The 108,822-nt window shown below is 70.6% G+C and carries 112 protein-coding genes, 1 tRNA gene and 1 other RNA gene (1 of these 114 running past the window's edge); 45 read left to right on the top strand and 69 right to left on the bottom strand.

Features of this window, described 5'->3' with window-relative positions; translation table 11 throughout:
* Positions 1-3 precede the first annotated feature (3 nt).
* Both HCU73_RS15605 and HCU73_RS15610 read left to right on the top strand, forming a co-directional pair.
* Positions 4-1,812: an extracellular solute-binding protein gene (locus HCU73_RS15605; protein WP_168624411.1), complete on the top strand. Its 1,809-nt coding sequence runs from the start codon at positions 4-6 to the stop codon at positions 1,810-1,812.
* Positions 1,813-1,977: 165 nt separating this feature from the next.
* Entirely contained in the window at positions 1,978-2,862 is an 885-nt protein-coding gene (locus HCU73_RS15610; protein ID WP_168624412.1) for a DMT family transporter, read from the top strand.
* Between the two features lie 3 nt (positions 2,863-2,865).
* Here HCU73_RS15610 and HCU73_RS15615 read toward each other — a convergent pair whose 3' ends face one another.
* The 3 genes from HCU73_RS15615 to HCU73_RS15625 all read right to left on the bottom strand — a co-directional run bounded on the left by HCU73_RS15615 (position 2,866) and on the right by HCU73_RS15625 (position 5,466).
* Positions 2,866-3,576, bottom strand: coding sequence for a DUF502 domain-containing protein (locus tag HCU73_RS15615; protein ID WP_168624413.1), 711 nt, complete (start codon positions 3,574-3,576; stop codon positions 2,866-2,868).
* Between the two features lie 88 nt (positions 3,577-3,664).
* Positions 3,665-4,579, bottom strand: coding sequence for a pseudouridine-5'-phosphate glycosidase (locus tag HCU73_RS15620; RefSeq protein ID WP_168624414.1), 915 nt, complete (start codon positions 4,577-4,579; stop codon positions 3,665-3,667).
* Positions 4,576-5,466 carry a PfkB family carbohydrate kinase gene (locus HCU73_RS15625; RefSeq protein ID WP_168624415.1) on the bottom strand — a complete coding sequence of 297 codons (891 nt, stop codon included), beginning with the start codon at positions 5,464-5,466 and terminating at the stop codon, positions 4,576-4,578. The genes HCU73_RS15620 and HCU73_RS15625 overlap by 4 nt, the downstream gene beginning before the upstream one ends.
* A gap of 274 nt (positions 5,467-5,740) precedes the next feature.
* Between HCU73_RS15625 and rpsB the strand changes: the two genes are divergently transcribed.
* On the top strand, positions 5,741-6,523 hold the full coding sequence (gene rpsB / locus HCU73_RS15630) for a 30S ribosomal protein S2 (RefSeq protein ID WP_168624416.1): 783 nt from the start codon (positions 5,741-5,743) through the stop codon (positions 6,521-6,523).
* A gap of 77 nt (positions 6,524-6,600) precedes the next feature.
* Complete coding sequence (tsf, locus tag HCU73_RS15635) at positions 6,601-7,476, top strand: translation elongation factor Ts (RefSeq protein WP_168624417.1); 876 nt, start codon at positions 6,601-6,603, stop codon at positions 7,474-7,476.
* Positions 7,477-7,823: 347 nt separating this feature from the next.
* Here tsf and HCU73_RS15640 read toward each other — a convergent pair whose 3' ends face one another.
* Together HCU73_RS15640 and aroQ are read right to left on the bottom strand one after the other, a co-directional pair.
* A complete protein-coding gene (locus HCU73_RS15640) occupies positions 7,824-8,630 on the bottom strand; it encodes a helix-turn-helix transcriptional regulator (RefSeq protein ID WP_168624418.1) in 807 nt (268 codons plus the stop codon).
* Positions 8,627-9,076 carry a type II 3-dehydroquinate dehydratase gene (gene aroQ / locus HCU73_RS15645; RefSeq protein ID WP_168624419.1) on the bottom strand — a complete coding sequence of 150 codons (450 nt, stop codon included), beginning with the start codon at positions 9,074-9,076 and terminating at the stop codon, positions 8,627-8,629. Before aroQ ends, HCU73_RS15640 begins: the two co-directional genes overlap by 4 nt.
* A gap of 301 nt (positions 9,077-9,377) precedes the next feature.
* Here aroQ and HCU73_RS15650 point away from each other — a divergent pair, with 301 nt between their 5' ends.
* Positions 9,378-10,307, top strand: a complete 930-nt coding sequence (locus HCU73_RS15650; protein ID WP_168624420.1) for an amidohydrolase family protein — start codon at positions 9,378-9,380, stop codon at positions 10,305-10,307.
* Here HCU73_RS15650 and phoB read toward each other — a convergent pair.
* The 7 genes from phoB to HCU73_RS15685 all read right to left on the bottom strand — a co-directional run bounded on the left by phoB (position 10,292) and on the right by HCU73_RS15685 (position 17,746).
* Positions 10,292-10,978, bottom strand: coding sequence for a phosphate regulon transcriptional regulator PhoB (gene phoB, locus HCU73_RS15655; protein WP_168624421.1), 687 nt, complete (start codon positions 10,976-10,978; stop codon positions 10,292-10,294). The two genes, HCU73_RS15650 and phoB, sit on opposite strands and share 16 nt — an antisense overlap.
* Positions 10,979-10,990: 12 nt before the next feature.
* Positions 10,991-11,707: a phosphate signaling complex protein PhoU gene (gene phoU / locus HCU73_RS15660; RefSeq protein WP_168624422.1), complete on the bottom strand. Its 717-nt coding sequence runs from the start codon at positions 11,705-11,707 to the stop codon at positions 10,991-10,993.
* Between the two features lie 26 nt (positions 11,708-11,733).
* On the bottom strand, positions 11,734-12,522 hold the full coding sequence (pstB, locus tag HCU73_RS15665; protein WP_420853589.1) for a phosphate ABC transporter ATP-binding protein PstB: 789 nt from the start codon (positions 12,520-12,522) through the stop codon (positions 11,734-11,736).
* Between the two features lie 29 nt (positions 12,523-12,551).
* Positions 12,552-13,886 carry a phosphate ABC transporter permease PstA gene (gene pstA / locus HCU73_RS15670; RefSeq protein WP_168624423.1) on the bottom strand — a complete coding sequence of 445 codons (1,335 nt, stop codon included), beginning with the start codon at positions 13,884-13,886 and terminating at the stop codon, positions 12,552-12,554.
* Positions 13,883-15,343 carry a phosphate ABC transporter permease subunit PstC gene (gene pstC, locus HCU73_RS15675; RefSeq protein WP_168624424.1) on the bottom strand — a complete coding sequence of 487 codons (1,461 nt, stop codon included), beginning with the start codon at positions 15,341-15,343 and terminating at the stop codon, positions 13,883-13,885. The genes pstA and pstC overlap by 4 nt, the downstream gene beginning before the upstream one ends.
* Positions 15,344-15,446: 103 nt before the next feature.
* Positions 15,447-16,487, bottom strand: coding sequence for a substrate-binding domain-containing protein (locus HCU73_RS15680; protein WP_168624425.1), 1,041 nt, complete (start codon positions 16,485-16,487; stop codon positions 15,447-15,449).
* Positions 16,488-16,663: 176 nt separating this feature from the next.
* Entirely contained in the window at positions 16,664-17,746 is a 1,083-nt protein-coding gene (locus tag HCU73_RS15685) for an ATP-binding protein (protein ID WP_168624426.1), read from the bottom strand.
* A 292-nt stretch (positions 17,747-18,038) separates the two neighbouring features.
* On the opposite strand from HCU73_RS15685, the gene HCU73_RS15690 reads away from it, so the two are divergent.
* Entirely contained in the window at positions 18,039-18,380 is a 342-nt protein-coding gene (locus tag HCU73_RS15690; protein WP_168624427.1) for a hypothetical protein, read from the top strand.
* Positions 18,377-18,745, top strand: coding sequence for a hypothetical protein (locus HCU73_RS15695; RefSeq protein WP_168624428.1), 369 nt, complete (start codon positions 18,377-18,379; stop codon positions 18,743-18,745). Before HCU73_RS15690 ends, HCU73_RS15695 begins: the two co-directional genes overlap by 4 nt.
* Positions 18,746-18,752: 7 nt before the next feature.
* Here HCU73_RS15695 and HCU73_RS15700 read toward each other — a convergent pair whose 3' ends face one another.
* The 9 genes from HCU73_RS15700 to HCU73_RS15740 form a co-directional block, all read right to left on the bottom strand.
* Positions 18,753-19,940, bottom strand: a complete 1,188-nt coding sequence (locus tag HCU73_RS15700) for a trans-sulfuration enzyme family protein (RefSeq protein WP_168624429.1) — start codon at positions 19,938-19,940, stop codon at positions 18,753-18,755.
* Between the two features lie 72 nt (positions 19,941-20,012).
* Positions 20,013-21,293 carry a glutamate-5-semialdehyde dehydrogenase gene (locus HCU73_RS15705; protein WP_168624430.1) on the bottom strand — a complete coding sequence of 427 codons (1,281 nt, stop codon included), beginning with the start codon at positions 21,291-21,293 and terminating at the stop codon, positions 20,013-20,015.
* 71 nt (positions 21,294-21,364) lie between these two features.
* The gene (locus HCU73_RS15710; protein ID WP_168624431.1) at positions 21,365-21,892 is read right to left on the bottom strand and encodes an antibiotic biosynthesis monooxygenase family protein; all 528 of its coding nucleotides are present in this window, start codon (positions 21,890-21,892) and stop codon (positions 21,365-21,367) included.
* A gap of 4 nt (positions 21,893-21,896) precedes the next feature.
* On the bottom strand, positions 21,897-23,003 hold the full coding sequence (proB, locus tag HCU73_RS15715; protein WP_338052132.1) for a glutamate 5-kinase: 1,107 nt from the start codon (positions 23,001-23,003) through the stop codon (positions 21,897-21,899).
* An 11-nt stretch (positions 23,004-23,014) separates the two neighbouring features.
* Positions 23,015-24,052: a GTPase ObgE gene (obgE, locus tag HCU73_RS15720; protein ID WP_168624433.1), complete on the bottom strand. Its 1,038-nt coding sequence runs from the start codon at positions 24,050-24,052 to the stop codon at positions 23,015-23,017.
* Positions 24,053-24,151: 99 nt separating this feature from the next.
* The gene (locus tag HCU73_RS15725) at positions 24,152-24,691 is read right to left on the bottom strand and encodes a GNAT family N-acetyltransferase (RefSeq protein WP_168624434.1); all 540 of its coding nucleotides are present in this window, start codon (positions 24,689-24,691) and stop codon (positions 24,152-24,154) included.
* Positions 24,692-24,843: 152 nt separating this feature from the next.
* Positions 24,844-25,113: a 50S ribosomal protein L27 gene (gene rpmA, locus HCU73_RS15730; protein ID WP_168624435.1), complete on the bottom strand. Its 270-nt coding sequence runs from the start codon at positions 25,111-25,113 to the stop codon at positions 24,844-24,846.
* Between the two features lie 13 nt (positions 25,114-25,126).
* A complete protein-coding gene (locus tag HCU73_RS15735; protein ID WP_168624436.1) occupies positions 25,127-25,753 on the bottom strand; it encodes a 50S ribosomal protein L21 in 627 nt (208 codons plus the stop codon).
* Between the two features lie 201 nt (positions 25,754-25,954).
* The gene (locus tag HCU73_RS15740) at positions 25,955-26,854 is read right to left on the bottom strand and encodes a DUF2059 domain-containing protein (RefSeq protein ID WP_168624437.1); all 900 of its coding nucleotides are present in this window, start codon (positions 26,852-26,854) and stop codon (positions 25,955-25,957) included.
* A gap of 169 nt (positions 26,855-27,023) precedes the next feature.
* Between HCU73_RS15740 and HCU73_RS15745 the strand changes: the two genes are divergently transcribed.
* From HCU73_RS15745 to HCU73_RS15755, 3 genes are all read left to right on the top strand, one after another.
* Positions 27,024-27,113 (top strand) — tRNA-Ser (locus tag HCU73_RS15745).
* 79 nt (positions 27,114-27,192) lie between these two features.
* Positions 27,193-27,537 (top strand): hypothetical protein, encoded by a 345-nt coding sequence (locus HCU73_RS15750; protein ID WP_168624438.1) that lies wholly within the window; start codon positions 27,193-27,195, stop codon positions 27,535-27,537.
* A 58-nt stretch (positions 27,538-27,595) separates the two neighbouring features.
* Positions 27,596-28,981, top strand: coding sequence for a M20/M25/M40 family metallo-hydrolase (locus HCU73_RS15755; RefSeq protein WP_168624439.1), 1,386 nt, complete (start codon positions 27,596-27,598; stop codon positions 28,979-28,981).
* Here the strand turns inward: HCU73_RS15755 and HCU73_RS15760 are convergent.
* From HCU73_RS15760 to HCU73_RS15770, 3 genes are all read right to left on the bottom strand, one after another.
* Complete coding sequence (locus tag HCU73_RS15760; protein WP_168624440.1) at positions 28,933-29,490, bottom strand: holin family protein; 558 nt, start codon at positions 29,488-29,490, stop codon at positions 28,933-28,935. The two genes, HCU73_RS15755 and HCU73_RS15760, sit on opposite strands and share 49 nt — an antisense overlap.
* Positions 29,481-30,092 (bottom strand): holin-associated N-acetylmuramidase, encoded by a 612-nt coding sequence (locus HCU73_RS15765; RefSeq protein ID WP_168624441.1) that lies wholly within the window; start codon positions 30,090-30,092, stop codon positions 29,481-29,483. The genes HCU73_RS15760 and HCU73_RS15765 overlap by 10 nt, the downstream gene beginning before the upstream one ends.
* Positions 30,093-30,298: 206 nt before the next feature.
* On the bottom strand, positions 30,299-33,706 hold the full coding sequence (locus tag HCU73_RS15770) for an indolepyruvate ferredoxin oxidoreductase family protein (RefSeq protein ID WP_168624442.1): 3,408 nt from the start codon (positions 33,704-33,706) through the stop codon (positions 30,299-30,301).
* Positions 33,707-33,890: 184 nt separating this feature from the next.
* Here HCU73_RS15770 and HCU73_RS15775 point away from each other — a divergent pair, with 184 nt between their 5' ends.
* The 5 genes from HCU73_RS15775 to grxD all read left to right on the top strand — a co-directional run bounded on the left by HCU73_RS15775 (position 33,891) and on the right by grxD (position 38,404).
* Positions 33,891-34,805, top strand: a complete 915-nt coding sequence (locus HCU73_RS15775) for a LysR family transcriptional regulator (RefSeq protein ID WP_168624443.1) — start codon at positions 33,891-33,893, stop codon at positions 34,803-34,805.
* 226 nt (positions 34,806-35,031) lie between these two features.
* Positions 35,032-35,508, top strand: a complete 477-nt coding sequence (locus HCU73_RS15780; RefSeq protein WP_168624444.1) for a GNAT family N-acetyltransferase — start codon at positions 35,032-35,034, stop codon at positions 35,506-35,508.
* Positions 35,509-35,569: 61 nt separating this feature from the next.
* Complete coding sequence (gene purL, locus HCU73_RS15785) at positions 35,570-37,729, top strand: phosphoribosylformylglycinamidine synthase subunit PurL (RefSeq protein ID WP_168624445.1); 2,160 nt, start codon at positions 35,570-35,572, stop codon at positions 37,727-37,729.
* A gap of 63 nt (positions 37,730-37,792) precedes the next feature.
* Positions 37,793-38,029, top strand: coding sequence for a BolA/IbaG family iron-sulfur metabolism protein (locus tag HCU73_RS15790; protein WP_168624446.1), 237 nt, complete (start codon positions 37,793-37,795; stop codon positions 38,027-38,029).
* 15 nt (positions 38,030-38,044) lie between these two features.
* Positions 38,045-38,404: a Grx4 family monothiol glutaredoxin gene (gene grxD / locus HCU73_RS15795; RefSeq protein ID WP_168624447.1), complete on the top strand. Its 360-nt coding sequence runs from the start codon at positions 38,045-38,047 to the stop codon at positions 38,402-38,404.
* A 107-nt stretch (positions 38,405-38,511) separates the two neighbouring features.
* Here grxD and der read toward each other — a convergent pair whose 3' ends face one another.
* From der to HCU73_RS15820, 5 genes are read right to left on the bottom strand one after another with little or no spacing between them, the layout of a single operon-like run.
* On the bottom strand, positions 38,512-39,981 hold the full coding sequence (gene der, locus HCU73_RS15800; protein ID WP_168624448.1) for a ribosome biogenesis GTPase Der: 1,470 nt from the start codon (positions 39,979-39,981) through the stop codon (positions 38,512-38,514).
* 54 nt (positions 39,982-40,035) lie between these two features.
* Entirely contained in the window at positions 40,036-40,482 is a 447-nt protein-coding gene (locus HCU73_RS15805; RefSeq protein WP_168624449.1) for a YaiI/YqxD family protein, read from the bottom strand.
* Positions 40,483-40,504: 22 nt separating this feature from the next.
* Positions 40,505-41,542, bottom strand: a complete 1,038-nt coding sequence (locus HCU73_RS15810) for a hypothetical protein (RefSeq protein WP_168624450.1) — start codon at positions 41,540-41,542, stop codon at positions 40,505-40,507.
* Positions 41,539-42,300 carry an HpcH/HpaI aldolase family protein gene (locus tag HCU73_RS15815; RefSeq protein WP_168624451.1) on the bottom strand — a complete coding sequence of 254 codons (762 nt, stop codon included), beginning with the start codon at positions 42,298-42,300 and terminating at the stop codon, positions 41,539-41,541. Before HCU73_RS15815 ends, HCU73_RS15810 begins: the two co-directional genes overlap by 4 nt.
* 28 nt (positions 42,301-42,328) lie before the next feature.
* On the bottom strand, positions 42,329-43,555 hold the full coding sequence (locus HCU73_RS15820) for a urate hydroxylase PuuD (RefSeq protein ID WP_168624452.1): 1,227 nt from the start codon (positions 43,553-43,555) through the stop codon (positions 42,329-42,331).
* Positions 43,556-43,781: 226 nt separating this feature from the next.
* On the opposite strand from HCU73_RS15820, the gene HCU73_RS15825 reads away from it, so the two are divergent.
* The 8 genes from HCU73_RS15825 to HCU73_RS15860 all read left to right on the top strand — a co-directional run bounded on the left by HCU73_RS15825 (position 43,782) and on the right by HCU73_RS15860 (position 50,183).
* Complete coding sequence (locus HCU73_RS15825; RefSeq protein WP_168624453.1) at positions 43,782-44,972, top strand: ABC transporter substrate-binding protein; 1,191 nt, start codon at positions 43,782-43,784, stop codon at positions 44,970-44,972.
* A gap of 73 nt (positions 44,973-45,045) precedes the next feature.
* Positions 45,046-45,840 (top strand): ABC transporter ATP-binding protein, encoded by a 795-nt coding sequence (locus tag HCU73_RS15830; protein WP_168624454.1) that lies wholly within the window; start codon positions 45,046-45,048, stop codon positions 45,838-45,840.
* A complete protein-coding gene (locus tag HCU73_RS15835; protein ID WP_168624455.1) occupies positions 45,837-46,661 on the top strand; it encodes an ABC transporter ATP-binding protein in 825 nt (274 codons plus the stop codon). The genes HCU73_RS15830 and HCU73_RS15835 overlap by 4 nt, the downstream gene beginning before the upstream one ends.
* A gap of 5 nt (positions 46,662-46,666) precedes the next feature.
* The gene (locus tag HCU73_RS15840) at positions 46,667-47,077 is read left to right on the top strand and encodes a hypothetical protein (RefSeq protein ID WP_168624456.1); all 411 of its coding nucleotides are present in this window, start codon (positions 46,667-46,669) and stop codon (positions 47,075-47,077) included.
* A complete protein-coding gene (locus HCU73_RS15845) occupies positions 47,074-47,436 on the top strand; it encodes a hypothetical protein (RefSeq protein ID WP_168624457.1) in 363 nt (120 codons plus the stop codon). The genes HCU73_RS15840 and HCU73_RS15845 overlap by 4 nt, the downstream gene beginning before the upstream one ends.
* Positions 47,433-47,864: a hypothetical protein gene (locus HCU73_RS15850; protein ID WP_168624458.1), complete on the top strand. Its 432-nt coding sequence runs from the start codon at positions 47,433-47,435 to the stop codon at positions 47,862-47,864. Before HCU73_RS15845 ends, HCU73_RS15850 begins: the two co-directional genes overlap by 4 nt.
* A 1-nt stretch (position 47,865) precedes the next feature.
* The gene (locus HCU73_RS15855; RefSeq protein ID WP_168624459.1) at positions 47,866-48,876 is read left to right on the top strand and encodes a branched-chain amino acid ABC transporter permease; all 1,011 of its coding nucleotides are present in this window, start codon (positions 47,866-47,868) and stop codon (positions 48,874-48,876) included.
* Positions 48,873-50,183, top strand: coding sequence for a branched-chain amino acid ABC transporter permease (locus HCU73_RS15860; RefSeq protein ID WP_168624460.1), 1,311 nt, complete (start codon positions 48,873-48,875; stop codon positions 50,181-50,183). The genes HCU73_RS15855 and HCU73_RS15860 overlap by 4 nt, the downstream gene beginning before the upstream one ends.
* Positions 50,184-50,286: 103 nt before the next feature.
* Here the strand turns inward: HCU73_RS15860 and HCU73_RS15865 are convergent, their stop codons facing one another.
* The 5 genes from HCU73_RS15865 to HCU73_RS15885 form a co-directional block, all read right to left on the bottom strand.
* Positions 50,287-51,063 carry an enoyl-CoA hydratase-related protein gene (locus tag HCU73_RS15865; protein ID WP_168624461.1) on the bottom strand — a complete coding sequence of 259 codons (777 nt, stop codon included), beginning with the start codon at positions 51,061-51,063 and terminating at the stop codon, positions 50,287-50,289.
* A 75-nt stretch (positions 51,064-51,138) separates the two neighbouring features.
* Complete coding sequence (locus tag HCU73_RS15870; RefSeq protein ID WP_168624462.1) at positions 51,139-51,627, bottom strand: cytochrome c-type biogenesis protein; 489 nt, start codon at positions 51,625-51,627, stop codon at positions 51,139-51,141.
* Positions 51,624-53,612, bottom strand: a complete 1,989-nt coding sequence (locus tag HCU73_RS15875; RefSeq protein ID WP_168624463.1) for a heme lyase CcmF/NrfE family subunit — start codon at positions 53,610-53,612, stop codon at positions 51,624-51,626. Before HCU73_RS15875 ends, HCU73_RS15870 begins: the two co-directional genes overlap by 4 nt.
* A gap of 231 nt (positions 53,613-53,843) precedes the next feature.
* Positions 53,844-54,734, bottom strand: a complete 891-nt coding sequence (locus tag HCU73_RS15880) for an aldo/keto reductase (protein WP_168624464.1) — start codon at positions 54,732-54,734, stop codon at positions 53,844-53,846.
* Positions 54,734-55,888, bottom strand: a complete 1,155-nt coding sequence (locus tag HCU73_RS15885) for an LLM class flavin-dependent oxidoreductase (protein WP_168624465.1) — start codon at positions 55,886-55,888, stop codon at positions 54,734-54,736. The genes HCU73_RS15880 and HCU73_RS15885 overlap by 1 nt, the downstream gene beginning before the upstream one ends.
* A 93-nt stretch (positions 55,889-55,981) precedes the next feature.
* Here HCU73_RS15885 and HCU73_RS15890 point away from each other — a divergent pair, with 93 nt between their 5' ends.
* From HCU73_RS15890 to nagA, 4 genes are read left to right on the top strand one after another with little or no spacing between them, the layout of a single operon-like run.
* Positions 55,982-56,674: a GntR family transcriptional regulator gene (locus HCU73_RS15890; protein ID WP_168624466.1), complete on the top strand. Its 693-nt coding sequence runs from the start codon at positions 55,982-55,984 to the stop codon at positions 56,672-56,674.
* A 19-nt stretch (positions 56,675-56,693) separates the two neighbouring features.
* Entirely contained in the window at positions 56,694-57,779 is a 1,086-nt protein-coding gene (locus HCU73_RS15895; protein ID WP_168624467.1) for a Gfo/Idh/MocA family protein, read from the top strand.
* A gap of 21 nt (positions 57,780-57,800) precedes the next feature.
* A complete protein-coding gene (locus HCU73_RS15900) occupies positions 57,801-58,643 on the top strand; it encodes a glucosamine kinase nucleotide-binding domain-containing protein (RefSeq protein ID WP_168624468.1) in 843 nt (280 codons plus the stop codon).
* Entirely contained in the window at positions 58,640-59,758 is a 1,119-nt protein-coding gene (gene nagA / locus HCU73_RS15905) for an N-acetylglucosamine-6-phosphate deacetylase (protein ID WP_239025606.1), read from the top strand. The genes HCU73_RS15900 and nagA overlap by 4 nt, the downstream gene beginning before the upstream one ends.
* On the opposite strand, the gene HCU73_RS15910 is transcribed toward nagA, so the two are convergent.
* Together HCU73_RS15910 and HCU73_RS15915 are read right to left on the bottom strand one after the other, a co-directional pair.
* On the bottom strand, positions 59,755-60,474 hold the full coding sequence (locus HCU73_RS15910; protein ID WP_168624469.1) for a VIT1/CCC1 transporter family protein: 720 nt from the start codon (positions 60,472-60,474) through the stop codon (positions 59,755-59,757). The two genes, nagA and HCU73_RS15910, sit on opposite strands and share 4 nt — an antisense overlap.
* Positions 60,474-61,880 carry an FAD-binding oxidoreductase gene (locus HCU73_RS15915; RefSeq protein WP_168624470.1) on the bottom strand — a complete coding sequence of 469 codons (1,407 nt, stop codon included), beginning with the start codon at positions 61,878-61,880 and terminating at the stop codon, positions 60,474-60,476. The genes HCU73_RS15910 and HCU73_RS15915 overlap by 1 nt, the downstream gene beginning before the upstream one ends.
* Positions 61,881-62,027: 147 nt before the next feature.
* Here HCU73_RS15915 and HCU73_RS15920 point away from each other — a divergent pair, with 147 nt between their 5' ends.
* Positions 62,028-63,527 (top strand): fused MFS/spermidine synthase, encoded by a 1,500-nt coding sequence (locus tag HCU73_RS15920; RefSeq protein WP_168624471.1) that lies wholly within the window; start codon positions 62,028-62,030, stop codon positions 63,525-63,527.
* A 36-nt stretch (positions 63,528-63,563) separates the two neighbouring features.
* Here the strand turns inward: HCU73_RS15920 and HCU73_RS15925 are convergent, their stop codons facing one another.
* From HCU73_RS15925 to iscR, 10 genes are all read right to left on the bottom strand, one after another.
* Positions 63,564-64,787: a cysteine desulfurase gene (locus HCU73_RS15925; RefSeq protein WP_168624472.1), complete on the bottom strand. Its 1,224-nt coding sequence runs from the start codon at positions 64,785-64,787 to the stop codon at positions 63,564-63,566.
* Positions 64,788-65,387, bottom strand: coding sequence for a Yip1 family protein (locus HCU73_RS15930; protein WP_168624473.1), 600 nt, complete (start codon positions 65,385-65,387; stop codon positions 64,788-64,790).
* Positions 65,384-65,893, bottom strand: coding sequence for a YIP1 family protein (locus HCU73_RS15935; RefSeq protein WP_168624474.1), 510 nt, complete (start codon positions 65,891-65,893; stop codon positions 65,384-65,386). Before HCU73_RS15935 ends, HCU73_RS15930 begins: the two co-directional genes overlap by 4 nt.
* A gap of 1 nt (position 65,894) precedes the next feature.
* The gene (locus HCU73_RS15940) at positions 65,895-67,196 is read right to left on the bottom strand and encodes a SufB/SufD family protein (RefSeq protein WP_168624475.1); all 1,302 of its coding nucleotides are present in this window, start codon (positions 67,194-67,196) and stop codon (positions 65,895-65,897) included.
* Complete coding sequence (gene sufC, locus HCU73_RS15945; RefSeq protein WP_168624476.1) at positions 67,196-67,951, bottom strand: Fe-S cluster assembly ATPase SufC; 756 nt, start codon at positions 67,949-67,951, stop codon at positions 67,196-67,198. The genes HCU73_RS15940 and sufC overlap by 1 nt, the downstream gene beginning before the upstream one ends.
* A 34-nt stretch (positions 67,952-67,985) precedes the next feature.
* On the bottom strand, positions 67,986-68,804 hold the full coding sequence (locus HCU73_RS15950) for a polysaccharide pyruvyl transferase family protein (RefSeq protein ID WP_168624477.1): 819 nt from the start codon (positions 68,802-68,804) through the stop codon (positions 67,986-67,988).
* Between the two features lie 90 nt (positions 68,805-68,894).
* On the bottom strand, positions 68,895-69,206 hold the full coding sequence (locus HCU73_RS15955; protein ID WP_168624478.1) for a heavy metal-binding domain-containing protein: 312 nt from the start codon (positions 69,204-69,206) through the stop codon (positions 68,895-68,897).
* Positions 69,207-69,255: 49 nt separating this feature from the next.
* Positions 69,256-70,776, bottom strand: coding sequence for a Fe-S cluster assembly protein SufB (sufB, locus tag HCU73_RS15960; RefSeq protein ID WP_168624479.1), 1,521 nt, complete (start codon positions 70,774-70,776; stop codon positions 69,256-69,258).
* Positions 70,777-70,895: 119 nt separating this feature from the next.
* Positions 70,896-71,939: a cysteine desulfurase family protein gene (locus tag HCU73_RS15965; protein WP_168624480.1), complete on the bottom strand. Its 1,044-nt coding sequence runs from the start codon at positions 71,937-71,939 to the stop codon at positions 70,896-70,898.
* 145 nt (positions 71,940-72,084) lie between these two features.
* Complete coding sequence (gene iscR / locus HCU73_RS15970) at positions 72,085-72,546, bottom strand: Fe-S cluster assembly transcriptional regulator IscR (protein ID WP_168624481.1); 462 nt, start codon at positions 72,544-72,546, stop codon at positions 72,085-72,087.
* A gap of 167 nt (positions 72,547-72,713) precedes the next feature.
* Between iscR and HCU73_RS15975 the strand changes: the two genes are divergently transcribed.
* Complete coding sequence (locus HCU73_RS15975; RefSeq protein ID WP_168624482.1) at positions 72,714-73,367, top strand: alpha/beta hydrolase; 654 nt, start codon at positions 72,714-72,716, stop codon at positions 73,365-73,367.
* A 10-nt stretch (positions 73,368-73,377) separates the two neighbouring features.
* Positions 73,378-73,614 carry a hypothetical protein gene (locus HCU73_RS15980; protein ID WP_168624483.1) on the top strand — a complete coding sequence of 79 codons (237 nt, stop codon included), beginning with the start codon at positions 73,378-73,380 and terminating at the stop codon, positions 73,612-73,614.
* Between the two features lie 4 nt (positions 73,615-73,618).
* Here the strand turns inward: HCU73_RS15980 and HCU73_RS15985 are convergent, their stop codons facing one another.
* The 3 genes from HCU73_RS15985 to recA all read right to left on the bottom strand — a co-directional run bounded on the left by HCU73_RS15985 (position 73,619) and on the right by recA (position 77,888).
* On the bottom strand, positions 73,619-73,909 hold the full coding sequence (locus tag HCU73_RS15985) for a DUF1330 domain-containing protein (RefSeq protein ID WP_168624484.1): 291 nt from the start codon (positions 73,907-73,909) through the stop codon (positions 73,619-73,621).
* Between the two features lie 4 nt (positions 73,910-73,913).
* Positions 73,914-76,574 (bottom strand): alanine--tRNA ligase, encoded by a 2,661-nt coding sequence (gene alaS, locus HCU73_RS15990; protein ID WP_168624485.1) that lies wholly within the window; start codon positions 76,572-76,574, stop codon positions 73,914-73,916.
* A gap of 237 nt (positions 76,575-76,811) precedes the next feature.
* Positions 76,812-77,888 carry a recombinase RecA gene (gene recA / locus HCU73_RS15995; RefSeq protein WP_168624486.1) on the bottom strand — a complete coding sequence of 359 codons (1,077 nt, stop codon included), beginning with the start codon at positions 77,886-77,888 and terminating at the stop codon, positions 76,812-76,814.
* A gap of 184 nt (positions 77,889-78,072) precedes the next feature.
* Between recA and HCU73_RS16000 the strand changes: the two genes are divergently transcribed.
* Positions 78,073-78,666 carry a sulfotransferase family protein gene (locus HCU73_RS16000; protein ID WP_168624487.1) on the top strand — a complete coding sequence of 198 codons (594 nt, stop codon included), beginning with the start codon at positions 78,073-78,075 and terminating at the stop codon, positions 78,664-78,666.
* On the opposite strand, the gene HCU73_RS16005 is transcribed toward HCU73_RS16000, so the two are convergent.
* The 9 genes from HCU73_RS16005 to HCU73_RS16045 all read right to left on the bottom strand — a co-directional run bounded on the left by HCU73_RS16005 (position 78,667) and on the right by HCU73_RS16045 (position 88,854).
* Complete coding sequence (locus HCU73_RS16005; RefSeq protein ID WP_420853590.1) at positions 78,667-80,886, bottom strand: ATP-binding response regulator; 2,220 nt, start codon at positions 80,884-80,886, stop codon at positions 78,667-78,669.
* A 204-nt stretch (positions 80,887-81,090) separates the two neighbouring features.
* The gene (locus tag HCU73_RS16010; RefSeq protein ID WP_168624488.1) at positions 81,091-82,248 is read right to left on the bottom strand and encodes an RsmB/NOP family class I SAM-dependent RNA methyltransferase; all 1,158 of its coding nucleotides are present in this window, start codon (positions 82,246-82,248) and stop codon (positions 81,091-81,093) included.
* Between the two features lie 31 nt (positions 82,249-82,279).
* Positions 82,280-83,734 (bottom strand): IMP dehydrogenase, encoded by a 1,455-nt coding sequence (guaB, locus tag HCU73_RS16015; RefSeq protein ID WP_168624489.1) that lies wholly within the window; start codon positions 83,732-83,734, stop codon positions 82,280-82,282.
* An 81-nt stretch (positions 83,735-83,815) separates the two neighbouring features.
* Positions 83,816-84,532 (bottom strand): RlmE family RNA methyltransferase, encoded by a 717-nt coding sequence (locus HCU73_RS16020; protein WP_168624490.1) that lies wholly within the window; start codon positions 84,530-84,532, stop codon positions 83,816-83,818.
* 166 nt (positions 84,533-84,698) lie between these two features.
* Positions 84,699-85,691, bottom strand: a complete 993-nt coding sequence (gene acuI / locus HCU73_RS16025) for an acryloyl-CoA reductase (protein ID WP_168624491.1) — start codon at positions 85,689-85,691, stop codon at positions 84,699-84,701.
* A gap of 54 nt (positions 85,692-85,745) precedes the next feature.
* A complete protein-coding gene (locus tag HCU73_RS16030) occupies positions 85,746-86,849 on the bottom strand; it encodes a dimethylsulfoniopropionate demethylase (RefSeq protein WP_168624492.1) in 1,104 nt (367 codons plus the stop codon).
* Complete coding sequence (locus HCU73_RS16035) at positions 86,840-87,355, bottom strand: DinB family protein (RefSeq protein WP_168624493.1); 516 nt, start codon at positions 87,353-87,355, stop codon at positions 86,840-86,842. The genes HCU73_RS16030 and HCU73_RS16035 overlap by 10 nt, the downstream gene beginning before the upstream one ends.
* A gap of 3 nt (positions 87,356-87,358) precedes the next feature.
* A complete protein-coding gene (locus HCU73_RS16040; RefSeq protein WP_168624494.1) occupies positions 87,359-88,069 on the bottom strand; it encodes a DUF1326 domain-containing protein in 711 nt (236 codons plus the stop codon).
* Positions 88,070-88,083: 14 nt separating this feature from the next.
* Positions 88,084-88,854 (bottom strand): DUF2182 domain-containing protein, encoded by a 771-nt coding sequence (locus HCU73_RS16045; protein WP_239025607.1) that lies wholly within the window; start codon positions 88,852-88,854, stop codon positions 88,084-88,086.
* Positions 88,855-88,918: 64 nt separating this feature from the next.
* Between HCU73_RS16045 and HCU73_RS16050 the strand changes: the two genes are divergently transcribed.
* From HCU73_RS16050 to HCU73_RS16090, 9 genes are all read left to right on the top strand, one after another.
* Positions 88,919-89,662, top strand: a complete 744-nt coding sequence (locus HCU73_RS16050; RefSeq protein ID WP_168624495.1) for a FadR/GntR family transcriptional regulator — start codon at positions 88,919-88,921, stop codon at positions 89,660-89,662.
* A 78-nt stretch (positions 89,663-89,740) separates the two neighbouring features.
* On the top strand, positions 89,741-90,784 hold the full coding sequence (locus HCU73_RS16055) for an extracellular solute-binding protein (RefSeq protein WP_168624496.1): 1,044 nt from the start codon (positions 89,741-89,743) through the stop codon (positions 90,782-90,784).
* Positions 90,785-90,866: 82 nt separating this feature from the next.
* Positions 90,867-91,218: a transfer-messenger RNA gene (ssrA, locus tag HCU73_RS16060) on the top strand.
* Between the two features lie 121 nt (positions 91,219-91,339).
* The gene (locus tag HCU73_RS16065) at positions 91,340-91,705 is read left to right on the top strand and encodes a DUF4345 family protein (RefSeq protein WP_210730678.1); all 366 of its coding nucleotides are present in this window, start codon (positions 91,340-91,342) and stop codon (positions 91,703-91,705) included.
* Between the two features lie 90 nt (positions 91,706-91,795).
* Positions 91,796-92,278, top strand: a complete 483-nt coding sequence (locus HCU73_RS16070) for an SspB family protein (protein WP_168624497.1) — start codon at positions 91,796-91,798, stop codon at positions 92,276-92,278.
* Positions 92,279-92,357: 79 nt separating this feature from the next.
* Positions 92,358-92,927, top strand: a complete 570-nt coding sequence (locus tag HCU73_RS16075) for a class I SAM-dependent methyltransferase (RefSeq protein ID WP_168624498.1) — start codon at positions 92,358-92,360, stop codon at positions 92,925-92,927.
* A gap of 73 nt (positions 92,928-93,000) precedes the next feature.
* Positions 93,001-94,392, top strand: a complete 1,392-nt coding sequence (gene fumC / locus HCU73_RS16080) for a class II fumarate hydratase (RefSeq protein ID WP_168624499.1) — start codon at positions 93,001-93,003, stop codon at positions 94,390-94,392.
* On the top strand, positions 94,389-94,574 hold the full coding sequence (locus tag HCU73_RS16085; RefSeq protein ID WP_168624500.1) for a DUF4169 family protein: 186 nt from the start codon (positions 94,389-94,391) through the stop codon (positions 94,572-94,574). The genes fumC and HCU73_RS16085 overlap by 4 nt, the downstream gene beginning before the upstream one ends.
* Positions 94,571-94,792 carry a ribbon-helix-helix domain-containing protein gene (locus HCU73_RS16090; protein ID WP_168624501.1) on the top strand — a complete coding sequence of 74 codons (222 nt, stop codon included), beginning with the start codon at positions 94,571-94,573 and terminating at the stop codon, positions 94,790-94,792. The genes HCU73_RS16085 and HCU73_RS16090 overlap by 4 nt, the downstream gene beginning before the upstream one ends.
* A gap of 7 nt (positions 94,793-94,799) precedes the next feature.
* Here HCU73_RS16090 and HCU73_RS18895 read toward each other — a convergent pair whose 3' ends face one another.
* On the bottom strand, positions 94,800-95,387 hold the full coding sequence (locus HCU73_RS18895) for a sulfurtransferase TusA family protein (protein WP_338052131.1): 588 nt from the start codon (positions 95,385-95,387) through the stop codon (positions 94,800-94,802).
* An 87-nt stretch (positions 95,388-95,474) separates the two neighbouring features.
* On the opposite strand from HCU73_RS18895, the gene HCU73_RS16100 reads away from it, so the two are divergent.
* The 3 genes from HCU73_RS16100 to HCU73_RS16110 are packed head-to-tail and all read left to right on the top strand — an operon-like array spanning position 95,475 to position 98,927.
* Entirely contained in the window at positions 95,475-96,230 is a 756-nt protein-coding gene (locus HCU73_RS16100; RefSeq protein WP_168624502.1) for a cytochrome c biogenesis CcdA family protein, read from the top strand.
* Between the two features lie 46 nt (positions 96,231-96,276).
* Positions 96,277-97,572 carry a hypothetical protein gene (locus HCU73_RS16105; protein ID WP_168624503.1) on the top strand — a complete coding sequence of 432 codons (1,296 nt, stop codon included), beginning with the start codon at positions 96,277-96,279 and terminating at the stop codon, positions 97,570-97,572.
* Positions 97,569-98,927: a cytochrome P450 gene (locus HCU73_RS16110; RefSeq protein ID WP_168624504.1), complete on the top strand. Its 1,359-nt coding sequence runs from the start codon at positions 97,569-97,571 to the stop codon at positions 98,925-98,927. The genes HCU73_RS16105 and HCU73_RS16110 overlap by 4 nt, the downstream gene beginning before the upstream one ends.
* Positions 98,928-99,042: 115 nt before the next feature.
* Here the strand turns inward: HCU73_RS16110 and HCU73_RS16115 are convergent, their stop codons facing one another.
* From HCU73_RS16115 to coaD, 7 genes are all read right to left on the bottom strand, one after another.
* Positions 99,043-100,137: a polyamine ABC transporter ATP-binding protein gene (locus tag HCU73_RS16115; RefSeq protein ID WP_168624505.1), complete on the bottom strand. Its 1,095-nt coding sequence runs from the start codon at positions 100,135-100,137 to the stop codon at positions 99,043-99,045.
* Positions 100,134-100,940, bottom strand: a complete 807-nt coding sequence (locus HCU73_RS16120) for an ABC transporter permease (RefSeq protein ID WP_168624506.1) — start codon at positions 100,938-100,940, stop codon at positions 100,134-100,136. The genes HCU73_RS16115 and HCU73_RS16120 overlap by 4 nt, the downstream gene beginning before the upstream one ends.
* A complete protein-coding gene (locus HCU73_RS18900; protein ID WP_420853588.1) occupies positions 100,937-102,193 on the bottom strand; it encodes an ABC transporter permease in 1,257 nt (418 codons plus the stop codon). The genes HCU73_RS16120 and HCU73_RS18900 overlap by 4 nt, the downstream gene beginning before the upstream one ends.
* A gap of 107 nt (positions 102,194-102,300) precedes the next feature.
* On the bottom strand, positions 102,301-103,275 hold the full coding sequence (locus HCU73_RS16130; protein ID WP_168624507.1) for a DUF3179 domain-containing protein: 975 nt from the start codon (positions 103,273-103,275) through the stop codon (positions 102,301-102,303).
* Between the two features lie 99 nt (positions 103,276-103,374).
* Positions 103,375-103,950, bottom strand: a complete 576-nt coding sequence (locus HCU73_RS16135) for a peptidylprolyl isomerase (protein ID WP_168624508.1) — start codon at positions 103,948-103,950, stop codon at positions 103,375-103,377.
* Complete coding sequence (locus tag HCU73_RS16140; RefSeq protein ID WP_168624509.1) at positions 103,943-104,443, bottom strand: peptidylprolyl isomerase; 501 nt, start codon at positions 104,441-104,443, stop codon at positions 103,943-103,945. Before HCU73_RS16140 ends, HCU73_RS16135 begins: the two co-directional genes overlap by 8 nt.
* Positions 104,444-104,462: 19 nt before the next feature.
* Positions 104,463-104,963: a pantetheine-phosphate adenylyltransferase gene (gene coaD, locus HCU73_RS16145; RefSeq protein ID WP_168624510.1), complete on the bottom strand. Its 501-nt coding sequence runs from the start codon at positions 104,961-104,963 to the stop codon at positions 104,463-104,465.
* A 172-nt stretch (positions 104,964-105,135) separates the two neighbouring features.
* On the opposite strand from coaD, the gene HCU73_RS16150 reads away from it, so the two are divergent.
* Complete coding sequence (locus tag HCU73_RS16150) at positions 105,136-105,405, top strand: hypothetical protein (RefSeq protein WP_168624511.1); 270 nt, start codon at positions 105,136-105,138, stop codon at positions 105,403-105,405.
* A 9-nt stretch (positions 105,406-105,414) separates the two neighbouring features.
* Here the strand turns inward: HCU73_RS16150 and HCU73_RS16155 are convergent, their stop codons facing one another.
* Both HCU73_RS16155 and HCU73_RS16160 read right to left on the bottom strand, forming a co-directional pair.
* The gene (locus HCU73_RS16155; protein ID WP_168624512.1) at positions 105,415-105,849 is read right to left on the bottom strand and encodes a CBS domain-containing protein; all 435 of its coding nucleotides are present in this window, start codon (positions 105,847-105,849) and stop codon (positions 105,415-105,417) included.
* A gap of 83 nt (positions 105,850-105,932) precedes the next feature.
* A complete protein-coding gene (locus HCU73_RS16160; RefSeq protein WP_168624513.1) occupies positions 105,933-106,826 on the bottom strand; it encodes a LysR family transcriptional regulator in 894 nt (297 codons plus the stop codon).
* Positions 106,827-107,027: 201 nt separating this feature from the next.
* Between HCU73_RS16160 and HCU73_RS16165 the strand changes: the two genes are divergently transcribed.
* Entirely contained in the window at positions 107,028-108,527 is a 1,500-nt protein-coding gene (locus tag HCU73_RS16165; RefSeq protein WP_168624514.1) for a CoA-acylating methylmalonate-semialdehyde dehydrogenase, read from the top strand.
* Here the strand turns inward: HCU73_RS16165 and HCU73_RS16170 are convergent.
* A protein-coding gene (locus HCU73_RS16170) for a YkgJ family cysteine cluster protein (RefSeq protein WP_168624515.1) crosses the window boundary here: on the bottom strand, positions 108,511-108,822 show its 3' portion. Its footprint extends 111 nt past the window's final position; the window shows 312 of its 423 coding nt (coding positions 112-423); its start codon lies off the right edge, out of view; its stop codon occupies positions 108,511-108,513. The two genes, HCU73_RS16165 and HCU73_RS16170, sit on opposite strands and share 17 nt — an antisense overlap.

Raw genomic sequence — 108,822 nt, forward strand, 5'->3', positions numbered from 1 at the left:
CGAATGACGACGAAATGTTTCAGATCCGCGCTGACCGGCGTGCTCCTGTCGCTGGGGCTCGCCGGGGCAGGTATGGCGGAGCCGGTCCACGGCATCGCAATGTATGGGGAGCCGGCGCTGCCGCCGGACTACACCCATCTGCCCTACGCCAACCCCGACGCGCCCACCGGCGGGCGCATCGTGACCGGCGAGGTGGGCGCCTTCGACAGCCTCAACCCGCATATCCGGCAGGGCTCGGTGCCTTGGCAGCTCCGGCACCTGGCCTACGAATCGCTGCTGGGCCGCAGCTGGGACGAGCCCTTCACCCTCTACGGCCTGCTCGCCGAATCGGTCGAGGTGGCCGAGGACAATTCCTGGGTCGAATTCACCCTGCGCCCCGAGGCCCGATTCTCGGACGGCAGCCCCGTCACCGTCACCGACGTGATCTGGTCCTTCGAGACCCTCGGCACCGTCGGCCACCCCCGCTACCTGGGCGCCTGGACGCGGGTGTCGGGGATCGAGGCGGTGGGCGAGCGCGGCGTGCGCATCACCTTCGCCGAACCCGACCGGGAGTTGGCCATGATCATGGGCCTGCGCCCGATCCTCCAGGCCGCGCAGTGGGAGGGGATCGACTTCGAGGCGTCCGGGCTCGACGTGATCCCGATCACCACCGCGCCCTACGTCGTCGATGATTTCGAGGCGGGCCGCTTCCTGTCGCTGCGGCGTGACCCGGACTACTGGGGCGCCGACCTGCCGTTCCGCCGGGGCACCAACGTGATCGACGAGATCCGGATGGAGTTCTTCGCCGACGGCACCGCGATGTTCGAGGCCTTCACCGCCGGCATCCTGACCACCATGCGCGAGACCTCGGCGCAGGCCTGGGCCACCAACTACGACTTCCCCCGCGTCCGCTCGGGCGAGGTGGTGCTGTCCGAGGTGCCGCACCAGCGCCCGTCGGGCATGACCGGCCTCGTGATGAACACCCGCGACGCGCCGTTTTCCGACTGGCGGGTGCGCGAGGCGATGATCCAGGCCTTTCCGGCCGAATTCATCAACCAGACGCTGAACGCCGGCGTCGATCCGCGGATCACCTCGTACTTTGCCAACTCGCCGCTGGCGATGCGGCCGGGCCCGGCCGAGGGGCGCGTGGCCGAGTTCCTCGCGGAATACGAACAGGTCCTCCTGCCCGGCGCGATCGAGGGCTACGTCATGCCCGTCTCGGACGGCACCGAGCGCAACCGGCAGGGCATCGCCACCGCGCTCGAGGCGCTGGCCGCCGCGGGCTACACGGTGCAGAACGGGGTGATGACCACGCCCGAGGGGGCGCCCTTCACCTTCGAGATCCTGCTGCAGACGGGGTCGTCCGAGAACGACGCCATCGTCAACATCTACACCGAGGCGCTGATGCGGCTCGGGATCGCGGTGCAGGTGACGCGGGTCGATGCGGCCCAGTTCCGCGAACGCCGCGACGCCTTCGACTTCGACATGATCTACGAGCGCTACGGCCTGTCGCTGTCGCCCGGCAACGAGCAGTACAGCTACTGGGGCTGCGAGGTGGTCGACACGCCCGGCTCGCGCAACCTGATGGGCGCCTGCCACCCGGCGATCGAGGGGCTGATCGGGCGGATGCTGACCTCGGAAAGCCAGGACGACTACGTGGCCGCGGTGCAGGCGCTCGACCGGGTGCTGACCTCGATGCGCTACGTGGTGCCGTTCTGGCACAACCCTTTCAGCCGCATCGCCTACAACGCCGAGCTGCACTACCCCGAGACGATCCCGATCTACGGCGACTGGATCGGCTGGCAGCCCGACGTCTGGTGGGTCGAACAGTGACCCGGGCCCAGGTCTGACACGGGGGAACGGCGCCTTCGGGCGCCGTTTCGCTGCCCGGGCCCCATGCGCCGAAAACGGCGGGCGCACGGGTCGCTTCCCGGCGCGACAGGGCCGGCCGTCCGGCGCCAGAAGGGCGGAACGGCAGGCGGATGCGGGACAGCCCAGATGCGATATGGAACCGGCGCGGCGCTGGTGATGGCGGCGGCGCTCCTGTGGTCGCTGCAGGGCCTCGCCTTTCGCCAGATCGAGGCGGCAGACCCCTGGGCGATCCTGTTCTGGCGCTCGCTGGGGATGCTGCCGGTGCTGGCCCTGTTCATCGCGGTCCGGGGGCGGGGGCGCCTGGTCGCGGCGATCCTCGGCGCGGGGCGGGACGGGGTGATCGGCGGGCTCGGCCTGATCTTCGCCTTCGGCGGCGCGGTCTACGCGATCCAGTCCACCACCATCGCCAACGCGGTGTTCCTGTTCGCCGCCTCGCCCTTCCTGACCGCGCTGCTGGCCTGGGCGGTGCTGGGCGAGCGCGTGCCGGCGCGCACCTGGGCCTCCATCGGGGTGGCCGCGCTCGGCATCGCGGTGATGGTCTGGGGCGGGCTCGACCGCGGGGCGCTGGCGGGCAACCTCGCCGCGCTGTCCAGCGCCGCGGGCTTTGCCGTGTTCACCGTCACGCTGCGCCGGGGCGGCATCCGCGACCCGCTGCCCGGCGTGGTCCTCGGCGGCGTCTTTTCCATGATCGCGGCGGCGGCCATGACCGGCCTCGCCGGCGGCACGCTGGCCGTCACCCTGCCCGACGCGGGCTGGTCGCTCGGCATGGGGGCGGTGACGCTGGCGGGGGGCATGGTGCTCTACACGCTGGGCAGCCGTGCGGTGCCGGCGGCCGAGCTGACGCTGTTCACCATGCTCGAGGTGATGCTGGCGCCGTTCTGGGTCTGGCTCGTGCTGGGCGAGACGGCCAGCCGGGCGACGCTGGCGGGGGGCCTCGTCATCCTCGCGGCGATGGCGCTCAGCGCGATCCGGCCGCGGCGGGGCGCGGCGGTGCCGGGTGCGCCGGCCTGAGCGCTACTCGGCCGCGTCGGGCAGTTTCTGCGGCGGGACGGCCGGGTTCTCGCCGTTCGGGTAGACCAGCCCCGCCGAGATGATCAGCTTGGCCGCGTCCTCGACCGTCATGTCGAGCACCATCACGTCCTTCTTGGGCAGGTAGAGCAGGAAGCCCGAGGTCGGGTTCGGCGTCGTCGGCAGGAACACCGAGATCATCTCCTCGGGCCCGTGCCGCTGCGCGATCTCGCCCTTGGCATGGGTCGAGATGAAGGCGATGGCCCAGATCCCCTTGCGCGGGTACTCGACCAGGCACGCCTTCTCGAAATTCTGCTGGCCCTGCTGCAGCACCGTCTCGACGATCTGCTTGAGCCCCGAGTAGAGCGACCGGATCAGCGGGATCGACAACACCAGGCTTTCGGCCCAGCGGATCAGCGACCGCCCGATCAACCCCTTGGCGACCCAGCCCACCAGGATGGTGAACACCAGGAACGTCGCCACCCCGAGCCCGCGGATGTCGACCTCGAGGCCGGTGTATTCCCGGATCAGGTGCACCGGGTTGTAGGCCGTGGGGATGAAGGGCAGCACCCAGCTGTCGATCCACCCGAACAGCGACCAGATCAGCCAGATCGTGATGCCGATCGGCGCGATCACGATCAGGCCGGTCAGGAAGTTCGACCGGAGCGAAGACAGGACGCCGCGGCGCGGCGGCGGGGGCGTTTCGGGCAGTTGCATGCGGGTCTTCGGGTCTGGGCGTGGGGGCCTGCCCCCCGGCCTGTTCTATGTAAGCCGCTGTCCCCGGCCGCACAAGCGGCGCGGCGCCTCAGGTCGCGGCCAGCGCCCGTGCGATGGCCGCGGCCAGCCGCGCATTGTTCAGGACCAGCGCGATGTTGGCCTCGAGCGTGCGCCCCTGGGTTAGCTCGAACAGCCGTTGCAGCAGGAAGGGCGTCACCGCCTTGCCGCTGATGCCGCGCGCGGTGGCCTCGCGCTGCGCCTCGGCGATCAGCGGGGCCAGCGTGGCGGCGGGGATCTCGGCGTCCTCGGGGATCGGGTTCGCCACCAGCTGCCCGCCCGGCAGGCCGAGCGCGGCGCGCAAGCCGTGGGCCCGCGCGATCATCGCCGGGTCGTCCATGCGCAGCGGCGCGGGCAGCCCGCTCTCGCGGCTCCAGAAGGCGGGAAACCCGTCCTGCCCCACCGCGATCACCGGCACGCCGAGGGTTTCCAGAACCTCCAGCGTCTTGGGCAGGTCGAGGATCGCCTTGGCCCCGGCGGCCACCACGCTGACGCGGGTCTGCGCGAGCTCCTGCAGGTCGGCGGAGATGTCGAAGCTGTCCTCCGCGCCGCGGTGCACGCCCCCGATCCCGCCCGTGGCAAAGACGCCGATGCCGGCCTGCGCGGCGCAGATCATGGTGGCCGCGACCGTCGTCGCCCCGGTGCCGCCGCGGGCGAGGCAGGCGGCCAGGTCGGCCCGGCTCAGCTTGGCGACCTCGGTCGCCTTGGCGAGCCGTTCCAGATCGGGCGCGGCCAGACCCACGCGGATCACCCCCTCCAGCACCGCGATGGTGGCGGGCACGGCGCCCGCCGCCCGCACCGCGGCCTCGACGGCATGGGCGGTCTCCAGGTTCCGCGGCCAGGGCATCCCGTGGGTGATGATGGTCGATTCGAGCGCCACGACCGGCGCGCCAGCCGCGCGGGCGTCGGCCACCTCGGGCGACAGCTGCAGGGGCAGGGGGGTCATGCGAGGTCTCCCGACACATAGGCGGCCGCGGCCGCGACGGCGCTTTGCAGCGCCTCCTCCGGGCCCGCGCCGCCCAGCTCCGCCGCCACATGCGCGGCCATGAAGGTGTCGCCCGCCCCGGTGATCCGCCGCGCCTCGACAGGCGGCGGCACCGCGGTCAGCGTGCGGCCCGGCCGCGCGTCGACGGCCATCTCGGCCCCCGCCGTCACCAGCACCCGCCGCGCCCCGGCCGCCACCAGCGCCTCGGCCGCCGCGGCGGCGTTGGCGGGCCGCGTCCCGGTCAGGAGGCCCGCCTCCTCCCGGTTTACGTAGAGCGTGGCGCGCGGGTGCCGCAGGAGCGGGCGCAGCCGTTCCGCCTTGCCGGGCGAGGCCGGCGCGATGCGCAGGTCGGCCGCGGCGAAGAGCGGGCTGTCCGCGATCTCGGCCAGCAGCGCCTCGGTCAGGTTGCCATCGATGGCCACGGGTCCGGCCCAGGGCGCTTCCGCGCTGCCCAGCCGGCCGTCGGCCAGCGGCGCAAGGATGCGGTCGCCCGCGGCCTCCAGCGAATGGGCATCGGCGAGTGCCGCCACCAGCGTCCCCTGCGCCTCGATCGCCATGTACTGGTCGGTCGGCAGGTCCGGGTCGACCGTCAGCACCCCGCAGTCGAGCCCCATCCCCTCGCAGGCCGCCACCAGCTCCCGCCCGGCCGGATCGTCGCCCACCACCGACACCAGCGCCGGCGCCAGCCCGAAGCGGCGCAGCGTCATCGCGATGTTCAGCGCCACGCCGCCGGGCACCTGCACGATGCGCCCCGGCTTGTCGTTGCCGAGCGCCATGGGCAGGTCGGTGCGCCCGATGATGTCCCACAGGACCGAGCCGATGCACAGGATATCGGGGCGTTGCGTCATGGCCCCTTGCCTAGCGTCGGCCCCTGTCGCCGTCCATCCTCCATCTTTGCTTAGGAAGTACTCCGGGGGGAGTCGCCAAAGGCGACGGGGGGCAGCGCCCCCCACCTCGACACCTCCCTCCCGCGAAGGGCTTGCCTTCCGCGCCGAAACCCCGTAACGGCACGCTCACTTCACAGGCGGAGGCGGGCCTGCGGCGGGAGACATCCCCGCAGTGTCCACCGGTTGGGGAAACCCTGAACCTCCGCCCCAGGCGCAAACCGGAAAGGAACAAGGCATGGCGCTTCCCGACTTCTCCATGCGTCAGCTTCTCGAAGCTGGCGTGCACTTCGGCCACCAGACCCAGCGCTGGAACCCGCGGATGGCTCCGTACATCTACGGCGACCGCAACGGCATCCACATCCTCGACCTGACCCAGACCGTCGAACTGCTCGACCAGGCGCTGCAGGTCGTGCGCGACACCGTCGCCAAGGGCGGCCGGATCCTGTTCGTCGGCACCAAGCGCCAGGCGCAGAAGCCGATCGCCGACGCGGCCGAGCGTTGCGCGCAGTATTACATGAACCACCGCTGGCTGGGCGGCACGCTGACCAACTGGAAGACCGTGTCGAACTCGATCCAGCGCCTCAAGCAGATCGACGAGCAGTTCGCGCACGGCCTCGAGGGCCTGACCAAGAAGGAACGGCTCGGCATGGAACGCGACCAGGCCAAGCTGCAGGCCTCGCTCGGCGGCATCCGCGAGATGGGCGGCCTGCCGGACCTGCTGTTCGTCATCGACGTGAACAAGGAAGACCTCGCCATCCTCGAGGCCAAGAAGCTGGGCATCCCGGTCGTGGCCGTGGTCGACACCAACTGCTCGCCCGAGGGCGTGGACTACATCATCCCCGGCAATGACGACGCCGCCCGCGCCATCGCGCTCTACTGCGACCTCGTCAGCCGCGCCGCGCTCGACGGCATGTCGACGCAGCTGCAGACCGCCGGCGTCGACATCGGCGCGCTCGAGGAAGGCACCGTCGAGGAGGCTCTGGCCGCCGACGAGGCCGGGGCGGCCGAGGAGGCCTGAGGCCCCCCGTCACCGGATTGACACGCGCGCGGGGCATCACCCGCGCGCAGGACGCTGAAGATTCAGGAGACATCGCAATGGCGATTACCGCTGCAATGGTGAAGGAACTGCGCGAAGCGACGGGCGCAGGCATGATGGACGCCAAGAAGGCGCTGACCGAGACCGACGGCGACATGGAGGCCGCGGTCGACTGGCTGCGCACCAAGGGTCTGGCCAAGGCCGCCAAGAAATCGGGCCGCACCGCCGCCGAGGGCCTCGTGGCCGTCGCCGTCTCGGGCGGCACCGGCGTCGCGGTCGAGGTGAACTCGGAAACCGACTTCGTGGCCAAGAACGGGGAGTTCCAGGCCATGGTGGCCAGCATCTCCGAGGCCGCGCTCGGCGCCGATGACGTCGAGGGCCTGAAGGCCGTCCAGATCGGCGGCAAGCCGGTCGAGACCGTCATCACCGACGCCATCGCCAAGATCGGCGAGAACATGGCGCTGCGCCGCATGGCCAAGATCTCGGGCGACACCGTGGTGTCCTACGTGCACAACGCCGCCGCCCCCGGCATGGGCAAGATCGGCGTGCTGGTCGCGATGACCGGCGGCGACGAGGCCTTTGCCCGCCAGGTGGCGATGCATGTGGCCGCGGTGAACCCCGCCGCGCTGGACGAGGCCGCCGTCGACCCCGCGATGGTCGAGAAGGAGCGCCAGGTCCAGATCGACATCGCGCGCGAATCGGGCAAGCCCGAGGCCGTGATCGAGAAGATGATCGAAGGCCGGATGAAGAAGTATCTCGCCGAGATCACGCTGGTGAACCAGGCCTTCGTCATCAACCCCGACCAGACCGTCGGCGCCGCCGCCAAGGATGCCGGCGCCACGATCACCGGCTTCGTCCGGCTCGAGGTCGGCGAGGGGATCGAGAAGAAGGAAGAGAACTTCGCCGAGGAAGTGGCCAAGGCCGTCAAGGGCTGAGCCTTTCCCGACGCCGGGACAGTGACGGACGGGGCAGGGGGCGATCTCTGCCCCGTTTTCCGTTCCCCCGAACGGCAAGCGGCGCCGCCAGGGATGGGCGGCGCCGCCGTTTCGGGCGCGGCGCATGGGACATGGGGATAGCGCGCCGGCCCTGTCCAAGAAGCGCGCACCGGGGCGAAATTGCGCCGCGGGACGTGCCTGTCCGGTTGCCCGGACGGGGCCGCTGACGCGGGAGAAAACCGCGGACGACCCCCTCTGCGTTCCTGGCAAATCGCCATCACTCGTGGAACGCGGGCAGCGTGCCCCGCGGCCCGCGATTTGGAAACGGAGGGAATCCTTACCCGCGATCAGCCGCGCTGGCCGACCGTGCCGATCATCCGGGGCGGGGTGGGGGGCGTCGAGGGGCCCTTGGGGTCCAGCCGGAAGATTTGGTTCAGGATCGACGCCTTGCGCACCGCCTGCGCCGTGGTCTCGACCCCCAGCGCGTCGCGCGCGCCGCGCAGATGCTTTTCCACCGTCGCCACGTTGCGGTCGAGGATCAGCGCGATGTCCTGCATCGTCTTGCCGTCGGCCACCAGCTCCAGCACCTCGGCCTGGCGCGGGGTCAGGAGCGTGCGCTGGCCCGTCGCCGGCAGCTGCAGGATGCACAGGTGCGCGACGTGGTTGATGATCTCGATGTCGGGCCCGTGCTCGGCCCAGATCGCGTCGGCGTCGGCCTGGGTCATGCCCTTGCCCACGGCCATGCCGATGCCGGCGTTGGCGTTCTTGATCGCCATCGGAAAGCTGATCGTGTAGCCCGCCAGGATCCCGTGCCGCTCGTTCAGCGCGCGCATCGCGCGCTCGCCCTCGGTCTGCGGCTGGTCCTTGACCTGCGCGTAGACCTCGGCCCAGGAGGCGGTGCCGGTGTTCTGGATCGCCCAGCGGAGCATCACCCCGTCGCGGAACATGCCGCCATTGACATAGGCCTCGACGTAATCCGTCGGCATGTTGGTCAGCAGCAGCGCGTCCTCGGGGTTGTCATAGAGCCCGGTGCCGCGGAACGCGTTGAAGGCGTAGAACAGCCGGTCGAAGCCGAAGCCCGCCATCACGCGGGTGTGGTGGGCCCAGAGGTCCTCGACCGTGGTCATCTGCAGGTAGGGGCGAAGCAGTCTCATGTCGGCAACGGCGCTCCGGTCAGGTGGCCATGGAGCGCCTCGAGCGCGAGGCCGTAGCCGCGTGCCCCGAACCCCTGGATCACGCCCAGACAGACCGGCGCGATCAGCGAGACGTGGCGAAAGCTCTCCCGGGCATGGGTGTTGGACAGGTGCAGCTCGACCACCGGCAGCTCGGTCGCCGTGATCGCGTCGCGCAGCGCGACGGAGGTGTGCGTGTAGGCGCCCGCGTTCAGGACGACGCCCGCCATGGCGCCGCGCGCGGCGTGCAGGTGGTCGATCAGCGCGCCTTCGTGGTTGGACTGCGCGCAGGTGACCGCGAGGCCCAGCCGCGCGGCGTGGGCCGCGCAGGCGGCCTCGATGTCGGCCAGCGTCGTGGTGCCGTAAATCGCCGGTTCCCGCGTGCCAAGCAGGTTCAGGTTCGGGCCATTCAAGACCAGAATATTCATGTGCCATCCCTTTGCGCCCAGCATAGGCGCCAATCCCGACGCGGAGGAAGGCGGGAAAGTGGCGCTACGTCAAGGGGTTGCAGGATGTGTTGCACGACGGCCGCGCAACGGCGACCGCCGATGGGCGACAGGTTGTCCAACGTTATCAGGTATCTGCGGGGCGTTCTTGCAGCGATGTGCCGAGGGCCCGCGCACGGAAGGCGCTTGAAATGCAGGGCGGTCTGAGGCAGGGCTGATCCACGGGATGCCCGATCTGGATGCATCTATAATTAACATAATCATGATTACAGGATAAACACACGTGACCAGCCCCGCGCTGACGGACCTGCTCCCCTTCGGCTACATCGACGCCCATCACCATGTCTGGGCGCCGGACAGCCGCGGCGACGAGATCGGCTATGGCTGGCTGCGCGACATCGGCGCGCCCAAGCCCTTCGGCGACCCGACCCCGATCCAGCGCGACTACCTCTGGCCCGAGTTCCTGGCCGAGGCGCCGCTGCCGCCCGCAGCCTCGGTCCATGTGCAGACCGACGGCGCCCTGCCCGACCCGGTGGCCGAAACGCGCTTCGTCCACGAAACCGCCGGCGCGCATCGCGTTGCGATCGTCGGTCTCGTCGACCTGGCGCGCGGCGACGTGGCGGCCACGCTGGCGCGGCACCGCGAAACGCCGGGCTTCACCGGCGTGCGCCAGATCGTCAGCCACCTGCCCGGCCAGCCCGCCCTCAGCTTCGCCGCACGGCCGCTCCTGTCCGACCCCGCCTGGCGCGCGGGTCTTGCGCAGGTGGCCGCCGCCGGCCTGTCTTTCGACCTGCAATGCTACCCCGAGCAGATGGCCGAGGCCGCCGAGGTCTTTGCCGCGCACCCCGAGATGCCCGTGATCCTCGACCATGCCGGCAGCCCCCGGCACGGCGCCGATGCGGTGTGGCGCGACGGTACGGCGCGTCTGGCCAAGCTTCCGCAGGTTTCGGTCAAACTGTCCGGCTGGGGCATGTTCGACGCGGGCTGGACCGCCGGGACCATCGCGCCGATGGTCGCGCATCTGATGGCGGAATTCGGGGCCGACAGGCTCATGTGGGGCTCGAACTTCCCCGTGGAATGCCTTGCAAAACCTTACGAAAACGTCCTGCGCGACAGCGTCGCGGCGGTCGCGCGGATCGACGCCGCCGCCCTGCCCGCCGTGTTCCGCGGCACCGCTGTGCGCGTCTACGGCCTGGATCAGCCGAGCGCGTAGCCCGCGCCGCGCACGGTGCGGATCGGGTCGCCGTGGTCGCCCGCCTTCAGCGCCTTGCGCAGCCGGCCGACATGCACGTCGACGGTGCGGCTGTCGACGTAGATGTCGCGGCCCCAGACCCGGTCGAGCAGCTGTTCGCGGCTCCAGACGCGGCCCGGCCGCTCCATGAAGGCCGTCAGGAGGCGGAACTCGGTCGGGCCCAGCTTCAGCTCCTCGCCGTTGCGGTAGACGCGGTGCTCGGCCAGGTCGACCACGATGTCCTCGTAGTCCAGCCGCTCGCCCACCGACGCCGGCCGCACGCGCCGGAGCTGCGTGCGCAGCCGCGCCAGCAGCTCGGCCACCGAATAGGGCTTGGTGATGTAGTCGTCGGCGCCGGTCTCCAGCCCGCGGATCTTGTCGACCTCCTCGGACCGCGCCGACAGCATGATGATCGGGATGCGCGCCGTCTCGGCGCCCATCTTGAGCTGCCGGCAGACCTCGATGCCGGACACATGGGGCAGCATCCAGTCCAGCACGATCACGTCGGGCGGCGTCTCGCGCACGATCACCAGCGCCTCGTCGCCCGCCTCGGCGGTCATCACCTGGTAGCCCTCGGCCTGGATGTTGTAGGCCAGAACCTCCCGCTGCGCGGGCTCGTCCTCGACCACCAGAACCGTCGGCTCGCCGGCCATGGCCCCTGCCCCTTACCGGCCCACGCCCGCGTCGTGCGGGGTGCTGTCTTCCTTCGGGCGCTCGTCCTCGGGCAAGTCGCCGGTGACGAGGTAGATCACCTGCTCGGCGATCGAGGTGACGTGGTCGCCCATGCGCTCGATGTTCTTGGCCATGAAATGCAGGTGCATGCAGGTGGTGATGTTGCGCGGATCCTCCAGCATGAAGGTCAGGTATTCGCGGAACAGCGCCGAATACATCTGGTCGACGTCGCGGTCGCGCATCCGCACGTCCATGGCGAGGCCGGCGTCGCGCTGGATGTAGGCGTCCAGCACGTCCTTCAGCATCAGCTCCACCTGCCGGGCCATGCGCCGCAGCGAGGCGGCGGTGCCGTTGACGGGCGGCTGGTCGATGATGGTCTCGGTGCGCTTGGCGATGTTCTTGGCGTAGTCGCCGATGCGCTCCAGGTTGTTCGACACCCGGAACACCGTCAGCACGGTGCGCAGGTCGCGGGCGATGGGCTGGCGCTGCGCGATGATGCGGGCGGCCTCGTCGTTCACCCGCTCGTCCAGCGCGTCGATGGCCTTGTCGCCGTCGCGGACTGCGCGGGCGAGCTCGGGGTCGCGCGCCTCGAGCGCCTCGGTGGCCTTGGCGATGGCCTCTTCCACGAGGCCCCCCATGCGCATGATCTGCGCCTGGATGCCCTCGAGGTCGCGGTCGAAGCTCGAGACGATATGTTCGGAATGCGGCATGTTAGCCTCCCCTGCCCTGCTCTGGCTCAACCGATCCGGCCGGTGATGTAGCTTTCCGTGCGCGGATCGTCGGGATTGGTGAAGATCTTGGACGTCTCGCCGTATTCCACCAGGTTGCCGAGGTGGAAGAAGGCGGTCTTCTGGCTGACGCGGGCGGCCTGCTGCATCGAGTGGGTCACGATGACCACCGAGAAGCGCTCGCGCAGCTCGTCGATCAGCTCCTCGACCTGGGCCGTGGCGATCGGGTCGAGCGCGGAACAGGGCTCGTCCATCAGCAGCACCTCGGGGCCGGTGGCGATGGCGCGCGCGATGCAAAGGCGCTGCTGCTGGCCGCCCGACAGGCCGGTGCCGGGGGCGTCCAGCCGGTCCTTCACCTCGTTCCAGATCGCCGCGCGGCGCAGCGACTTCTCGACGATCTCGTCCAGTTCCGCCTTGCCGCGGGCCAGCCCGTGAATGCGGGGGCCGTAGGCGACGTTGTCGTAGATCGACTTGGGGAACGGGTTGGGCTTCTGGAACACCATGCCGACCTTGGCGCGCAGCTGCACCGGGTCGACCTTGCGGTCGTAGATGTCCTCGCCGTCCAGCGTGATCTCGCCCTCGACGCGGCAGATGTCGATGGTGTCGTTCATCCGGTTGAGGCAGCGCAGGAAGGTCGACTTGCCGCAGCCCGACGGGCCGATGAAGGCCGTCACGGTCTTGTCCTCGATGTCGACGTCCACGTCCTTGATCGCGTGGTTGGTGCCGTAGAAGACCTGCACCTTGCGGGCCTTCATCTTGATGTTCTTGCTGTCCACGCCCCGCTCCGTCATGCGCATGTCGTTCATATGGGTATCCTCCATCGCGCTCACCAGCGACGTTCAAAGCGGCGCCGGAGCAGCACGGCGATCGCGTTCATGACGATCAGGAAGACGAGGAGGACGATGATCGCCCCCGACGCCCGTTCCACGAAGGCCGGGTCCGAGCGCTGGGTCCACTGGTAGACCTGCACCGGCAGCGCCGAGGCCGGGTCGAACAGGCCCTCGGGCGGCGCGGCGGGGTAGTCGCGCACGAAGGCGACCATCCCGATCAGCAGGAGCGGCGCGGTTTCCCCCAGCGCCTGCGCAAGCCCGATGATGGTGCCGGTCAGGATGCCGGGCGCGGCCAGCGGCAGCACGTGGTGGAACACCGCCTGCATCTTGGACGCCCCCACCCCCAGCGCCGCCTCGCGGATCGACGGCGGCACGGCGCGCAAGGACGCCCGGGTGGCGATGATGATGGTCGGCAGGGTCATCAGCGTCAGCACGAGGCCGCCGACGATGGGCGCCGACTGCGGCAGCCCCGCGAAGTTGATGAAGATGGCGAGGCCGAGGATGCCGAACACGATCGACGGCACCGCGGCGAGGTTCGAGATGTTCACCTCGATCAGGTCGGTCAGCCGGTTCTTGGGCGCGAATTCCTCGAGGTAGATCGAGGCCGCCACGCCGATCGGCAGCGACAGCACCAGCACCACCAGCATCATGTAGAACGAGCCCAGGATCGCGACGCCGAGGCCCGCCGCCTCGGGGCGCTGGCCCGACGCGTCGGGTGCGGTCACGAAGGACCAGTTGAAGCGCGTCTCGATCACGCCCACCTCGGCCAGCGCCTGCGCCAGCTGCAGCTGCTCGGGCGTGACGTTGGCGTCGCGCTCGGCGCTGGCCATGGTCACGCGGCCCTTGAAGAAGCCGTCGATCCGCCCGCTGACGAGCACCCGCAGCGTGACGGTCTGGCCCACGAGGCTCGGGTCCTCCAGCACCAGCGACCGCAGCTGCGCCGGGGCCTCGCCCGAGATCATCGCGGCCATGGCCTGCGGGCTCAGGTCATGCTCGATCCCCAGGCTCTCGACGTGGTCGATGTAGGACTGCGCCAGCACCGGCAGGTAGCCGAAGGTGGTGACGGCCGCCATCTCGGCGGGGTCGCGGTTGCCCTGCGGGTCGAGCCGCGCCTCGGTCAGTTCCACCGGGATCGTCAGGAAGGTCTGCCGGAAGGCCGACATCCCGTTCGACAGGATCGAGACCAGCAGCATCACCAGCGCCAGCAGGCCGACGATGACGGCGGCCAGCCCGTAGGCCCGGAACCGGGCCTCGGCGCGGTTGCGCTTCTTCGTGCGGGCGTCCTCGGTGAAGAGGGACCGCGCGGGGGCGTTTGCGGTCGCGTCGGTCATTCGTACTGCTCCCGGTACTTGCGCACGATGTAGAGGGCGAGGACGTTCAGCCCCAGCGTGATGACGAACAGCGTCAGGCCGAGCGCGAAGGCAACCAGTGCCTCGGGGCTCTCGAAGTTGGTGTCGCCGGTCAGCTGGCCGACGATCTTGACCGTGACCGTCGTCATCGCCTCGAAGGGGTTCAGCGACAGGGCGGCGGCGGCCCCTGCCCCCAGCACCACGATCATGGTCTCGCCGATGGCGCGCGACGCGGCCAGCAGGATGGCGCCCACGATCCCGGGCAGCGCGGCGGGCAGGATCACCTGGCGCACCGTCTCGGACTGGGTTGCCCCGAGGCCATAGGAGCCGTCGCGCAGCGACTGCGGCACCGCGTTGATGATGTCGTCCGACAGCGACGACACGAAGGGGATCAGCATGATGCCCATGACGACGCCCGCCGTCATCACCGAGGACGACGAGGTGCCGAGGCCCAGCGGCTGGGCGAAGTAGTCGCGCAGGAGCGGGCCGACGGTGATGAGGGCGAACAGGCCGTAGACGATGGTCGGGATGCCGGCCAGCACCTCGATCAGGGGCTTGGCGACGGCGCGGAACCGTTTGCCGGCGTATTCGGCCATGTAGATGGCGGCGAACAGGCCGATCGGCACCGACACCAGCAGCGCGATGATCGAGATGTAGAGCGTGCCCCACAACAGCGGGATCAGCCCGAGGTCCGAGCCGCCCTCGAAGGAGGGGCGCCATTCCAGGCCGAAGAAGAACTCGCGCCAGGGGTAGAGCTCGAAGAAGTTGAAGGTCTCGAACAGCATCGAGAACACGATCCCGACCGTGGTCAGGATGGCGAGCGTCGAGGCCAGCATCAGCAGCGCGAGGATCGCGCGCTCCACCGAGTTGCGGGCGCGGAATTCCTGCCGCGTGCGCAGGTAGCCGTAGGCCAGCCCGAGGGCCGCCAGCACGATCACCAGCCCGCTGCGCAGCGTGTCGGCGGTGTGGTCGAGCGCGCGGTAGCGCAGGGCGGCGGCCAGCACCTCGGGCGTCACCGCGCCGCCGAGCGCCACGCCGACCTCGCCCAGCCGGGCGCGCACGTCGGTCTCGTCGGTGCTGAGGCCGCGGGTCTCGGCCTCGCTCAGGGCGCCCGCCGCGACCGCGGTGTCGAGCCCCTCGGCCACCCGGCGCACGTCGCTCATCACCAGGCTGCGCGAGCCGATCTGCTCGATCGCGGCCTCGGGGATCAGGCTGGTCACGCGGGCCTGGATCACCATGGGCTGCAGGATCAGCCAGACCGCCAGCACCATCAGCGCCGGCACGACGGTCAGTATGGCCACGTTGCTGCCGTAGTAGTTCGGCAGCGAATGCAGCTGCCGCGCGTCGCCCCCCGCGCTCGCGATGGCGCGCTGCCGGCCGAGCACGAAGCCCAGGGCGCCGAGCGCGAGGACGATCACGAAGAGCCAGAGCAGCGGCATTGGGGGGTCCTTGTGAAACGGCGCCCGGGCCGGGGCCCGGGGCTTGGCAGGTCGAGGCGGGGGGCGCGCGCGAAGACCGCCCCCCGCCGCTGTCGTCAGGCGATCACATGCCGCCCATGGTCACTTCGTTGGCGACGGTGGCCTGCACCTCGGCCAGCTCCGGGTCGGAGACGAGGCCGTAGGCCGCCAGCGGGCCGAAGGGGCCGGCGATGTCGTCGGAGACGAAGAACTCGGCGTATTCCTTCAGGCCGGGGATCACGCCGATGTGGGCCGCCTTGATGTAGAAGAACAGCGGGCGCGACACCGGGTAGTCGCCCGAGGCGATCGTCTCGACGGTGGGCTCGATGCCCGACATCGTGGCGACCTGCAGGCGGTCGGTGTTGTTCTGGTAGAAGGCGAGGCCGAACACGCCGATCCCCTCGGGGTTGGCGGCGATGCGGGCCAGCGTCTCGGTGTAGTCGCCGTCGATGTCGACCGACACGCCGTCGGCGCGGATCTCCATGCAGGCTTCCTCGGCGGCGTCCTCGTCCATGCCCATGGCGGTCATGGCGGCCAGCGCGCCCGAATCCTCGCAGCCCTGCAGGATCACGTTGAGGTCGAACACCTCGCGGGTGCCGTGGCGGGTGCCGGGGATGTAGGCGGCGATGCCCTGCGCGGGCAGGTCGGCGCGGACCTGGTCCCAGCTGGTGTTCGGGTTGGCGACCATGGCGCCGTCGACCGGCAGGTTCGCGGCCAGCGCGAGGTACCAGTCGGACGGGGTGAACGCGAAGGACGGGCCGTTGATGTCGCTGGCGAAGACGATGCCGTCATAGCCGAAGCGGACCTCGATGATGTCGGTCACGCCATTGGCGGCGCAGGTCTCCAGCTCCGACTCGCGGATGCTGCGCGAGGAGTTGGCGATGTCGATGGTGTTCTCGCCGACGCCCTCGCAGAAGCGGCGCAGACCGGTCGAGGAGCCGCCCGATTCGACCACCGGGGTCGGGAAATCGAAGTTCTCGCCGAAGGCTTCGGCGACGATCGAGGCGTAGGGCAGCACCGTCGAGGAGCCGGCGATCTGCACGTTGTCGCGGCTCTGGGCCACGGCACCGGTGGCGGACACGGCGGCGACGGCCAGCGCCGACACGGAAAGTTTTGCGAGCGACATGAAGCTCTCCTGAGGTTTGTCAGTCATCCCGGATGCAGCCGAACGCGCATCCTTGGGCCGCCGGGTATCGGTCGCGCGCAATGCTTTTGTGACGGATACGTAACAGTTTCATGACAGCCGCCGCCCCTGCCCCGCCGCCGGTGCCGCGGGCTGCCCGGCCGGCGCCGGCCAAGCCCCTATTCCGGCGGCAAAAGCACCGTGAAAACGCTGCCTTGCCCGGGGCGGGAGTCGATCCGCAGCCGGCCGCGGTGGCGGTTGACGATGTGCTTCACGATGGCAAGCCCCAGCCCCGTGCCGCCCATGGCGCGGCTGCGGTGGGTGTCGACGCGGTAGAATCGCTCGGTGAGTCGCGGCAGGTGCAGCGGGTCGATGCCCTCGCCCCGGTCGATCACCTCGACCGACAGCACCGGCCCCTTGAGGTTGCCCGACCCCTCCCGCCAGCCCAGCCGCAGGGTCACGGGCTTGCCCGCGCCGCCGTATTTCAGCGCGTTCTCGGTCAGGTTCAGGAACACCTGCATCAGCTGGTCGCGGTCGCCCTTGAGGCGGTAGCCCTCGGCCACGCGCGCGTGGATCAGGCCCGGGTCGGGCGGCAGCGTCTCCAGCGCCAGCGCGTTGCCGCGGTCCTCGGCGGTGGGCTTCAGCGCGGCGATCACGCCCTCCAGCACCGCCTTGAGGTCGACCTCGGTCGAGGGGCGCTGGCGCTCCTGCGCCTCGACGCGGCTGAGCGACAGCAGGTCCGAGACCAGCCGGTTCATGCGCCGCGCCTCGGCCTCCATGATGCCGAGGAACCGCTCGCGCGCGGCGGTGTCGTCCTTTGCGGGGCCGCGCAGCGTCTCGATGAAGCCCAGCACGGCCGTCAGGGGCGTGCGCAGCTCGTGGCTGACGTTCGCCACGAAGTCGCGGCGCATCTCCTCGGCCTCGCGCAGATGGGTGACGTCGGTGAAATGCAGCATCAGCGCCCGCTGCCCGCGCGGGCCGGCGGGGCCGGTGGGCGTGATCCGCACGCGGAACTGGGTCTCGCCGGTCTGGTCGGTCAGCTGCAGCCGCGCCTCGCCCGGGGCGCCGCCGGCCTGCACCGCCTCGATCCGGCCCAGAAGCCCCGGCTGCCGCAGCACCGTGGCGCAGCTGCGGCCCACGATCCAGTCGCCGAGCAGCGCCCGGGCGGCCGGATTCGCCAGCGCCACCTCGCCCTCGGCGGACAGGTAGAGCATCGGCTCCGGCACCGCCTCCATCACCTCTGCCAGCGTTCCCTCGGTCATCGCGCGACATCTCCGGCACTCGCCCTGCCCATGGCTGTGACGCAAATGCCCGGGCTTGGCAACGCCGGCGAATATGTTGCATCCGTAGAAGTTATCTTTGCCAAAGAAAGGATTATCCGCTAGCTTCCGGGGTGTCGACCTTGGGCGGCAGGCGACCGGGGGCCACGACGGCGTGGCCCGACATGTCTTCAACCGCCCGTGAATGGTGCAGAAAATGGACGGACGAGACAGGCGTCAGATGACGCCGGCCAATCGCTCGGACGCGTCGTGTGAGTCTTCCGCGCAGCGGGTCTTGGCCGTCGCGCTCAGCCCCGAGGCCCTGACCGGCCTTCCCCGGCACGTGCTGTCGCCCGACTCGCGCATCCGCCGGATCGCCTACGACCGGCTCGCCGACGAGGCGCTGGCCGGGCCCGAGGCCCCTGCCCTCGTGCTCGCGCCCCTGCTGACCCCGGTGTTCGACGCGCTCGACCTCGCGCGCCTTCTGACGCAGGCGGGCTACCGCGGCCGCTACCTGGCGCTGGTCGACCGGCTGCCGAGCGCCAACCTGATCCGCCGCGAGGTGGCGGCGCAGTCGCCGAACCTGAATTTCGACGTCATCATCCTCGACGGCTCCTCGCCGCTGCATTCGCTGTGAGGGGGCTGGCCGGCATCCTGCTGGCCGCGGGGCTGGCCGCGCCCGCCGCGGGGCAGAGCCTGCTCGACCGGGTGCAGGGGCTGTACTACCCCGACCTGCCGGGGACGCGCTGGGATTGCCGGACGCTGGGGGGCGACGGCGGCGCGCTCGGCGTGGTCGGGGCGCAGGTCATCGGGGTGGAGACCACCTGCACCCTGTCCGAGCCGTTCCCGATTCCCGGCATGGACGCGGTGCGGTTCCGCGCCACCTGCGCCGGCGAGGGCACCACCTGGGACGGCGGCTACCGCATCGTGATGCCGACCGACCGGGGCCTGTTGCAGGTCGTCGAGGGCAACGCCTACGAATGGCTGCGCTGCCCCGGCTGACGCCCGGTCAGACCGCCGCCAGCCCGGCCTCGAAATCCGCGGTCAGGAGCCCGAGATCCTCGATCCCCACCGAGACGCGGAAGAACCCGTCGGTGATGCCGAGCGCGGCGCGCCCCTCGGGCGTCAGGCCCCGGTGCGAGGACGACGGCGGGTGGCTGAGCGTGGTGCCCACGTCGCCTAGCGTCGGGGCAAAGGCCATCTGCGGCATCGCCTCGACCATCCGGTTCGCCGCCGCCGCATCGCCGTGGATGCGGAAGCTGACCATGTTGCCGTAACGCCCGTTCAGCAGCGCCGCGGCGAGCGCATGGTCGGGGTGGTCGGCACGGCCCGGATACAGCACCTGCGCCACCTTGGGCTGGTCGGCCAGCCAGTCGGCCAGCGCGCGGGCGTTCGCCTCGGCCCGGTCGAAGCGCAGCGGGAAGGTATAGAGCCCGCGCTCGGCCAGCCAGCATTCGTAGGGGCTGGGCGTCAGGCCGGTGGTCACGGCGAAGTCGTAGATCGCCTTGCGGTCGGCGGGATCGCGGGCCGCGACATAGCCAAGCGTCACGTCGGAATGGCCGGCCAGCAGCTTGGTGACGGAATGGATCACGATGTCGGCGCCGTGGTCGAAGGGCCGGTAGCCGATCGGCGTGGTGAAGGTGTTGTCGACCGCGACGCGCACGCCCGCCTCCTTCGCCACGGCGAGGATGCCCTCCATGTCGGCTACCCGCAGCGTGGGGTTCGACACGACCTCGACGAGGATCATCTTGGTCTCGGGCCGGATCGCGGCGCGCAGCGCCTCGGGTTTCGTCGGGTCGACCACGGTGGTGCCGATGCCGAAGCGGGCGAGGTCCTGGTGCATCAGGCGCAGCGACCGGCCATAGAGCTGGTCGGCCCCGATGATGTGGTCGCCCGCGCCCAGCAGCCCCATGATCGCCGCCGTCACCGCCGACATGCCCGAGCCGGTGATCAGGCCGCCCTCGGCGCCTTCCAGCATGTCGATCTTCTGCGCCAGCAGCGTGGCGTTGGGGTGCCCCTCGCGGGCGTAGGTGTAGCCCTGCGCGCGGCCCTCGTACTGGGCGTGCAGCATGTCGATCGAGGGCGAGGCGTAGACCACCGAGGGCTGGATCGGGGTGACGACCGCGCGGCTGACGCCTTCGCGGAGGGGCATCCGGCGGACAAGCGTCTGGGGGCGGTCGTTGCGGCGGTCGGTCATGTCGTCTCCATCAGTCATGCGGCCGAATTTTCTAGAAAATTCGGCGAAAAGGAAAATCTTCCAGAAGATTTTTCAGGGGCGGGTCGTGCCGTCTCCGGTCACGAGATACTTGAACGAGGTCAGCTGCTCGGCGCCCACGGGTCCGCGGGCGTGCAGCTTGCCGGTGGCGATGCCGATCTCGGCCCCCATCCCGAACTCGCCGCCATCGGCGAACTGGGTCGAGGCGTTGCGCATCAGGATCGCGCTGTCGAGCCGCTGGAAGAACCGCTCGGCCGCGGCGTCGTCCTCGGTCAGGATGCTCTCGGTGTGGCTGGACCCGTAGCGGCGGATGTGGGCGATGGCGTCGTCGATGTCGTCGACCACGCGCGCGGCGATGACCATGTCGAGAAACTCGCGGCCCCAGTCGTCCTCCTGCGCGGGCACCACGCCCGGGATCTTCTGCAAGATCGCGTCGCCCCGCACCTCGACGCCCGCGTCGACCAGCGCGCGCACCACGCCCTGCCCGATCGTGTCCGCCACGTCGCGGTGGATCAGCAGGCATTCGGCGGCGCCGCAGATGCCGGTGCGGCGCGTCTTGGCGTTCAGCGTCACCCGCAGCGCCTTTTCGGGGTCGGCGGCGCGGTCGATGTAGATGTGGCAGATGCCCTCGAGATGCGCGAAGACCGGCACCCGCGCCTCGGCCTGCACCAGCCCCACGAGGCCCTTGCCGCCGCGGGGCACGATCACGTCCACGAACCCGGTCATGGTCAGGAGCTCGCGCACCGCCGCCCGGTCGCGGGTCGGCACCAGCTGCACCGCGTCCTCGGGCAGGCCCGCGGCGCGCAGCCCGTCCTTGAGGCAGTCGACCAGCACGCCCGAGGAATGGAAGCTCTCGGAGCCGCCGCGCAGGATCACCGCGTTGCCCGACTTCAGGCACAGCGCGCCGGCGTCGGCGGTCACGTTGGGGCGGCTTTCGTAGATCACCCCGATGACGCCGAGCGGCGTGCGCACGCGGCGGATGTGCAGGCCCGAGGGCATGTCCCATTCGGCCATCACCGAGCCCACGGGATCGGCCTGCGCCGCCACGGCGCGCAGGCCGGCCACGATGCCCGCGATGCGGCCCGCGTCGAGCCGGAGCCGGTCGAGCATCGCCGCCGACAGCCCCTTGTCGCGCCCGAAGTCCATGTCCTTGTCATTGGCCGCGACGATCTCGTCGGCCCGCGCCTCGACCGCGGCGGCCGCGGCCCCGAGCGCCCGCGCCTTGGCCTCGGACGACGCGAAGGCCAGCTCGGCCGCGGCGGACCGCGCCCGCGCCCCGATCTCGCGCATCAGGCCGGGGATGTCCTGGGCGGCGTCGGGGGTCAGGTCGTTCATGGCGGGCCTCGGGGTCGGGTGGAGGGGGCAGGATAGGCGTATTTTCGGAAAGATGAAGGGCGGACCGCGCGTCAGTCCGGGCGCGGCGGCGCCTCGGCCCGGTCGGTCAGGGTGTAGTCGCGGGCGATGCGGAAGACGCGGACCTCGTCTGCGCTTGTGTCCTGCAACGCCGCGATGGCAGCCTCGGCGCTGTCATGGGCGGCGAGCGTGATGAAGCGGCCGGGATGGTTGACGCTTTCGTAGGCGCGGCCGGCGGGTGCGGGCGCGGGGCCGTAGGTGGCGACGAGGAAGCGGCCGGCCTCGCCCGCGCGCGGGATCACCTGTTCGCCGACCCGGATGCGGTAGGCGTCGAAGTGGATCTTGCGCCCGGCCGACTGGCTGGCGCGGTGGGTCGGGTCGGCCCGCCAGGCCGCCAGCGCCGCCTCGTCGGCCCAGAGCTGGTGCGACAGCAGGGCGTCCGGGTCGTCCAGCGGGCGGTAGCGGTCGAGGAACAGGAGGCCCTCGTGGCGGGCCAGCACCGGCTTCAGCCGCGCGACATGGTCGAAGTAGTGCACCATGTGCCCCGGCTTCGGCTGGACGTCGAAGAACAGGCCGTGCATCGCGTCACACCGCCATGTCGTCGCGGTGCACCAGCGCCGCGCGGCCCGGGTAGCCGAGGATCGCCGCGATCTCGTCGGAGCGGTGGCCGGCGATGGCGCGGGCCTCGGCGGCGGTGTAGCGGCTGAGCCCGAGGCCGAGCCGCGCGCCGTCGGGGCCTTCCAGCGCCACCGGGTCGCCGCGCTCGAAGCTGCCGGTGACGGCCGTCACCCCGGCGGGCAGGAGCGACTTGCCCTTGCCCATCGCCGCCACCGCGCCCGCGTCGAGACGGAGCGTGCCCTTGGGCTTCATCGCCGAGATCCAGCGCTTGCGCGCCGTCTGCGGGTCGAGCGTCGCGGTGAACCAGGTCGCCCGCGCCCCGGTGGCCAGCGCCGTCAGCGGCCGGAGCACCGAGCCCTCGGAAATCGCCATGGCACAGCCCGCCGCGGTGGCGGTGCGCGCGGCCATCAGCTTGGTCTTCATGCCGCCCTTGGACAGGCCGGTGCCCGCATCGCCCGCCATCGCCTCGATCTCGGGCGTGATCGCCTCGACCACGGGCAGGTGGCGCGCGCCCGCGTCCTCACGCGGGTTGGCGGTGTAGAGCCCGTCGATGTCGGACAGGAGCACGCAGATGTCCGCCCCCGCCATCACGGCGACATTCGCCGCCAGCCGGTCGTTGTCGCCGTAGCGGATCTCGTCGGTGGCGATGGTGTCGTTCTCGTTCACGATCGGCACCACGCCGCGGCCCAGCAGCGCCGCCATCGTCGCCCGCGTGTTGAGGTAGCGCCGCCGGTCGGCCGAATCGTCCAGCGTCAGCAGGATCTGCGCGGTGACGATACCGTGCGGGGCAAAGACCTCCTCGTAGGCGCGGGCGAGCCGGATCTGGCCCACGGCGGCGGCCGCCTGCGCCTCGTCGAGCGACAGCGCCCCCTGCCCCAGCGCCAGAACCCCGCGCCCCAGTGCGATCGAGCCCGAGGACACCAGGATCACGTCCATGCCCCGCGCCTTCAGCCCCGCCACGTCCTCGGCCAGCGCGCGCAGCCACTCGGCCTTGAGCGCGCCGGTGTGCCGGTCCACCAGCAGCGCCGAGCCGATCTTGACCACCAGGCGCCGGGCGGCGGTCAGCTCGGGGATCCGCGTTTCGGTCAGGGCCGCCACGGCTGCGGCTCCTCGCGTGCGTCGCGGTGGCGCAGGCGGTCGGCGTCGATCCGGGCGCGGAGCGTGCGCAGCACCTCCAGGAGACCCGTCCGCGCCACCCCCGACATGGCCATCACCGGCCCGCCCGCGGCGTCCTCGAGCGCGGCGCGCTTCTCGGCGACCTCCTCGTCGGTCAGCGCGTCGATCTTGTTCAGCACCGTCACCCGCGGCTTGTCGGCAAGGTCCCCGCCATAGGCCTCGAGCTCCCCGATGATGATCTCGTAATCCTCGACCACGTCCTCGGAGGTGCCGTCGATCAGGTGCAGGAGCACCGCGCAGCGCTCCACATGGCCGAGGAACAGGTCGCCGAGCCCCCTGCCCTCATGCGCGCCCTCGATCAGGCCGGGGATGTCGGCGACCACGAATTCCACGTTGTCGACGCCCACGACCCCGAGGTTCGGGTGCAGCGTGGTGAAGGGGTAGTCGGCGATCTTCGGCCGCGCGTTCGACGTCGCGGCGAGGAAGGTGGACTTGCCCGCGTTGGGCAGGCCCAGCAGGCCCACGTCCGCGATCAGCTTCAGCCTGAGCCAGATCGTGCGCTCCACCCCCTCCTGCCCGGGGTTGGCGCGGCGCGGCGCCTGGTTGGTCGCGCTCTTGAAATGCAGGTTGCCGAAGCCGCCGTTGCCGCCCTTGGCCAGCAGCACCCGCTGGCCCACCTCGGTCAGGTCGGCGATCACCGTCTCCTCGTCCTCGTCGAGGATCTCGGTGCCCGCGGGCACCCGCAGCACGATGTCGTCGCCATCCTTGCCCGAGCGCTGCCGGCCCATGCCCGGCTGGCCGTTCTTGGCGAAGAAATGCTGCTGGTAGCGGAAATCGATCAGCGTGTTCAGCCCGTCCACGGCCTCGGCCCAGACATCGCCGCCGCGGCCGCCGTCGCCGCCGTCGGGGCCGCCGAACTCCACGAACTTCTCGCGCCGGAACGACACGCAGCCGCCGCCCCCGCTGCCCGAGCGGATATAGACCTTGGCGAGATCGAGGAACTTCATGTCAGCGTCCGACTGCGCAAAGCCCCCATCTTTGCTTCGGAAATACTCCGGGGGTCCGGGGGCAGCGCCCCCGGCTGTCGATACACCGAGGCCGCCGCGCTACGCCAGCCGTTTCAGATAGGTCCAGGTTGCCACCTTGGCATTGCGCGCGACCGAGAAGGCCTCGGCATCGCCCAGGTAGTCGAAGCCCGCGTTGGTCAGCACCCGTGCCGAGCCCGGGTTGTCCTGGAACACGCTGGCGAAGATCGCCGTGTTGCCCAGCGGGTTGGCCGCGATCAGCCCGCGCACCGCCTCGGAGGCGAGCCCGGTGTTCCACATCGTGGGTGCCACCCAGTAGCCGATCTCGGACTGGTCGCGGTCCATCTGCTTGAGCGTGATCAGCCCCATCAGCTCCGACCCGCCCATCTCGGCCGCGTCCATCGCCCAGACGAACTCGGTCCGGTCGGGCCGGGTGGCGCGGGTCACGAACTGCTCGGCCGCGCCCGGCGGATAGGGGTGGGGAATCGTGGTCGTCATGTCGGCCACGCGCTTGTCGGACGCGTAGAAATGCACGAGCCCCGCATCCGAGGCCCTGAGCGACCTCAGCACCATGCGCGGTGTCTCGATCACGGCCTGCGCGACGATGGTTTCCTGTTTCATCTGTCGGTCCTCCTCCGAACCGGGCGTCTGCTCCCGCCTGCCTCTTGAGGTGGGTCCTCCGCAAGCCTCGCACAAGAACGTCACGAAATAGCGAAGGGGCCGGTCGATCCCGCCGGCCCCTCGTAACGCTCTGATCCGGCTGGAGTCAGCGGTTACTCGGCGGCCTCCGCCTCCGGAACCACGGAAATGAAGGTGCGGCCCTTCAGGCCCTTGGCAAAGGACACGCGACCCTCGACCACCGCGAAGATGGTGTGGTCCTTGCCCATGCCCACGCCGGTGCCGGGGTGCCACTTGGTCCCGCGCTGGCGCACGATGATGTTGCCCGGGATGACCTCCTGGCCGCCGAACATCTTGACGCCGAGCCGACGGCCCGCGCTGTCGCGGCCGTTGCGGGAGCTGCCACCTGCTTTCTTGTGTGCCATCTCGTCTCTCTCCTTAGCCCTGCGCCAGCGCCTTGGCCTGGTCGACCCAGCCTTCGCGCTCGATCCGGCCCTTGAAGTTCAGTTTCTCGTCGAAGGCCGCGATGTCCTCGGGGCCCCAGGCGGCGATCTGCGCGAAGCTGGTCACGCCGGCCTCGTGCAGCTTCTTCTCCAGCGCCGGGCCGACGCCCGACAGCGCCTTGAGGTCGTCGCCGGTGGCGGCGGCGGCCTTGGCGGCCTTCTTGGGTGCAGCCGCGGCGGGGGCGGCGGCAGCGGCGGCCGGGGCCGAGCCCGCGCCGATGGCGGCCTTGACGCCGGTGGCGTCCGCGCCCGAGGCAAGGATGTCGGTGATCCGCACCAGCGTCAGCTTCTGGCGGTGGCCCTTGGTGCGCTGCGACGAATGCTTGCGGCGGCGCTTGACGTAGTGGATCAGCTTCTCGCCCTTGATCTGCTCGATCACGGTGGCCTGCACGGCCGCGCCGGTGATCATCGGGCTGCCCACGGTCGGGGTCTCGCCGCCAAGCATGAGAATCTCGTTGAACTGGACGGTGTCACCCGCCTCTGCAGCCAGCTTTTCCACGCGCAGGACGTCACCCGCCTGCACCTTGTACTGCTTGCCGCCCGTCTTCAGGACTGCGAACATCGCAATCGGTTCCTTTTTCTGCCGCGCCCTGTGGCCCCTGCCGTGGCAGGCGTTGTCGGAGGGATCTCCGCCTCGGGCTGCGCGCCCCTCTCGGGACGTGTCACATCAAAACCCAAAGCCGCCCGATGGGCGGGCGGCGATGGAGGCCTGCATGTGCCCCAACCGCCCCGCGCTGTCAAGCCGGGACCGCGGGCGACCGCCTCAGGTATCCTCGCCCGCGATGAAGCCCGCCGCCGCCCGGCCGAGGTCGTGGCTGATCTCCTCGAACAGCACGTCGAAGCCCTCGAACAGGATCGCGTTCAGCGTCTGGCCCGCGGGCGTCGCCGACATCGCGGTATAGGTCGCCATCTCGGCGTCGGTCAGATCCTCGTAGGCGAGCGTCTGGTAGGCGAACAGCCAGTCGGTCGTGTCGGTGCGGATCTCGGGCTCCTGCCCCCAGACCTCGGCCAGCATCAGCTCCTCAGGGATCTCGGCCTCGAAGGCGCCGCCCTCCGACAGCCCGCGGTAGAAGGCGAAGTTCGAGTTGAGCGCGCCCGACACGTTGCGCTCCACCAGGTCGTTCACCGCGATGAACTCGGTCAGGAGTGCGATCCGCGGCGCGCCCTCGGCGGCGCGGGTCCGGGCCAGTTCGGTCGCTGCCTCCTCCACGCCGGGCTCGAGGAAGGCCTGCCGCGCCGCGATCTCGCCCGCGGCCACGCGCCGGCCCAGGTCGCTGTCGTAGAAGGCCTGCAGCTCGGCCACCATCTCGGGCGTCAGCCGGTCGAGCGGCACCGCCTCCTCGAAGGTCGCCACCATCCGCTCGACCGAGTAGATGCCGGCCACCACGGCGGGCCAGGCGCTGCCGCCCTGCCCCGGGAACATGTCGGCCTGCAGGTCGGGCCCCGCGGCCAGCCCCTCGGTCGCCATCACCTCGAGGATGGTGTAGAGGCCCATCGCCTCGAACAGCGCGCGCAGCTCGGGCGCCGCCTCGGCCAGCCGGCCCGCGGGCTCCACCAGCTGTGCCTCGCCCGCGCCCTGCTGGGCCAGCGCGGGCACGGGCAGCGCCGCAAGCGGCATCAGGGCGATGGGCAGGGCGAGGATCGAGGGCAGGCGCATGGTCACTCCGGTCTCTCTGGGGTCCTGCCTGCAACATGGCGCGCCCCGCGCGGGATTTCCATGCCCCCGCCCGGCCGCTTGCGCAAACGTGAGCGGCCCGCCGCCGCCCAAGACCCCTTGCGCCCCCGCGCGGCTGCCGCTAAATGCCCGCCCTACTGACCCTGACCCGAAGCGCGGAGAGGTGCCGGAGCGGTCGAACGGGGCGGTCTCGAAAACCGTTGTGGGTGCAAGCCCACCCAGGGTTCGAATCCCTGTCTCTCCGCCACTTCTCCCTTGCAGGCGCAACCATTGCCCCCCGGGGCCCGGGCGCTACCCTCCTTCCCGCACCGGAAGGAGACCCCCTGATGATCCTCGCCCTCGTCGAGATTCCCCTGCCCGCCCGCCGGGCCCCCGACGAGATGATCCGGCAGTCGCTCGACAGCACCCGCATCTTCCACAAGGTCCGGGGCCTGCGCCGCAAGTACTACCTCGACAGCGACGCGGGCGGCGGCGGGATCTACGAGTTCGCCACCCGCGCCGACGCCGAGGCCTGGTTCAACGAGGGCTGGGCCGACTGGATGGAGGGCCGCTTCGGCGTGCGCCCGACGCTGCGCCTGTTCGATGCCCCCGTGGTGCTCGACAACGAGCGTGGCGAGGCGCGGGTGCAGGGCCGGCGCGTGCCCGCGCCCTGGGCCGAGGAGAAGGCTTGAGGCCCCCGGCCCCTCCTGTCACACTGACCCCGCTGCCTGCCACTAGGGGGTCCGGACCATGCTTGACATCACCTCCCGCGACGCCGCGGTCACGCTGGCCCGCGACATCGCGCGGGATGACGCCTTCCGCGCGGCGCTGGCCGACCTGATCGCCTTCCCGACCGACGCAAGTCGCCCCGACGCGCCCCTGCACGCCTATCTCGCCCATGTCGCGCAGGGCTTCGCCGCGATGGGCTTCGAGACCCAGGGCTACAGCTCCGATGGCCGCCCCTTCCTCGTCGCCTCGCGCATCGAGGACCGCGCGCGCCCGACGGTCCTCGGCTATGCCCATGGCGACACCGTGCCGGGGATGGAGGGCCGCTGGGCCGCCGGCCGCGACCCCTGGGCGCTGACCGAGGACGCCGCCACGGGGCGCTGGTACGGGCGCGGGATCGCCGACAACAAGGGCCAGATGCTGGTCAACATGACCGCGCTGCAGGCGGTGCTGCTGGCGCGCGGGTCGCTGGGGTTCAACGCCCATGTGCTGATCGAGATGGGCGAGGAGATCGGCTCGCCCGGCCTGCGCAAGGTCTGCGAGCGGCTGAAGCCGCACCTCAAGGCCGACCTGCTGGTCGCCTCCGACGGGCCGCGGGTCGACGCCGACACCCCCACGATCTTCCTCGGCGCCCGCGGCGGCGCCACCTTCCGGCTGCGTCTGAAACGGCGCCAGGGCGGGCGGCATTCCGGCAATTTCGGCGGCGCGCTGAGGAACCCCGCGCTGGAACTGGCCCATGCGCTCGCCTCCCTCACCTCCGCCACCGGCGCGCTGCAGGTGCCGGGCTGGGTGCCCGAGGGCATTCCCGAAGCGGCCCGCGCGGCGCTCGCCGGCCTCACCCCCGCCGGCGGCGAGGTGGACCCCGACTGGGGCGCCGAGGGCCTCACGCCCGCCGAGCGCATCCACGCCTGGAATTCGGCCGAGATCCTGGCCTTCTCCGCCGGCGACATCGCGCATCCGGTCAACGCCATCCCCGACCGCGCCGAGGCGGTGGTGCAGCTGCGCTATGTCCCCGGCATCGACGACACCCGCCTCGCCGAAGCGCTGCGCGCCCATCTCGACGCCCACGGCTTCGCCGACATCGAGATCGAGGAACAGGGCCCCCGCTTCCGCGCCTCTGCCACGCCCGTCGACCACCCCGCCGCCCGCTTCGCCGCCGCGTCGGTCGCCCGCACCCAGGGGGCTGAGCCGGTGGTCCTGCCCTCCCTCGGCGGCTCGCTGCCGAACGACATCTTCACCGAAGTGCTGGGCCTGCCCACCGTCTGGGTGCCCCACTCCTACCCCGGCTGCTCCCAGCACGCCCCCGACGAGCACCTGCCGGCCGCGATCTTCCCCGACGCGGCGGGGCTCATGGCCGGGCTCTACTGGGATCTCGGCGAAGCCTCGCCCGAGGTACTCGGGCTGTCCTGACCGCCCGCATTGCGCCAGGCCGACAGGGCCGGGTTCGTCGCCACCGGGTCGTCCGCCGGCGCCTGCTCCACCCCGCGCCGCCAGGGCGCCCGCAGCGGCCGGCGCGGTGCCGGGGCCACGCGCAGGTAATGCAGCTCCCGTGCGCCGAAGTAGAAGCTGACGATCGCGCCGAGCAGCCACCACAGCGGCTCCGGTACCGCGTCGAGCCCCACCATCCGCGCGGCAAAGCCCACCGGGTCCACCATCGCGTAGACGAACAGCCCGATGGTCCCCAAGGCCAGCATCGGCCGCGGCAGCCGGTTCAACCCGTTGATCCCGCGGTCGAACCAGCCGCCGGTGGCGAACTGGAACTCGGCCGCCGCCGTTTCCATCGTGGCGCGATGGATCTCGGCGTTCAGCTCCATCGCCCGCGTCGCGTTGGGCACGAAGACCTCCGAGATCCCTTCGGCCGCCTCCCCGATGGCCTCGGCGGCGCGGCCCACGCCCACGGCCCGGTCGATCAGTCCCATGCCGCCACCCGGGCGCGATGCTCGGCCTCCGTCAGGTGCCAGCGCGGCGCGATGAAGGTCTCGGCCCGCAGGATCCAGCCGCCCTTGCCGCCATCGCGCCGGCGCGCGTATTTTCGGCTCGCCGGGCGGCGGTCGCCGATGGCGTAGTAGTAGTTCCGCCGCGCGATGCCGTAGGCGTCGACCAGGTGGTCGGGCGCCTGCGCCAGCGCCGCATGGGCCGCCCGCGCCGTCTGCGGCCCGATCACCCCGTCGACGGCGATGTCGAGCCCCATGTCGCGCAAGAGCCGCTGCAGGATCCGCACCGCGTTCGAGCCCGCGTTCACGTACATGTCGAACACGGTCGGCTGCAACGCCTCGGGCAGCATCCCGATGCGCGGCCGCTCGAAATACTCCGCGACGAAGATGTCGACCGCCTGCGCCCGGCCCAGCCGCCGCACGTCGCCCGCATCCACATCCCCGTCCCGGTCGAGGTCCAGCCCCAGCGCGCGCATCGTGTGGATGGTCACGCCGAAATTGGTCGCCCCGCCCGGATCGTCCGGGTCATTCACGTAGCCGCCTTCGCGCGCCACGATCTCTTCCGCCAGTGAACGAACCGACTGCATGGGCCCGCCCTCCATGCTCGGTTACATCTGCCCCGACCCTAGCCGCGAAACCCCTAAGGCCGGGTTAACGAAACCCGGCTCCCCCCTTCATCTTTCCAAAAATACGCTCTTCCGGAGCAACGCCCGTCCAAGGCACACCGCCCCTCAAGAGGCCCGCGCCGCGCCAGCGGCGCGCCCCCCGGCGACGCCGAAGGCGGCGCAATCCCTCATTCGGCCGCACGCGCCAGCGGCGCATCCCCGGCCGACAGCCGCGCCAGGATCTCCTCCCGCCGCTTCGCCGCCTTCGCCGCGTTCGCCTCCTTCACCGGCCCGAACCCCCGGATCGACAGCGGCAGCTCGGCCAGCGCCACCAGCGCGTCGGCATCCACCTGCCCCGCCTTCGGCAGCCACGTGCCCATGTCGGCCTCGTATTGCCGGATCAGCGCGCGCTCCATCCGCCGCTCCGCCGTATGGCCAAACGGGTTCAACGGCGTCCCGCGCAGCCCCTTCATCCGGGCCAGCAGCGGGTAGACCCGCATCATCCAGCCCCCGAACTCCCGCTTCCTCGGCCGCCCGGCCCCGTCCCGCCCCGGCAGCAGCGGCGGCGCGAGGTGGAACTTCATCGTGAAATCGCCCTCGAACTCGGCCCGCGCCTTGGCCTCGGTCGCGAGATGCAGCCGCGCGACCTCGAATTCATCCTTGTAGGCCAGGAGCTTGTGATACCCCTTCGCCACCGCCTCCTTCAGCCGCGGGTCGGCCACGCCATCGACCATCCGCCGATACCGCTTCGCCAGCCGCCGGCCCTGGTAGGCCACCAGGTGATCGGCCCGGAACGCGATCTTTTCCTCCAGCGACTTCGGCTTGTCCACGACGACCCCGGCCAGCAGCCGCGCCGCCGCCTGCGGGTTCGCCACCGCCCAGCGGCCCATCTCGAAGGCCTGCGCGTTGCGCTCCACCGCCGCGCCGTTCAGCACGATGGCCTGCGAAATCGCGTCATGCGACAGCGGGACCAGCCCCATCTGCCAGGCCGCGCCGAAGACCATCATGTTCGAATAGATCGAATCGCCCAGCAGGATGCGCGCCAGCTCTGTCGCGTCGAACAGCGCCAGCCGATCGCGCAGCCGCGCTTGAAGAGCGACCTCCAGGTCCTTGCCCGGAATACGGAATTCCGTGTTGCGGGTGAAGTCGCCGGTGATGATCTCGTGGCTGTTCACCGCCGCGCCCGTCTGCCCCGTCCGCATCAGGCCCAGCGTCTTGGCCCCGCCGGTGACGACGAGGTCGCCCCCGATCACCGCATGCGCCTCGCCAAGCCCGACGCGGATCGCCGAGATGTCCTCGGGCCGCTCGGCCAGCCGCAGGTGGATCCAGACCGCGCCGCCCTTCTGCGCCAGCCCCGCCATCTCGATCATGCCGACGCCCTTGCCGTCGATCGCTGCTGCCTGCGCCATCACCGCGCCGATGGTCACGACGCCGGTGCCGCCCACCCCCGTGACCAGAACGTTGTGGGTGCCCGAGATCGCCGGCAGCACCGGGTCGGGCAGCCCCGACAGGTCGACCTCGGCGGTCGCCTGTTTCCTGATCTTCGCGCCCTCCAGCGTCACGAAGCTGGGGCAGAAGCCCTTGAGACAGCTGAAATCCTTGTTGCACGACGACTGGTCGATCGCCCGCTTGCGGCCCAGCTCCGTCTCCACTGGCACGATGGACACGCAGTTCGACTGCACCCCGCAATCGCCGCAGCCCTCGCAGACGTCGGTGTTGATGAACACCCGCCGGTCCGGGTCAGGAAACTTGCCGCGCTTGCGCCGCCGCCGCTTCTCGGCCGCGCAGGTCTGGACGTAGATGATGGCCGAGACGCCCTCGATCTCCTGGAACTTCTCCTGAACCGCCATCAGCTCATCGCGCGGGTGCCGTTCGAGGCCCGAGGGGAAGGCCGACCAGTCGATCTCCTCCTTGGGGTCATGCACCAGCGCGATGTGCGGCACGCCCATCGCCTGCAGCTCGCGCGCGATGCGGGCCGGGTCGAGGTCGCCCTCGTTGTGCTGCCCGCCGGTCATGGCGACCGCGTCGTTGAACAGGATCTTGTAGGTGATGTTCGTCTTCGCGGCCAATGCTGCCCGGATCGCAAGGATGCCCGAATGGTTGTAGGTGCCTTCGCCCAGGTTCTGGAAGACGTGCTTGCGGGTGGAAAACGGCGCCTCGCCGATCCAGTTCGCACCCTCGCCGCCCATGTGGGTGTAGGCCTCGGTGTTGCGGTCCATCCACTTGGCCATGAAGTGGCAGCCGATCCCCGCGCCCGCCCGCGCGCCGTCGGGCACGCGGGTCGAGGTGTTGTGCGGGCAGCCCGAGCAGAACCACGGCGTCCGCGTGGCGAGGTCGGGGGCGTTGTTGGCGCGCGCCGCCTCCTCCACCCGCGCGATGCCGGCGCGGATGCGGTCGGTGCCGCGCCCCTCCTCCACAAGGATGCGGCCGAGCTTCAGCGCGATGTCGGCGGGGTCGAGCGCGAATTTCGCAGGGAACAGGACGGGGCCGTTCGACCCCTTCTTGTAGCCGTAGACGCGCCGGCCGCGGCGGTCGTCGAAGATCGCCTCCTTGACCTGCACCTCGATCAGCTTGCGCTTTTCCTCGACGACGACGATCAACTCCAGCCCCTCGGCCCAGTCGTGGAACCCCTTCATGTCGAGCGGCCAGGTCTGCCCCACCTTGTAGGTGGTCACGCCCAGCCGCTCAGCCTCGGCCTCGTCGATCCCCAGCGCGGCCAGCGCCGACAAGAGGTCGAGCCAGTTCTTGCCCGCCGCAACGAAGCCGATCTTGGCGCCCGGCTTGCCGTGCACCCGCCGGTCCATCCCGTTGGCGTGGGAAAACGCCTCGGCCGCGAAGCGCTTGTATTCCAGCAGACGCTCCTCCTGCGCGATCCAGTGGTCGCCGAGGCGGATGTTCAGGCCGCCCTCGGGCATCTGGAACTCGGGCAGGACAAAACCCATGCGGTCCGGCCGCCCGTCGACCACGGCGGTCGCCTCCACCGTGTCCTTCATCGTCTTGAGGCCCACCCAGACGCCCGCGAACCGGCTGAGCGCGAAACCGTAGAGGCCGTAATCGAGGATCTCCTGCACCCCCGCCGGCGACAGGACCGGCATGTGCACGTCGACCAGCGCCCAGTCGGACTGGTGGCAGACGGTCGAGGATTCGCCGGTGTGGTCGTCGCCCATCGCCATCAGCACGCCGCCGTGGCGCGAGGTGCCGGCCATGTTGACGTGGCGCATCACGTCGCCCGAGCGGTCCACCCCCGGCCCCTTGCCGTACCACAGGCCGAAGACGCCGTCGAACTTGCCCTCGCCCCGCAATTCCGCCTGCTGCGAGCCCCAGAGCGCGGTGGCGGCCAGATCCTCGTTCAGCCCCGGCTGGAAGAGCACGTCGGCCGCCTCCAGATGCTTCTTCGCCCGCGCCATCTGCATGTCGACGGCCCCCAGAGGCGAGCCGCGGTAGCCCGTGACGAGGCCCGCGGTGTTCAGCCCTGCGGCGCGGTCGCGGGCCTTCTGCATCAGCATCAGCCGCACCAGCGCCTGGGTGCCGTTCAAAAGGACTGGGGATTTCGACAGATCGAACCGATCGTCGAGCGAAACCTGCTGCACTCCCATGGTCGGGCCTCCCGTGACAGCGTGGATCGTTGTATCTGCGACGGAGTATAGGTCATGTATGCTGACCTGTCCAATATAATCGCCGCGCGGTGGCGCTGTCGCAAAAAACACGCGCGATGCGGGTATTCCCTCTTTGCAAGCGCTTTGGCGCACCCCTAAATGCGCACCGGACAGGAGGCCGGCGATGGACTGGGACAAGCTGAGGATCTTTCACGCGGTGGCCGACGCGGGCAGCCTCACCCATGCCGGCGACACGCTGCACCTGTCGCAGTCCGCCGTCAGCCGCCAGATCCGCGCGCTGGAGGAGCATCTGAACACGATCCTGTTCCACCGCCACGCCCGCGGCCTGATCCTGACCGAGCAGGGCGAACTGCTGTTCGACGCGACCAAGCACATGTCCAAGCGGCTGGAGGCCGCCGCCGCCCGCATCCGCGACAGCGAGGAGGAGGTGTTCGGCGAACTGCGCGTGACCACCACCATCGGCTTCGGCTCGCTGTGGCTGGCGCCGCGCCTGCCGGCGCTCTACGAGAAATATCCCGATCTCAAGATCGACCTGATGCTCGAGGAACGCCTGCTCGACCTGCCGATGCGCGAGGCCGACGTGGCGATCCGCATGAAGGAGCCCAGCCAGGCCGACCTGATCCGCCGCCGCCTCATGACCATCAACATGCGCCTCTACGCGACGCCCCGCTACCTCGAGGCGAACGGCACGCCCGAGGGGCTGGAGGACCTGTCGCGCCACCGGCTGATCAGCCAGAACGCGACCTCGGCCCAGGTCAGCGCGGGTGCGATCCTGGTGCGCGAGCTGATGAGCTACAGCGTCGGTTCGACCCTGACGGTGAACAACTACTTCGGCGTGCTGCAGGCGGTGATCAACGATCTGGGCATCGGCGTGCTGCCCGACTACCTGACGCAGGATTTCCCCAAGCTGGTCCGCGTCCTGCCCGAGGTGCAGTCGGCCGAGGTGCCGGTGTTCCTCGCCTATCCCGAGGAGCTGCGCCAGTCCAAGCGAGTCGAGGTTTTCCGCGATTTCGTGACCGAGGAGGTCATCGCATACCGCCGCCGCCAGAGGGAAGCCGACCCCGACGCCGCGACCTGATCCCGCCCAAAGGCCCCGACCCTGCCCCTGTCTGTGTGTTATGCGCCACAGGCATAACGGCTTTGCGGCGGCGCGGCGTGATTTGCCTTGATCGGGTCGCGGGTGCTGACTAATTCAGCATCAATGGAACATCAGACGAGCGATCGTCGTTCCATTACCTCCCTGTTGGACTTAGGCCGAGCTTTGTCTCGGCCTTTTTTTTGTCGGTCCCGCCGGAGCCCCTGACATGACTGTCCCCCATGTCGAAACAAACCCTGCCGATTTTGACGATTACGCGGCGCTCCACGGACTATTGTCCACGAGCTTCGCCTATATGGCCGGGCGGATCGACCCGCCCTCCTCGATGACCGCGCTGACCCAGGACGGCCTCAGGCGCAAGGCCGGCGACGAGGACCTGTTCCTCGTCCGCGACGGCGGGCGGCCCGTCGCCTGCCTGTTCGGCGCGGCGACGCCCGACGGCTACTACATCGGCAAGCTGGCGGTCGCTGCGGCGCAGCGCAGGCGGGGCCTCGCCCGCGCGCTGGTCGAGGCCGCCGCGGCCCGCGCCCGCGCCCTCGGGCTGCCCGCGCTGGAGCTGCAAACCCGTGTCGAGCTGACCGAGAACCACGCCGCCTTTGCCGCCATGGGTTTCGTGCAGACGGCGGCCACGGCGCACCCCGGATACGACCGCCCCACCTCCCTGACCTTTCGCCGCCCCCTGTGACGGGGGCCTTCCCCCTGCCCCGCACCTGCCGTAAAGACCGGGCAACACGGGGGACCCTGCCATGACCGAGCCTGCCATCACGCCCGACCTCATCGCGGCCCACGGGCTGAAGCCCGACGAGTACGACCGCATCCTCGAGATCATCGGCCGCGAGCCGACCTTCACCGAGCTCGGCATCTTCTCGGCGATGTGGAACGAGCACTGCTCCTACAAGTCGTCGAAGAAATGGCTGCGCACCCTGCCCACCAAGGGCCCGCAGGTGATCTGCGGCCCGGGCGAGAACGCGGGCGTGGTCGACATCGGCGACGGGCAGGCCGTGGTCTTCAAGATGGAGAGCCACAACCACCCCTCCTACATCGAACCCTACCAGGGTGCCGCCACCGGCGTCGGCGGCATCCTGCGGGACGTCTTCACCATGGGCGCGCGCCCCATCGCGGCGATGAACGCGTTGTCCTTCGGTGAAAAGGACCACCCCAAGACCCGCCGGCTGGTGCATGGCGTGGTCGAGGGCATCGGAGGCTACGGCAATGCCTTCGGCGTGCCGACCATCGGCGGTGAGGTGCGGTTTCACCGCGCCTACAACGGCAACTGCCTGGTGAACGCCTTCGCCGCGGGCCTCGCCGACGCCGACAAGATCTTCTACTCGGCCGCCTCGGGCGTGGGGATGCCGGTGGTCTACCTCGGCGCCAAGACGGGCCGCGACGGGGTCGGCGGGGCGACCATGGCCTCGGCCGAGTTCGACGACACCATCGAGGAAAAGCGCCCGACCGTGCAGGTCGGCGACCCCTTCACCGAAAAGCGGCTGCTGGAGGCCTGCCTGGAGCTGATGGCGTCGGGCGCCGTGATTTCCATTCAGGACATGGGCGCCGCGGGCCTGACCTGTTCGGCGGTCGAGATGGGCGACAAGGGCGGGCTCGGCATCAAGCTGACGCTCGACCAGGTGCCGCAGCGCGAGCAGGCGATGACGGCCTACGAGATGATGCTGTCGGAAAGCCAGGAGCGGATGCTCATGGTGCTGAAGCCCGAGAAGGAGGCCGAGGCCCGCGCGATCTTCGAGAAATGGGACCTCGACTTCGCCATCGTGGGCGAGACCATCCCCGAGGACCGGTTCCTCATCATCCACGGCAACGAGACCAAGGCCGACCTGCCGCTGTCCAAGCTGTCGTCCGAGGCGCCGGAATACGACCGCCCCTGGGTCGAAAGCCCGCCCGCCCCGGCGCTGGAGCCGGTGCCCGAGGTCGACCCGATCGACGCGCTGCGCATCCTGGTCGGCGCGCCCAACTACTGCAGCCGGGCGTGGATCTACCAACAGTACGACCACATGGTCATGGCCGACACGGTGGTGGCGCCGGGCCTCGGCGCTGGCGTGGTGCGGGTGCACGGCACCGACAAGGCGCTGGCCTTCACCTCGGACGTGACGCCGCGCTACGTCAAGGCGAACCCGGTCGAGGGCGGCAAGCAGGCGGTGGCCGAGGCGTACCGCAACCTCGTGGCGGTGGGCGCGCGGCCGCTGGCCACCACCGACAACCTGAACTTCGGCAACCCCGAGAAGCCCGAGATCATGGGCCAGTTCGTCGGCGCGATCAAAGGCATCGGCATGGCCTGCGCCGCGCTCGACATGCCGATCGTGTCGGGCAACGTGAGCCTCTACAACGAGACCGACGGCCAGGCGATCCTGCCCACGCCGACCATCGGGGCGGTGGGGCTCCTCGATCATCTGGATGATCTCGTCGCGGGCACCGCGCGGGAGGGCCACGTGCTCCTGGTGCTGGGCGAGACGCGCGGGCACCTGGGGCAGTCGGCGCTGCTGGCCGAGGTGTTCAACCGCGAGGACGGCGACGCCCCGCCGGTGGATCTGGCCGCCGAGCGCGCGGCGGGCGAGTTCGTGCTGGCGAACCGCCAGTGGATCACCGCCTGCACCGACCTGTCCGACGGCGGCCTTGCGCTGGCCGCCTTCGAGATGGCGGTCGCGGCGGGCGTGGGCGTGACGCTCGACGCCGCGGACACCGCGACGCTCTTCGGCGAGGACCAGGGCCGCTACCTGATCGCCACCAGCTTCGACAAGGCCGAGGCGCTGATGGTGGCCGCCGGGGCCGCGGGCGTGGCGCTGCAGGCCGTCGGCAAGGTCGGCGGCGACGCGGTGCGGATGGGGCGGTCGGAGGCGCCGCTGGCTGAGCTGGCGGAAGCCTGGCGCGGCGCCTTTGCCGCGCAGTTCGGCTGAGCCGGCGCTTGCGGCGCGCCGCGCCGCGGCCTAGATTTCCGACAAGAACAGTCGAGGACACCCATGCCCATCACCGCCCGCGAGATCGAGGAGATGCTGCGCGAGGCCTTCCCCAAGGCCCGCATCACCGTGGAGGGCGACGACGGCGCGCATTTCGCGGCGCAAGTCATCGACGAAAGCTTTCGCGGCCAGAACCGCGTGCAGCAGCAGCGCGCGGTCTATGCCGCGCTGAAGGGCAAGATGGACGGCAGCCATGGCGAGCTGCATGCCCTGGCCCTGACCACCAAAGCCCCGGATTGAAAGGGAAATCCCCGAATGACCGCCGAAGACACCATCCGCAAGACCGTGACCGAGAACGACGTCGTGCTGTTCATGAAGGGCACCAAGATGATGCCCCAGTGCGGCTTTTCGAGCCGCGTCGCGGGCGTTCTGAACTACATGGGCGTGGCGTTCGCCGACGTGAACGTGCTGGCCGACGAGGGCATCCGGCAGGGGATCAAGGAGTATTCCGACTGGCCGACCATCCCGCAGCTCTACGTCAAGGGCGAGTTCGTGGGCGGCTGCGACATCGTCACCGAGATGACGCTGTCGGGGGAGCTGGACCAGCTGTTCGAGGCCAAGGGCATCGCCTTCGACAAGGCGGCCGCGGACAAGATCCGGGAAGCCAACGCGTGATGTGACGCGGTTTCGCCGCCTGTGGCGGCGACCCGTGCGAGGGGGCTGTCTGCCCCCTCGCGCTCCCCCGAGAGTACTTGGAAAGCAAAGATGGGCTGGGGGGTTCCTCAGCCCTTTTTCGTGGCGCCCGCGCGCACGTGCTTGGTCAGCCGCGAGGGGATCGACTTCTTGCGGTCCTTGTAGGGGTTCTGGTCGGCCTGGCTGCGCAGGTAGAGGCGGATCGGCGTGCCCGGCATGTCGAAATCCTGCCTCAGCCCGTTGACGAGGTAGCGGCTGTAGCTGTCGGGCAGCTTGTCGGGGTGCGAGCACATCACCACGAAGCCCGGCGGGCGCGTCTTGGCCTGGGTCATGTAGCGCAGGCGGATGCGGCGGCCGCCGGGGGCCGGGGGCGGATGCGCCTCGGTCATGGCGGCGAGCCAGCGGTTGAGCCGCGCGGTCGAGACGCGGCGGTTCCAGACCTCGTGCGCCTTGAGGATCGCGGCGTGGAGGCGGTCGAGGCCGCGACCGGTCATCGCCGACACCGTGACGAGGGGGGCGCCCTTGAGCTGGGGCAGGTGCAGGTCGAACATCTCCTTGAGCGCCTTGAGCTTGTCCTGCTTGTCGTCCTCGAGATCCCACTTGTTGACCGCGATGACCACGGCGCGGCCCTCGCGCTCGGCCAGGTCGGCGATGCGCAGGTCCTGCGCCTCGAACGGGATCGCGGCGTCTAGGAGCACGACCACCACCTCGGCGAACTTGACCGCGCGCAGGCCGTCGGCGACGGAGAGTTTCTCCAGTTTTTCCTGCACCTTGGCCTTCTTGCGCATCCCCGCGGTGTCGAAGATGCGCATCGGCGTGCCGTCCCAGGTGACGGGCACCGCGATGGCGTCGCGGGTGATGCCAGCCTCGGGGCCGGTCAGGAGGCGGTCCTCGCCGAGGATGCGGTTGATCAGCGTCGACTTGCCGGCGTTGGGCCGGCCGACCACGGCGATCTGCAAGGGACGCGAAGGGGTTATGCGGCGAACTTCATCTTCGCCGTCAAGATCGGCGTCGATGTCGACGTCGGTCTCCGCTTCCTCGACCGCCGCAAGCTTGTCCTCGGCGGCCTCGATCAGCGGGGCGAGCGCCATGGCAAGCTCGCCCAGGCCCTCGCCATGTTCGGCCGACAGCGCGATGGGCTCGCCCAGGCCGAGCGCGTAGGCCTCGAGCACGCCGGCCTCGCCCTGCCGCCCCTCGGCCTTGTTCACTCCGAGGATCACCGGGCGGCCCGAGCGGCGCAGGATCTCGGCGAACAGCGTGTCGTTGGGCGTGATGCCCGCGCGGCCGTCGATCAGGAACAGGCTTGCGTCGGCCATCGCCACCGCGCGTTCCGTGAGGCGGCGCATCCGGCCCTGCAGGCTGTCGTCGGTGGCGTCTTCCAGCCCCGCGGTGTCGAGCACTGTGAAGCGCAGCGCGCCGAGCCGCGCCGCGCCCTCGCGGAGGTCGCGGGTGACGCCGGGCTGGTCGTCGACCAGCGCCAGCTTCTTGCCCACCAGCCGGTTGAACAGGGTGGACTTGCCGACATTGGGGCGGCCGACGATGGCGAGGGTGAAGCTCATGGGGTCAATTCCGGGATGCCAAGGGCGGGCAGATACAGGAGAGGCCGCGCGCCATCAAGCCTTGATCCCGCGCACCGCCCGTTCCAGCGCCTGGGCAAAGGTGCTGCGGTCGGATTTCGTGAAGGGGCGCGGGCCGCCGAGGGTCTGCCCCTCGAGCCCGCCGCGCAGGTCGGCCAGCAGGTCGCGGGTGGCGAGCTTGCCGCCGATGTTCTGCGGGGTCAGCGCCTCGCCCCGCGGGGTCAGCACCTGCGCGCCGGCCTTGAGCGCGCGGTCGGCCAGCGGCACGTCGGCGGTGATGACGAGGGACCCGGGCGCGGCGGCCTCCGCGATCACGTCGTCGGCGGCGTCGAAGGCGTCGCCCGCCACGGTCATCGAGATCAGCGGGTGGTCGGGGTGGCGCAGGTAGCTGCCCGCGACGAGGCGGACGGGCAGCCCGTGGCGGAAGGCGACGGTATAGATCTCCTCCTTCACCGGGCAGGCGTCGGCATCGACGAGAATCATGCGCGCCCCTCCGGCTCGACACTCATGGGAAGAACCCGCTGTCGAAGGGCACCGCGACCTGCGCGCCACCGGCCTCGGTCAGGGTCAGGGTGCCCTTGCCTATCGTCACCCCGCGCACCTCGGCCCAGCCGGGCGGGCGCGGCAGCGAGACCATGGCGTGGCGCAGCACATGCTCGCCGCCCAGCGGCAGCACCGTGGGCACGCCCATGGCGGTCAGGCGGTTGTCGGCCAGCGACGCGGCAAGACCCGTGGCGCCCGCGGCGCAGCCGTCCTCGATGCCGATCACGCCGGTGTGGCGGCCGTTCCACGGCGAGAAATCGCGCCCGCCGTTGGAGATCCAGAGCATCGTGACGGGCATGACCCGCGCATCCTTGAGCACGACCAGCATGTCGTCCTCGGCGTTGCGCATCAGCACGGTCCAGCCGATCCGGGCGCCGCGCGCCTCGACGAGCGTGCAGAAATCCTCGACCGCGTGGCCGGCGGGATAGGTGCGGATGTCCCAGTCCGTGCCGTTCTGGCAGGGCAGCACAAGGTCGGGCTGGATCTGGTTCAGCGCCCAGAGACCATGCCCCGCGTATTGCGGCTCGGGGTCGGTCAGGACCGCGCGCTTGGGCGAAAAGGACAGCCGCCCGCCCTCGGCCATGCGCGCCATGGGGTGGTGGGCAAAGCTGACCGCGCCCTGCCCGCCCGCGATGCGGTGGGTCTGGTAGAGAACGGGGCCGGTGATGCGGACGTGCTTGTCCACCGTCGCGCCGCGCACGGGAACGGTCAGGCGCAGCTGCGCCTCGGCCACCTCGGCGTGGGTCACCTCCCACGGGCTGTTCGCCGGGTGGCCGTGGGGCGGGTCGCCGCCCACGTCGTCGCGGCCGAAGGGCATGCACAGGAAATCCCCGGCCAGCCGCCTGTTGACCGCGGGGATCGACGGGTCGCCCTGCACCGCCGCCTCGTCCCGCCAGGGCGCGGCGTGGAGCGGCACCCGCCCGCCGACGCGCCAGAGGGGGATGTTGCCGACGCTCTCGTCGAGCGTGAGCCACGTGTCGCCGTGGCGGAGCTGGATCACGTCTCGCTCCGCGCCAGCGCCTGCAGCGTCGCGGTCGCCAGCGCCGCGTCCGAGCCGAGGCTCAGCACGGTCACGCCCGCCGCCACCATCTCGGCATTGCGCTGGGGCGGGGCGAAGATGCCCGCCGCCTTGCCCGCCGCGCGGATCACGCCGATGCCGCGGCGGATCTCCTGCCAGAACTCGGGCGCGGTCGGGTTGTCGCGATAGCCGAGGTCGGCGGCCAGGTCGGCCGGCCCGAACAGCACGCAATCGACCCCGTCCACGGCCGCGATCTCGGCCAGGTTGTCCAGCGCGGCGCGGGTTTCGGCCTGCACGATCACGCAGACCTCGGCATTGGCGGTCGAGGCGTAATCCGGCACCGCCCCGTAGCCGCTGGCGCGCATGGTGTAGCCGCCATCGCCGCGGATGCCTTGCGGCGGATAACGGCAGGCCCGCACGGCGGCCCGCGCCTCCTCGGCGGAATTGACCATCGGCACCATCACCGTCTGCGCGCCCACGTCGAGCACCTGCTTCAGGATCCAGTCCGCGTTGCCGGGCACCCGCACGATGGCCGGCGTCCCGGTGTTTTCCAGCGCGATGATCTGGCGGCGGATCATGGCGGGGTCGAAGGGCGCGTGTTCCCCGTCGACCAGGCACCAGTCGAAGCCCGCGCGCCCCGCGATCTCGGTCAAGGGCTCGGACCCGAGCGCAAGCCACAGCCCGCGCAGCAGTTTGCCCTCGGCCATCGCCTGTTTCAGCCTGTTCTTCGGTGCCGGCATGTCTGTCCCTCCCCTGCCCCCGTTTGTCTCAAAGCGCCCCGCCCGTGACCTCGCGGTACCAGCGCCGGATCAGCGCCCGGTCCTCCTCGGTCAGGAAGGCGAAATTGCCGGGCGGCATCGCGTGGCTGACGCCGGCCTGCAGGTAGATCTCGGGCGCGTGGATGGCGACGCGCGCGGGGGTGTCGAGCATGACGCCCCCCGGCGCCCCCGCGAGGCCCGGCATGAACACCTCGGCCGCGTGGCACATGGCGCAGTTGGCGGCCACCAGATCCTGCACCGCCGTGAACTCGGCGTGGGCGGCAAAGCGGTGCTGCGCGGGGCTCAGCGCCGCCTCATCCGCCGGGTCGGGGCGCATCAGCGGCAGGACCGACAGCCAGACGATCACGGCAAAGATCGCCGCCGTCGCGCCCCAGGTCCACCAGGGCATCCCCTTGCGGGCGTGCATCGTGTTGAAGAAGTGCCGGATGGTGACGCCCATCAGGAACACCAGCGCGGCGATCAGCCAGTTCCACTCCGACGCGAAGGCGAGCGGGTAGTGGTTCGACAGCATCAGGAAGATCACCGGAAGCGTCAGGTAGTTGTTGTGGGTCGAGCGCAGCTTGGCGATCTTGCCGTATTTCGGGTCGGGGGTGCGGCCCGCCTTGAGGTCGGCCACCACGATCTTCTGGTTCGGGATGATGATCATGGCGACGTTGGCCGTCATGATCGTCGCCGTCAGCGCGCCGAGATGCAGCAGCGCCGCGCGCCCCGAGAACACCTGCGTGTAGCCCCAGGCCAGCACCACGATGATGCCGAACAGCAGCAGCATCAGGAGCGTGGGGTTTTCCCCCAGCCGCGACTTGCACAGCAGGTCATAGGCCACCCAGCCCAGCGTCAGCGACAGGGCCGAGATCGCGATCGCCTGCCACGGCTGCAGCTCCATCACCGTCCAGTCGATGAGATACAGCTCCGCCCCCACCCAGTAGAGCAGCACCAGCAGCGCCGCGCCGCTGAGCCAGGTCGCGTAGCTTTCCCATTTGAACCAGGTCAGGTGCTCGGGCATCGCGGCCGGCGCCACCATGTATTTCTGGATGTGGTAGAACCCGCCGCCATGCACCTGCCATTCCTCGCCGTCCGCCGGGCCGGGGATGTCGCGGTTCAGCCCGAGGTCGAGCGCGATGAAGTAGAAGCTCGACCCGATCCAGGCGATCGCGGTGATGACGTGCAGCCAGCGCACGGCGAACTCCGCCCAGTGCAGGAGGATGGTCATGTCCATAGGCGTGCCCTCGTCCGGTCGGCCGGTGTCTTGGCGCGACCATCGGACGAAACCGCCACCCTGCGCAAGACGCAGCCACGGCGTCCCGGTGCGGATCGGGCCCCGAAACAGGCCCCGGCGGCCCGCGGCGGCCGCGGGACGGCACCGATCCCCCTTTTCTTCGCGCGGGCGGGGCGATACGGTCCCTCCCCACAAGATATAACTGTCCAACTAGGGAGACAGACAGATGAAGAAGATCCTGATGGCCTCTGCGGCCACCCTGGCGCTTGCCGGTGCGGCCCATGCCGACGCCCATGGCGGTGTTACGCTGGGCGTGCTCCTCGGCTTTACCGGCCCTGCGGAATCCTTGGCCCCCGGCATGGCATCGGGCGCGGAACTCGCCATGTCCGAAGTGACGGAAAGCGGCCAGCTGCTGGGCGGCATGGCCGTCACCTCGGCCCGTGGCGACTCGGCCTGCGACGCAACCCTGTCCGTCGCGGCCGCCGAGCGGCTGATCACCGCGGAAGGCGTGGACGGTATCGTCGGCGCGCTGTGCTCGGGCGCCACGATCCCCGCGCTCACCAACGTCGCCGTCCCGAACGGCATGGTCATGATCTCGCCCTCCGCGACCTCGCCGGCGCTCTCGACCATCGAGGACAACGGTCTGTTCTTCCGGACCGCCCCCTCCGACGCACGCCAGGGCGTCGTGATGGCCGAAAACATCATGGACCGCGGCTTCACCTCGGTGGCCGTCACCTACACCAACAACGACTACGGTCAGGGCCTCGCTGACAGCTTTGCTGCCGCGTTCCAGGAAATGGGCGGCACGGTCACGCTCGTCGCGTCCCACGAAGAAAACCGCGCCGACTACTCGGCCGAAGTGGGTGCCCTGGCGGCGGCGGGCGGCGAAGTGCTCGTGGTCGCGGGCTACGTCGACGGCGGCGGCTCGGGCATCATCCAGGCCGCGCTCGATTCGGGCGCCTTCGACACCTTCGTCCTGCCGGACGGCATGGTCGGCGCACAGCTGGTGGCGAACTTCGGCACCCAGATCGATGGCTCGTTCGGCCAGTTCCCGGGCACCGATAGCGAGGGCTCGAACATCTACTTCGGCCTCGCGGAAGCCGCTGGCTTCGACGGGACCTCGGCGTTCTCGGCCGAAGGCTACGACGCGGCGGCGCTGATCCTGCTGGCGATGCAGGCGGCGGGCTCCACCACCCCGACCGACTACGCTGCCCACATCATGGACGTGGCCAACGCTCCCGGCGAGCCGATCCTGCCGGGCGAACTGGGCCGCGCGCTGGAGCTGATCGCGGCTGGCACCGACATCGACTATGTCGGCGCGACCGCCGTGGAACTGATCGGTGGCGGCGAGTCGGCTGGCAACTACCGCGAGATCGAGATCCAGAACGGCGAAATCGCCACGGTCAACTTCCGCTGATCCACATCTAACCGAAAAACAGGGGCAGCCCGGCGCAAACCGGGCTGCTTCCACTTAGGGGGAGACCGCGCAGATGATCGAGGTCCGGGACCTGCACAAGCATTTCGGCGGCTTCCACGCCGTCGACGGGGCGTCGCTCCGCATCGAGACCGGCTCGATCACCGCGCTGATCGGCCCGAACGGCGCCGGCAAGACGACGCTGTTCAACGTGATCGCGGGCGTCCACGCGCCCACCTCCGGCACCGTCATCATGGACGGCGAGGACATCACCGGCCTGCCGCCGCACGTGCTGTTCTCCAAGGGCCTCCTGCGCACCTTCCAGATCGCGCACGAGTTCCATTCCATGACCTGCCGCGAGAACCTGATGATGGTGCCGCCGGGCCAGTCGGGCGAAAGCCTGTGGAACACCTGGTTCGGCCGCAAGCGCATCGCCGACGAGGAGCGCGCGCTCAGGGCCAAGGCCGACGAGGTGCTGGAGTTCCTGACCATCGAACATCTCGCCGACCACCCGGCCGGCAAGGTCTCGGGCGGGCAGAAGAAGCTGCTGGAGCTTGGCCGCACCATGATGGTGGACGCCAAGATCGTGTTCCTCGACGAGGTCGGCGCCGGCGTGAACCGGACGCTGCTGAACACCATCGGCGACGCGATCATCCGCCTGAACAAGGAACGCGGCTACACCTTCTGCGTGATCGAGCACGACATGGATTTCATCGCGCGGCTCTGCGACCCGGTCATCGTGATGGCCGAGGGCCGCGTGCTGGCCGAGGGCACGATCGACCAGATCAAGGCCAACGAGCAAGTGATCGAGGCCTATCTCGGCACCGGCCTGAAGAACAAGGACAAGCTGGCCGAAGGGGCCCCGGCATGAGCGACAACCCCTACCAGAACGACCGCGGCAACAAGGACTGGTCCATCGCCAAGCCCGGCGGCACCGGCGAGATGACCGCCGCGCCCGGCACCGGCCACGCGATGAACACCTCCGAGGCCTTCCTGATCGGCGACACGATGACCGGCGGCTACGGCAGCGGGCCGGACATCCTGCACGACTGCACCATCGCCGTGAACCCCGGCGAGATCGCGGTGATCGTGGGCCCGAACGGCGCCGGCAAATCCACCGCGATGAAGGCGGTGTTCGGCATGCTGAACGTGCGGCAGGGCTCGGTGCGGCTGGATGGCGAGGACATCACCGACCTCAGCCCGCAGGCGCGGGTGGCCAAGGGCATGGGCTTCGTGCCGCAGACCAACAACATCTTTGCCTCGCTGACCGTCGAGGAAAACCTCGAGATGGGCGCCTTCATCCGCCGCGACGACATCCGCGGCACGATGGAGCAGGTCTACGAGCTGTTCCCGATCCTCAAGGACAAGCGCCGCCAGCCGGCGGGCGAGCTGTCGGGCGGCCAGCGCCAGCAGGTCGCCGTGGGCCGCGCGCTGATGACCCAGCCCAAGGTGCTGATGCTGGACGAGCCCACCGCGGGCGTCTCGCCCATCGTGATGGACGAGCTGTTCGACCGGATCATCGAGGTCAGCCGCACCGGCATCCCGATCCTGATGGTGGAACAGAACGCCCGCCAGGCGCTGGAGATCGCCGACAAGGGCTACGTGCTGGTGCAGGGCCGCAACGCCCACACCGGCACCGGCAAGGAGCTGCTGGCCGACCCCGAGGTCCGCCGCAGCTTCCTCGGGGGCTGAGGCCGATGCGCCGCGCCCTGCCCGCCCTCATCGCGCTGGCCGCCCTGCCCGCCCAGGCGCAGGACGGCGCGCCCGTCGCGCTGGATTGCACGCTCACCACGCTCTGCCTCGACGCCGGCACCTGCCGCGACTGGGACCAGCCGCTGGAGATCCGCGGCGCGAACGGCGTCTGGCAGGTGACCTGGAGCGACACCGGCCTGCCGTCGGACTACGAGCTGATCGCCGACATCCCCGCCCCCGAGGGCAGCCTTGCGGACACGCGACTCATCAGCCTGCTCTACCGCAACCCCGAAACCCAGTCGGTGCAGGTCGTCACGGTGGAAACCGGCGGCGGCGGTCTGGCCGTCTCGGGCCACCAGCCGCAGGCGAACCCGCGCGGCGTCACCGGCTACGGCACCTGCGAGGGGGCGGGATGATCCGGCCGCTCGCCCTTGCCCTGCTGTGCGCGGCCCCCGCCGTGGCCGAACCCTGGGACTGCGCCTTCACCGTGGAATGCGAGGCCGGCGCGGGCTGCGAGCCGATCGCCGTGTCGCTGCGGGTGATCGCCGCCGACCACGCGGGCGACCTGTTCCTGTCCTCCAGCATCGGCGACAGCCCGGTCCTGCGCCTGACGCCGCCGGGCACCCTGCCCGCGACCTATGCCGGCTCGGGCCGCGACGGCATCGCCGAGCTGCTGACCATCGAGGCCGACCGGACCGCGCTGCTGACGCTGCACATCTTCGACGGCGCGGCGGCGGCGGCCACCCATTTCGGCACCTGCGAGGGGCTACAATGACCCGCGCCGCCCTGCCCCTCCCCCTCCTGCTGGCGCTGGCGGCCCCGGCCGCGGCCCAGACCGCCGTCGAGCCCGTGCTGGCCGAGACCTGCCGCGCCACCGCCGTCTGCACCGCCGCGGGCGACTGCGGCCCCTCGGACCTTGCCTTTGCCCTGACGGTCACCGAGCCCGAGCCCCACCGGCCCGTGACCACCGTCACCCTGCCGGGCAGCCCCCCGGCCGAAGCGCTCCGCGACGCGACCTCGGGCACCGCCCATGCCTGGGCCGCCGACGGCATCGCCTACACGCTGCTCTACATCTTCAACTCGGGCTTCTACGACCGCGCGGACGCCCCCGAGGACCCGCCCGAGTTTCTGCTGACCATGGCCCCGATCCAGGGCCGGATCGGCGACGCACGCATCTACACCGGCACCTGCGAGGCGCTCTGACATGGATTTCCTCAACGCCCTCGTGGCGCTCCTGAACTTCGTCATCATCCCGGCAACCGCCTATGGCGCGCAGCTGGCGCTGGGGGCGCTCGGGGTGACGCTGATCTACGGCATCCTGCGCTTCTCGAACTTCGCCCATGGCGACACTATGGCCTTCGGGACCATGGTGGTAATCCTCTGCACCTGGGGCCTGCAGGGCGCCGGCGTGACCCTCGGGCCGCTGCCCACCGCGCTGCTCGCGCTGCCCGTGGGCATCGCGGCCACGGGCCTCCTCGTCATCGCCACCGACCGCGGCGTCTACCGCTTCTACCGCCGGCAGAAGGCCAAGCCCGTGATCTACGTGATCGCCTCGCTGGGCGTCATGTTCATCATGAACGGCATCGTGCGCTTCATCATCGGCGTGGACGACCAGCGCTTCGTCGACGGCGAGCGCTTCATCATCTCGGCCCGCACCTTCCGCGACATGACCGGGCTCGAGGAAGGCCTCGCCTTCCGCACCTCGCAGGGCCTGACCATCGTGGTCGCCATCATCGCGGTGGCGCTCCTGTTCTGGTTCCTCAACCGCACCCGCACCGGCAAGTCGATGCGCGCCTTTTCCGACAACGAGGACCTGGCGCTGCTGTCCGGCATCAACCCCGAGCGGGTGGTGATGATCACCTGGCTGATCGTCGCGGCGCTCGCCACCACCGCGGGGGTGCTCTACGGGCTGGACAAGTCGTTCAAGCCTATCACCTATTTCCAGCTCCTGCTGCCGATCTTCGCCTCGGCCATCGTCGGCGGCCTCGGCAACCCGGTCGGCGCGATCCTCGGCGGTTTTCTCATCGCCTTCTCCGAGGTCGGCGTGACCTACGCCTTTCGCAAGGTCGTGGCCTACCTCGCGCCGGGCGATTGGGAACCCACGGGGCTGCTGCAGCTCCTGTCCACCGACTACAAGTTCGCGGTCAGCTTCGGCATCCTGCTGATCGTGCTCCTGTTCCGACCGACCGGTATCACGAGGGGGAAATCGATATGATCGGCGCAATCGACAAGCGGTCGATGCTCCTGTTCGCCTTGGTGGCCGTGCTCTACATCGGCACCGGCTTCGTGCAGTCCTGGAACACGACGCTCACCATCCTCAACATGGGCCTCGTCAGCGCGATCATGGCGCTCGGCGTGAACATGCAGTGGGGCTACGCGGGCCTGTTCAACGTGGGCGTAATGGGCTTCGTCGCGCTCGGGGGGCTTGCGGCCGTGCTGGTGTCGCTGCCGCCCGTGGGCGAGGCCTGGGCGGCGGGTGGCATCCGCGTGCTGCTCGGCCTCGTGCTGGGCGCCGCCACCATCCTTGCCGCAATACTCGCCTATTCCCGAATGGCCGCGGGACGCACCCGAACCATGACGATGGTGGTGATACTCGTCGGGGGCTTCTTCCTCTACCGGAGTGTCTTCGACGCCGGTGTCGCCGCCGTCGAGGCGATTGACCCGTCCTCCACCGGCTTCCTGGGCGGCCTCGGGCTTCCGGTGATCCTGTCATGGCCCGTGGGTGGCGTACTGGCCGCCGGGGCGGCATGGCTGATCGGCAAGACCGCGCTCGGCCTGCGCTCGGACTACCTCGCCATCGCGACGCTGGGCATTTCCGAGATCATCATCGCCGTTCTCAAGAACGAGGACTGGCTGGCCCGCGGCGTGAAGAATGTCACCGGCATCCCCCGCCCCGTCCCCTACGAGATCGACCTGCAGCAGACCGACTGGTTCCTCGACCTCTCGGCCCGGATCGGGGCCGATCCCGTCGCGTTCTCCGCCGTCACGGTCAAGCTCTGCTACGCGGCCCTGTTCGTCGTCGTCTTGCTGGTGGTGATCTGGTTCTCCCAAAGGGCGTGGAATTCACCCTGGGGCCGGATGATGCGCGCGATCCGCGACAACGAGGTCTCGGCCTCGGCCATGGGCAAGGACGTCAAGGCGCGCCACCTGCAGGTGTTCATCCTGGGCTCCGCCGTGGTCGGCATGGCCGGCGCGATGATGACCACCCTCGACAGCCAGCTGGTCCCCAGCACCTACCAGCCCCTGCGCTTCACCTTCCTCGTCTGGGTGATGGTGATCGTCGGAGGCTCGGGCAACAACTGGGGCGCGGTGCTGGGCGGCTTCCTGATCTGGTGGCTATGGATCATGGTCGAACCCATGGGCCTTGCTCTCATGGAAGCCCTCACATCCGGCATGGCCGAGGGCACCTGGCTGCGCGAGCATCTGCTCGACTCGGCCGCCCACATGCGCCTCCTGACCATGGGGATCATCCTGCTCCTCGTGCTGCGCTTCAGCCCGCGCGGCCTGATCCCGGAACGCTGACACGGAAAAGGGGCCCGTCCATCGCGCGGGCCCCCCTCATCTTTGCTTGAAAAATACTCCGGGGGGAGGCCGAAGGCCGGGGGGGCAGCGCCCCCCAGCACCCTCACCGCCCCTCGAACACCGGCTTCCGCTTCTCGAGGAAGGCCACAACGCCCTCCTTGAAATCCCGCGTCTTGCCGCACTGCCCCTGCAGCTGGCCCTCCAGCAGCAGCTGCTCCTGCAGCCCGTTCCCGAAACTCGCCTGCATCGCCGCCTTCACCCGCTTGAAGGCCTCGGTGGGCCCGCTCGCCAGATGCCGCGCCCGCGCCTCCCAGGTCTCGGCAAAGGCGTCGTCGGCGACTGCCTCCCAGATCATGCCCCAGTCGGCGGCCTGCCGCGCGCTGATCCTGTCGGCGAACAGCGCCGCGCCCATCGCCTTCTGCAGGCCCACCGTCCGCGGCAGCACCCAAGTGCCGCCCGCGTCGGGGATCAGGCCGATCCGCGTGAAGGCCTGGATGAAGAAGGCGCTCTCGGCCGCGATGGTGATGTCGGCCACCAGCGCCAGGTTCGCCCCCGCGCCGGCCGCGGTGCCGTTGACGGCGGCGATCACCGGCACCGGGCATTCCACGATCGCCATCAGCATCGGGATGTATTCGTCGCGCAACGTCCGCTCGAGGTTCAGGTTCGAGACATTGGCCCGGTCGCCCAGGTCCTGCCCCGAGCAGAACGCCCGGCCCTCGCCGGTCAGCACGACCACCCGCGCCTCCTGCCCGGCGGCGCCGACCGCGTGGGTGATCTCGGCGCGCATCTGGGTGTTGAGCGCGTTCATCACCTCGGGCCGGCGCAGCGTGATCACCGCCATGCCGTCCCGGTCCTCGCGCGTGATGGTCTCGTACTGCATCGGGGCCTCCGCTGTGCTGTCGCGGCGGAGACTAGTCCCGGCCCGCCCGGGCGAAAAGCCGAAACGCCGCGTCACTCACTCCTTGAGGAGATCGCTCAGGCGTGCCTGCTCCTCGGCCGACAGCGCCGCCTCGGACGGCGCCGGCGCGGCCGCGCGGCGGCGGATGTAGACCAGCGACAGGCCCGCCCCCAGCACCATCAGCACCGCCGGCGCCAGCCACAGCGCGATGTTCGACCCGGTCATGGTGGGGCGCAGCAGCACATATTCGCCGTAGCGGTCGACGACGAACTCCACCACCTCGGCGTCCGTGTCCCCGGCGACGAGGCGCTCGCGCACGAGGAGCCGCAGGTCGCGGGCCAGCTGCGCGTTCGATTCGTCGATCGACTCGTTGCGGCAGACAAGGCAGCGCAGCCCCGCCGAGATGTCGCGCGCGCGCTCCTCCAGCGCCGGATCGGGCAGCACCTCGTCGGGCTGCACCGCCCCCGCCGGCACCGCCAGCGCGAGCATCGCCGCGACCGCGCAGGCGGCCCCCGTGCGGCGCAGCGTGGCGATCCCGGCGCTCATTCCGCCGGCACCCCTTGCGGCACGGGCGCGGCCTTGCCCGCCCCGGCCGCGACGCGGTAGCGCCGGTCGCTGAGGCTCAGGAAGCCGCCCAGCGCCATGATGATGGTGCCGCCCCAGATCCAGTTGGCGAAGGGCTTGATCCAGGTCCGCACCGCCCAGCCGCCGTTCGACTGCGGGTCGCCCAGCGTGACGTAGACGTCGCGGGTGAAGCCGTTGTCGATACCAGCCTCGGTGGTGGGCATCCCCGCCACCGGGTAGACCCGCCGCTCGGGGTGCAGGAGGGCGACCTCCCGCCCGCTCCCGGCCTCGCGCACGGCGATGTGGCCCATGGTCGAGATGTAGTTCGGCCCCTGCACGTTCTGCTCGACCGAGACCAGCTCGATCTCGTAGGCGCCGACGCGGTAGGGCTCGCCGGCCTGGGCGACGCGGATGTCCTCGACCTGGTAGCCGGTCAGGGCCACCACGCCGAACATGGTGATGCCGACGCCCGCATGGGCGATCGTCTTGCCCCAGTCCGCCCGTGGCAGGCGCCACAGCCGGGCGACGCGGCCGCCGATGGCCCCGCGCCCGGTGCGGGACCACAGGTCCACCGCCGCGCCGGCGACCAGCCAGACCGACAGGGCCACGCCGATGGGCGCCAGGATGGAATGGCCGGTGAAGACCGTCCAGGTGAAGAGCCCCAGCGCCAGCGCCAGAACCATCGCCGGCACCAGCTGCGCCACCGCGCGACCGATGCGCGCCCGTTTCCACGGCAGCATCGCGCCGATCGGCAGCGCCACGGCCAGCGCGAAGACGAAGGGCGTGAAGGCCATGTTGAAGAAGGGCGGGCCGACCGAGACGGTGCGGTCCCAGAACATCTCGGTCACCAGCGGCCAGATGGTGCCGATGAAGACCACGAAGGTGGAGACGGCCAGCAGCAGGTTGTTCAGCACCAGCCCCGATTCCCGGCTGACGGTCGAGAACACGCCCTTGGCCTCCATCGCCCCCGCCCTGAGCGCGAACAGGAGCAGCGCGCCGCCCATGAAGACGCACAGGATCAGCAGGATGAACACGCCCCGCTCGGGGTCGTTGGCGAAGGCATGGACCGAGGTCAGCACGCCCGAGCGCACGATGAAGGTGCCGATCAGCGAGAAGCCGAAGGCGAGGATGGCAAGCAGGATGGTCCAGCTTTTCAGCGCCTCGCGCTTTTCCACCACGATGGCCGAGTGCAGCAGCGCCGCGCCGATCAGCCAGGGCATGAAGGAGGCGTTCTCGACCGGGTCCCAGAACCAGAAGCCGCCCCATCCGAGCTCGTAATAGGCCCACCAGGAGCCCAGCCCGATGCCGATGGTCAGGAACACCCAGGCCGCCAGCGTCCATGGCCGCACCCAGCGGCCCCAGGCGGCGTCGACGCGCCCCTCGATCAGGGCGGCCACGGCGAAGGAGAAGGCCATCGAGAGGCCGACATAGCCGAGGTAGAGGAAGGGCGGGTGGAAGGCGAGGCCGGGGTCCTGCAGGAGCGGGTTCAGGTCCTGCCCGTTGAAGGGCGGCACCGCGAGCCGCGTGAAGGGGTTCGAGGTGAACAGGATGAAGGCGAAGAAGGCGGCGGCGACCGAGGACTGCACCGCCAGCACGCGCGCCTTGAGCGTCGGAGGCAGGTTGCCCCCGAACCAGGCCGCGCAGGCGCCGAAGAGCGTGAGGATCAGCACCCACAGGAGCAGCGAGCCCTCGTGGTTCCCCCAGACGCCGGTGATCTTGTAGATCAGCGGCTTGTCGGTGTGCGAGTTCGCGGTGACGAGGTTTAGCGAGAAATCCGAGGTCACAAAGGCCCAGGTCAGCGCGGCGAAGCTGAAGGCCGTGAGCAGGAATTGCGTGGTCGCGGCGGGCTCCGCCACGGCCATCCAGGCGGCGTTGCCGCGGTGCGCGCCGACCAGCGGCACGATCATCTGGAAGATCGCCACCATGAAGGCGAGGATCAGGGCGAAGTGTCCGAGTTCTGTGATCATAGGTCCGAGTTTAGGCCGGATGCCTGACGCCGCCAATAGGATGCGACACCGTGATCACATCGGATTGACCGGAGGGTTTGCGCCGGCTTCGCCGTCGCCGGGGGGCGCGCCGCTGGCGCGGCGCGGGCCCGGTTGCGCCGCCGCGCCCGGTGCCCGGCGCGGCCCCCCTGTGGGGCGCCCCGGGGGCGCTGCCCCCGGACCCCCGGAGTATTTCGGAAGCAAAGATGGGGGTCAGGGGACCTCGTGGCCGAGGGCAGCGGTGTAGATCTCGAACCAGGACTGGCGGTCGAGCGTGACGCGGGTGGCGTCCGCGAGCGTCGCGATGCGGGCGAGGCTGTTGGTGCCCATCACCGGCAGGATGCGGGCGGGGTGACGCAGGAGCCAGGCGACCGCGACCGCCTCGGGCGTGGTGCCCTGCTCGGCGCCGATGCGGGCGAGGACGGCGTGGACCGCCGCGCCCTCGGGTCCGAAGAGGCGGCCGCCGGCCAGCGGCGACCAGGCCATGATCGGCACGTCGCGCTCCTGCATCCAGGCGACCTCGCCGTTGGTGAAGGGGGCGTGGTGCAGGACCGAGAGCTCGACCTGGTTGGTGGCGAGCGGCGTTTCCATCGCCGATTGCAGCAGGCTCCAGTCGTGGCGCAGGAAGTTCGACACGCCGACCGCCCGCACCTTGCCCGCCGCGACCAGCGTGTCGAGCGCGCGGCCCGTCTCCTCGGGGTGCATCAGCGGGTCGGGGCGGTGGATCAGGAGGAGGTCGATCCGGTCGGTTCCCATCGCCTGCAGCGACATCTCGACCGAGGCGGTGATGTGGTGGGCCGAGGTGTCGTAGTACTTGACCCGCCGGTCGGCGTAGCGGCCCACGGGCGCGATGATGTCGCATTTCGTGACCAGCTCGACCCGGTCGCGCAGCCCCGGCGCGGCGCGGAAGGCGGCGCCGAGGATGGCCTCGGCGGTGTAGCCGCCGTAGATGTCGGCCTGGTCCATGGTGGTGATGCCCTGGGCGAGGCAGGCCTCGACCTTGGCCTGCACATGGGCCGCCGAGATGTCGGCGTCGTCGCCGAGGCGCCACATGCCGTAGACGATGCGGCTGAGCTCCAGCGGGCCGACCTTCACACGATCCATCAGCGTCGTTCTCCTGTTCCAAGCGGGGTCGCGGGCGTGCCGGCCGGCACGCGGCCGTAGGCGTGGGGCAGCGAGCAGGTTTTCAGCTCCGGCATCACCAGCCGCCCGAAGTGTCTGCATTCGTCCATATGCGGGTAGCCCGAGAAGATGAAGGCCCGGATGCCCATCTTGCGGTATTCCTCGATCTCGGACAGCACCTGGTCGGCCGAGCCCACCAGCGCCGCGCCGCAGCCCGAGCGCGCGCGGCCGATGCCGGTCCAGAGGTGGCGTTCGACGTAGCCGAACTTGTCGGCGAGCTCCCGCGCCTTGGCCTGGTGCGCGACGCCGAGGGAGCCACTGTCCAGCGCGCGCTCGCGGATGAGTTTCCCCAGCTCGTCGTTCAGTTTCGAGACAAGGTGTTCCGCATACTCCCGCGCCTCGGCCTCGGTGTCCCGGACGATCATGTGCACGCGGAGGCCATAGTCCAGCGTTCTGCCATATCTGTCAGCGACTTGGTGCACGTCCTTCATGCGCTGCGCGATCTGTTCCTTGGGCTCGGGCCACATCAGGTAGACGTCGCAATGCTGGCCGCAGAGCTCCAGCGCGTCGGGGGAGTAGCCCCCGAAGTAGAGGAGCGGCCCGCCGGCCTGGTAGGGGCGCGCGGGATCGGTGGTCAGCCCTTTGAAATCATAGACTTGTCCGGCGTAATTGATGTGATCCTGCGTCCAGGCCTGTTTCAGGATCTCGACCACCTCGCGCGAGCGCTGGTACCGGTAGGCGCTGTCGGCCACCTCGCCCGGGAAATCGGAGGAGATGATGTTCACCGTCAGCCGCCCCTCGAGCATGTGGTCGAGCGTTGCGATGGTGCGCGCGAGCATCACCGGCTGCATCTCGCCGCAGCGGACGGCGGCGAGGAAGTTGATCCGGTCCGTGATCGGCGCGCAGCCGGCGACGAAGCTGAGCGTGTCCTGCCCGACCTGGTAGGAGGAGGGGCAGAGGATGTTGCGGAAGCCCTGTGCCTCGGCCTCCTTCACGATGCCGGAGCAATGCGCCCAGCTTGACCGCAGCCGCCCGTCGGGGACGCCGAGGAATTCGTAGTCGTCGGAGCAGAGCGCCGCGAACCAGCTGACCTCGGAGGCGTCGAGATCGGCGGAGGTGACGGGAACGACGGTCATGGGGCAGGCCCTCCCAAGCCTTGTGCACTGGACAAGCTCTAGCAAGCCCGGGCACACTCGATCAATGGTGTATCAATTCCGGGCGGAGGGGCGATGCGCGGGGCGCTGCCGGCATACTTGCGGATCGCCGAGGGGCTGACGCGGGACATCGGCGCGGGGCGGCTGAAGCCCGGCGACAAGTTGCCGACCGAGCGGGCGATGGCGGCGGGCATGGGCGTGACGGTGACGACGCTGCGCAAGGCGCTGGCGGTGCTGACCCAGCGCGGGCTCCTGGAGCGGCGGCAGGGCTCGGGGAACTATGTGCGCGCGGGCGATGCGCGGCAGGGGGTCTACGCCCTGTTCCGGCTGGAGCGGCCCGGGGGCGGCGGGCTGCCGACGGCGGAGCTGTTGTCGCTCGACCGGGTGGACAAGCCCGCGGGCCTCGACCTCGGCAGCGGGGCGGCCGGGGCGTGGCGCATCCGGCGGCTGCGGTTCCTCGACCATGTGCCGGTCGCGCTGGAGGACATCTGGCTGGATGGCCGGTTCGAGGGGCTGACGGCGGCCACCGTCTCGGAGTCGCTCTACCGGAGCTACCGCGACCGGCTCGGCCTTGTCATCGCCCGGGCCGAGGACCGGGTGAGCGTCGGCCCCCTGCCCGGCTGGACGCCCGCGCGGCTGGGCCTTGCGCCTGGCACGACGACGGGGCTTGTCCAGCGCCGGGCTTTCGACGCAGATGGCCGCATCGCGGAGGTCTCGACCACCTGGTTCGACCCCGCCCGCGCGGCCTATGTCGCGCGCATGTCCTGAGCGCAATGGGAGGGCGCGCATGACCCGCTACGGCATCATCGGTTCGGGCATGATGGGGCAGGAGCACATCCGCAACATCCTGCTCCTCGACGCGGCCACCGTGTCCGCCTTCGTCGAGCCCGACGACGGCATGGCGGCCGCCACGCTGGCGCTGGTGCCGCGCGCCACCCGCTGCACCGACATCGCGGCGCTGCTGGCCCGCGACGACGTGGACGCGCTGGTCATCGCCTCGCCCAATCACATGCACGTGGGCCAGCTGACCGAGATCGCGCGGCTGCGCCCCCTGCCCGTGCTCGTCGAAAAACCGCTCTACACCGACGAGGCGCAGCTGCCCGCGCTGCGCGAGATCCTGCACGGCTACCCCGCCCCCGCGTGGGTGGCGATGGAATACCGCTACATGCCGCCGGTGCAGCGGTTCCGCGACCTCGCCCCCGAGGCCACCGGCGGCATCCGCATGCTGACGATCCGCGAGCACCGCTTTCCCTTTTTGCAGAAGGTGGGCGACTGGAACCGCTTCAACCGCAACACCGGCGGCACGCTGGTCGAGAAATGCTGCCATTTCTTCGACCTGATGCGGCTGATCCTCGAGGACGACCCGGTGCGCGTGATGGCGAGCGCGGGCCAGGCGGTGAACCACCGCGACGAGCGCTACGGCGGCGAGACGCCCGACATCTGGGACCACGGCTACGTGATCGTGGATTTCGCCCGGGGCGCGCGCGCGCTGCTGGAGCTGTGCATGTTCGCCGAGGGCTCCCGCTACCAGGAGGAGATCTCCGCGGTCGGGCCCGCCGGCAAGATCGAGGCGCTGGTGCCCGGGCCGACGCGGTTCTGGAACTTCGACATCGGCCCCGCGCCCGTGCCCAAGGTCATCGTCAGCCCGCGCCACCCCTCGGGGCCGGTGGAGCATGACGTGCCGGTGGACCCCGCGCTGCTGAAGGCGGGCGACCACAACGGGTCGACCTTCTACCAGCACCAGCGCTTCCTCGAGGTGATCCGCGCCGGCCGCAAGCCCGAGGTGACGCTGCAGGACGGGGCGGCCGCCGTCGCCATGGGCCGCGCGGCGCAGCAGTCGGCGGCGACGGGCCAGGCGGTTTCGCTCGCCTGAGCGCGGGCGTAGGATGGGGCCATGGGCGCACGCATCGACATCGGCATCGACGGGGGCGGCACCGGCTGCCGGGTGGCGCTGTCGGTCGCGGGCGGGCCGATGACGGAAACCCGCGGCGGGCCGGCCAACATCGTCAGCGACCCCGCGGGCGCCGAGGCGGCGATACGGCTTGCGCTGACCGAGGCGCTGGCGGCCCGGGGCCTCGGCCTCGACGCGCTGGCCGACGCGCGCATCTGCGCGGGGCTCGCGGGCGCGCGCCTGCCCGGCGAGGCCGACCGCTTCGCCATCCGCCTGCCCTTCCTCGCCTATGTGGTCGACGACAGCGTGACCGCGCTGGAGGGCGCGCTGGAGGGGGCCGAAGGCACGCTGGCCAGCCTCGGCACCGGCAGCTTCTTCATCCGCAAGGCGGGCGGCGCGGTGCGCCACATCGGCGGCTGGGGCTTCCGCCTCGGCGACGAGGGGTCGGCGGCCTGGGCGGGGCGCATGGCGCTGTCGCTGGCGCTGCAGGTCGAGGACGGCCGCCTGCCGCCCGACCCGCTGGCCGCGGCGCTGGTCGAGGCAACGCCGCCCCACCCCGTGCTCTGGGCGCAGGAGGCGCGGCCGGGCGACTTCGCGCAGCTGGTCAGGATCGTGTTCCGCCACGTGTCGAGCCCCATCGCCGCGCGGGTGCAGGCGGCGGTGCTGGGCGCGCTGGTCGACGGTCTTGCGGAGGTCGGCCACCGGCCGGGCGAGCCGCTGGTGGTCACGGGGGGGCTGGGCGAGATGCTGGGGCCGCACCTGCCCGACGGGCTGCGGGCCGACCTGCGCCCGCCGGCGGGCCGGCCGCTCGACGGGGCGCTGCGGCTGGCGCGGGCGCTGCCATGACGGTCTACGCGGGCCTCGACCTGCTCGACGGCGACGGGCTCCGCCCCGACATGGCGCTGCGCGTCACCGCAGGTGTGGTCGAGGAGGTCCGCCCCCGGCGGCCCGACGAGACCGCCACCGACCTCTCCCGCGACGGCACGCGCGCGCTGGTCTGCCCCGGCTTCCTCGACCTGCAGGTCAACGGCGGCGCGGGCCTCCTGACCGGTGACTGCACCACCCCCGCCGACCTGTCGCGCCTCGCCGCCGCGCACCGGGCGGGCGGCACCCTCGGGCTTCTGCCCACCCTGATCTCCGACAGCCCCGCCACCACCGCCCGCGTCATCGACCTTGTCGCCGCCACGCGCGACCCCGCCATCCTCGGCCTGCACCTCGAAGGCCCGCACCTGACCATCGCGGGCGCCCATGACCCCGCGATGCTCCGCCCCCTCACGGACGCCGACCTCGCGCTTTACCGCGACGCGGCCCGCCGCCTGCCCCATCTTCTCATCACGCTGGCCCCCGAACAGGTGACGCCCGCCCGGATCGCCGCGCTGGCCGAGGCCGGCGTCCACGTGTCCCTCGGCCATTCTGGGTCGTCCTACGCGCAGGCCACCGCCGCCTATGCCGCCGGGGCGAGCCACGCCACGCACCTGTTCAACGCCATGTCCGGCCTGCATCACCGCGAGCCCGGCATGGTGGGCGCGGCGCTGGATCACGCGGACTGGATCGGCCTCATCGCCGACGGCCACCATGTCCACGACGCCGCCCTCCGCCTCGCCCATGCTGCCCGGCCGGAGTCCCTCATCCTCGTCACCGACGCCATGGCGGTGGCGGGCACCGACGCGACCCGCTTCACCCTCGCCGGTCGACAGATCACCCGCGCCGGGGGCCGCCTGACGCTGGCCGACGGCACGCTGGCCGGCGCCGACATCACGATGATCGCCGCCGTCCGCCACATGGCCGAGGCGACCGGCGCGCCGCTGGCCGCGATCCTGCCGCTGGCCTTCGACACGCCGCACCGGATGCTGACCGGCCGGCCGAACCGGATCGAACCGGGCGCGCCCGCGCGGCTGATCTGCCTGCACGGGGACCGGCTCACCGCCACCTTGACCGCAGGCGACTGGGAGGCGGCCTAAAGCGCCTGCCCCACCAGCGCGCCGATGGCGCTGGTCGCCGCCATCGCCAGCACGCCCCAGACCGTGACCCGCGCCGCCGCCCGCCAGCGCGGCGCACCGCCCGCCTGCGCTCCGAGCGCGCCGAGGCCGGCCAGCGCGACCAGCGTGGCCCCCGCGACCCACAGCTGCAGGGTGTCGAGGGGCGCGAAGCCCCCCACCGCCAGCGGCACCGCGGCGCCCGCGGCAAAGGTCAGGGCCGACACCACCGCCGCCTGCACCGGCTGCGGCGGCGACAGGTCGGTCAGCCCGATCTCGTCGCGCAGATGCGCGCCGAGGGCGTCCACCTCGGTCAGTTCCTCGGCCACCTGCCGGGCCAGCGCGGGGCTCAGCCCCCGCGCCCGGTAGATGGCGGCCAGCTCGTCCAGCTCGCCCTTGGGGTTGGCGACCAGTTCCGCCTTTTCGCGCTCCACATCCGCGCGCTCCACATCGGCCTGGCTGGAGACTGAGACATATTCCCCCGCCGCCATGCTGAGCGCGCCCGCGACCATCCCCGCGATGCCCGCCAGCAGGATGGTGACATGGTCCGCCGCCCCCGCCGCCACCCCCATGATCAGCGAGGCGGTCGACAGGATGCCGTCGTTGGCCCCCATCACGGCGGCCCTGAGCCAGCCCGACCGCCCCGACAGGTGCGGCTCGTGGTGGCTCGACGGTTGCCCGCGGTCGTCGGTATAGGCCATCAGTCCAGTCCCATCTTGCCGGGGTTGAAGATGTTCAGCGGGTCCACCCCGCGCTTGATCGCCCGCATCATCGCCATCGCGCCCGGCCCCAGCTCGCGGTCGAGGTATGTCGCCTTGCCCTGCCCGATCCCGTGCTCGCCGGTGCAGGTGCCGTCCATCGAGATGGCAAGCTCGTTCAGCCAGCCGACATAGGCCTCGGCCTTTTCCACCTCGGCGGGGTTGTCCATGTCGACCAGCAGCAGCGAATGGAAGTTGCCGTCGCCCACATGCCCCACGATCGGCGCGATGAAGCCGTCGGCGGCCAGCCGCGCCTGGGCGGCGGTCACGCAATCGGCCAGCCGGCTGACCGGCACGCAGACGTCGGTGGAAATCCCCTTCGCCCCCGGCCGCAGCTGCAGCGCGGCCCAGTAGGCGTCGTGGCGCGCCTGCCAGAGACGGGTGCGGTCCTCCTCCCGCGTGGTGAAGGTGAAGCCGGTGCCGCCCATCTCGCGCGCGATGCCGCCGAAGACGTCGGCCTGTTCCGTCACCGCGCCCTCGGTGCCGTGGAATTCCAGCAGGAGGAGCGGCGTCTCGGGCAGGCCCAGCCGGGAATAGGCGTTCACCGCCTTGACCTGCAACGCGTCCAGAAGCTCGATCCGCGCCACCGGCAGCCCGTACTGGATCGTCTGGATCACCGTGTCACAGGCCGCCTCGACGCTCGGAAAGGAACAGGTCGCGGCCGAGATCGCCTCGGGGATGCCCTGCAGCCGCAGCGTGAGTTCCGTGATGATGCCGAGCGTCCCCTCGGACCCCACGATCAGCCGCGTCAGGTCGTAGCCGGCGCTGGTCTTGCGCGCGCGGGCGGCGCTTTTCACCACCTCGCCCGAGGGCAGCACCGCCTTCAGCGCCAGCACGTTGTCCTTCATCGTGCCGTAGCGCACCGCGTTGGTGCCCGAGGCGCTGGTCGCGGCCATGCCGCCCAGCGACGCGTCCGCGCCCGGGTCGACGGGGAAGAACAGCCCGGTGTCGCGCAGGTGCGCGTTCAGCGCCTTGCGGGTCACGCCGGGCTGGATCACGGCGTCCATGTCCTCGGCATGGACCGCGAGGATGGCGTTCATGTCCTGGAAATCGAGGCAGATGCCGCCCGCCGGCGCGTTCACGTGCCCCTCGAGCGATGACCCGGTGCCGAAGGGGATCACCGGCACCCGGTATTCGGCGCAGACGCGCACGATGTCCTGCACCTCGGACGTGGAGGTTGGGCAGATCACCGCGTCGGGGGGCTGGTTCCTGAGCCAGGTCGTGGTGTGCGCGTGCTGGGCGCGGAACGCCTGCCCGGTCTCGACCCGGGGGCCGAGGCGCTGGCGCAGGACCTCGATCGCCGTGGCGATGCCGCCCTCGTTGCGCGGAAGATCCAGAACCCGTGCCATCGCCGTCCCTCCCCTCGTCCGGTGCCCGGGCACTATCCGTGCCGCGGCAGGGCGGCGCAAGCGGCGCGGCAGGGGGACGCGGCCCCTTGCCACGGGGCAGCGCTTGTTTTCAGATGCCCCGACGCGCGGACCGAGGGGAGGACACGCATGACGAGGGCCACGCCGCTCTGGCTGCTGGTGGTATTGCAGGGCGGCATCTCGGCCGCCTCGCTGGTGGTGGAAATCGTGGCGGGCCGGATGCTGGCGCCGCATGTCGGCATGTCGCTCTACACCTGGACGGCGGTGATCGCGGTGGTGCTGGCGGGCTTTTCCGCCGGGCACTGGTGGGGCGGGCGGCTGGCCGCGAAACCGGCCGACCGGGCGCTGGCCTGGACCGGCGGCGCGATCCTGGCGGGGGCGGTGACGACGGCGGCCGCGGTGCTGATCCTGCCCCTCGCCGCGGGCCCGGTGCTGGCGGTCATCACCAGCCCCGTCTGGGGCATCACCGCGCTGACCATGGTGGTGTTCTTCCTGCCCTCCTTCTTCGCGGGCGTGCCGGCGCCGGTGCTGGCGCAGATCGCCATCACGGCACATGCCGACCGCTCGGGGCCGGCACTTGGCGCCATGTTCGCCTCAGGCGCAGTGGGCGCCATCGCGGGGGTGCTGCTGGCGGGCTTCGTGTTCATCGCCTGGCTCGGCTCGGCGCTGACGCTGGTGGTGGTGACCTTCGTCTACATCTTCTCGGGGCTCCTGTTCTTCTGGCTCGGCCGGTCGCGGGGCCTTGCGCTTGCGTTTCTCGCCGGCGCCGCCGCCGCGGGGATGGCGGGCCTCGCGCTGGCCGCCCCCGCCCAGTGCCAGCGCGAGACGCACTACTTCTGCCTGCGGGTCGAGGACCTGTCGGCCGACCCGAACAGCCCGGTGCACCTGATGGTGATCGACCACCTCGCCCACGGCATCAGCGCCCGCGACGTGCCCTACGTGCAGTTCACCGTCCACGGCGCCATGCTCGACACGCTGACGCGGATGCGCGCCCCGCGGCCGGATTTCTCGACCTACGTCATCGGCGGCGGCTCCTTCTCGGTGCCGCGGAGCCTGCTGGCGCAGGGCGCGGGCCCGATGACCGTGGCCGAGATCGACCCCGAGGTGACGCGCCTTGCCGCCGAGGAATTCTGGTTCGACCCCGCCAGCGCCGAGATCTGGCACGAGGACGCCCGCCGCGCGCTGCTGGTGCGGCCCGACGTGCGCTTCGACGTCATCATCGGGGATGCCTTCACCGACGTGGTGGTGCCCGTGCACCTGGTGACGCGGGAGTTCTACGAGCTGGTCGCGGCACGGCTGACGCCCGAGGGCAGCTTCCTGATGACGGTGATCGACTACGAGGACCGGCTGGGCTCGCTCGGGTCCATCGTGCTGACGCTGCGCGAGGTGTTCCCGGTGGTCGAGGTCTGGACCCAGGCCGCGCAGCCCGCGCCGGGCGCGCGGATGGTGTTCGCGGTGGTGGCGGGGCAGACGCCCACGCCGGTGGACCGCTTCACCGCGCCCGCGCCCGACCTGATGACCTTCGGCGCGCTCGGCGACCAGTTCGTGCAGGCCCTGGCCGCCGACCGCGGGATGATCCTGACCGACGACTACGCGCCGATCGACCGGCTGATGGGGCGGCCGGACTGATCCCGGCCCGGGCGCGCCGTCAGGCGCCCCTGCCCCTCACGCGAACAGGTCGTGGCACAGCTCCAGCGCGTCGACCAGCGCGTCGACCTCGGCTTCCGTGTTGTACATGGCAAAGCTCGCCCGGCAGGTCGCCGTCACGCCCATGTGCTCCATCAGCGGCTGCGCGCAGTGGTGCCCGGCCCGGACCGCGACGCCCTTCTTGTCGAGCACGGTCGAGATGTCGTGGGCATGGGCCGCGCCGTCCAGCGTGAACGAGAAGATCGCGCCCTTCTTCGCCGAATTGCCCTGCACCGTCAGCCAGTTGAGCCCCGCCAGCCGCTCCCGCGCATAGGCCGTCAGCCGCGCCTCGTGGGCGGCGATGTTCTCCATCCCCACGCCCATCATGTAATTCAGCGCCGCCCCCAGCCCGATCTGCTGCACGATGCCGGGGGTGCCGGCCTCGAACTTCATCGGCGGGTCGTTCCACGTCACCACGTCGCGGTGCACCTCGCGGATCATGTCGCCGCCGCCCATGAAGGGGCGCATCTCGGCCATGCGGGCGGCCTTGATGTGCATCGCGCCCGACCCCGACGGCCCGTAGAGCTTGTGCCCCGTGATCGCGTAGAAATCGGCCCCCAGCGCGTCGAGGTTCAGGGGCATGTGCACGGCGGCCTGCGAGCCGTCGACCAGCACCGGCACCCCCTGCGCATGAGCCGCGTCGATCACCGGCTTCACGTCGAAGACGGTGCCAAGCACGTTCGACATGTGCGACATCGCCACCAGCTTCGTCTTCGGCCCGATCGCGTCGATCACCGCCTGCGGGTCGAGGTCGCCGTTGGCGTCCACATCGACCCATTTCAGCACCACCCCCTGCCGCTCGCGCAGGAAATGCCACGGCACGATGTTGGCGTGGTGCTCGGCCACGGTCAGGACGATCTCGTCGCCCGCCTGCATCCGCGGCATGGCCCAGCCATAGGCGACGAGGTTGATCCCCTCGGTCGTGCCGCTGGTAAAGACGATCTCGTGCTCGTCCTTCACGCCCAGGAACCGCGCGATGATGCCGCGCACGGCCTCGTAGTTCTCGGTGGCGAGGTTCGACAGGTAGTGCAGCCCGCGGTGCACGTTGGCGTATTCCATCGAATAGGCCCGCGTGATGGTGTCGATCACCACCTGCGGCTTCTGCGCCGAGGCGCCGTTGTCGAGGTAGACCAGCGGCTTGCCGTTCACCTCGCGGGCGAGGATGGGAAAATCGGCGCGGATCTTGGCGACGTCATAGGTCATTCAGGTCGTCCCGAAGGTCAGCCCGAGCATCGTCAGCACGAGGCTCAGGAGGAAAAGGATCGCGAAGGCGGACAGGAGGGTCATCACGAAGACCATCCCCAGCGAGGTGAAGCCGTGCAGCGTCGCGACGAAATTGACGAGGAGCCAGAGGAACAGCCCCATGGCGAGCAGCGTGATCAGCCCCGCCACCGGCGGCACGACCAGCACGGCGACGAGTTGCACCACCTGCACGCAGAGAAAGATGAACTGGAGCCAGATCACCAGCGCCAGCGCCTCCTCGAAGCGGCCGGTGCCGCCGAAGGCCTGCCCGATCCGCGCCATGGCATGGGCCATGAGGTAGAGGAACCCCGCCTGCAGCAGCCCCATCACCACGGGCGAGGCGCCCAGCGGGCCGGTCAGCGCCTCGTCGGCGGGCAGGTCGGCCAGCATGTAGAGCAGGTCGCCCAGGATCATCGACAGCACGATGACCAGCGCGAAGGCCAGCCACAGCGCCTGCCGCGGCAGGCCGAGGGCCAGCACGGTCTCGGCGCCCTCGCGGGGGTTCGACACCGTGTCGCGCGCCATGCGCAGGAGGTTTCCGAGGCTGAGCAGCTGGGTCATGCGGGGACTTGTGCCTCCGGCTCGCGTTCCGCTTCCCTCAGGCTGATGCCCCAGATCGCAAGGAAACCCAAGAGCAGAAGCGCCCCCACCACCTGCTCGGCCGGACCCGGCCCGATGAAGCCCGCGACCAGCCCGTGCAGGAGCCATGCGGGCGACGTCGCCAGCAGCGACCAGAACAGCGCCAGCCGCGCGGAATACCACGTGCCCCGCCCGCCCGCGATGCGCGCCAGGATATGCGTCACCGCCGCCAGCGCGTAGGCCAGGATCGGCCAGACCATCATCATGGCGAAGAAGGTGATCGCCAGCCGCGCGTCCAGCGGGGCCGCGCCCTCGGGCGCCATGAACGCCTCGCGCGAGAGCCGCGGCCACTGGGCGACGAAGATCAGCAGGCAGGCCGCGATCAGGATCGCCAGCGCCCGGTCCTCGCGCCGCCCCATCGACAGGAGCTTGCGCATCACCTGGCGGGGCCGCCGCCAGGTCGCCACGATGTCCGAGGAAACCGCCATGTCAGCCCTGCCTGCGCCGCTCCAGCCACTGTTGCAGCCGGAGGCGGATGTCGTCGGCCAGGCGCGTGTCCTCGATCTCCTGGATCGCCTCGTCGATGAAGGCCAGCACCAGCAGGTCGGTCGCCACGTCCTTGGGCACGCCGCGGGCGCGCAGGTAGAACAGCGCCGTTTCGTCGATCGCGCCGGTGGTCGAGCCGTGCGAGCAGCTGACGTCGTCGGCGTAGATCTCCAGCTCGGGCTTGGCCTGGAACGACGAATCCTCGTCCAGCAGGAGCGCCTGGCTGATCTGGTAGCCGTCGGTCTTCTGCGCGCCGGGCTTGACCAGGATCTTGCCCTGGAACACGCCCTGCGCCCCGTTGCGCAGCACCTTCTTGAACACCTGCCGGCTTTCGCAGTTCACCGCGTCGTGGGTGACGAACACGGTGTCGTCGTGGTGGAAGGCGCCCCGCTTGCCGTCGCCCATGGCGGCGCCCGCCACATGGGCGACCGCGTCGTCGCCGGTCAGCTCGACGACATGCTCGTTGCGCGTCAGCACGCCGTTCGCGGTCAGCGTGAAGGACTTGTAGAGGCTCTCGGCGCCCAGCCGGGCGAACATGTGCGTCACCGCCCGGCGCTCGTGGTCACGGCCCTGGGCGCGGACGTGGTGGAACGCGCCGCGGTCGGCGACGCTGATCTCCATGCACTTGTTGAAGCGCGCGGCGGCGGGGCCGTTTTCCAGGATGGTCAGGTCCGCCCCCTCCTCGACCCGCACCACGTGGTGCAGGATCGCGTCGGAGGTTTCGGCGCGGTGCAGGTAGATCAGGCTGACGGGCCTGGACACCTTGCCCGTCGCGCGGATCGCCACGCCGTCGGTCGCAAAGGCGGTGTTCAGCGCCGCCAGCGGCCGGGCCACGGGCACCTGCCCACGGGCTTCCAGCACGCCGTAAAGGTCGCGCGCCCAGTGGATGTCCTTGGCCATCGCGTCGGACAGCCGCTCGACCTCCAGCCCCTCGGCGCTCAGGTCGTCGGACTGGGCCGGGTCGAAGACACCGTCGACGAAGACGATCTTCAGCCGGTCGATCCCGTCATAGAGCGGCGGCTCGTCGCCGGGATCGAACAGCGCCGCGCGCGGGGCGGCGGCGGCCGTCAGGCTGGTGGGATCGGTGTAGCGCCAGTATTCGTCGCGCCGCCCGGGCAGGCCCATGGCGCGCAGCCGCGCCAGCGCGCCCTGCCGCGCCTCGGTCGCCCAGCCGGCGCCGGCCGGCATCTCCAGCCCCGCCAGCCGCGCCTCGGTCAGGTCCTGTTTCGCCTGCGCCACCGCCATCACGCCGTCTCCCCGAGGATGTCGGCATAGCCGTTCTGCTCGACCTCGAGCGCCAGCTCGGGTCCGCCGGTCTTGACGATGCGGCCATCGGCCATGATGTGGACCACGTCCGGCTGGATGTGGTCGAGCAGCCGCTGGTAGTGCGTGATGACGAGGAAGGCGCGGCCCGCGTCGCGCAGCGCGTTCACCCCGTCGGCCACCAGCTTCATCGCGTCGACGTCGAGGCCCGAATCGGTCTCGTCGAGGATGCACATCTTGGGTTCCAGCATGGCCATCTGCAGGATCTCGTTGCGCTTCTTCTCGCCGCCCGAAAAGCCCACGTTCACCGGCCGCTTCAGCATGTCGGCGTCGATCTTCAGCGCCTTGGCCTTTTCGCGCACCAGCTTGAGGAAGTCGCCGGCGCTGATCTCGTCCTCGCCGCGCGCCTTGCGCTGCGCGTTCAGCGCGGTGCGCAGGAAGGTCATGTTGCCCACGCCCGGGATCTCGACCGGGTACTGGAAGGCCAGGAACAGGCCCGCGGCGGCGCGCTCCTCGGCCTCCATCTCCAGCAGGTCCGCGCCCTCGAGCGTGGCCGTCCCGTCCGTCACCTCGTAGCCGTCGCGGCCCGACAGCACGTAGGACAGCGTCGACTTGCCCGAGCCGTTCGGGCCCATGATCGCGTGCACGCGGCCGGCCTCGACCTCGAGGTCGACACCCTTGAGGATCTGCTTGTCCTCTTCCTCCAGTTTCACGTGCAGGTTCTTGATGCTCAGCATGGATCGGGTCCTCTCTGGTCTTGTCTGGGGTGGCTCAGGCCACGGTCATGGCGGCCCCGGCGCGCAGCTCGGCCGGGAAATGGGTCAGGAGGGCCTCGCGCGCGCGCGCGATCCCCTCGGCATAGGGCAAGGGCCCGGTCGGCGCGCGCGGCGCCAGCGCCGGCACCTCGTCGATGGCGACCGGGTGGAGCAGCGGGCGGCCGATCGAGGCGGCGTAGTCGAGGTACTTCATCCGGCCCTGCTCGGCGGGGTCCATCCAGGTGCTGGGCACCCCGTAGGCGTCGGCCACGACCAGCCCGTGCAGGCTGGCCGACACCACATGCGCCGACGACGCGATGGCGGCGCAGACCGCTTCGGGCGCGCCGCGCGGATCGACAAGGTGCAGCCGCGGGTCGCGCGCCACCATGGCGGCGATGGCGGGGTCGGCCATCTGGCTGTGGTGCGGCACCACGGCGACGCGGTCGGCCCGCGCCGGCACCGGGCCGATGGCCTCGGGCGCGAACAGGCCGGGGTCGCCGAAGGCGCGCATCGGCACCCGGCAGATCGCCGCGCCCACCGGCCCGCGCAGGATGCGGATGTCGAGGTTGTCGAGGAACTCGCGGCGGAAGATCGGGTTCAGCAGCCCCGTCCCCCACAGGATCGGGCGCGGCCCCGGGCGCGGCACCGCGAAATGCTTGGCGGCCACATGCATCAGCGACCCGATGGCGAACAGCTCGGCCTGCCGCGGGCCCACGACCACCACCCGGCGGCCCGAGACGCGCTCGACCACAAGGCGGCTGAGCGTGTCGCCGAAATTCGGCGCGCCCCAGTGGTGGAGCTTCAGGGGCTCCGCCGGTGTCGCCGCGTCCCGCATGGTCACGCCCCTCCGGCGGCGCCGCCGCGCCGGGCCCCGGCCGCGCGGGCCGCGTCGATGTGATATGCGCCTGCCATGCCGCCGCCCGCCTCAGCCGACCGTGACGGCGGTGCCGGAGGCCGACACCATCAGCATGTTGTTGATGACCTCGTAATCGAGATCGACGCCCACCACGGCGTTGGCGCCGAGGTCGCGGGCGCGGTCCTCCATCTCGGACAGGGCGGTTTCCCGGGCGCGGCCGAGTTCCTCCTCGTAGGCGCCCGACCGCCCGCCGATGATGTCGGTGATCCCGGCGAACAGGTCGCGGAACACGTTGGCCCCCAGGATCGCCTCGCCCACCACGATGCCGTGGTAGGCCGTGATCCGGCTGCCCTCGACCGAGGGGGTGGTGGTCACGATCATGCGCGTCCTCCTTGGCGGTTCGGCGCCGCTGCGGCCCCAGGGCATGGTGTCAGCCCACCGAGCCTTCCAGCGAGATCGCCACCAGCTGCTGCGCCTCCATGGCGAACTCCATCGGCAGCGCCTGCAGCACCTCGCGGGCGAAGCCGTTGACGATCAGGGCCACCGCCTCCTCCTCGCCGATCCCGCGGGACCGGCAGTAGAACATCTGGTCCTCGTCCACCTTCGACGTGGTCGCCTCGTGCTCGACGCGGGAGGAGTTGTTCTTGACCTCGATGTAGGGAACCGTGTGGGCCCCGCACTTGTCGCCGATCAGCAGGCTGTCGCACTGGGTGTAGTTGCGGCTGTCCTTGGCCTTGGGGTGCATCGACACGAGGCCGCGATAGGTGTTCTGCGCGCGGCCCGCGCTGATGCCCTTGGACACGATGCGCGACTTGGTGCGCTTGCCCAGGTGCACCATCTTTGTGCCGGTGTCGGCCTGCTGGGCGTTGTTGGCGATGGCGATGGAATAGAACTCGCCCTGGCTGTCGTCGCCGCGCAGGATGCAGGACGGGTATTTCCAGGTGATCGCGCTGCCGGTCTCGACCTGCGTCCACATCACCTTGGACCGGTCGCCGCGGCAGTCCGCGCGCTTGGTCACGAAGTTGTAGATGCCGCCCCGGCCTTCCTCGTCGCCCGGGTACCAGTTCTGCACCGTCGAATACTTGATCTCGGCGTCGTCCAGCGCCACCAGCTCGACCACCGCCGCGTGCAGCTGGTGCGTCTCGCGCTTGGGCGCCGTGCAGCCCTCGAGGTAGGACACGTAGCTGCCCTTGTCGGCGATGATCAGCGTCCGCTCGAACTGGCCCGTGTTCTCGGCATTGATGCGGAAATAGGTCGACAGCTCCATCGGGCAGCGCACCCCTGGCGGGATGTAGACGAAGGAGCCGTCCGAGAACACCGCGCTGTTCAGCGTGGCAAAGAAGTTGTCGGTGATCGGCACGACCGAGCCGAGGTATTTCTTGACCAGCTCGGGGTGCTTCTGGATCGCCTCCGAGATCGAGCAGAAGATGACGCCCGCCTTCTCCAGCTCCTTCTGGAACGTGGTGCCCACGCTGACCGAATCGAACACCGCGTCCACGGCCACCTTGCGGCCCTCGGCCGGCGCATCCTCGGCCCCCTCGACGCCGGCGAGGATCAGCTGCTCCTTCAGCGGGATGCCCAGCTTCTCGTAGGTGGCCAGCAGCTTGGGGTCCACCTCGTCCAGCGACTTGGGCTTTTCCGCCATGCTCTTGGGCTTGGCGTAGTAATACTGGTCCTGGTAGTCGATGGCCGGGTAGTGCACCATCGCCCAGGTCGGCTCCTCCATCTGCTTCCAGCGCTTGAACGCCTGCAGCCGCCAGTCGGTCATCCACTCGGGCTCGTTGTTCTTCTCCGAGATCAGGCGGACGATGTCCTCGTTCACGCCCTTGGGCGCGTAGTCCATCTCGATGTCGGTCGACCAGCCGTACTTGTACTTGCCGCCCATCGCCTGGACGGTCTCGACGGTTTCGCGGTCCACGCCCTCGCGGATGTCGCTGTCGAGTGCGGTCATGATCGTTCCTCCGTGTCGCCGGCGCCACGGCCGGTCCCTGTCCTCGGGGGCTGACCCCCGTCCCGTTTTCCGGCCCCGTCGCGCACGAGGCCCCTTGCATATCCCGCCCGTCGCGTCCGCTACCGCCCGCGCCGCCGGAAGCGGTCATGGGCGGCGATCCAGGCCTCGGCGAAGGCCGTCACCTCCGCCTCGGTCGTGGCGGGCCCCAGCGAGACCCGCAGCGCGCAACCCGCGTCGCCCTCCGACAGCCCCATGGTCCGCAGGACCGAGCTTGCCTTCACCTTGCCCGAGGAACAGGCCGACCCCGCGGAGACCGCGAAACCGGCGAGATCCATCTGCATCACCTGCGTCTCGCCCTTCCAGCCGGGCGTGACCATCAGCGAGGTGTTCGGCAGGCGCGACACGCCTTTCCCGACAAAAATAGTCTCTCTTGCCGAGGCTTCCAGAGTCTTTTCTAGAATATTTCTAAGTTTGTCCACCCGCTCCCACGCGCCCTCGGCCAGATCGCGGGCCGCGGCCCGCGCCGCGGCGGCGAATCCGGCGATGCCGACAAGGTTTTCAGTCCCCGACCGCCGCCCCATCTCCTGCCCGCCGCCCCGGATGCGCGGGTCGACATCCAGCCCGCGGCGCAGCACCAGCGCCCCCACCCCCTTCGGCCCGCCGATCTTGTGCGCCGAGACAAAGGCCATCTCGACCCCCGACCAGTCGAAGGCCACCGGCAGCTTGCCGAAGCCTTGCGTCCAGTCGCTGACCGCCAGCCCCCCGGGCAGGTCCTGCACCACGCCCGTCTCGGAATTGGCCAGCTGCAGCGTGCTCGTGCCCGGATCGGCCACCGCCACGCGGCCGTTCGCGTCCACTGCCAGGTCCTCCGTCACCCAGGCGCGCACCGCGTCATGCTCGATCGCCGCCCCGTGCAACCCCCGCCCCGCCAGCGCCAGCGCCGCGGCCTCGGTCGCCCCCGACACGAAGACGACATCCGCCGCCCCCGCCCCCAGCGCCTCGGCCAGATCGCCCCGCGCCCGCTCCATCAGCGCCTTGGCCGCCCGCCCCTCGGCATGGACCGAGGACGGGTTCCCCACGAGGTCCATCGCCTCGACCATCGCCGCCCGCGCCTCGGGCCTCAGCGGCGCCGTCGCGTTCCAATCCAGATAGACCCGCGCCATCGCGCCCCTGCTTCATCTTTCCCCAAATACGCAAGCCCGACACCGCCACCGGCGCCCGGCCGACCCGGCGCCCCGCCGCGGCCACAGGCGCGATTTGCCCAGCAAATCGCCCCCCGGCGACGGCGCAGCCGGCGCAACCCCTGCCTCAGCCCTCGTCGACCACCTCGAACAGCGTCGGCACCGCCGGGCAGGGCGTCAGGTCGTTCTGCACCACGTCCGACAGCCGCGTCTGGTGCAGGAACACGTAGACATGCGCCGACAGGCTCTCCCACAGCCGGTTCGTCATCGACTGCGCCCGCGTGCCCGACACCGCGCCCGTCGCCCCCGCCCCGGTGTGCAGCGCGCTCACCGTCTCGTCGACGGCGGCGAAGATCTCCACCACCCGGATCTCGCTCGACGGCCGCGCCAGACGGTAGCCGCCGCCCGGCCCCCGCGCCGACTCGACCAGCCCCGCGCGCCTGAGCTTGACGAACAGCTGCTCCAGGTAGGGCAAGGAAATGTCCTGCCGCTTCGACAGCTCCGACAGCGCCACCAGCCCCTCGCCCCTCTGCATGGCGAGGTCGGTCATCGCCACCATCGCGTAGCGCCCCTTGGTGCTGAGCTTCATCGCCCCCCCGCCCCCTGCAAAGATTGACCTTTCGGGCCGGCACGCTTAACTGCGGATCGACCCCGACGCGGCTTGCCGGCGCCGGCCAGATTGGAACGGTTCTAGGGAGCGGCCCGTGACGCGTCAAGCGCACGCGCCCCGACGGACCACCCGGAAGGAGACATGGATTGCCCGAGGTGATTTTCCCCGGCCCCGAAGGCCGGCTCGAAGGCCGCTACCATCCGCAGAAGGTGAAGGACGCGCCGATCGCCATCATCCTGCACCCGCACCCGCAGTTCGGCGGCACGATGAACAACCGGGTCGTCTACAACCTGCACTACGCCTTCCACAAGATCGGCTTCACGGTGCTGCGGTTCAACTTCCGCGGCGTCGGGCGCAGCCAGGGCGAATACGACCAGGGCATCGGCGAACTCAGCGATGCCGCCTCGGCGCTCGACTACCTGCAGTCGATGAACCCCAATTCCAAGCATTGCTGGGTCGCGGGCTTTTCCTTCGGGGCCTGGATCGGGATGCAGCTGCTGATGCGGCGGCCCGAGATCACGGGCTTCGTCTCGGTCAGCCCGCCGGCCAACATGTACGACTTCAGCTTCCTCGCGCCCTGCCCGGCCTCAGGGCTCATCATCAACGGCGCCTCCGACCGCGTGGCCAAGCCGCAGGACACCCGCATCCTCGTCGACAAGCTGCACGAACAGAAGGGCATCACCATCACCCACGACGAGGTGGAGGGCGCCGGCCACTTCTTCGAAGATCCGCACATGGACCCGATGATCGACCGGGTGCAGGCCTACGTGCGCCGCCGGCTGACCGAGACCACGCGCTGAGGGACGGGCCATGAGCCGCATCGCCGAGGAACTGGCCGATCAGCTCGCGCGGGACACCATCGCCGCGGCGGAGGAGATCGGCGATGACCGGCTGATCGAGACCATCGCGCAGGCCGTGGGCGCCTCCTCGCCCACGACGGAGGAGCTGTTCCGCACCCTGGTGCGGGTCCGCGTGGCCGAGGCCCGCGCGCGCAAGCTGCTCGAGGCCCGCGTCGCCGCCGCCAAGGCCGCCGCGCCGCCCGGCTGAGGCGCTACTCCAGCGCCTCGACCAGCACGAGATCGCGCTCCGACGCGCCCTGCGCGTGGCTCAGCGCCTCCTGGTAGGTCGCGCTCTCGTAGCAGGCGTTGGCCGCGGCCAGGCTCGGGAACTTCGCCACCACGTTCCGCGGATGGGCGCGCCCCTCCTTCTGGATGGCCTGCCCGCCGCGGGCGAGGAAGACGCCCCCGTGCTCGGCGATGGCCTTGGTCGCAAGGGCCGCATACTTGGCATAGGCCGCGTCGTCGGACACGGTCACATGGGCGATCCAGAAGGCTGCGGGCATCGTCTCAGGCTCCCTTGAGGACGGATTCGGCGGCGGCGATGGCCGCCTCGGACTGGCTGGCATCCTTGGCGCCGCCCTGGGCGAAATCGGGCCGGCCGCCGCCACCCTTGCCGCCCATGGTCTCGACCGCCGCGCGCACCAGGTCGACCGCCGAGACGCGGCCGGCCAGGTCCGCGGTGACGCCCGCCGCGACCGCCGCCTTGTCGCCGGTGTCGGCGATCAGCAGCACCGCGCCCGAGCCCATCCGCGCCTTGTGCTCGTCGATCAGGCCCGCAAGATCCTTGCCGGTGACGCCGGTCAGCGCCTGCGCGTGGAAGGCGATGCCGTTCACCTCGCGCGCGGCCGGGGCCGCGGCGCCCGCGCCGCCCGCCATGGCGAGCTGCCGGCGCAGCTGCGCGACCTCGTTCTCCAGCTTGCGGCGCTCGTCCTTGAGTGCGCGCACGCGGTCGATGAGCTCGGCCGGCGTCGCGTTCATCTCCTGCGCCAGCGCGCCCACGCGCTGGTCCTGCTCGGACAGGTAGGCAAAGGCCGCGGGGCCGGTCAGCGCCTCGATCCGCCGCACGCCCGCGGACGACGCGCTGTCCCCCAGCGCCACGAAGACGCCGATGTCGCCCGTCTGCCGCACATGGGTGCCGCCGCAGAGCTCGATCGAATAGGTCCGCCCGTCCGTGCCCTTGCCCGAGCCCGGCAGCGCGCCCATCGACACCACCCGCACCTCGTCGCCGTATTTCTCGCCGAAAAGCGCCTGCGCCCCGATCTCGCGCGCCGCGTCCGGCGTCATGATCCGGGTCTCGACGGCCGTGTTCTGGCGGATGAAGTCGTTCACCTCGCGCTCGACCTGCTGCAGCTCGGCCGGGCTCAGCGCCTTGCCGTGGCTGAAGTCGAAGCGCAGCCGGTCGGGCGCGTTGAGGCTGCCCCGCTGCGCGACGTGATCGCCGAGCGCGCGGCGCAGCGCCTCGTGCAGCAGGTGCGTGGCGGAGTGATTGGCGCGGATCGTGGTGCGGCGCCCGTGGTCCACCTCCAGCTCCGCGCCCTGCCCCGGCTTCACCTCGCCCTCCGTCACCTCGGCGAGGTGCAGGAACAGCCCCGCGACCTTCTTGGTGTCGGTCACGCGGGCCGCGCCCGTCGCGGTGCGGATCATGCCGGTGTCGCCCACCTGGCCGCCGCTCTCGCCATAGAAGGGCGTCTGGTTGACGACGATCGTCACCGCCTCGCCCTGTGTCGCGGCGTCCACCGCCGCGCCATCGCGCACCAGGGCCAGCAGCTGCCCCTCGGCGGTCTCGGTGTCGTAGCCGAGGAACTCGGTCGAGCCGTGCCTGTCGGCGAGGTCGTACCAGATCGCGGCATCGGCCTGTTCGCCCGAGCCCGCCCAGGCGGCGCGCGCCTTGGCCTTCTGAGCCTCCATCGCGGCGTCGAAGCCCGCGGTGTCGACCGCGCGGCCCTTCTCGCGCAGCGCGTCCTGCGTCAGGTCCAGCGGGAAGCCGTAGGTGTCATAGAGCTTGAAGGCCGCCTCGCCGGGCAGCGCCGCGCCGTCGGGCAGCCCCGCCAGTTCCTCGTCCAGCAGCCGCAGGCCGCGGTCGAGCGTGGTGCGGAACCGCTCCTCCTCCAGCTTCAGCGTCTCGGTGATCAGCGCCTGCGCGCGGCCGAGCTCCGGGTAGGCCTGGCCCATCTGGCTCACCAGCGCGCCCACCAGCCGGTGCATCAGCGGGTCCTTCGCGCCCAGCTGGTGCGCGTGGCGCATCGCGCGCCGCATGATCCGCCGCAGCACGTAGCCGCGGCCCTCGTTCGACGGCATCACGCCGTCCGCGATCAGGAACGAGCAGGAGCGCAGGTGGTCGGCGATCACCCGGTGATGCACCTTCTGCGGGCCGTCGGGATCGACGCTGGTGGCGTGGGCCGAGGCCTCGATCAGCGCGCGCATCAGGTCGGTGTCGTAGTTGTCGTGCTTGCCCTGCAGCAGCGCGCCGATCCGCTCCAGCCCCATGCCGGTGTCGATCGACTGCATGTCGAGCGGGCGCATGGAGCCGTCGGCGAACTGCTCGTTCTGCATGAACACGACGTTCCAGATCTCGATGAAGCGGTCGCCGTCCTCGTCCGCGCTGCCCGGCGGGCCGCCCCAGATGTGGTCGCCGTGGTCGTAGAAGATCTCGGTGCAGGGGCCGCAGGGGCCGGTCGGGCCCATCTGCCAGAAATTGTCGGAGGTCGCGATGCGGATGATCCGGTCCTCGGGGACGCCGACCTTCTTCCAGATCTCGAAGGCCTCGTCGTCGGTGTGGTAGACCGTCGTCAGCAGGCGCGTCTTGTCGATCCCGAAGTCCCTGGTGATCAGCTCCCAGGCGAAGGGGATCGCGTCGGCCTTGAAGTAGTCGCCGAAGCTGAAATTCCCCAGCATCTCGAAGAAGGTGTGGTGGCGCGCGGTGTAGCCGACGTTGTCGAGGTCGTTGTGCTTGCCGCCCGCGCGCACGCATTTCTGCGCGGTGGTGGCGCGGCGGTAGTCGCGGTGCTCGATGCCGAGGAACAGGTTCTTGAACTGCACCATGCCCGAGTTGGTGAACATCAGCGTCGGGTCGTTGCGCGGCACCAGCGGGCTCGAGGCCACGACCTCGTGGTCGTTGCGGCGGAAGTAGTCGAGGAAGGTGGCGCGGATGTCGTTGAGGCTGGCCATCGGGTCTCGCTCGGGGTCGGTGTCGGGTCAGGCCCGTCCTCTATCCCCGGGACCTTCGCCTGTCCACAGGACTTGACGCCGTGGGGTCCGGGGCGCGGCGTTTTCCGCACGGAAAACGCACGGCAAAACCCGAGTTTTGCCGTGCGGAAAACCCGGGTTTTCCGCCACCCCGCCCGGCCGAACGGAAAAAAGGGCGGCCCGCCGGCCGCCCCTTCTCACACCGCGCCCGCAGGCCGGTCAGTCGTCGACCATGTCCATCGGGCCGTCGTCGCCCGCGCCCATGCCGAAGTCGAGCCCGTGGGCGCCGCGGATCTTGTCCTCGATCTCCAGCGCGACCGCGGGGTTGTCGCGCAGGAACTGCTTGGCGTTCTCGCGCCCCTGCCCGATCCGCTCGTCGCCGTAGGAATACCAGGAGCCCGACTTCTCCACGACACCGGCCTTCACGCCCATGTCGATCAATTCGCCGGTCTTGGAGATGCCCTCGCCGTACATGATGTCGAACTCGACCTGCTTGAAGGGCGGCGCCACCTTGTTCTTGACCACTTTCACGCGGGTCGCGTTGCCCACCACCTCGTCGCGGTCCTTGATCGACCCGATGCGGCGGATGTCGAGCCGGACGGAGGCGTAGAACTTCAGCGCGTTGCCGCCCGTCGTCGTCTCGGGGGAGCCGAACATGACGCCGATCTTCATGCGGATCTGGTTGATGAAGATCACCATGCAGTTCGACCGCGCGATCGAGCCCGTCAGCTTGCGCATCGCCTGGGACATGAGCCGCGCGTGGACGCCCACGGACGAATCGCCCATGTCGCCCTCGAGCTCGGATTTCGGCGTCAGCGCCGCGACCGAGTCGACCACCACCATGCTGACCGCGCCCGAGCGCACCAGCGTGTCGGTGATCTCCAGCGCCTGCTCGCCGGTGTCGGGCTGCGAGATCAGGAGCTCGTCGAGGTTCACGCCCAGCTTCTTGGCGTACTGCGGGTCGAGCGCGTGTTCGGCGTCGACGAAGGCGCAGACGCCGCCCTTCTTCTGCTCCTCGGCGATGCAGTGCAGCGTCAACGTGGTCTTGCCCGAGCTTTCGGGGCCGTAGATCTCGATGATGCGGCCCTTGGGCAGGCCGCCGATGCCGAGTGCGATGTCGAGGCCCAGCGAGCCCGTGGACGTCGCCTCGATGTCCTTCATGGCGTTGTCGCCGCCGAGCTTCATTATCGAGCCCTTGCCGAACTGGCGTTCGATCTGGGCGAGCGCGCTGTCGAGCGCCTTCTGCTTGTCGGCGGAAATACGGTTGGTCATGTCGAGAAGGGTCGCTGTTGCCATGGGGTCCGCTCCTTATTCCACGTCACCGGGGGCGCGGCAACGGGATGCTCGTGTTCACCTCTTGTTCTGTTTCCTTTGTGCAAACAAAACGCGAACATGGCAAGGGAAATCTTGCACGCGCCGAGGATTGCCCCGAAGGGTTAAGGAGTCGTTGACGCGGCCGGTGCGGCGCGGAGGGGGACGGATGCTGGTGTTCTGGAAGGCAAGGCTGGTGCTGCTCGCGGTGCCCAAGACGGGGACGACCGCGCTCGAGGCCGCGCTCCTGCCCCATGCCGACGCCGCGATCCTGAACCCGCCCGACAAGAAGCACGTCACCGCTCGGCGCTGGCGCAACCAGCTGGCGCCCTTCTTCGAGAACCGGGGCACGCGGCGGATGGAGACGATGGCGGTGATCCGCGAGCCGCTCGACTGGCTGGGCAGCTGGTACCGCTACCGCGCCCGGCCCGAGATCGCGGGCAGCGAGACCTCGACCGCGGGGATCGGCTTCGACGCCTTCGTCGAGGGCTGGCTGAGCGACCCCGAGCCGGAATTCGCCCGCGTCGGGCGGCCCTCGCGCTTCGTGTCGGACGGCGACGGCAAGATCATCGTCGACCACCTGTTCCGCTACGAGGCTCTGGACAAGGCCGTGGCCTTCCTCGAGGCGCGGCTCTCAGTCAGGTTGGACCTGCCGCGCCGCAATGTCTCGCCCAAGGCGCCGCTGGCGCTGGACCCCGCGCTCGAGGCGCGGCTCCGGCGCGAGGCGGCCGCCGATTTCCGGCTCTGGGAGCAGCTCGGCTGATCAATGCAGCTGCCGGCGCACGGTCTCGGTCAGGTCGCTGAGCGAGAAGGGCTTGGGCAGGAACACCGAGTTCGGGATGCCGATCGAGCCGTCCTCGAGCTGATCCTCGGCATAGCCCGAGACGAACACGACCTTGACGTCCGGCCGCATCTCCAGCGCCCGGCGCACCCAGGACGGGCCGTCCATGCCCGGCATCACCACGTCGGTCAGGAACAGGTCGATCTCGAGCGAGGCGTCGCCCAGCCGCTCCAGCGCCTCCTCGGCGCAGGCGGCCTCGATCACAGTGTAGCCCCGGAGCCGCAGCGCGCGCGCCGCGAAGGCCCGCACCGGCGCCTCGTCCTCCACCAGCAGGACCACGCCCTGCGGCCTCGCGCCCGGCGCGGCGTCGGTCGCGGCCGCGGGGGCCGAGCCGTCGGCGGCGGCCTCGGCCTCGGGGGCGGCGTCATGGGCGGGGACGTAGATGGTGAAGGTGGACCCCACCCCCACCACGCTGTCCACGAAAATGTAGCCGCCGGTCTGCTTGACGATCCCGTAGGCCATGCTGAGCCCGAGCCCGGTGCCCTCGCCCACGCGCTTGGTGGTGAAGAAGGGCTCGAAGATCCGCGACAGCTTGTCGGGCGGGATGCCGTGGCCCTGGTCGCGCACGCGGATGGTGACGTAGCGGCCCGGCGGCACCTCGGCGCGGTCGCGGAACAGCGGCTCGGCCAGCGTGACCATCCGGGTCTCGACCCGGATCTCGCCGCCCTCGGGCATGGCGTCGCGCGCGTTGACGACGAGGTTCATGATCACCTGGTCCAGCTGCCGGCGGTCGGCGCGGATCGGCAGCAGCGCGGGGTCGTGGCTCAGGGCGAGGGTGATCCGCTCGCCCACGAGCCGGTTCAGCAGATGCATCAGCTCGCCCATCGAGTCGCGCAGATCGAGGATCTCGGGCTCCAGCGTCTGCTTGCGCGAGAAGGCCAGCAGCTGCCCCACCAGCGAGGCCGCGCGGTTGGCGTTCTGGTTGATCTGCGCAAGGTCGGCGTAATCCGGGTCGCCCTGGTCGTGGCGCAGCATCAGCAGGTCGCAATGCCCGCTGATGGCGGTCAGCAGGTTGTTGAAGTCATGCGCGATCCCGCCCGCCAGCTCGCCGATGGCCTGCATCTTCTGGCTCTGGACGAACTGCTGTTCCAGCGTCTTCAGCTCGGTCGCGTCGTGCAGCACGGCCAGCAGCGACGGGCCGGTGCCGTCGGTGATGCGGCTGAGCGAGATCTGCAGGAACACCTCGGTCTCGCGGCGACGCGCGCGGACGACCTCGGGGCGGTTGGGGATGCGCTCGGCCAGCGTGTCCATCACCCAGTCGTTCACCGGCCGGCCGAGCCCCTCGACGAACTGCGACAGCGGCCCGGCGGCGTCGCGCGGGATGCCGAGCAGCGTCTGGGCGTGCCGGTTGGAGGCCAGCAGCCGCCCGTCCGGCCCGATGTGCAGGAGCGCCACCGGCAGCGCCTCGAAGGCGCGGGCGGCGACCGAGGCGGCCGGCGGTTCGGCCAGCCCCGGCACGGCATAGACCTCGCGCCGCCCGTCGCGGGCGGTGACGACGACGGGGATCACCTCGATCGGGCCGTCGCCGGACAGCAGCCGCGCGCGCCGCCCCGGCACCACCGGCAGCTCGCCGAACACCTCCTCCATCGCGGTGGCGCGGCGGCCGAGCACGTCGCGCATCGCCGCGTTCATCGACAGGATGGTGTCGGAGTGGCTGACCACCATCATCGGCAGGCTGATGCCCTCGCCGGCGTGGTGGGCGGCCGCGGTCTGGTCGTCGACGCGCCAGAAGATCCCCTCGGCCAGCCGGTGCGCGGTCAGCCGCACGGCGCCGCGGGGGGTCAGCACCGTCTCGTGTGCGATGCGGCGGCGCTCCAGCGCGGTCTCGTGGCGGAACACCACGGCGGCGGCGTTGGGCAGCAGCCCGGCGATGGCGCGGGCCATCGGCTGCCCGTCCTGGGGGCCGAACCGCCGACGCGCGGCGGCGTTGGCGGCGACGATCGCGCCGCCCGCCTCGGTGCAGAAACAGGCCGAGGGGTCGTGTTCCATGAGCCTCAGCGCCGCCCGCAGGTCGCCGCGCGCCCGGCGCCGGCGCACCAGGCCGCGCGCCACCGACAGAGCCGCCGCCGAGAACGCCCCGCCGGTCACCGCCCAGAGCGCGATACCCGGCCCCGTGCCGCCCACGGCCAGCGCCCCCAGCATGGCGGACAGGCCGAAGATCACCAGCGCCAGCGGCTGCACGGGAAGGCGGGATCCGGGGATCAGACGCCGGGAAACATCCGCCTCGTTGGTCAACTGGACCCCCCACATGGTCGCCAGGCCCGGCATGGGCCGCCGCTGGTGTAGCCTCCGAATGGTTAAATGATACTTAAGACGGCCGCGCCGCGCCACGAAAGAGGCGCGCGGTCAGGGCGCGCGCAGCACCGCGTGGAAGAACCCGTCCGAGGCGGTGAGCGGGGTCTCCGCCCCCTGCCCCTCCGGCGTCCAGCCCGGATGCGCCGCGAGAAAGCGCGCGACCTGGTCCTCGTTCTCGGGCCGGAACAGCGAGCAGGTCATGTAGACCAGCCGCCCGCCCGGTGCGACCAGCCGGGCCGCCTTGCGCAGGATCGCCGCCTGCGTCTCCTGCAGCGCGGACAGCCGCTCGGGCATCAGCCGCCACTTCGCCTCGGGGTCGCGCCGCCAGGTGCCCGAGCCGGAACAGGGCACGTCGCACAGCACCGCGTCGAAGGGCGCCGCGCCTGCCAGCCCCGCGCCCGGCAGGTCCGTCACCGTCACCCCGGCGCGCGCGGCCCGCGGGGCGAGGTCGGCCATCCGCCGGGGTTCGGCGTCATGGGCGAAGACCCGGGCCTCGGTCAGGTCGGCCAGCGCCAGCGCCTTGCCGCCGCCGCCCGCGCAGTAGTCGAGGATGCGGCCCGCCGGCCAGTCCACCGCCGCGACGGCGCGCTGCACCGACAGGTCCTGCGGCTCGACCCAGCCGTCGGCAAAGGCGGCCGCGGCCTTGACCCGGCGCGCCCCGGATGTGACCTCCAGCGCCGTCGCCGCGCGCGGGTCGGGCACCGCCTCGACCCCGTCCTCGGCCAGCCGGGCCGCCGCCTGCGCGACCGTCGCGCGGCGCCGGTTGACCCGCAGGAACAGCGGCGCGCGATGGCGGAACCCCTCCAGCAGGGCCGGCAACCCGTCGCCCACCCGCGCCTCCAGCATCGGCAGCGTCCAGCCCGGCACGTCCAGCCGCGGGTCGGGCGCCGGCCCTTCCGCCTGCGCCTCCCCGGCCGTCAGCGGCGCCGGCGCATGGCCCTCGCCGGTAAAGACCGCCGCCGGGTCCGCGCCCTGCAGCCGCACCAGCCCCAGCATCAGCGCCCGACCCGTCCCGCCCCCGCCGAGCACCGCGCAGCTGCCCTTGGCGCGCAGCACGTCGTAGACATGGTCCCGCACCGCCGCCCGGTCCTTGGACCCGGCATAGCGCGCCCCCCGGCCCCAGTTGGTCAGCGCCTGTTCGGCCGGCACCCCGGACAGCCACGCGTCGAGCACGCCGATGGCCGCCCCGACGCGCGCCGCCGGGGTCACGGGATCACCTCAAGATCACCCCGCATCGCCTTCAGCCCAAACGGTAATTCGGGCTCTCGCGGGTGATCTGCACGTCGTGGACATGGGATTCCTTGAGGCCCGCCCCGGTGATCCGCACGAACTTGCAGTTGGCGCGCATCTGCTCGATCGTGGCGTTGCCGGTGTAGCCCATCGCGGCGCGCAGGCCGCCCACCAGCTGGTGGACCACCGTGCCCGCGGGCCCCTTGTAGGGCACCTGCCCCTCGATCCCCTCGGGCACCAGCTTGTCGCTGGCCGCATCCTTCTGGAAATACCGGTCGGCACTGCCGCGCGCCATCGCGCCGAGGCTGCCCATGCCGCGGTAGCTCTTGAAGCTGCGGCCCTGGTAGAGGATCACCTCGCCCGGGCTCTCGTCGGTGCCGGCGATCATGCTGCCGACCATGGCGCAATGGGCGCCGGCCGCGATGGCCTTGGCGAAATCGCCCGAATACTTGATCCCGCCATCCGCGATCACCGGCGTGCCGCTGGCCGCCGCGGCCTCGGCGCAATCCATGATCGCGGTCAGCTGCGGCACGCCCACGCCCGCCACGATCCGCGTGGTGCAGATCGAGCCCGGCCCGATCCCCACCTTCACCGCGTCCGCGCCCGCGTCGATCAGGGCCCGCGTCGCCTCGCCGGTGGCGACGTTGCCGGCCACCACCTGCACCGCGTTCGACAGCGCCTTGACCCGCTCGACCGCGCGCGCCACGCCCTCGGAATGGCCATGCGCGGTGTCGATCACGATCAGGTCGCAGCCCGCGTCGATCAGCGCCTCGGACCGGGCAAAGCCTGCATCGCCGACCGTCGTCGCGGCGGCGACGCGCAGCCGGCCCAGCTCGTCCTTGCAGGCGTTGGGGTTCAGCACCGCGCGCTCGGTGTCCTTCAGCGTCAGCAGGCCCGTCAGCTTGCCCTCCGCATCGGTCACCAGGAGCTTCTCGATGCGCCGCGCCTTCATCAGGCTGATCGCCTCGGCCCGGTCGGCGGGCTCGCGCAGGATGGCGAGGTTGTCCGCCGTCATCATCACCCGCACCGGCGTGTCGTCCCGCTGGGCGAAGCGCATGTCGCGGTTGGTGACGATGCCGACTACCCGGCGCTGTTCGTCCACCACCGGGAAGCCGGTGAAGCCGTAGCGCTCCATCAGCGCGCGGGCATCGGCCAGCGTCTGCTCGGGCGTCAGGGTGACGGGGTTGTAGACGATCCCGCTCTCGAATCGCTTCACGCGGCGCACCTCGCGCGCCTGCGCCTCGACGTCGAGGTTGCGGTGGATCACGCCCATGCCGCCGGCCTGCGCCATGGCGATGGCCATGCGCGCCTCGGTCACGGTGTCCATGGCGGAACTGAGCAGCGGGATGTTCAGGGTGATCGACTTCGTCACCCGGGTGCGCGTGTCCGCCTCGGACGGCAGGACCGAGCTTGCCCCCGGCACCAGCAGGACGTCGTCAAAGGTGAGTGCCTCGCGAATCTCCATCGGGGTCTCCTTGGGCTTCGGCGTTGGCACGTCCCTATCTCATGGGGCGCGGGGAAGGGAAAGACCGAAATCCGGGGCGCTTCAGCCGCGGAATCCCGTCGCCACGACGAACTTTTCCGAACTGTCCGACCGGCTCGCCGGCGGCTTCACGTTGGCCACCTTGTCGAAGCGCTGCTTCAGGAGCGTCTGCAGGCTGCCCTCGGCGCCCCCCGCCAGCACCTTGGCCACGAAGGTGCCCCCCTCCTCCAGCACGTCGAAGGCCAGCTCCGCCGCCGCCTCGCAGAGCGCCACGATCCGCAGGTGGTCCGTCGCCTTGTGTCCCGAGGAGGCCGCCGCCATGTCGCTCATCACCACGTCCGCCTTGCCGCCGAGCCAGCCCTTCACCGTCTCGTCCGCGCCGTCCTCCATGAAATCCAGCACATGCAGCTCGGCTCCCGCGATCGGCTCCACCTCCTGCAGGTCCACGCCGATGATCCGGCCCACCGGCTTGCCCGGCTTCTCCCCCAGCGCGTTGATCCGCGGCACCGCCACCTGGCACCACCCCCCCGGCGCGCAGCCGAGGTCGACCACCCGCGCCCCCGGCACGAGGAAGCGGAACTTGTCGTCAAGCTCCATGATCTTGTACGCGGCGCGCCCGCGATACCCCTCGCGCCGCGCGCGCTGGACATAGGGGTCGTTCAGCTGCCGCTCCAGCCACAGGGTGGAGCTCAGCTTGCGCCCGCGCGCGGTCTTGACCTTCGCCCGCAGCTCGCGCTGCCCGCGCCCGCTGCCCGACTTGCCGCTCGGCCCCTTCACCATCCCCGTCTCCGCGCCCCTGGCTTCATCTTTCCCCAAATACGCACGGCGGCACGCAAGGGAAAGGGCCAGCGCCCGGATCGGCGCGCCTCGCCCGCCAAGGGGCCCGCGCCGCGCACCGCGGCGCGCCCCCGGCGACGGCGCAGCCGGCGCAACCCCAGCGCTGCGATCAGGCGCGCACGTCGACGACCACGCGCCCCCGCACCTGCCCCTTGAGGATCGCGGCGCCCAGACCCGGCAGGTCCGCCAGCCCCGCGGGCTCGACCATCGCCTCGAGCTTCTCCATCGGCAGGTCGCGCGCGATCCGCTCCCAGGCCCGGACGCGGGCGTCGTAGGGCTGCATCACGCTGTCGATGCCCAGCAGGTTCACGCCCCGCAGCAGGAACGGGATCACCGTCGCCGGCAGGGCCGCGCCGCCCGCAAGCCCCACCGCCGCGACGGAGGCGCCGTATTTCATCTGCCCCAGCACGCGGGCCAGCATCGCGCCGCCCACGGCATCGACGCAGCCCGCCCAGGTCTCGGCCTCGAGCGGCCGCTTGACCGTCTCGGCCAGCTCCTCCCGCGCGACGATGCGCGCGGCACCCAGGCCCTTCAGGTAGCCCTCCTGCTCGGGCCGCCCGGTGACGGCCGCCACCTCGTAGCCGAGATGCGCCAGGATCGCGGTCGCCACCGACCCCACGCCGCCCGCGGCACCGGTGACCAGAACCTCGCCGTTCGAAGGGGTTAGTCCGTGATCCTCAAGCGCCATCACCGCCAGCATCGCGGTGAAGCCCGCCGTGCCCACGGCCATCGCCGCCCGCGTCGTCAGCCCCCCGGGCAGCGGCACCAGCCAGTCGGCCTTGACGCGCGCCTTCTCGGCGTAGCCGCCCCAGTGCACCTCGCCCACGCGCCAGCCGGTCAGCACCACCTTGTCGCCGGGGCTGTAGCGCGGATCGTCCGACGCCTCGACCGTGCCGGCAAAGTCGATTCCGGGCACATGCGGGTAGCTTCGCACCAAGCCGCCGCCCGGCCCGAGGCAGAGCCCGTCCTTGTAGTTCACGGTGGAATACTCGACGGCGACCGTCACGTCGCCCGCGGGCAGCCGGTCCTCGCTCAGCGTCTGCACGGCGCCGTGCGTCTTGCCGTCCTCGTCCTTCTCCACCACCAGCGCGCGGAATGCCATGTCGTTTCCCCTTCTTCCTGCGTCACGCGAAGATCGCGCGACAAATCTTTGATATCAGGCCCAGAACCCGTCGCGCACCCGCGCGGGCAGCGGCCCGTCCTGCGTGACCACGCTCAGCGCCGTGCCGGCGTCCCAATGGGTCATGCGCACCATCCCGATCGCCGCGCCGCAGCCGTGGTCGGGCGAAACGGCGGCCGAGGTCACCTGCCCCACGCGCCGGTCGCCGGCCATCAGCGGCCAGGCCCGGTCGCAGCGCGGCAGGGCGGTGGCGTCGATCTCGATCGCGCGGACCTGCTTCACCGGCCCCTCCTTGGCGACCCGCAGCAGCGCGTCGCGCCCGATGCAGCCGATCGCGGTGGCGGTGTTGCAGAAGCGCCCGAGCCCCGCCTCGTGCGGCGTGTTCTCGCGCGTCATGTCGTTGCCGTAGCTGAGCAGCCCGCCCTCGATCCGCTCGATGGCGTTGGGGCAGCCCGCCGCCACGTCGAGGTCGCGGCCCGCCTCCATCAGCGCGTGCCAGAGCGGCATGGCGATGTCGCCCCCCTCGACGTAGATCTCGAAGCCGCCCTGCTTGGAATAGCCCGACCGCGCGATCACCAGCGACCGGCCCTGGAAGTCGAAGATGCCGAAGCGGAAGAAGCGGATCGCCCGCACCCCGTCGCCGAACACCCGCGCCATCAGATCGTCGGACTTCGGCCCCTGCACGGCCAGCGGCGAGACGTCGGGCTCGTCGATCAGCACGTCCAGCCGGTAGCCGTGGGCGATGCCCTTGACCCACAGCAACAGGTCACTGTCGGCGATGGAGATCCACCAGCGGTCCTCGGCCAGCTTGACCGCGACGGGGTCGTTCAGCATCCCCCCGGTCTCATCGACCATCGGCACGTAGTAGCACTGGCCGGGCAGCATCCCCCGCAGGTCGCGGGGCGTCAGCATCTGCACCAGCTTGCCCGCGTCGGGGCCGCGCACCTCGACCTGGCGCTCGCAGGCCACGTCCCAGACCTGCACCGCCGATTTCAGGTGGCGGTAGTCCTCCTCCATCGACCGGAACACGGTCGGCAGGAGCATGTGGTTGTAGACCGTGTAGGCCTTGACCCCCGCGGCCTCGACCCCGTCCGAGAAGGGCGTGCGCCGGATCCGGCGGGAGGGAGAAATCAGTGCCATTCCGGAACCTCGTCGGGCATGAAGGGCAGATCGGTGTCGTCGGGCCGCGCGCCCGCGGCGGTCAGCATGGCGTGGACCTGCCCGCGGTGGTGGGTCTGGTGGTTGAAGAAATGCACGACGCACAGGCCGTAGGGCTTGGCCATGTCACGGCCGAGGACGAAGGAATGCCAGCGCAGCTCGCCCGCCAGCTCCTCCTCCGTCACCATCCAGGCCCAGCCGGCGATGCGCGCGTCGAGCCTCGGGCGCTCGGCCCAGAGCGTCGCCCAGTCGTAGCGCGCCTCCGACCCCGCGATGCCGCCGCCCGGCCCCTCGCCGCCGTCGAAGCGCGCCATCCACATCAGGTCGCCCCACATCAGGTGGCTGAGCGTCGCCCGGATCGAGCCGAAGAAGGCGCCCCGGTCGGCCTCGCGCGCGGCGGCGTCCAGCGTGGCCGCGGCGTGGTAGAGCGACTGGTTCTGCCACGCGTTGTAGCGCGCCAGGGTCTGGCAGTAGGCGGGGGTGATCATCGGTTACTTGCCCGAGCTGCCGGACCAGTCGATGGCGCAGATCTCCCCGGATTTGCCCGAAAGGTCCCAGACCCGGCCGAAATCGCGCACCTTGGACTTGAGCCCGCGGGCCGCGATCACGTCGGGGCCCATCCAGTAGCGGGTGTTGGTCATCACCACCGGCTCCTCGGGGTTGGCGCCCTCCAGCATCTCGATCTCGCCCTGGATCTTGCGGCCGACGTAGAGGCCCCGGCGGCGCCCGTCGCGGACGATCTCGACCCGCTCGCGCTCGGCGTGGATGATCTCGGACACCAGGATGGTGAACAGGCCCGTGGTGCCGCCGGCCGCGCCCGACAGGATCTGCAGCAGCCCGTTGTAGGCCTTGCCACTGGCGCGGTCGTCGATGTAGGCGGCGACCTTCCAGTTGCCCTCGGCCATGCGGCCGGGGATCTCGACCATCAGGCCCACGTTCAGGCCCGACAGGCTTTCGCCCTCGTAGTGCCCCTCGTCGATGGCGATGGCCATCCACGCCTTGCAGCTGCCCTCGGTCGGCGGGTGCTTCCCGAGGCTGACCACGCAGGGGCAGAACACGGTGCAGTTGCAGTTGAGGAACAGCTCGCCCTTGATGGCCCAGTCGGTCGGGCGCATCTGGCGGCGCTTGGGGCTGTCCATGCGCTGGTCGATGCGCTGGCTGACCGGCAGGCGGTCGGCGTCGGGGCGGTGGCGTAGCGACATGGGTCTGGTCCTCCCTAGGCTTGTCCCAAAAGCCCCGCGGCGAGGGTCAGGACACCCGCGCCGATCAGGGCGAACCCCAGCGGCCGCGTGATCCGCGCGCCGATCTCGGGCAGTTTCTCGAGGGCCATCACCAGGGTCGCAAGCCCCATGAAGGCCAGGTTCATCACGCCGCCGACGAAGGCGAGCGCCATCAGCGCCCAGCAGCAGCCAAGGCAGGCGGCCCCGAGGCGCAGGCCGTTGCGCCACGCCCCCTCGCCCCAGTGCTGGACGAAAAAGGCCAGCGGCGCGCGGCACTGCGTGAGGCAGGCGTCCTTGAGCGCCGAGAACTGGTAGCCGCCCGCGAGGATCAGCAGCAGCCCCGACAGGACCGCCGACTGGCTGTCGCCGAAGACGGTCACGTAGCCCGCCTGGTAGAGCGCCAGTTGCAGCGCGGCGGCCAGCACGGAGAAGCCAAGCCAGACGGCCATGTAGCCCGCCAGCAGCCCCCCGAAGCGCCCGCCGCCCCGCGCCGACAGGTCGTCGTAGACCGCGAAGGCCGGCAGCGCGGTGGGCGCCATCATCGCCGCCGACATGATCGCCCACATGGCGGTCAGGCCCAGGAAACCGGCCGCGTCGGGCGTGGCCACGCACAGGCTGAGCAGGAGGTCGAGGCCGTAGACCGCCCCGAGGTCGCGCAGGTCGGCCGGCACCGCCATCGCGTAGAGCAGGCCCCAGCCGCCAAGGATCAGCGCGTAGAGCGCCAGCCAGTGCGGGCTCCCCATCGAGCGGATGCGCGCGGCGAGCATCGGCGTCCTCCCAAACGACTCTCCTCTTGCCAGGAGAATTGTCAGACTTTTAAATGTCTGACAAATGAAAATCGATCCCTCCAGCCCCGCGGGCCTGTCGGCCCAGATCGCCGGCGCGATCCGTGACGCCATCATGGCGGGCAAGCTGATCGTGGGCGACCGGCTGCCGTCCGAGGCCGAACTGGCGGAACAGTTCGCGGTGTCGCGCCCCACCGTGCGCGAGGCGCTGAAGCGGCTGGCGGCGCAGTCGCTGATCCGCACCCAGCGCGGCGCCTTCGGGGGCGCCTTCGTGAACCGGCTGTCCTACGAGGACGCGCACGCCCAGCAGATCACCACCTCGACGCTGCTGCTCGGAATGAACGAGGTCAGCTTCGACACCGCCTGCGAGGCGCGGTTCGCCATGGAGCGGGCTTGCGCGCACCTGGCCGCGGACCGCCGCACGCCCGACCAGCTGGCCACCATGCGCGCCGAGATCCACCGGCAGGGCCAGCCCGGCCTGACGGACGAGGCGTTCTGCGCCTCGGACGTGGCGTTCCACCGGGCGCTGGTGGATGCCGCGGGCAACCCGGTGCTGTCCTACCAGCTGGCCGGCGCGGTCGAGGCGATGCAGCCGCTGATGAACATGATCACCTTCACCGCGCGATCCCGCGGGGCCATCTGCGCGCTGCACACCCGCATCGCCGACGCCGCCGAGGCGCGCGACGGTGCAGGGGTTGCCGCCGCCTTGGGCGAGCTCGAGGCCTATACCCGCGCGCTTGCCCAATCCGTGTTCGCCGCCCGCGCGCAGGCCGCCGCCGACCCGCGATAACCCTTGCGATCATTGAGCAAGCGCCCTACGTAACCACGCGGTCAAACCATCACTTCCAACCAACAGGGAACCCAGCACATGACCCATCGCACGGCCCTCGGCACCGCCCTGGCCCTCGCGCTTTCCATCCCCGCCTATGCCCAGGCGCAGGACCTCCTGGCGTTCGAATATTCCGGTTTCGAGAACCCGGATTTCCACCAGCCCTACATCGCCGAGCACGGCACCTCGCCCGAGTTCGTGTTCTTCGGCGACGAGGACGAGGCGTTCCAGCGCCTTCTCGCCGGGTTCCGCTCGGACGTGACGCAGATCTGCGCAGGCTCGGTGCCGCGGTGGCAGGGGTCGGGCATCATCGAGCCGTGGGACCGGGCGCAGATCGCCGCCTACGACACGCTGAGCAGCGACCTGCTGGGCGAGGATGTCCGGTCCGGCGCCACCGAGCTGTGGTGGGTGCCCGCGAACTTCGGCTCGACCGCCGTGGCCTACAACGCCGAGCAGGTGCCGGCCGAGGACGTGGCCAGCCTGTCGATCTTCACCAACCCGGCCTATGCCGGCCGCCTGTCGATCCCCGACAACGTCGATGACGCCTACGCGCTGGCCTACCTGGCCACCGGCGTGACCAACTGGGCCGACGTCACCGACGAGCAGTTCGAGGCCGCCACCGCCTGGCTGCGCAGCATCCACCCGAACCTCCTGACCTACTGGGTCGATCCCGGCGAGATCCAGCAGCTGATGGCCTCGGGCCAGGTGCTGGCCGCGTGGGTGTGGAACGAGGTGCCGGTGGCGCTGGCCGGCGAAGGCTTCCCGGTGGGCTTCAACCGCAACACCACCGAGGGCTCGAGCGTGTGGCTCTGCGGCTACGTGAACATGGCCGACGGCCCGGGCGCCGAGGACCTGGCCTACGACTACATCAACGCGATGCACTCCGAGGCGTCGGCGCAGCCGCTGCTGGACAACGGCTTCGGCACCGCCAACACCGCCGCGCTGGAATCGCTGGGCGCCGAGCAGCTGGAGGCCGCGGGCCTCGGCTCGGCCACCGTGCCGCTTCTGGCGCAGCTGCCGATCTCGGACGAGCAGCGTGCCCGCCAGGCCGAAGCCTTCGAGCGGATCAAGGCCGGCTTCTGAGCCGACCCTGTCACGACAACCGGACGGGCGCCCCATCGCGGGCGCCCGTTTACGTTCCGGGCCCGCGCCCGGCCCCGCCACCCCGCTTGAATTCGCGCCCCCGCCTGCGTATGTTCATGCCGTGCCCGCAAGGGGACTATGGACATAAACGCGCGTGGAATAAGCGGATCGGACCCGGGGGCGGTACCCGGCGGCTCCACCAGACAACCCTCGTTGGGGGAAGATGGGGCCGAAACAGGATCGACGAACGTGTAAAGGCGTTGCTTTGTCCCGGTGAGGTACCACCGTTATCGGTCCGTAAAGCATAATTGCCAACGACAATCGTGCTCCGGTTGCTCTGGCTGCGTAAGCAGTCCGAAAGACCGAAATCTAAGTCCTTGCGCTTAGCCGCGTAAGGCGGGGTTCGCAGGCACCTGGCAACAGAAGCCTGCACTTCCCCTTCCCTTCGCCGGCCCTGCGCCGCCCGAATTTTTTTCACGCGAAAGTGATCCGATCGCGCGCGCGCCGCGTTTAACCGGCACAGGACGGCTGAAACCGCGCTCGGAAGGGAACTCCATGACTGCCATCGACTACATCAACTTCGCCGTTGCGATCCTGACGATCGCACTGGGCCTGATGGGGTGGCTGGCACCGCGCTGGACGATGGAGCAGCTGGACATGCAGGCGGGGCCGACCAACATGGCCTACACCGAGGTGTCGGCCGCCTCGGGCTGCCTGTTCGTGGGTCTCGGCCTTGGCGCGATGCTGATCGACCAGCCGCTGGCCTGGGTCGTGGTGGGCCTCGCCTATGCCGGCGCGGCCACCGGGCGGGTCACCTCGATCTTCCGCGACAATGCCGCCAGCCGGCAGAGCTGGACCTTCTTCGGCTGCGAGGCGGCGCTGGCGGCCTGGCTGATCCTGGCCAACATCGGCGGCGTCTGAGGGCGCGGCGCGGCCCGGCACGGCCCGCCTTTCCAAACGGAACGAATCTTCTATGGTGAGGGCATCACACCCGGGGATGCCTGCCTGCCGATGTCCGACCGTTCGACCACCATCGCCTATGGCCGCCTGATGCATCGCGCGATGCGTGGCCTGATCCAGACGGTGCTGGCCGATGTGGCCCGCGACGGCCTGCCGGGCGCGCATCATTTCTTCATCACCTTCGACACCGGCGCGCCGGGGGTGGAGCTGGCCGACTGGCTGCGCGACCGCTACCCCGAGGAAATGACCATCGTCATCCAGCACTGGTACGACGCGCTGGAGGTCGACGACGACGGCTTCTCGATCGTGCTGAACTTCGGCGACAACCCCGAGCCGCTGCGCATCCCCTTCGACGCGATCCGCACCTTCGTAGACCCCTCGGTGGAGTTCGGCCTGCGCTTCGAATCGACCGAGGTGGCCGACGACGAGCCCGAGGACGAGCCCCCCTCCCCGCCCGAGCGCCGCACCGACCGCGAGCGCGGCGCCCAGGACGCCGAGGTCGTCAGCCTCGACACCTTCCGCAAGAACCACTGAGCCGTCCCGTCTTGGACCTGTCGTGAATCCGGTCTAGGTGAGCGGCGACGCGCGGCAGCACGAGGCACGAAGAACCGTCATGGCGACCAGCGATTTCGCCCTGTTCATGGGCCAGCTCTTGCGCAAGCCGCACCAGGTGGTGGCGCTGGCGCCCTCGTCGCGGTTCCTCTGCGCCGAGATGGTGGCCGAGATCGACCCCGCCGCCGGCCCGGTGATCGAGCTGGGCGCGGGGACGGGCAACATCACGCAGGCGATCCTCGACCGCGGCGTGCGCCCGCAGGACCTGCATTCGATCGAGATGAACCCCGAGTTCTGCGACCGCCTGCGCGCCCGGTTTCCCGGCCTGAACGTCCACCAGATGAGCGCGGGCGACGTGGGGTCGCTGCCTGTCGAGACCGCGCAGGCGGTGGTGTCGGGCCTGCCGCTCCTGTCGATGCCGGTGGCGCTGCAGCGCGCCATCCTGACGGGCACCTTCCAGCGGGTGCGCAAGGGCGGCACCTATGTCCAGTTCACCTACGGCCCCAAGCCGCCCGTCACCCGCGTCGTGCGCGAGGAGCTGGGCCTCGACTGGCGCGTGTCGGGCAAGATCTGGTGGAACATGCCGCCGGCCCGCGTCTACCGCTTCTTCCAGCCGGGCGCGGGGGCCTGAGGCACGCCATCGCATTGCGTGGACGCGCCGGCGCCGCTAAACGGCATGCAACTGCATACCGGAGTGACCTGAGATGACCGCCACCCGCACCGAATCCGACAGCTTCGGCCCCCTCGAGGTGCCCGCCGACCGCTACTGGGGCGCGCAGACGCAGCGCTCGATCATGAACTTTCCGATCGGCTGGGAAAAGCAGCCGGTCGCCATCGTCCGCGCGCTCGGCGTCATCAAGCGCGCCTGCGCCGAGGCGAACAAGGCGTCGGGCAAGCTGTCGCCCGAGATGGCCGACGCCATCATCGCCGCCGCGCAGGAGGTGATCGACGGCCAGCTCGACGACCATTTCCCGCTGGTGGTGTGGCAGACCGGCTCGGGCACGCAGTCGAACATGAACGCGAACGAGGTGATCTCGAACCGCGCCATCGAGATGCTGGGCGGCGTGATCGGCTCCAAGACGCCGATCCACCCCAACGACCACGTCAACATGGGCCAGTCGTCGAACGACACCTTCCCCACCGCCATGCACATCGCCGCCGCCGTGACGGCGCACGAGGTGCTGATCCCCGGGCTGGAGACGCTGGCCACGGGCCTCGAGGCCAAGTCGGAGGCGTTCCGCGACATCATCAAGATCGGCCGGACGCATACCCAGGACGCGACGCCCCTGACGCTGGGCCAGGAATTCTCTGGCTACGCGATGCAGGTCAGGAACGGCATCGCGCGGATCAAGCTGGCGCTGCCGGGCATCTACGAGCTGGCGCAGGGCGGCACGGCCGTGGGCACGGGGCTCAACACCGAAAAGGGCTGGGACACGACGGTCGCCGCCAACATCGCGGCCATCACCGGCCTGCCCTTCGTCACCGCGCCGAACAAGTTCGAGGCGCTGGCCGCCCATGACGCAATGGTGTTTATGTCGGGCGCGATCAAGACCGCGGCCATGGCCTGCTACAAGATCGCCAACGACATGCGCTTCCTCGGTTCCGGCCCCCGCTCGGGCCTCGGCGAGCTGATCCTGCCCGAGAACGAACCGGGCAGTTCCATCATGCCGGGCAAGGTGAACCCGACCCAGGCCGAGGCGATGACGCAGGTCTGCGCCCATATCCTCGGCAACGATGCGGCGATCGCCTTTGCCGGCAGCCAGGGGCATTTCGAGCTGAACGTCTACAACCCGATGATGGCCTACAACCTGCTGCAGTCGATGACGCTGCTCGGCAACGCCGCCGACAGCTTCACGCTGCGGATGCTGGCGGGGACCGAGGCGAACGTGGAGCGGATCGGCAAGCTGATGCGCGAAAGCCTGATGCTGGTCACGGCGCTGGCGCCCACCATCGGCTACGACAACGCCACCAAGGTCGCCAAGACCGCGCACAAGAACGGGACCACCCTGAAGGAAGAGGCGATCCGCCTCGGCTTCGTGGACGAGGAGACCTTCGACCGCGTGGTGCGCCCCGAGCAGATGATCGGGCCGTCTTGACCGGCAAGGTGGTCAACCTGACCCGCGCGCGCAAGGCCCGCGCGCGGGACGAGAAGCGGCAGGCGGCCGACGCCAATGCCGCGAGGCACGGCCGCACCAAGGCCGAGCGCGAGGCCGAGGCGCGGGATGCGGAGCGCGCCGCGCGCCACCTCGACCAGCACCGCCGCGAGGACGAGGAATGACCGGCCGCCCGCGCAAGCAGTCGGTGACGCTGCGCGGGCACCGCACCAGCGTGTCGCTGGAGGAGGCGTTCTGGGCCGAGCTGAAGCGGCTCGCCGAGGCCGAGGGCAAGTCTCTGAACGAGAAGGTGGCCGAGATCGACGCCGCGCGCGGCGTGCGCTCGGGGCTGGCTGCGGCGATCCGGGTCCATGTGCTTGAGGCGGTGAAGGCGGGGCGTTAGGGCGGCGTTAACTGAAGGTGGGGGAGAATGGGGCATGGACTCGCTCTCCCCGCACAAATCCCCCGAGGCTTTTCTGGCCGATGTCTTCGGCAGCAAGCTGGTCCGCGACGGCAAGGTTGTCCGTCGCTCGCTCCGGGACATCGAGCGCTATTTCGGGCGCGAGGAATTCATCGAGGAGGTCTATCGCCGGGGCTTCCGCGCCATCGAGAACGCGGGGCAGGTCGTGATCTTCTGCAACGCCGAACCCGTCCGCATCCTGCGCCCAAAGGCGCAGTTGCCGCGCGAGCTGTAGAGGGGGCGGAAAACCCGGGTTTCCCGCGCGGGAAATCTCGAGATTTCCCGTGCGTTTTCCCCGGGGAAAACGCCCTACCCCTTCGCCACGAAAAACACCGTCGCCCGCCCCCTCGGCCACCTGCCCCACCAGCCGGTGCCCGCCCTCGGCGCAGAAATGCGGCACATCGACCGCCGCCATCGGATCGTCGGCCACCAGCCGCACCACCTGGCCGGCCCTGAGCACCGCCAGCCGTTGCCGCAGGCGCAGGACCGGCAGCGGGCAGCGCAGCCCCTGCGCGTCGATTTCCACGTCCCAATCCATGCCGCCCCCTACCCCGCCCGCCCCCGCCACGCGAATGTGACGCGTTGGCGCGTGACGCCCCCCGCAAACCCGGCTAGAGGTCGATGCATGTTCGGGATCGACCTCTTCGACGCAGCCCTGCTGCCCGCGATGCTCGTGGCGCTCGTCGCGGGCATCCTCAGCTTCCTCAGCCCCTGCGTCCTGCCCATCGTGCCCCCCTACCTCGCCTACATGGGCGGGATCACCATGTCCGACATCCAGGCCGACGCGCGCGCCGCGCGGCGCAAGGCGCTGCTGGCGGCCGTGTTTTTCGTCCTCGGCCTCTCGACCGTCTTCGTGTTCCTCGGCTTCACCGCCTCGATCTTCGGGCAGTTCTTCCTGCAGAACCAGATCCTTCTGTCGCAGATCGCGGGCGCGGTGATCATCGTCTTCGGCCTGCACTTCCTCGGGGTCATCACCATCCCGCTGCTGAACCGCGAGGCGCGGCTCGACGCGGGCGACCGCGGCGGCTCTGCCTTCGGGGCCTATGTCCTCGGACTTGCCTTCGCATTCGGCTGGACGCCCTGCATCGGCCCGCAACTGGGCGCGATCCTGTCCATCGCCGCGACCGAGGCGAGCGTGTCGAAGGGCACCGCGCTGCTGGCCGTCTACGCCGTCGGCCTCGGCATCCCCTTCCTGCTGGCCGCGGCCTTCATCGACCGCGCGATGGGCGTGATGAACCGGCTCAAGCGCCACATGAAGACCATCGAGCGGATCATGGGCCTCCTGTTGATCGGAGTCGGCGTGGCGCTGATGACGGGCGCCTTCTCGGCCTTTTCCTTCTGGCTGCTGGAAACCTTCCCGGCGCTCGGGCAGCTGGGCTGAAATCTCGCCTTAAGCGCGCCCCGATTCCGGGCTAGGCTCCCGCCCCATGAGCAGTGACGCGCCCGCACCCGAGACCCGCCAAGAGGTCCGCCGGCGCCGGGTGATGTATATCCCCGGCTACGACCCCGTGCCGCCGCGCAAGTACCGCGAACGCTACCGCACGCAATCCGCGCGGCAGGCGGAGCTGTCGGGCTACGCCGTCGAGATCGGACCCAAGCGCGGCGACGGCCGCTTCGGCTGGTCCGTCACCGGCAGGATCGAGGGCGCCGAGACCACGGCCGAGGTCGAGGTGATGTACTGGGCCGACATCGTGCGCGGCTCGATGGACCAGTCCATCGCCGGCACCTACGGCCAGCTCGCGCGCACCGCCTGGGCCTATATCGGCTCGGGCGCGCTGTTCCGGCTGATGCGGCTGCGCAAGGGGCCGGTGATCGCCGCGCTCTACCCGGTGGTGGTGCTGCTGCTGCAGCTGGTGCTGGCCGGGCTGCTCGGCTTCGTGGCCTACACGGTGCTGCTCGCCACCGCCTTCTACGCCGTCATCACCGCCACCGGCGGCCCCGTTCCCGCGCCCCTCGACCTCGCCCTCCTCGCCCTCGCCGCCATCGCCGGGGTCGTCGCGGCGCTGGCCTTCCTGCGCTGGTGCCGCCGCCGCGACCATGTGCTGGCCTGGTACCTGATGCACGACTACGCCTTTTCCGCCCAGCACGGCGGCGCCTACCCGCCCGCGCAGGAGGCGCGCATGGCCGAGTTCGCCGACCGCATCGCCGCGGCGCTGGCGACCGAGGTGGACGAGGTGCTGATCGTCGGCCATTCCTCGGGCGCCTACATCGCGGTCTCGATCCTCGCCGACCTGATCCGCGACGGGCGTGTCCCGCCCGGCGGCCCGGCCCTGTCGCTCCTGACGCTCGGCCATGTCGTGCCCATGGTCAGCTTCCTGCCGCGCGCGACGCGGCTGCGCGCCGACCTCGCCTGTCTCTCGGCGCGCGACGAACTCACCTGGGTCGACGTCACCGCCCCCGGCGACGGCTGCGCCTTCGCGCTCTGCGACCCCGTGGCGGTCTCGGGCGTGGCGCCCGAGGGCAAGCGCTGGCCCCTGGTCCTCTCGGCCGCCTTCAGCCGGACGCTCAAACCCGCGACCTGGTCCGGCCTGCGCTGGCGGCTGTTCGAGCTGCATTTCCAGTATCTCAACGCCTTCGACAACCTGCCGGGCACCCCCGGCGACTACGACTATTTCCGCATCACCGCCGGCCCGCTGACGCTCGCCAGCCGCTTCGCCACCCGCAAGCCCTCGGCCAGCCGGATCGAGCGGCCCGTCAACCGCCACACGGGCCAGGCCGCATGAGCGCCCCCGACCTGCCGCCGAAACCGGCCGCGCGGGCCGACCGGGTGTCGCTCTGGCGCTACATGCGGCTGTTCCGGCAGGACATCCTGTCGGCCCAGCCCGCCCGGCTCTACCGCGCCTGGATGGCCGAGTTCCGCACGCCCTTCTTCCGCTCCTACCTGGTGAACCAGCCCGCGCTGATCGACGAGGTGCTGAAGGCCCGGCCGATGGACTTCCCGAAATCCGACCGGGTCGGCGAAGGGCTGCGGCCGCTGCTCGGCCGGTCGGTGTTCCTGACGAACGGCGCCGAATGGCAGCGCCAGCGCCGCATCATCGACCCGGCCTTCGAGGGCGGGCGCCTGCGCGACACCTTCCCGGCGATGTGGGCCGCGGGCGAGGCGGCGGTGGCCCGCATGCAGCCCGGCACCCGCGAGGTCGAGGCGGACATGAGCCACGCCGCGGCGGACGTGATCTTCCGCACGCTGTTCTCGCTGCCGATCGAGGACGAGATCGCGGCGCAGGTGTTCCACCAGTTCCGCGCCTACCAGCGCACCCAGCCGATCCTGAACGCGGCCGCCTTCCTGCCGCTGCCCCGCTGGATGCCCCGCGGCCACCGCGCCGAGACGCGCCGCACCGCGCAGGCGATCCGGGCGCTCATCACCCGCCTGACCGCGGCGCGCATGGCCGAGATCGCGGCGGGCACGGCGCCCGACGACCTGGCGACCAAGATCATGACCACCGCCGACCCCGAGACGGGGGACCGCTTCACCACCGAGGAGATGGTGGACCAGGTGGCGATCTTCTTCCTCGCCGGCCACGAGACCAGCGCCAGCGCGCTTGGCTGGACGCTCTACCTGCTGGCGCGTTCCCCCGAGTGGCAGGAGCTGGTGGCGGCGGAGGCCGAGGCCGCGCTGGCGGGCGGTGCCGACTTCGCGGTGATGGGCCGGCTGCGCACGGCGCGCGACGTGTTCCGCGAGGCGCTGCGGCTTTATCCCCCGGTGCCCATGCTGGTGCGCGAGACGACCGGGCCCGAGCGGTTCCGCGACCGCGACCTGCCCAGGGGCGCGCAGATCGTGCTGTCGCCCTGGCACCTGCACCGGCACGAGCGGCTGTGGGACAACCCCGACGGCTTCGACCCCGGGCGCTGGCAGACGGAGAACGGCAAGCAGTGCCTGCGCGAGGCGTTCCTGCCCTTCTCGGCGGGCGCCAGGGTCTGCACCGGGGCGGGCTTCGCGATGGTGGAGGGGCCGCTCCTGCTGGCGATGCTGGTGCGCGCCTACCGCTTCGGGACCGTGCCGGGTCGCGTGCCGGTGCCGGTGGCCTACCTGACCGTGCGGGCGAAGGACGGCATCTGGCTGACCGTGACGCCGCGGTGACCGCGCCAGAGCCTTGCAAGGCTCTGGCGACATCCTTGCAAGGATGTCCGCGCGCCGCCGCGGCGCGCGCGAGGGCCTTGCAAGGCCCTGCCACATCCTTGCAAGGATGTGGCCGTCAGCAGAACAGGACCATCGAGCGGGGATCCCAGGCCAGCCGCGCCCGGGCGCCGAAGTCGAGCACCTTGCGACCGGGCATGTTGCGCATGGACACGCGCACCGGCGCCGGCGTGCCGTCCAGCAGCACGTCGTAGTAGGTCATGTCGCCGTAATAGACGACCTCCTTCACGGTTCCGTCCGCCTCGCGCCCGCCCTCGGCGGTCTGGCCCTCGTAGAGGATCGTCAGGCTTTCGGGCCGCACGCCCACCTCGCCCGCGCCGCCGCGCGCGCCGCTCGGGCACTGGGCGGCGTCAAGCTCGGTCCGGCCAAGGCCCAGCACCTCGACGCTCACGCGCCCGTTGCCCTCGCCCACGACGGTCGCCGGCAGGAAGTTCATCGAGCCGATGAACTCGGCCACCCGGCGCGACTTCGGCCGGCGATACAGCGTCTCGGGATCGTCGAGCTGCGCGATCTCGCCCTCGAACATCACCGCGATCCGGTCGGACATGACCAGCGCCTCCTCCTGGTCGTGGGTGACCAGGATGAAGGTGATGCCCACCTCGCGCTGCAGGCGGATCAGCTCGACCTGCATCACCTCGCGCATCTTCTTGTCGAGCGCAGACAGGGGCTCGTCCAGCAGCAGCACCTTGGGCTTCAGGATCAGCGCTCGCGCCAGCGCCACCCGCTGCCGCTGGCCGCCCGACAGCGCATGGGCCGCGCGGGATCCGAACTTGGCCAGACCCACCATCTCCAGCGCCTCGCCCACGGCGCGGCGCTTTTCCTCGGCCGACTTGCCCGACCGGCGCAGGCCGAAGCCCACGTTCTCGGCCACGCTCATGTGCGGAAAGATCGCGTAGGACTGGAACACCATGTTGGTCGGCCGCCGGTTCGGCGGCACGCCCTCCATGTCCTTGCCGTCGAGCAGGACCTGCCCCTCCGAGATGTCCTCGAACCCCGCGATGGCCCGCAGGAGCGTGGTCTTGCCGCAGCCCGACGGCCCCAGCAGCGAGAAGAACTCGCCCTGGCCGATCTCGGCGGTGATCCCGCGCAGCGCGTGGTAGTCGCCGTAGTACTTGTGCACGCCCGTCAGCGTGACGATGGGGGTCCGGCTCACAGGAAGCCTCCGGTGTCTTTGAGCCCCGCGCGCTTCAGGCCGCGGCGGCGGAAGGTTTCGGCGATGATCAGCAGCACGACCGACAGCGCCACGAGGATGGTGCCGAGCGCCATCACCACCGGCAGCCGCGCCGGGAACCGCAGCTGGCCCCACAGGTAGACCGGCAGCGTCGGCTCGTTGCCCGACAGGAAGAAGGCGATGATGAACTCGTCCAGCGAGATGGTGAAGCAGATCAGCAGCGAGGCGATGATCCCCGGCGTCACCAGCGGCAGGGTGATCAGCCGGAAGGTCGACCACGGCGTCTCGCCCAGGTCCACCGCGGCCTCCTCGAGGCTGCGGTCCATGTTGGAAAAGCTGCCCTGCAGGATGGCGATGGCGAAGGGCGTGCAGATCAGCGTGTGGCCCGCGATGATCGACCAGGTGCCGCTGTTCAGCCCCAGCTGCATCAGCACGATCAGGAGCGCGATGGCGACGATCACCTCGGGCAGGACCAGCGGCAGCATGATGAAGCCGACGATCCCCGCCTTGCCCGGAAAGCTGTAGCGCGTGGCCGCGCGGGCGGCGAAGAGGCCGAGGATGGTGGCGAAGATCGCGGTGGACACCGCGATGATGAGCGAGTTCAGCGTCGCCTCGTGCAGCGCGGGCGTGTCGAGCAGCGCCGCGAACCAGTTGAGCGTGAACCCCTGCAGCGGGAAGGCGATGATCGTCCCCGAGTTGAAGGCGAACATCGGCAACAGCACGATCGGCGCGTAGAGCACCATCAGGTAGAGACCGGCAAAGACGCCGAGCGGTCCGAGCCTCATATCCCCCACCTCCCCTTGGGCACGCGCCACAGGATCAGCACCGACACCACCGACGCCACCGCCAGCAGCCCGAGCGAGCCCGTCACCGGGCCGACCAGCGCCGGCCCGTGCAGGAACGCCGCGCGGATCACCGCGATCTCGGCCCCCGCCACCGCGATCGCCGCGGCAAAGCCGACCGGCCCGCCGCCCATGCGGTCGGCCAGCCACAGCCAGGCCCGGGTGCGGCTGATGCCCCACAACAGCGTCATCGCCACGATCATCATCGCCAGCACCGCCAGCGTCGCCCCCATCGGGCGGTCGTTCAGGGCGAAGATCTGGGCGTGGATCATGTTGGCGATCATGGTGCCGCCCGAGCCGCCCACAAGCTGCGGCGTCACGTAGTCGCCGATGGTCGGGATGAACACGATCAGCACCGCGGCCAGCACGCCGGGCATGGCCAGCGGCAGGGTCACGCGCAGGAAGGACATCGCCCGGCTTTCGCCCAGGTCACGCGCCGCCTCGAGCAGCGAGCGGTCGATCTTTTCCAGCGTCACGAAGATCGGCAGGATCGCGAAGGGCGCATAGGCATGGGCCAGCGTGATCACCACCGAGTTGGCGTTGTAGAGCAGCCAGCCCAGCGGCTCGTCGATCACCGGCCCCTGCAGCCGCGCGCCCTCGGGCAGCACCTGCCAGAGCACCGCCGCCACCACCGCCGCGCCGATGCCCACCAGCGCCGTGCGCGGGCCCAGCTGCCCGGTGAACCACAGCACCAGCAGCCCCAGCGCCACCGCCCCCAGCACCAGCGCCACCAGCGCGATCACCGGCACCAGCGTCAGGCCGCTGTTCACCGGCCCGTCGAAGGCCAGGATCACGCGCCACAGGAACACGCGGATCAGGTAGCTGGTCCAGAACGGGATCGTGATCAGGAACAGCCACAGCGACTTGCGGTCGGGCCGCACGTGGAACGAGATGAAATAGGCGACCGGAAAGGCCAGCACCACGGTGACCAGCGTCACCATGCCCGAGATGCGCAGGCTGCGCAGCATCAGCTCGCGGTAGAGCGGGTCGGTCAGGGCCTCGACGTAGTTGCCGAACTGCAGCGTGCGGTCGAACTGCGCCTGGCCGGCGAAGGTGCCGACCTGGGTCCAGAACGACAGCAACAGGATCATCGCCAGCGGCACCGCCAGCAGGAGCAGCGCATAGGCGAAGGTTGGCCCGATCAGGGTCAGGCCCTTGCCCGTCTCGCTGCGCATGGCCTTGCCGAATGTACTCACCCGCCGCCTGCCCCCTTCGCGCCGCGCGTTGATTCCGCGGGCACGATGCGGTTTTCCGGCGCGGGCCGCAAGGGGATTGCGGCACTGCAGCGGGACGAGCCGCGCCGTCAGCGGCCCAGCATCCACACCCCCTCGGGCCAGAAGGCGTGGAAGGCGAAGGCGAACATCACGTCATGCACCACGTCGCGGCCCTGCCCGTCGCGGACCCGGATCTGGCCCACGTCGCGCCCCTCGGCGATGGTCCCGCTGTCGAGCGCCGAGGCCTTGCCGGCGGCCCAGCTGATCGTCACGCCCGCCTCGGCGATCTCGCCGGCCTCGGCCAGCCGGGCAAGCGGCCAGGCGCGGTCGCCCACGCGCACCACCCGCTCCAGAGGCGCGATGCCGTGCGGCGGGTCCTCGCCGGCGTAGAGGAACGGCCGCGCCGCGCTGTCGTAGCCGACATAGGGGTTCTGCCCATAGGCGCGGCGCGCGCCCGGCTCGGCCATCACCAGCCCGTCGGGATAGGCGGCGCGAAAGCTGGCCCAGCTTTCCATCCAGACCGGGATGCCGGCCAGCGCGGTGCCGGTCATCTCGCCGACGATGGCCTCGCCGGTGGCCTGCTGCCACCAGCTCTCGGTCTCGCGGTCATACATCACGAGGTCGGAATTGCGCAGGTTGCCGGTCACGCCGAAGGACAGGACGCGGCCCCCGACGGTCCGGTCGAAGGCCAGCGCCGAGTTGCACAGCGGGCAGAAGGTGATCGCCACCGGGCGGCCCGCGACGGTGTCGTTCACGATCTCGTGCCAGGTGAGGTATCGGATCGGGTAGGCGCGCGGCACCGCGCCGGGCAGCGCCAGGGTCAGGACCGGCTCGGCGTCGCCGATCCGCGTCTCCTGCGCCGCGGGCAGGAAGACGGGGTCGTCGATGGCCGGGATGCCGTCGCGCGGCACCCCGCCGGACCGGATCTCGGACAGTTCGACGCTGCGGGTGCCGAAATCGGTGGCGGGCCAGTCGGCGGCCCATCCGGCGGGCGCCTGCGCCCCGGCGGGCGCGGCGAGGACGCCGGCAAGGCAGAGCGACAGGGCAAGGGCGGCGCGGCGCATGGGAACATCCCCCGGACGGCGGGTCAGGCGTACAGGCTGGCAGGAAAAAGGGGGGCTGTGGAGCCCCCCTCACGCGCTTGTGTCAGGCCGCGACCGCGGTCACTGGGCCGGCGGCGGGGCCACCGGATCGTCATCGCGCACGCGCACGGCCGCCATGCGGTCCGGCGGACCGATCACGGCGCCGTTCTGGCCGCGGCCGCGCTTGATCGCGTCGACCACCTCCATGCCCTCGACCACCTGGCCGACCACCGTGTACTGGCCGTCGAGGAAGGGGCCGGGCTCGAACATGATGAAGAATTGCGAGTTGGCACTGTTGGGGTCCTGCGCCCGGGCCATGCCGATGACGCCCCGTTCGAAGGTGATGTCCGAGAACTCGGCCGGCAGGTCCGGGTAGGCCGACCCGCCGCGCCCGGCATAGCGCATGTCCTGCCCGAAGCGGCCGAATTCCACGTCGCCGGTCTGGGCCATGAAGCCGTCGATCACCCGGTGGAACACCACGTCGGTGTAGGCGCCCTCGGCGGCCAGCGTCACGATGCGCTCGACGTGCTGGGGCGCCACCTCCTCGAACAGGTCGATGACGATGGTGCCCTCGGCCTCGCCGGCCACGTCGATCTCCAGCCCGGTGGCAAGCGCGGGGCTGCCCAGAAGGCAGAGCGCGAGCGCGAGATTACGCATCTGCGGCCACCTTGACGCTGATCATCTTGTCGGGGTTGGCCGGCGGCTCGCCGCGGGTGATGCGGTCGACATGCTCCATGCCCGAGATGACGCGGCCGTAGACCGTGTACTGCCCGTTCAGGAAATGGTTGTCGGTGAAGTTGATGAAGAACTGGCTGTTGGCCGAGTTCGGGTTCGACGAGCGCGCGGCGCCCAGCGTGCCGCGGTCGTGCGGCAGCTTGGAGAACTCGGCCGGCAGGTCGGGCTTGTCCGAGCCGCCGGTGCCGGCGCGGCGGATGTTGCCGCCTTCCTTGCCGTGCTCCACGTCGCCCGACTGGGCCATGAAGCCCTCGATCACGCGGTGGAAGATGACGCCGTCATAGGCGCCCTCGCGGGCCAGTTCCTTCATCCGCTCGACGTGCTTCGGCGCCACGGCGGGCAGGAGCTCGATGACGACCGTGCCGGTCTTCAGCTCCATCAGGATGGTGTTCTCGGGGTCCTTGATCTCGGCCATCGGCCGGGCCTCCTGTCTGTCAGTGTTTCTTGGGGAACTTCGCGTCGAGCGCCGCCTTCACGGGCGGCGTGACGAAGGGGGTGACATCGCCGCCGAGGCGGGCGATCTCCTTCACGAGCTTGGAGGCGATCGCCTGCCGGTCCGCCTCGGCCATGAGAAAGACGGTGTCGATGCCGGAGTTCAGTTTCCGGTTCATGCCCACCATCTGGTATTCGTATTCGAAATCCGCAACCGCGCGCAGGCCGCGGATGATGATCGAGGCGCCGACATCCTGCGCGCAGTCGATCAGCAGGTTCTCGAAGGGGTGGGCGACGATCTCGGTCCCGGTCTTGGCCGACAGCTTGGCGCATTCCGCCTCGACCATCGCCACCCGCTCTTCCAGCGAGAACAGCGGGCCCTTGTCGCGGTTGATCGCGACGCCGATCACCAGCCGGTCGACCAGCAGGCCCGCCCGCTTGATGATGTCGATGTGGCCCAGCGTGATCGGGTCGAAGGTGCCCGGATAAAGCCCAATGCGCATGACCAGCCGTCTCCCTCAGCCTCGCCCGCGGGGACGCAACAATATTGCAGGCCGGGATGCAACCCCCCACCCCGACGCAGGGCCGCGCCCGGTGCGGGTTTCCCGCCCTTGCCCGCCGCCCCGCGCCACGGCGAAATCCGGGCGCGGGTGACGGACCAGGGGCGGAGGGATCATGCGGATCGGGGTCATCGAACGGCTGGCGGCGCAGACCATGGCCGCGCGCGGGATGACGCGGGCGCAGGCGCTCAGGCGCCACGCGCTGGTCTGGGGCGGGCTCGGGGCGCTGTGCCTGGGCGCCGCGCAGGCCGGGCCGGTGGCTGGGCTGATGCTCGCGCGGCGAGGCGCCGAGGTGCCGCTCGCCGTGCTGCTGACGGGCTGCGGCGGCCTGTTCCTGGCGCTGGCGGCCGCGTTTCTGCTGAGCCTCCGGGGCGACGAGGGCTGAGCGTCCGGCTCAGAACCCCTTGATCATGCCCTCCAGCGCCTCCTTCTCCATCGCCAACTCCGACAGCTGCGCCTTGACCACGTCGCCGATCGAGATCAGGCCGACCATCTCGCCGGCCTCGACCACGGGCAGGTGGCGGAACCGGCCCTCGGTCATCTTGGCCAGCACCGCGTCCGAGCTGTCGTCGCGGCGGCAGGTGACGATCTCGGCGGTCATCACGCCGTCGACCGCGTCGGCCATGCAGGACACCCCCTTGGCCGCCAGTTCCCGCACGATGTCGCGCTCGGACAGGATGCCCGCCACGCGCTTGCCGTCGGGCGAGACCACGACCGCGCCGATCCGGCGCTGCGCCAGCGTCCGGGCCGCGTCGGCCAGGCTGGTGCCCGGCGTGATCGTCACCACGCCATCGTCGGATTTCGATTTGAGGATCTGCTGCACCAGCATGACCGGCCTCCCTTGGTTGTCCCCGTCCCTGCCCGCAACGTCCACCCGCATGGGTTGAGCTGTCAAGGGAAACAGGGGGGCGGTCAGGCCACGCTCGCCTCGAGCCGCGCGATTTCGGCGCGCATCCCGTCGCGCAGCAGCGTGGCGAAGCGGTCGAGCCGGGCGTCGCGCGGCCCCGCATGGCTGACCAGCCAGAAGGCGCGGGTCAGCCGCACACGGTCGGGCAGCACCCGGACCAGATCGGGGGCAGCGGGCAGCGCGAAGTCGTGCACGATCGCCAGCCCCGCGCCCGCCCGGGCGAGGTTCAGCTGCACCGACACGGCGTTGGAGGCGAGCGGCACACGGGTCACGCCGAAGCCGGCGAGATAGTCGAGCTCGGCGTCGAAGATCATGTCGGGGATGTAGCCGATCATCCGCGCGCCCTTCAGCGCCTCGGGCCCGTCCGGCGCGCCGTGGGCGGCGAGCCAGTCGCGCGAGGCGGCCAGCGACAGGTGGTAGTCCGACAGCTTCTCGGCGCGCAGGCGCTGGGTCGCGGGGGGCGACACGGTGATGGCGAGGTCGGCCTCGCGGCGCGACAGGTTCACCACCCGGGGCAACGCGAGGATCTGGATGTCGAGGTCGGGGTGCGCCGCGCCGATCTGCGCGCAGACCTGCGGCAGAAGGTAGTTGGCGCAGCCGTCGGGCGCGCCGATGCGCAGCGTCCCCGACAGCCGCTCGCCCCCTGCCCCGGCGGTTTCCGCCCGCCCCTCGGCCAGCGCCGCCTCGGCGGCCTCGGCGCGCGGCAGGAGGCGCTGGCCCGCCTCGGTCAGCGCGTAGCCCTGGGGCGACTTGGCAAAGAGGACGGCGCCGAGGCTGCGCTCCAGCCGCGCGATCCGGCGGCCCGCGGTGGCGGGGTCGAGACGCAGGGTTTTCGCCGCGCCGGACAGCCCCTCGGCGCGGGCGACGGCGAGAAAGACGCGCAGGTCGTCCCAGTTCATGGAAGCCCCCAGTTGCGGCGCGGGCGTTTTCCTCGAGGAAAACGCACGCGAAATCTCGAGATTTCCCGTGCGGAAAACCCGGGTTTTCCGCCCCGCCCTTGCATTATCGCAAAACGACTTTGGCAACCTGCCGCTTTTCCCGGCATTCCTGCAAGGCTAGACTGCGCGCCGAGAGACACCACACCCCCGAGGGAGGACGAGATGCAGCAGATCGGACACTGGATCGACGGCAAGCGCGTGGCGGGCACGTCGGGCCGCACCGCCGATGTCTACAACCCCGCGACCGGCGAGGTGCAGGCGCAGGTCGCGCTCGCCTCCAAGGCCGAGATGGACGCCGCCGTCGCCAGCGCGGCCAAGGCGCAGAAGGCATGGGGCGCGATGAACCCGCAGCGGCGCGCGCGCGTGATGATGGAGCTGGTGCGCCTGCTCAACCGCGACATGGACAAGCTGGCCGAGGCGATCAGCCGCGAGCACGGCAAGACCTTCCCCGACGCCAAGGGCGACGTGCAGCGCGGCCTCGAGGTGATCGAGTTCTGCATCGGCGCGCCGCATCTGCTGAAGGGCGAGTTCACCGACAGCGCCGGCCCCGGCATCGACATGTATTCCATGCGCCAGCCGCTGGGCGTGGTCGCGGGCATCACGCCCTTCAACTTCCCCGCCATGATCCCGCTGTGGAAGATGGGCCCGGCGCTGGCGTCGGGCAACGCGATGATCCTCAAGCCGTCCGAGCGCGACCCGTCCTGCCCGATGATGCTGGCCGAGCTGTGCCAGGAGGCGGGCCTGCCCGACGGCGTCCTGCAGGTGATCAACGGCGACAAGGAAGCGGTCGACGCCATCCTCGACAACGACACGATCCAGGCCGTGGGCTTCGTCGGCTCCACCCCGATCGCGCAGTACATCTACAGCCGCGCCACCGCGAACGGCAAACGCAGCCAGTGCTTCGGCGGCGCCAAGAACCACATGATCATCATGCCCGACGCCGACATGGACCAGGCCGCCGATGCGCTGGTCGGTGCGGGCTACGGCGCGGCCGGCGAACGCTGCATGGCGATCTCGGTCGCCGTGCCGGTGGGCGAGGAAACCGCCGACCGCCTGATCGAGAAGCTGGTGCCGCGCATCGAGGCGCTGAAGGTCGGCCCCTACACCGCCGGCAACGACGTCGACTTCGGCCCCGTGGTCACGGCGGCCGCCAAGGCCAACATCCTGCGGCTGGTCGAAAGCGGCGTCGCGCAGGGCGCCGAGCTGGTGGTCGACGGCCGCGACTTCAGCCTGCAGGGCTACGAGAACGGCTTCTTCGTCGGCGCGCACCTGTTCGACCGCGTGACGCCGGACATGGACATCTACAAGACCGAGATCTTCGGCCCCGTCCTGTCCACCGTCCGCGCGGCCTCCTACGAGGAGGCGATCGGCCTGGCGATGGACCACGAATACGGCAACGGCACCGCGATCTTCACCCGCGACGGGGACGCGGCGCGCGACTTCGCCAACCGCATCAACATCGGCATGGTCGGCATCAACGTGCCGATCCCGGTGCCGCTGGCCTACCACACCTTCGGCGGCTGGAAGCGGTCGGGCTTCGGCGACCTGAACCAGCACGGGCCGGACGCCTTCCGCTTCTACACGCGGACCAAGACGGTGACGGCGCGCTGGCCCTCGGGCATCAAGGAAGGCGCGGCCTTCAACTTCAAGGCGATGGAATGACAGGCGCCTCGGGCGGGGCCATCCCCGCCCCCGGCACCATCACCGGCGCCGTCCCCGGCGGGGGCGGCGCCGGTTGCGTTTGCGCCATGGCGAAGGCGCGCAACGCCTCGGCCTCATGCCCACGGTGCTGGCGCGCCTTGAGGCATTCGAAGCTGCCCGCGCGGAAGGCGCGGCAGGCGGTCGGGCGGTCCTCGTAGATCGCGCAGAGCGTGGCGCCCTCGGCCGTGACCGTCAGTTGCGCGCAATGCCCGCAGGCCATGCTCATGTAGCGGCGGCCCTCGATCTCGGTCGTGGC

Origin of the sequence: Roseicyclus persicicus (genome assembly GCF_012395815.1) — a bacterium.
Classification (GTDB): Bacteria; Pseudomonadota; Alphaproteobacteria; order Rhodobacterales; family Rhodobacteraceae; genus Roseicyclus; species Roseicyclus persicicus.

What these genes read in the sequence shown, in the direction of transcription:
- iscR (WP_168624481.1), bottom strand. Translation starts at nt 72,546, where the DNA reads ATGAAGCTCAGCACCAAGGGGCGCTACGCGATGGTGGCGATGACCGAC.
- tsf (WP_168624417.1), top strand. Translation starts at nt 6,601, where the DNA reads ATGGCGATTACCGCTGCAATGGTGAAGGAACTGCGCGAAGCGACGGGC.
- HCU73_RS15895 (WP_168624467.1), top strand. Translation starts at nt 56,694, where the DNA reads ATGACCCGCTACGGCATCATCGGTTCGGGCATGATGGGGCAGGAGCAC.
- rpmA (WP_168624435.1), bottom strand. Translation starts at nt 25,113, where the DNA reads ATGGCACACAAGAAAGCAGGTGGCAGCTCCCGCAACGGCCGCGACAGC.
- phoB (WP_168624421.1), bottom strand. Translation starts at nt 10,978, where the DNA reads ATGGCCGGCGAGCCGACGGTTCTGGTGGTCGAGGACGAGCCCGCGCAG.
- HCU73_RS15855 (WP_168624459.1), top strand. Translation starts at nt 47,866, where the DNA reads ATGGATTTCCTCAACGCCCTCGTGGCGCTCCTGAACTTCGTCATCATC.
- HCU73_RS15955 (WP_168624478.1), bottom strand. Translation starts at nt 69,206, where the DNA reads ATGATCGTGACCACCACCCCCTCGGTCGAGGGCAGCCGGATCACGGCC.
- HCU73_RS18895 (WP_338052131.1), bottom strand. Translation starts at nt 95,387, where the DNA reads ATGGATTGGGACGTGGAAATCGACGCGCAGGGGCTGCGCTGCCCGCTG.
- HCU73_RS15620 (WP_168624414.1), bottom strand. Translation starts at nt 4,579, where the DNA reads ATGACCCCCCTGCCCCTGCAGCTGTCGCCCGAGGTGGCCGACGCCCGC.
- HCU73_RS15775 (WP_168624443.1), top strand. Translation starts at nt 33,891, where the DNA reads ATGGACTGGGACAAGCTGAGGATCTTTCACGCGGTGGCCGACGCGGGC.
- HCU73_RS16110 (WP_168624504.1), top strand. Translation starts at nt 97,569, where the DNA reads ATGAGCGCCCCCGACCTGCCGCCGAAACCGGCCGCGCGGGCCGACCGG.
- HCU73_RS16030 (WP_168624492.1), bottom strand. Translation starts at nt 86,849, where the DNA reads ATGGCACTGATTTCTCCCTCCCGCCGGATCCGGCGCACGCCCTTCTCG.
- HCU73_RS15625 (WP_168624415.1), bottom strand. Translation starts at nt 5,466, where the DNA reads ATGACGCAACGCCCCGATATCCTGTGCATCGGCTCGGTCCTGTGGGAC.
- HCU73_RS15890 (WP_168624466.1), top strand. Translation starts at nt 55,982, where the DNA reads ATGCGCGGGGCGCTGCCGGCATACTTGCGGATCGCCGAGGGGCTGACG.
- obgE (WP_168624433.1), bottom strand. Translation starts at nt 24,052, where the DNA reads ATGAAGTTCCTCGATCTCGCCAAGGTCTATATCCGCTCGGGCAGCGGG.
- HCU73_RS16120 (WP_168624506.1), bottom strand. Translation starts at nt 100,940, where the DNA reads ATGAGGCTCGGACCGCTCGGCGTCTTTGCCGGTCTCTACCTGATGGTG.
- grxD (WP_168624447.1), top strand. Translation starts at nt 38,045, where the DNA reads ATGACCGCCGAAGACACCATCCGCAAGACCGTGACCGAGAACGACGTC.
- HCU73_RS16165 (WP_168624514.1), top strand. Translation starts at nt 107,028, where the DNA reads ATGCAGCAGATCGGACACTGGATCGACGGCAAGCGCGTGGCGGGCACG.
- HCU73_RS15835 (WP_168624455.1), top strand. Translation starts at nt 45,837, where the DNA reads ATGAGCGACAACCCCTACCAGAACGACCGCGGCAACAAGGACTGGTCC.
- HCU73_RS16130 (WP_168624507.1), bottom strand. Translation starts at nt 103,275, where the DNA reads ATGCGCCGCGCCGCCCTTGCCCTGTCGCTCTGCCTTGCCGGCGTCCTC.
- HCU73_RS15805 (WP_168624449.1), bottom strand. Translation starts at nt 40,482, where the DNA reads ATGATTCTCGTCGATGCCGACGCCTGCCCGGTGAAGGAGGAGATCTAT.
- HCU73_RS16075 (WP_168624498.1), top strand. Translation starts at nt 92,358, where the DNA reads ATGGCGACCAGCGATTTCGCCCTGTTCATGGGCCAGCTCTTGCGCAAG.
- pstB (WP_420853589.1), bottom strand. Translation starts at nt 12,522, where the DNA reads ATGCGCATGACGGAGCGGGGCGTGGACAGCAAGAACATCAAGATGAAG.
- HCU73_RS15700 (WP_168624429.1), bottom strand. Translation starts at nt 19,940, where the DNA reads ATGACCGACCGCCGCAACGACCGCCCCCAGACGCTTGTCCGCCGGATG.
- HCU73_RS15915 (WP_168624470.1), bottom strand. Translation starts at nt 61,880, where the DNA reads ATGGCACGGGTTCTGGATCTTCCGCGCAACGAGGGCGGCATCGCCACG.
- HCU73_RS16055 (WP_168624496.1), top strand. Translation starts at nt 89,741, where the DNA reads ATGACCCATCGCACGGCCCTCGGCACCGCCCTGGCCCTCGCGCTTTCC.
- HCU73_RS15780 (WP_168624444.1), top strand. Translation starts at nt 35,032, where the DNA reads ATGACTGTCCCCCATGTCGAAACAAACCCTGCCGATTTTGACGATTAC.
- fumC (WP_168624499.1), top strand. Translation starts at nt 93,001, where the DNA reads ATGACCGCCACCCGCACCGAATCCGACAGCTTCGGCCCCCTCGAGGTG.
- HCU73_RS15825 (WP_168624453.1), top strand. Translation starts at nt 43,782, where the DNA reads ATGAAGAAGATCCTGATGGCCTCTGCGGCCACCCTGGCGCTTGCCGGT.
- HCU73_RS15920 (WP_168624471.1), top strand. Translation starts at nt 62,028, where the DNA reads ATGACGAGGGCCACGCCGCTCTGGCTGCTGGTGGTATTGCAGGGCGGC.
- HCU73_RS16005 (WP_420853590.1), bottom strand. Translation starts at nt 80,886, where the DNA reads ATGCTGGGGGCGCTGGCCGTGGGCGGCACGGGGCCGGGTATCGCGCTC.
- HCU73_RS15880 (WP_168624464.1), bottom strand. Translation starts at nt 54,734, where the DNA reads ATGGATCGTGTGAAGGTCGGCCCGCTGGAGCTCAGCCGCATCGTCTAC.
- HCU73_RS16140 (WP_168624509.1), bottom strand. Translation starts at nt 104,443, where the DNA reads ATGGCCGAGATCAAGGACCCCGAGAACACCATCCTGATGGAGCTGAAG.
- HCU73_RS15830 (WP_168624454.1), top strand. Translation starts at nt 45,046, where the DNA reads ATGATCGAGGTCCGGGACCTGCACAAGCATTTCGGCGGCTTCCACGCC.
- HCU73_RS15755 (WP_168624439.1), top strand. Translation starts at nt 27,596, where the DNA reads ATGCTTGACATCACCTCCCGCGACGCCGCGGTCACGCTGGCCCGCGAC.
- HCU73_RS15750 (WP_168624438.1), top strand. Translation starts at nt 27,193, where the DNA reads ATGATCCTCGCCCTCGTCGAGATTCCCCTGCCCGCCCGCCGGGCCCCC.
- HCU73_RS15765 (WP_168624441.1), bottom strand. Translation starts at nt 30,092, where the DNA reads ATGCAGTCGGTTCGTTCACTGGCGGAAGAGATCGTGGCGCGCGAAGGC.
- HCU73_RS16035 (WP_168624493.1), bottom strand. Translation starts at nt 87,355, where the DNA reads ATGATCACCCCCGCCTACTGCCAGACCCTGGCGCGCTACAACGCGTGG.
- HCU73_RS15850 (WP_168624458.1), top strand. Translation starts at nt 47,433, where the DNA reads ATGACCCGCGCCGCCCTGCCCCTCCCCCTCCTGCTGGCGCTGGCGGCC.
- HCU73_RS15980 (WP_168624483.1), top strand. Translation starts at nt 73,378, where the DNA reads ATGAGCCGCATCGCCGAGGAACTGGCCGATCAGCTCGCGCGGGACACC.
- HCU73_RS15965 (WP_168624480.1), bottom strand. Translation starts at nt 71,939, where the DNA reads ATGGCGCGGGTCTATCTGGATTGGAACGCGACGGCGCCGCTGAGGCCC.
- HCU73_RS15680 (WP_168624425.1), bottom strand. Translation starts at nt 16,487, where the DNA reads ATGTCGCTCGCAAAACTTTCCGTGTCGGCGCTGGCCGTCGCCGCCGTG.
- HCU73_RS15815 (WP_168624451.1), bottom strand. Translation starts at nt 42,300, where the DNA reads ATGCCGGCACCGAAGAACAGGCTGAAACAGGCGATGGCCGAGGGCAAA.
- HCU73_RS16090 (WP_168624501.1), top strand. Translation starts at nt 94,571, where the DNA reads ATGACCGGCCGCCCGCGCAAGCAGTCGGTGACGCTGCGCGGGCACCGC.
- HCU73_RS16150 (WP_168624511.1), top strand. Translation starts at nt 105,136, where the DNA reads ATGCGGATCGGGGTCATCGAACGGCTGGCGGCGCAGACCATGGCCGCG.
- HCU73_RS15870 (WP_168624462.1), bottom strand. Translation starts at nt 51,627, where the DNA reads ATGAGCGCCGGGATCGCCACGCTGCGCCGCACGGGGGCCGCCTGCGCG.
- HCU73_RS16050 (WP_168624495.1), top strand. Translation starts at nt 88,919, where the DNA reads ATGAAAATCGATCCCTCCAGCCCCGCGGGCCTGTCGGCCCAGATCGCC.
- HCU73_RS15925 (WP_168624472.1), bottom strand. Translation starts at nt 64,787, where the DNA reads ATGACCTATGACGTCGCCAAGATCCGCGCCGATTTTCCCATCCTCGCC.
- HCU73_RS16105 (WP_168624503.1), top strand. Translation starts at nt 96,277, where the DNA reads ATGAGCAGTGACGCGCCCGCACCCGAGACCCGCCAAGAGGTCCGCCGG.
- acuI (WP_168624491.1), bottom strand. Translation starts at nt 85,691, where the DNA reads ATGGCATTCCGCGCGCTGGTGGTGGAGAAGGACGAGGACGGCAAGACG.
- HCU73_RS15935 (WP_168624474.1), bottom strand. Translation starts at nt 65,893, where the DNA reads ATGGCGGTTTCCTCGGACATCGTGGCGACCTGGCGGCGGCCCCGCCAG.
- pstC (WP_168624424.1), bottom strand. Translation starts at nt 15,343, where the DNA reads ATGCCGCTGCTCTGGCTCTTCGTGATCGTCCTCGCGCTCGGCGCCCTG.
- HCU73_RS15845 (WP_168624457.1), top strand. Translation starts at nt 47,074, where the DNA reads ATGATCCGGCCGCTCGCCCTTGCCCTGCTGTGCGCGGCCCCCGCCGTG.
- HCU73_RS16040 (WP_168624494.1), bottom strand. Translation starts at nt 88,069, where the DNA reads ATGTCGCTACGCCACCGCCCCGACGCCGACCGCCTGCCGGTCAGCCAG.
- HCU73_RS16155 (WP_168624512.1), bottom strand. Translation starts at nt 105,849, where the DNA reads ATGCTGGTGCAGCAGATCCTCAAATCGAAATCCGACGATGGCGTGGTG.
- HCU73_RS15875 (WP_168624463.1), bottom strand. Translation starts at nt 53,612, where the DNA reads ATGATCACAGAACTCGGACACTTCGCCCTGATCCTCGCCTTCATGGTG.
- HCU73_RS15985 (WP_168624484.1), bottom strand. Translation starts at nt 73,909, where the DNA reads ATGCCCGCAGCCTTCTGGATCGCCCATGTGACCGTGTCCGACGACGCG.
- HCU73_RS15705 (WP_168624430.1), bottom strand. Translation starts at nt 21,293, where the DNA reads ATGAACGACCTGACCCCCGACGCCGCCCAGGACATCCCCGGCCTGATG.
- HCU73_RS15840 (WP_168624456.1), top strand. Translation starts at nt 46,667, where the DNA reads ATGCGCCGCGCCCTGCCCGCCCTCATCGCGCTGGCCGCCCTGCCCGCC.
- HCU73_RS15885 (WP_168624465.1), bottom strand. Translation starts at nt 55,888, where the DNA reads ATGACCGTCGTTCCCGTCACCTCCGCCGATCTCGACGCCTCCGAGGTC.
- alaS (WP_168624485.1), bottom strand. Translation starts at nt 76,574, where the DNA reads ATGGCCAGCCTCAACGACATCCGCGCCACCTTCCTCGACTACTTCCGC.
- HCU73_RS15790 (WP_168624446.1), top strand. Translation starts at nt 37,793, where the DNA reads ATGCCCATCACCGCCCGCGAGATCGAGGAGATGCTGCGCGAGGCCTTC.
- HCU73_RS15615 (WP_168624413.1), bottom strand. Translation starts at nt 3,576, where the DNA reads ATGCAACTGCCCGAAACGCCCCCGCCGCCGCGCCGCGGCGTCCTGTCT.
- aroQ (WP_168624419.1), bottom strand. Translation starts at nt 9,076, where the DNA reads ATGAATATTCTGGTCTTGAATGGCCCGAACCTGAACCTGCTTGGCACG.
- purL (WP_168624445.1), top strand. Translation starts at nt 35,570, where the DNA reads ATGACCGAGCCTGCCATCACGCCCGACCTCATCGCGGCCCACGGGCTG.
- HCU73_RS15770 (WP_168624442.1), bottom strand. Translation starts at nt 33,706, where the DNA reads ATGGGAGTGCAGCAGGTTTCGCTCGACGATCGGTTCGATCTGTCGAAA.
- sufC (WP_168624476.1), bottom strand. Translation starts at nt 67,951, where the DNA reads ATGCTGAGCATCAAGAACCTGCACGTGAAACTGGAGGAAGAGGACAAG.
- HCU73_RS15930 (WP_168624473.1), bottom strand. Translation starts at nt 65,387, where the DNA reads ATGACCCAGCTGCTCAGCCTCGGAAACCTCCTGCGCATGGCGCGCGAC.
- pstA (WP_168624423.1), bottom strand. Translation starts at nt 13,886, where the DNA reads ATGACCGACGCGACCGCAAACGCCCCCGCGCGGTCCCTCTTCACCGAG.
- HCU73_RS15640 (WP_168624418.1), bottom strand. Translation starts at nt 8,630, where the DNA reads ATGAGACTGCTTCGCCCCTACCTGCAGATGACCACGGTCGAGGACCTC.
- HCU73_RS15950 (WP_168624477.1), bottom strand. Translation starts at nt 68,804, where the DNA reads ATGCGGGACGCGGCGACACCGGCGGAGCCCCTGAAGCTCCACCACTGG.
- rpsB (WP_168624416.1), top strand. Translation starts at nt 5,741, where the DNA reads ATGGCGCTTCCCGACTTCTCCATGCGTCAGCTTCTCGAAGCTGGCGTG.
- HCU73_RS16045 (WP_239025607.1), bottom strand. Translation starts at nt 88,854, where the DNA reads ATGCTCGCCGCGCGCATCCGCTCGATGGGGAGCCCGCACTGGCTGGCG.
- HCU73_RS16135 (WP_168624508.1), bottom strand. Translation starts at nt 103,950, where the DNA reads ATGCGTAATCTCGCGCTCGCGCTCTGCCTTCTGGGCAGCCCCGCGCTT.
- HCU73_RS15735 (WP_168624436.1), bottom strand. Translation starts at nt 25,753, where the DNA reads ATGTTCGCAGTCCTGAAGACGGGCGGCAAGCAGTACAAGGTGCAGGCG.
- HCU73_RS15820 (WP_168624452.1), bottom strand. Translation starts at nt 43,555, where the DNA reads ATGGACATGACCATCCTCCTGCACTGGGCGGAGTTCGCCGTGCGCTGG.
- sufB (WP_168624479.1), bottom strand. Translation starts at nt 70,776, where the DNA reads ATGACCGCACTCGACAGCGACATCCGCGAGGGCGTGGACCGCGAAACC.
- HCU73_RS15860 (WP_168624460.1), top strand. Translation starts at nt 48,873, where the DNA reads ATGATCGGCGCAATCGACAAGCGGTCGATGCTCCTGTTCGCCTTGGTG.
- nagA (WP_239025606.1), top strand. Translation starts at nt 58,640, where the DNA reads ATGACGGTCTACGCGGGCCTCGACCTGCTCGACGGCGACGGGCTCCGC.
- HCU73_RS15900 (WP_168624468.1), top strand. Translation starts at nt 57,801, where the DNA reads ATGGGCGCACGCATCGACATCGGCATCGACGGGGGCGGCACCGGCTGC.
- HCU73_RS15940 (WP_168624475.1), bottom strand. Translation starts at nt 67,196, where the DNA reads ATGGCGGTGGCGCAGGCGAAACAGGACCTGACCGAGGCGCGGCTGGCG.
- HCU73_RS15910 (WP_168624469.1), bottom strand. Translation starts at nt 60,474, where the DNA reads ATGGCCTATACCGACGACCGCGGGCAACCGTCGAGCCACCACGAGCCG.
- HCU73_RS15605 (WP_168624411.1), top strand. Translation starts at nt 4, where the DNA reads ATGACGACGAAATGTTTCAGATCCGCGCTGACCGGCGTGCTCCTGTCG.
- HCU73_RS15710 (WP_168624431.1), bottom strand. Translation starts at nt 21,892, where the DNA reads ATGCACGGCCTGTTCTTCGACGTCCAGCCGAAGCCGGGGCACATGGTG.
- HCU73_RS16000 (WP_168624487.1), top strand. Translation starts at nt 78,073, where the DNA reads ATGCTGGTGTTCTGGAAGGCAAGGCTGGTGCTGCTCGCGGTGCCCAAG.
- recA (WP_168624486.1), bottom strand. Translation starts at nt 77,888, where the DNA reads ATGGCAACAGCGACCCTTCTCGACATGACCAACCGTATTTCCGCCGAC.
- HCU73_RS16065 (WP_210730678.1), top strand. Translation starts at nt 91,340, where the DNA reads ATGACTGCCATCGACTACATCAACTTCGCCGTTGCGATCCTGACGATC.
- HCU73_RS15865 (WP_168624461.1), bottom strand. Translation starts at nt 51,063, where the DNA reads ATGCAGTACGAGACCATCACGCGCGAGGACCGGGACGGCATGGCGGTG.
- HCU73_RS15760 (WP_168624440.1), bottom strand. Translation starts at nt 29,490, where the DNA reads ATGGGACTGATCGACCGGGCCGTGGGCGTGGGCCGCGCCGCCGAGGCC.
- HCU73_RS15725 (WP_168624434.1), bottom strand. Translation starts at nt 24,691, where the DNA reads ATGAAACAGGAAACCATCGTCGCGCAGGCCGTGATCGAGACACCGCGC.
- guaB (WP_168624489.1), bottom strand. Translation starts at nt 83,734, where the DNA reads ATGGAGATTCGCGAGGCACTCACCTTTGACGACGTCCTGCTGGTGCCG.
- coaD (WP_168624510.1), bottom strand. Translation starts at nt 104,963, where the DNA reads ATGCGCATTGGGCTTTATCCGGGCACCTTCGACCCGATCACGCTGGGC.
- HCU73_RS16070 (WP_168624497.1), top strand. Translation starts at nt 91,796, where the DNA reads ATGTCCGACCGTTCGACCACCATCGCCTATGGCCGCCTGATGCATCGC.
- HCU73_RS15685 (WP_168624426.1), bottom strand. Translation starts at nt 17,746, where the DNA reads ATGACCGAGGGAACGCTGGCAGAGGTGATGGAGGCGGTGCCGGAGCCG.
- HCU73_RS15610 (WP_168624412.1), top strand. Translation starts at nt 1,978, where the DNA reads ATGCGATATGGAACCGGCGCGGCGCTGGTGATGGCGGCGGCGCTCCTG.
- der (WP_168624448.1), bottom strand. Translation starts at nt 39,981, where the DNA reads ATGAGCTTCACCCTCGCCATCGTCGGCCGCCCCAATGTCGGCAAGTCC.
- phoU (WP_168624422.1), bottom strand. Translation starts at nt 11,707, where the DNA reads ATGCCGCATTCCGAACATATCGTCTCGAGCTTCGACCGCGACCTCGAG.
- HCU73_RS16100 (WP_168624502.1), top strand. Translation starts at nt 95,475, where the DNA reads ATGTTCGGGATCGACCTCTTCGACGCAGCCCTGCTGCCCGCGATGCTC.
- HCU73_RS16020 (WP_168624490.1), bottom strand. Translation starts at nt 84,532, where the DNA reads ATGGTGAAGGGGCCGAGCGGCAAGTCGGGCAGCGGGCGCGGGCAGCGC.
- HCU73_RS16160 (WP_168624513.1), bottom strand. Translation starts at nt 106,826, where the DNA reads ATGAACTGGGACGACCTGCGCGTCTTTCTCGCCGTCGCCCGCGCCGAG.